At 46.0% G+C, this 115,343-nt stretch carries 107 protein-coding genes, 1 tRNA gene, 1 pseudogene and 1 riboswitch (2 of these 110 only partly in view); of the genes and pseudogenes, 66 read left to right on the top strand and 43 right to left on the bottom strand.

Annotation, left to right across the window (positions count from 1 at the left end; all coding sequences use genetic code 11):
• Both DWZ67_RS04265 and DWZ67_RS04270 read right to left on the bottom strand, forming a co-directional pair.
• Positions 1–262, bottom strand: the 5' portion of a protein-coding gene (locus DWZ67_RS04265) for a type II toxin-antitoxin system RelE/ParE family toxin (RefSeq protein ID WP_005836958.1). The gene continues 74 nt to the left of window position 1, outside the view; the window shows 262 of its 336 coding nt (coding positions 1–262); it begins with the start codon at positions 260–262; its stop codon lies off the left edge, out of view.
• Positions 253–486, bottom strand: coding sequence for a hypothetical protein (locus DWZ67_RS04270; protein ID WP_005829224.1), 234 nt, complete (start codon positions 484–486; stop codon positions 253–255). The genes DWZ67_RS04265 and DWZ67_RS04270 overlap by 10 nt, the downstream gene beginning before the upstream one ends.
• Before the next feature lie 176 nt (positions 487–662).
• On the opposite strand from DWZ67_RS04270, the gene DWZ67_RS04275 reads away from it, so the two are divergent.
• Positions 663–845 carry a hypothetical protein gene (locus DWZ67_RS04275; RefSeq protein WP_005829223.1) on the top strand — a complete coding sequence of 61 codons (183 nt, stop codon included), beginning with the start codon at positions 663–665 and terminating at the stop codon, positions 843–845.
• Positions 846–955: 110 nt separating this feature from the next.
• Positions 956–1,183, top strand: a pseudogene (locus DWZ67_RS20365) (hypothetical protein); the annotation flags it as partial.
• On the opposite strand, the gene DWZ67_RS20045 reads toward DWZ67_RS20365, so the two are convergent.
• Together DWZ67_RS20045 and DWZ67_RS04285 are read right to left on the bottom strand one after the other, a co-directional pair.
• On the bottom strand, positions 1,172–1,273 hold the full coding sequence (locus DWZ67_RS20045) for a smalltalk protein (RefSeq protein ID WP_005829220.1): 102 nt from the start codon (positions 1,271–1,273) through the stop codon (positions 1,172–1,174). The pseudogene DWZ67_RS20365 and the gene DWZ67_RS20045 sit on opposite strands and share 12 nt — an antisense overlap.
• 54 nt (positions 1,274–1,327) lie before the next feature.
• Positions 1,328–1,837 (bottom strand): HU family DNA-binding protein, encoded by a 510-nt coding sequence (locus DWZ67_RS04285; RefSeq protein WP_008663501.1) that lies wholly within the window; start codon positions 1,835–1,837, stop codon positions 1,328–1,330.
• A gap of 275 nt (positions 1,838–2,112) precedes the next feature.
• On the opposite strand from DWZ67_RS04285, the gene DWZ67_RS04295 reads away from it, so the two are divergent.
• Positions 2,113–2,373 carry a DUF4248 domain-containing protein gene (locus tag DWZ67_RS04295; RefSeq protein ID WP_005829216.1) on the top strand — a complete coding sequence of 87 codons (261 nt, stop codon included), beginning with the start codon at positions 2,113–2,115 and terminating at the stop codon, positions 2,371–2,373.
• Positions 2,374–2,502: 129 nt separating this feature from the next.
• Here DWZ67_RS04295 and DWZ67_RS04300 read toward each other — a convergent pair whose 3' ends face one another.
• Positions 2,503–4,632 carry a VapE domain-containing protein gene (locus tag DWZ67_RS04300; protein WP_120138203.1) on the bottom strand — a complete coding sequence of 710 codons (2,130 nt, stop codon included), beginning with the start codon at positions 4,630–4,632 and terminating at the stop codon, positions 2,503–2,505.
• Between the two features lie 122 nt (positions 4,633–4,754).
• Complete coding sequence (locus DWZ67_RS04305; RefSeq protein WP_005829213.1) at positions 4,755–5,078, bottom strand: hypothetical protein; 324 nt, start codon at positions 5,076–5,078, stop codon at positions 4,755–4,757.
• A gap of 761 nt (positions 5,079–5,839) precedes the next feature.
• Here DWZ67_RS04305 and DWZ67_RS04315 point away from each other — a divergent pair.
• From DWZ67_RS04315 to DWZ67_RS04425, 23 genes are all read left to right on the top strand, one after another.
• Positions 5,840–6,358, top strand: a complete 519-nt coding sequence (locus DWZ67_RS04315; protein ID WP_117681083.1) for a UpxY family transcription antiterminator — start codon at positions 5,840–5,842, stop codon at positions 6,356–6,358.
• A 15-nt stretch (positions 6,359–6,373) separates the two neighbouring features.
• Positions 6,374–7,819, top strand: a complete 1,446-nt coding sequence (locus DWZ67_RS04320) for a lipopolysaccharide biosynthesis protein (protein WP_120138205.1) — start codon at positions 6,374–6,376, stop codon at positions 7,817–7,819.
• A gap of 26 nt (positions 7,820–7,845) precedes the next feature.
• Complete coding sequence (locus DWZ67_RS04325; RefSeq protein ID WP_120138207.1) at positions 7,846–8,955, top strand: DegT/DnrJ/EryC1/StrS family aminotransferase; 1,110 nt, start codon at positions 7,846–7,848, stop codon at positions 8,953–8,955.
• Between the two features lie 7 nt (positions 8,956–8,962).
• The gene (locus DWZ67_RS04330; RefSeq protein WP_117681080.1) at positions 8,963–9,505 is read left to right on the top strand and encodes an acyltransferase; all 543 of its coding nucleotides are present in this window, start codon (positions 8,963–8,965) and stop codon (positions 9,503–9,505) included.
• 4 nt (positions 9,506–9,509) lie between these two features.
• Complete coding sequence (locus DWZ67_RS04335; protein WP_117681079.1) at positions 9,510–10,430, top strand: glycosyltransferase; 921 nt, start codon at positions 9,510–9,512, stop codon at positions 10,428–10,430.
• Between the two features lie 56 nt (positions 10,431–10,486).
• Entirely contained in the window at positions 10,487–11,755 is a 1,269-nt protein-coding gene (locus tag DWZ67_RS04340) for an O-antigen polymerase (protein ID WP_165852455.1), read from the top strand.
• Entirely contained in the window at positions 11,721–13,022 is a 1,302-nt protein-coding gene (aepX, locus tag DWZ67_RS04345) for a phosphoenolpyruvate mutase (protein WP_117681078.1), read from the top strand. The genes DWZ67_RS04340 and aepX overlap by 35 nt, the downstream gene beginning before the upstream one ends.
• A 38-nt stretch (positions 13,023–13,060) precedes the next feature.
• On the top strand, positions 13,061–14,191 hold the full coding sequence (aepY, locus tag DWZ67_RS04350; protein ID WP_117681077.1) for a phosphonopyruvate decarboxylase: 1,131 nt from the start codon (positions 13,061–13,063) through the stop codon (positions 14,189–14,191).
• A 4-nt stretch (positions 14,192–14,195) separates the two neighbouring features.
• Positions 14,196–15,269: a phosphonoacetaldehyde reductase gene (locus DWZ67_RS04355; protein ID WP_117681076.1), complete on the top strand. Its 1,074-nt coding sequence runs from the start codon at positions 14,196–14,198 to the stop codon at positions 15,267–15,269.
• Positions 15,270–15,277: 8 nt separating this feature from the next.
• Positions 15,278–16,069 (top strand): phosphorylcholine transferase LicD, encoded by a 792-nt coding sequence (locus DWZ67_RS04360; RefSeq protein ID WP_120138211.1) that lies wholly within the window; start codon positions 15,278–15,280, stop codon positions 16,067–16,069.
• A complete protein-coding gene (locus tag DWZ67_RS04365) occupies positions 16,066–16,758 on the top strand; it encodes a LicD family protein (protein ID WP_120138213.1) in 693 nt (230 codons plus the stop codon). Before DWZ67_RS04360 ends, DWZ67_RS04365 begins: the two co-directional genes overlap by 4 nt.
• Before the next feature lie 11 nt (positions 16,759–16,769).
• Positions 16,770–17,993 (top strand): glycosyltransferase, encoded by a 1,224-nt coding sequence (locus DWZ67_RS04370; protein ID WP_008663515.1) that lies wholly within the window; start codon positions 16,770–16,772, stop codon positions 17,991–17,993.
• 8 nt (positions 17,994–18,001) lie between these two features.
• Positions 18,002–19,144 (top strand): N-acetyl sugar amidotransferase, encoded by a 1,143-nt coding sequence (locus tag DWZ67_RS04375; RefSeq protein WP_120138215.1) that lies wholly within the window; start codon positions 18,002–18,004, stop codon positions 19,142–19,144.
• A gap of 18 nt (positions 19,145–19,162) precedes the next feature.
• Positions 19,163–20,236, top strand: coding sequence for a polysaccharide biosynthesis protein (locus tag DWZ67_RS04380; RefSeq protein WP_120138217.1), 1,074 nt, complete (start codon positions 19,163–19,165; stop codon positions 20,234–20,236).
• Between the two features lie 100 nt (positions 20,237–20,336).
• Complete coding sequence (locus DWZ67_RS04385) at positions 20,337–20,558, top strand: hypothetical protein (protein WP_005829183.1); 222 nt, start codon at positions 20,337–20,339, stop codon at positions 20,556–20,558.
• Positions 20,555–20,959, top strand: coding sequence for a putative toxin-antitoxin system toxin component, PIN family (locus DWZ67_RS04390; protein WP_022400851.1), 405 nt, complete (start codon positions 20,555–20,557; stop codon positions 20,957–20,959). The genes DWZ67_RS04385 and DWZ67_RS04390 overlap by 4 nt, the downstream gene beginning before the upstream one ends.
• A 40-nt stretch (positions 20,960–20,999) precedes the next feature.
• Complete coding sequence (locus tag DWZ67_RS04395) at positions 21,000–22,148, top strand: capsular polysaccharide biosynthesis protein CapF (RefSeq protein ID WP_120138219.1); 1,149 nt, start codon at positions 21,000–21,002, stop codon at positions 22,146–22,148.
• A 25-nt stretch (positions 22,149–22,173) separates the two neighbouring features.
• Positions 22,174–23,355 carry a non-hydrolyzing UDP-N-acetylglucosamine 2-epimerase gene (wecB, locus tag DWZ67_RS04400; RefSeq protein WP_120138221.1) on the top strand — a complete coding sequence of 394 codons (1,182 nt, stop codon included), beginning with the start codon at positions 22,174–22,176 and terminating at the stop codon, positions 23,353–23,355.
• 9 nt (positions 23,356–23,364) lie between these two features.
• A complete protein-coding gene (locus tag DWZ67_RS04405; RefSeq protein WP_120138223.1) occupies positions 23,365–24,597 on the top strand; it encodes a glycosyltransferase family 4 protein in 1,233 nt (410 codons plus the stop codon).
• 73 nt (positions 24,598–24,670) lie between these two features.
• On the top strand, positions 24,671–24,862 hold the full coding sequence (locus DWZ67_RS04410) for a hypothetical protein (protein WP_035457993.1): 192 nt from the start codon (positions 24,671–24,673) through the stop codon (positions 24,860–24,862).
• Positions 24,859–25,179 carry a hypothetical protein gene (locus DWZ67_RS04415; protein ID WP_005829173.1) on the top strand — a complete coding sequence of 107 codons (321 nt, stop codon included), beginning with the start codon at positions 24,859–24,861 and terminating at the stop codon, positions 25,177–25,179. Before DWZ67_RS04410 ends, DWZ67_RS04415 begins: the two co-directional genes overlap by 4 nt.
• 9 nt (positions 25,180–25,188) lie before the next feature.
• Positions 25,189–26,169 carry an NAD-dependent epimerase/dehydratase family protein gene (locus DWZ67_RS04420; protein WP_120138225.1) on the top strand — a complete coding sequence of 327 codons (981 nt, stop codon included), beginning with the start codon at positions 25,189–25,191 and terminating at the stop codon, positions 26,167–26,169.
• A 51-nt stretch (positions 26,170–26,220) separates the two neighbouring features.
• Entirely contained in the window at positions 26,221–27,168 is a 948-nt protein-coding gene (locus DWZ67_RS04425; RefSeq protein ID WP_120138227.1) for an MraY family glycosyltransferase, read from the top strand.
• Positions 27,169–27,182: 14 nt separating this feature from the next.
• Here the strand turns inward: DWZ67_RS04425 and DWZ67_RS04430 are convergent, their stop codons facing one another.
• The 5 genes from DWZ67_RS04430 to DWZ67_RS04450 all read right to left on the bottom strand — a co-directional run bounded on the left by DWZ67_RS04430 (position 27,183) and on the right by DWZ67_RS04450 (position 35,908).
• On the bottom strand, positions 27,183–28,613 hold the full coding sequence (locus DWZ67_RS04430; RefSeq protein WP_120138229.1) for a hypothetical protein: 1,431 nt from the start codon (positions 28,611–28,613) through the stop codon (positions 27,183–27,185).
• Positions 28,614–28,808: 195 nt separating this feature from the next.
• The gene (locus tag DWZ67_RS04435) at positions 28,809–30,932 is read right to left on the bottom strand and encodes an alpha/beta hydrolase family protein (protein WP_044468042.1); all 2,124 of its coding nucleotides are present in this window, start codon (positions 30,930–30,932) and stop codon (positions 28,809–28,811) included.
• A gap of 37 nt (positions 30,933–30,969) precedes the next feature.
• Entirely contained in the window at positions 30,970–32,301 is a 1,332-nt protein-coding gene (locus DWZ67_RS04440; RefSeq protein ID WP_120138231.1) for an MATE family efflux transporter, read from the bottom strand.
• A gap of 102 nt (positions 32,302–32,403) precedes the next feature.
• Entirely contained in the window at positions 32,404–34,257 is a 1,854-nt protein-coding gene (yidC, locus tag DWZ67_RS04445; protein ID WP_120138233.1) for a membrane protein insertase YidC, read from the bottom strand.
• A 31-nt stretch (positions 34,258–34,288) separates the two neighbouring features.
• Entirely contained in the window at positions 34,289–35,908 is a 1,620-nt protein-coding gene (locus DWZ67_RS04450; protein WP_005829157.1) for a CTP synthase, read from the bottom strand.
• A gap of 270 nt (positions 35,909–36,178) precedes the next feature.
• Between DWZ67_RS04450 and DWZ67_RS04460 the strand changes: the two genes are divergently transcribed.
• The 19 genes from DWZ67_RS04460 (at position 36,179) to DWZ67_RS04550 (ending at position 55,236) form a co-directional block, all read left to right on the top strand.
• Positions 36,179–37,618, top strand: a complete 1,440-nt coding sequence (locus DWZ67_RS04460; RefSeq protein ID WP_087332449.1) for a DUF3078 domain-containing protein — start codon at positions 36,179–36,181, stop codon at positions 37,616–37,618.
• A gap of 230 nt (positions 37,619–37,848) precedes the next feature.
• A complete protein-coding gene (locus DWZ67_RS04465; protein WP_057087611.1) occupies positions 37,849–38,268 on the top strand; it encodes a SoxR reducing system RseC family protein in 420 nt (139 codons plus the stop codon).
• A 37-nt stretch (positions 38,269–38,305) separates the two neighbouring features.
• On the top strand, positions 38,306–39,208 hold the full coding sequence (locus DWZ67_RS04470; RefSeq protein ID WP_098032732.1) for a Fe-S cluster domain-containing protein: 903 nt from the start codon (positions 38,306–38,308) through the stop codon (positions 39,206–39,208).
• A gap of 60 nt (positions 39,209–39,268) precedes the next feature.
• Entirely contained in the window at positions 39,269–40,606 is a 1,338-nt protein-coding gene (rsxC, locus tag DWZ67_RS04475) for an electron transport complex subunit RsxC (protein ID WP_005829145.1), read from the top strand.
• A 6-nt stretch (positions 40,607–40,612) separates the two neighbouring features.
• Positions 40,613–41,605, top strand: coding sequence for an RnfABCDGE type electron transport complex subunit D (locus DWZ67_RS04480; RefSeq protein ID WP_005829143.1), 993 nt, complete (start codon positions 40,613–40,615; stop codon positions 41,603–41,605).
• Positions 41,602–42,267: an RnfABCDGE type electron transport complex subunit G gene (locus DWZ67_RS04485; RefSeq protein WP_005829140.1), complete on the top strand. Its 666-nt coding sequence runs from the start codon at positions 41,602–41,604 to the stop codon at positions 42,265–42,267. Before DWZ67_RS04480 ends, DWZ67_RS04485 begins: the two co-directional genes overlap by 4 nt.
• Before the next feature lie 16 nt (positions 42,268–42,283).
• Positions 42,284–42,868, top strand: a complete 585-nt coding sequence (gene rsxE, locus DWZ67_RS04490; protein WP_005829138.1) for an electron transport complex subunit RsxE — start codon at positions 42,284–42,286, stop codon at positions 42,866–42,868.
• A gap of 93 nt (positions 42,869–42,961) precedes the next feature.
• Positions 42,962–43,540 (top strand): electron transport complex subunit RsxA, encoded by a 579-nt coding sequence (gene rsxA, locus DWZ67_RS04495; RefSeq protein ID WP_008663551.1) that lies wholly within the window; start codon positions 42,962–42,964, stop codon positions 43,538–43,540.
• A gap of 131 nt (positions 43,541–43,671) precedes the next feature.
• Positions 43,672–44,706: a UDP-glucose 4-epimerase GalE gene (gene galE, locus DWZ67_RS04500; RefSeq protein ID WP_005836990.1), complete on the top strand. Its 1,035-nt coding sequence runs from the start codon at positions 43,672–43,674 to the stop codon at positions 44,704–44,706.
• Positions 44,707–45,316: 610 nt separating this feature from the next.
• Entirely contained in the window at positions 45,317–46,852 is a 1,536-nt protein-coding gene (gene atpD / locus DWZ67_RS04505) for a F0F1 ATP synthase subunit beta (RefSeq protein WP_005829130.1), read from the top strand.
• 19 nt (positions 46,853–46,871) lie between these two features.
• Positions 46,872–47,120: an ATP synthase F1 subunit epsilon gene (gene atpC / locus DWZ67_RS04510; RefSeq protein ID WP_034523421.1), complete on the top strand. Its 249-nt coding sequence runs from the start codon at positions 46,872–46,874 to the stop codon at positions 47,118–47,120.
• A 41-nt stretch (positions 47,121–47,161) separates the two neighbouring features.
• Complete coding sequence (locus tag DWZ67_RS04515) at positions 47,162–47,581, top strand: hypothetical protein (protein ID WP_005829126.1); 420 nt, start codon at positions 47,162–47,164, stop codon at positions 47,579–47,581.
• A complete protein-coding gene (atpB, locus tag DWZ67_RS04520; protein WP_009038492.1) occupies positions 47,565–48,635 on the top strand; it encodes a F0F1 ATP synthase subunit A in 1,071 nt (356 codons plus the stop codon). Before DWZ67_RS04515 ends, atpB begins: the two co-directional genes overlap by 17 nt.
• A gap of 56 nt (positions 48,636–48,691) precedes the next feature.
• A complete protein-coding gene (gene atpE / locus DWZ67_RS04525; protein ID WP_005829122.1) occupies positions 48,692–48,949 on the top strand; it encodes an ATP synthase F0 subunit C in 258 nt (85 codons plus the stop codon).
• A gap of 95 nt (positions 48,950–49,044) precedes the next feature.
• A complete protein-coding gene (gene atpF, locus DWZ67_RS04530; protein WP_005836994.1) occupies positions 49,045–49,551 on the top strand; it encodes a F0F1 ATP synthase subunit B in 507 nt (168 codons plus the stop codon).
• An 11-nt stretch (positions 49,552–49,562) separates the two neighbouring features.
• Positions 49,563–50,123 (top strand): F0F1 ATP synthase subunit delta, encoded by a 561-nt coding sequence (locus tag DWZ67_RS04535; RefSeq protein WP_005829118.1) that lies wholly within the window; start codon positions 49,563–49,565, stop codon positions 50,121–50,123.
• Positions 50,124–50,256: 133 nt separating this feature from the next.
• A complete protein-coding gene (gene atpA / locus DWZ67_RS04540) occupies positions 50,257–51,840 on the top strand; it encodes a F0F1 ATP synthase subunit alpha (protein WP_087332616.1) in 1,584 nt (527 codons plus the stop codon).
• Between the two features lie 121 nt (positions 51,841–51,961).
• Positions 51,962–52,852: a F0F1 ATP synthase subunit gamma gene (locus DWZ67_RS04545; RefSeq protein ID WP_044467776.1), complete on the top strand. Its 891-nt coding sequence runs from the start codon at positions 51,962–51,964 to the stop codon at positions 52,850–52,852.
• A 167-nt stretch (positions 52,853–53,019) separates the two neighbouring features.
• The gene (locus DWZ67_RS04550) at positions 53,020–55,236 is read left to right on the top strand and encodes an AAA family ATPase (RefSeq protein ID WP_120138235.1); all 2,217 of its coding nucleotides are present in this window, start codon (positions 53,020–53,022) and stop codon (positions 55,234–55,236) included.
• A 31-nt stretch (positions 55,237–55,267) separates the two neighbouring features.
• Here DWZ67_RS04550 and DWZ67_RS04555 read toward each other — a convergent pair whose 3' ends face one another.
• The 5 genes from DWZ67_RS04555 to DWZ67_RS04575 form a co-directional block, all read right to left on the bottom strand.
• Positions 55,268–56,167, bottom strand: coding sequence for an SDR family oxidoreductase (locus DWZ67_RS04555; protein WP_165852456.1), 900 nt, complete (start codon positions 56,165–56,167; stop codon positions 55,268–55,270).
• 84 nt (positions 56,168–56,251) lie between these two features.
• On the bottom strand, positions 56,252–56,848 hold the full coding sequence (locus tag DWZ67_RS04560) for an occludin (protein ID WP_120138237.1): 597 nt from the start codon (positions 56,846–56,848) through the stop codon (positions 56,252–56,254).
• A gap of 100 nt (positions 56,849–56,948) precedes the next feature.
• Complete coding sequence (locus DWZ67_RS04565) at positions 56,949–57,755, bottom strand: hypothetical protein (RefSeq protein ID WP_008663564.1); 807 nt, start codon at positions 57,753–57,755, stop codon at positions 56,949–56,951.
• Between the two features lie 21 nt (positions 57,756–57,776).
• Positions 57,777–58,496, bottom strand: coding sequence for a response regulator transcription factor (locus tag DWZ67_RS04570; protein WP_008663566.1), 720 nt, complete (start codon positions 58,494–58,496; stop codon positions 57,777–57,779).
• A 73-nt stretch (positions 58,497–58,569) separates the two neighbouring features.
• The gene (locus DWZ67_RS04575; protein ID WP_120027439.1) at positions 58,570–60,141 is read right to left on the bottom strand and encodes a sensor histidine kinase; all 1,572 of its coding nucleotides are present in this window, start codon (positions 60,139–60,141) and stop codon (positions 58,570–58,572) included.
• Between the two features lie 201 nt (positions 60,142–60,342).
• On the opposite strand from DWZ67_RS04575, the gene DWZ67_RS04580 reads away from it, so the two are divergent.
• Positions 60,343–62,496, top strand: a complete 2,154-nt coding sequence (locus DWZ67_RS04580; RefSeq protein ID WP_055288447.1) for an outer membrane beta-barrel family protein — start codon at positions 60,343–60,345, stop codon at positions 62,494–62,496.
• Between the two features lie 115 nt (positions 62,497–62,611).
• Positions 62,612–64,282 (top strand): formate--tetrahydrofolate ligase, encoded by a 1,671-nt coding sequence (locus tag DWZ67_RS04585; protein ID WP_005829089.1) that lies wholly within the window; start codon positions 62,612–62,614, stop codon positions 64,280–64,282.
• Between the two features lie 119 nt (positions 64,283–64,401).
• Here DWZ67_RS04585 and glyA read toward each other — a convergent pair whose 3' ends face one another.
• From glyA to pyrB, 5 genes are all read right to left on the bottom strand, one after another.
• Positions 64,402–65,682: a serine hydroxymethyltransferase gene (glyA, locus tag DWZ67_RS04590; RefSeq protein ID WP_009038485.1), complete on the bottom strand. Its 1,281-nt coding sequence runs from the start codon at positions 65,680–65,682 to the stop codon at positions 64,402–64,404.
• Positions 65,683–65,784: 102 nt separating this feature from the next.
• The gene (locus DWZ67_RS04595) at positions 65,785–66,555 is read right to left on the bottom strand and encodes a porin family protein (protein WP_008663573.1); all 771 of its coding nucleotides are present in this window, start codon (positions 66,553–66,555) and stop codon (positions 65,785–65,787) included.
• Between the two features lie 23 nt (positions 66,556–66,578).
• The gene (locus DWZ67_RS04600) at positions 66,579–67,145 is read right to left on the bottom strand and encodes a flavin reductase family protein (RefSeq protein ID WP_005829084.1); all 567 of its coding nucleotides are present in this window, start codon (positions 67,143–67,145) and stop codon (positions 66,579–66,581) included.
• Positions 67,142–67,606, bottom strand: a complete 465-nt coding sequence (gene pyrI / locus DWZ67_RS04605) for an aspartate carbamoyltransferase regulatory subunit (protein ID WP_005829083.1) — start codon at positions 67,604–67,606, stop codon at positions 67,142–67,144. Before pyrI ends, DWZ67_RS04600 begins: the two co-directional genes overlap by 4 nt.
• A 26-nt stretch (positions 67,607–67,632) precedes the next feature.
• The gene (gene pyrB, locus DWZ67_RS04610) at positions 67,633–68,580 is read right to left on the bottom strand and encodes an aspartate carbamoyltransferase (protein WP_005829081.1); all 948 of its coding nucleotides are present in this window, start codon (positions 68,578–68,580) and stop codon (positions 67,633–67,635) included.
• Positions 68,581–69,200: 620 nt separating this feature from the next.
• On the opposite strand from pyrB, the gene DWZ67_RS04615 reads away from it, so the two are divergent.
• From DWZ67_RS04615 to DWZ67_RS04635, 5 genes are all read left to right on the top strand, one after another.
• Entirely contained in the window at positions 69,201–71,531 is a 2,331-nt protein-coding gene (locus DWZ67_RS04615) for a transglycosylase domain-containing protein (RefSeq protein ID WP_044467769.1), read from the top strand.
• A 71-nt stretch (positions 71,532–71,602) separates the two neighbouring features.
• Entirely contained in the window at positions 71,603–71,968 is a 366-nt protein-coding gene (locus DWZ67_RS04620) for a 2-amino-4-hydroxy-6-hydroxymethyldihydropteridine diphosphokinase (RefSeq protein ID WP_005829072.1), read from the top strand.
• A gap of 82 nt (positions 71,969–72,050) precedes the next feature.
• On the top strand, positions 72,051–72,806 hold the full coding sequence (gene kdsB / locus DWZ67_RS04625; protein ID WP_005829071.1) for a 3-deoxy-manno-octulosonate cytidylyltransferase: 756 nt from the start codon (positions 72,051–72,053) through the stop codon (positions 72,804–72,806).
• Positions 72,807–72,818: 12 nt separating this feature from the next.
• Positions 72,819–74,108 carry a M16 family metallopeptidase gene (locus tag DWZ67_RS04630; RefSeq protein WP_005829070.1) on the top strand — a complete coding sequence of 430 codons (1,290 nt, stop codon included), beginning with the start codon at positions 72,819–72,821 and terminating at the stop codon, positions 74,106–74,108.
• Between the two features lie 74 nt (positions 74,109–74,182).
• Positions 74,183–75,346 (top strand): phosphatidylinositol-4-phosphate 5-kinase, encoded by a 1,164-nt coding sequence (locus DWZ67_RS04635; RefSeq protein ID WP_005829069.1) that lies wholly within the window; start codon positions 74,183–74,185, stop codon positions 75,344–75,346.
• Between the two features lie 92 nt (positions 75,347–75,438).
• Here the strand turns inward: DWZ67_RS04635 and DWZ67_RS04640 are convergent, their stop codons facing one another.
• A complete protein-coding gene (locus DWZ67_RS04640; RefSeq protein ID WP_005829068.1) occupies positions 75,439–76,377 on the bottom strand; it encodes a ribose-phosphate pyrophosphokinase in 939 nt (312 codons plus the stop codon).
• A 124-nt stretch (positions 76,378–76,501) separates the two neighbouring features.
• On the opposite strand from DWZ67_RS04640, the gene DWZ67_RS04645 reads away from it, so the two are divergent.
• Genes DWZ67_RS04645 through DWZ67_RS04655 form a run of 3 tightly spaced genes read left to right on the top strand, consistent with a single transcriptional unit; the run spans position 76,502 to position 83,024 of the window.
• The gene (locus tag DWZ67_RS04645) at positions 76,502–80,848 is read left to right on the top strand and encodes a DUF5113 domain-containing protein (RefSeq protein ID WP_120138239.1); all 4,347 of its coding nucleotides are present in this window, start codon (positions 76,502–76,504) and stop codon (positions 80,846–80,848) included.
• Between the two features lie 3 nt (positions 80,849–80,851).
• Positions 80,852–81,580, top strand: coding sequence for a DUF5932 domain-containing protein (locus DWZ67_RS04650; RefSeq protein ID WP_005829066.1), 729 nt, complete (start codon positions 80,852–80,854; stop codon positions 81,578–81,580).
• Positions 81,573–83,024, top strand: coding sequence for an AbgT family transporter (locus tag DWZ67_RS04655; protein WP_119958724.1), 1,452 nt, complete (start codon positions 81,573–81,575; stop codon positions 83,022–83,024). The genes DWZ67_RS04650 and DWZ67_RS04655 overlap by 8 nt, the downstream gene beginning before the upstream one ends.
• On the opposite strand, the gene rpiA is transcribed toward DWZ67_RS04655, so the two are convergent.
• Positions 82,999–83,703 (bottom strand): ribose 5-phosphate isomerase A, encoded by a 705-nt coding sequence (gene rpiA, locus DWZ67_RS04660; RefSeq protein ID WP_009038481.1) that lies wholly within the window; start codon positions 83,701–83,703, stop codon positions 82,999–83,001. The genes DWZ67_RS04655 and rpiA overlap by 26 nt on opposite strands.
• A 288-nt stretch (positions 83,704–83,991) precedes the next feature.
• Between rpiA and DWZ67_RS04665 the strand changes: the two genes are divergently transcribed.
• Positions 83,992–84,065: transfer RNA gene (locus tag DWZ67_RS04665), tRNA-Arg, on the top strand.
• Between the two features lie 332 nt (positions 84,066–84,397).
• On the opposite strand, the gene DWZ67_RS04670 is transcribed toward DWZ67_RS04665, so the two are convergent.
• A complete protein-coding gene (locus DWZ67_RS04670; protein ID WP_120138241.1) occupies positions 84,398–85,357 on the bottom strand; it encodes an alpha/beta hydrolase family protein in 960 nt (319 codons plus the stop codon).
• A gap of 311 nt (positions 85,358–85,668) precedes the next feature.
• On the bottom strand, positions 85,669–85,902 hold the full coding sequence (locus DWZ67_RS04675) for a YecH family metal-binding protein (RefSeq protein ID WP_005825578.1): 234 nt from the start codon (positions 85,900–85,902) through the stop codon (positions 85,669–85,671).
• Positions 85,903–86,111: 209 nt separating this feature from the next.
• On the opposite strand from DWZ67_RS04675, the gene DWZ67_RS04680 reads away from it, so the two are divergent.
• Complete coding sequence (locus DWZ67_RS04680; protein WP_008664631.1) at positions 86,112–86,825, top strand: hypothetical protein; 714 nt, start codon at positions 86,112–86,114, stop codon at positions 86,823–86,825.
• A gap of 70 nt (positions 86,826–86,895) precedes the next feature.
• On the opposite strand, the gene DWZ67_RS04685 is transcribed toward DWZ67_RS04680, so the two are convergent.
• The 3 genes from DWZ67_RS04685 to DWZ67_RS04695 are packed head-to-tail and all read right to left on the bottom strand — an operon-like array spanning position 86,896 to position 90,083.
• The gene (locus DWZ67_RS04685; RefSeq protein ID WP_120138243.1) at positions 86,896–88,905 is read right to left on the bottom strand and encodes an alpha amylase C-terminal domain-containing protein; all 2,010 of its coding nucleotides are present in this window, start codon (positions 88,903–88,905) and stop codon (positions 86,896–86,898) included.
• A 31-nt stretch (positions 88,906–88,936) separates the two neighbouring features.
• Entirely contained in the window at positions 88,937–89,383 is a 447-nt protein-coding gene (locus tag DWZ67_RS04690) for a YhcH/YjgK/YiaL family protein (protein WP_120138245.1), read from the bottom strand.
• Positions 89,384–89,417: 34 nt separating this feature from the next.
• Positions 89,418–90,083 (bottom strand): DUF2461 domain-containing protein, encoded by a 666-nt coding sequence (locus DWZ67_RS04695; protein ID WP_005825574.1) that lies wholly within the window; start codon positions 90,081–90,083, stop codon positions 89,418–89,420.
• Between the two features lie 335 nt (positions 90,084–90,418).
• Here DWZ67_RS04695 and DWZ67_RS04700 point away from each other — a divergent pair, with 335 nt between their 5' ends.
• Entirely contained in the window at positions 90,419–90,649 is a 231-nt protein-coding gene (locus DWZ67_RS04700) for a DUF6965 family protein (RefSeq protein WP_016273735.1), read from the top strand.
• A 104-nt stretch (positions 90,650–90,753) separates the two neighbouring features.
• Here DWZ67_RS04700 and DWZ67_RS04705 read toward each other — a convergent pair whose 3' ends face one another.
• The 4 genes from DWZ67_RS04705 to DWZ67_RS04720 form a co-directional block, all read right to left on the bottom strand.
• On the bottom strand, positions 90,754–92,451 hold the full coding sequence (locus DWZ67_RS04705) for an alpha-amylase family protein (protein WP_120138378.1): 1,698 nt from the start codon (positions 92,449–92,451) through the stop codon (positions 90,754–90,756).
• Positions 92,452–92,483: 32 nt separating this feature from the next.
• Complete coding sequence (locus DWZ67_RS04710; RefSeq protein WP_005825568.1) at positions 92,484–93,293, bottom strand: patatin-like phospholipase family protein; 810 nt, start codon at positions 93,291–93,293, stop codon at positions 92,484–92,486.
• Between the two features lie 285 nt (positions 93,294–93,578).
• A complete protein-coding gene (locus DWZ67_RS04715; protein ID WP_165852457.1) occupies positions 93,579–94,088 on the bottom strand; it encodes an ECF transporter S component in 510 nt (169 codons plus the stop codon).
• A 55-nt stretch (positions 94,089–94,143) separates the two neighbouring features.
• Positions 94,144–95,265, bottom strand: a complete 1,122-nt coding sequence (locus DWZ67_RS04720; RefSeq protein WP_005837094.1) for a DUF362 domain-containing protein — start codon at positions 95,263–95,265, stop codon at positions 94,144–94,146.
• 169 nt (positions 95,266–95,434) lie between these two features.
• Between DWZ67_RS04720 and DWZ67_RS04725 the strand changes: the two genes are divergently transcribed.
• Positions 95,435–96,082: a DUF4476 domain-containing protein gene (locus DWZ67_RS04725; protein WP_120128953.1), complete on the top strand. Its 648-nt coding sequence runs from the start codon at positions 95,435–95,437 to the stop codon at positions 96,080–96,082.
• A gap of 108 nt (positions 96,083–96,190) precedes the next feature.
• On the opposite strand, the gene thiD is transcribed toward DWZ67_RS04725, so the two are convergent.
• The 10 genes from thiD to fabD form a co-directional block, all read right to left on the bottom strand.
• The gene (thiD, locus tag DWZ67_RS04730) at positions 96,191–97,018 is read right to left on the bottom strand and encodes a bifunctional hydroxymethylpyrimidine kinase/phosphomethylpyrimidine kinase (RefSeq protein WP_120138249.1); all 828 of its coding nucleotides are present in this window, start codon (positions 97,016–97,018) and stop codon (positions 96,191–96,193) included.
• 21 nt (positions 97,019–97,039) lie between these two features.
• Positions 97,040–97,642 (bottom strand): thiamine phosphate synthase, encoded by a 603-nt coding sequence (locus tag DWZ67_RS04735; protein WP_057087568.1) that lies wholly within the window; start codon positions 97,640–97,642, stop codon positions 97,040–97,042.
• An 18-nt stretch (positions 97,643–97,660) separates the two neighbouring features.
• Positions 97,661–98,356: a HesA/MoeB/ThiF family protein gene (locus tag DWZ67_RS04740; protein WP_009038438.1), complete on the bottom strand. Its 696-nt coding sequence runs from the start codon at positions 98,354–98,356 to the stop codon at positions 97,661–97,663.
• A 35-nt stretch (positions 98,357–98,391) separates the two neighbouring features.
• Complete coding sequence (gene thiH, locus DWZ67_RS04745; protein ID WP_035448503.1) at positions 98,392–99,525, bottom strand: 2-iminoacetate synthase ThiH; 1,134 nt, start codon at positions 99,523–99,525, stop codon at positions 98,392–98,394.
• A gap of 20 nt (positions 99,526–99,545) precedes the next feature.
• Positions 99,546–101,228 (bottom strand): phosphomethylpyrimidine synthase ThiC, encoded by a 1,683-nt coding sequence (thiC, locus tag DWZ67_RS04750; RefSeq protein WP_117866584.1) that lies wholly within the window; start codon positions 101,226–101,228, stop codon positions 99,546–99,548.
• A 164-nt stretch (positions 101,229–101,392) separates the two neighbouring features.
• A complete protein-coding gene (locus tag DWZ67_RS04755) occupies positions 101,393–102,172 on the bottom strand; it encodes a thiazole synthase (RefSeq protein WP_035448505.1) in 780 nt (259 codons plus the stop codon).
• A 23-nt stretch (positions 102,173–102,195) separates the two neighbouring features.
• Positions 102,196–102,846 (bottom strand): thiamine phosphate synthase, encoded by a 651-nt coding sequence (locus DWZ67_RS04760; RefSeq protein WP_009038436.1) that lies wholly within the window; start codon positions 102,844–102,846, stop codon positions 102,196–102,198.
• 5 nt (positions 102,847–102,851) lie between these two features.
• On the bottom strand, positions 102,852–103,049 hold the full coding sequence (gene thiS, locus DWZ67_RS04765; RefSeq protein ID WP_005837106.1) for a sulfur carrier protein ThiS: 198 nt from the start codon (positions 103,047–103,049) through the stop codon (positions 102,852–102,854).
• A 69-nt stretch (positions 103,050–103,118) separates the two neighbouring features.
• Positions 103,119–103,209: riboswitch (TPP riboswitch) on the bottom strand.
• A gap of 74 nt (positions 103,210–103,283) precedes the next feature.
• Positions 103,284–103,826, bottom strand: a complete 543-nt coding sequence (locus tag DWZ67_RS04770) for a hypothetical protein (RefSeq protein WP_005837107.1) — start codon at positions 103,824–103,826, stop codon at positions 103,284–103,286.
• Between the two features lie 107 nt (positions 103,827–103,933).
• Positions 103,934–104,821 (bottom strand): ACP S-malonyltransferase, encoded by an 888-nt coding sequence (fabD, locus tag DWZ67_RS04775; RefSeq protein WP_005825542.1) that lies wholly within the window; start codon positions 104,819–104,821, stop codon positions 103,934–103,936.
• Between the two features lie 398 nt (positions 104,822–105,219).
• On the opposite strand from fabD, the gene DWZ67_RS04785 reads away from it, so the two are divergent.
• The 5 genes from DWZ67_RS04785 to DWZ67_RS04805 all read left to right on the top strand — a co-directional run bounded on the left by DWZ67_RS04785 (position 105,220) and on the right by DWZ67_RS04805 (position 112,226).
• A complete protein-coding gene (locus DWZ67_RS04785) occupies positions 105,220–105,951 on the top strand; it encodes an NUDIX hydrolase (protein ID WP_005825541.1) in 732 nt (243 codons plus the stop codon).
• Between the two features lie 47 nt (positions 105,952–105,998).
• The gene (locus DWZ67_RS04790; RefSeq protein ID WP_005825540.1) at positions 105,999–107,477 is read left to right on the top strand and encodes a xylulokinase; all 1,479 of its coding nucleotides are present in this window, start codon (positions 105,999–106,001) and stop codon (positions 107,475–107,477) included.
• A 105-nt stretch (positions 107,478–107,582) separates the two neighbouring features.
• The gene (xylA, locus tag DWZ67_RS04795; protein ID WP_005825539.1) at positions 107,583–108,899 is read left to right on the top strand and encodes a xylose isomerase; all 1,317 of its coding nucleotides are present in this window, start codon (positions 107,583–107,585) and stop codon (positions 108,897–108,899) included.
• 114 nt (positions 108,900–109,013) lie between these two features.
• The gene (gene xylE / locus DWZ67_RS04800; RefSeq protein ID WP_005825537.1) at positions 109,014–110,501 is read left to right on the top strand and encodes a D-xylose transporter XylE; all 1,488 of its coding nucleotides are present in this window, start codon (positions 109,014–109,016) and stop codon (positions 110,499–110,501) included.
• Between the two features lie 192 nt (positions 110,502–110,693).
• Positions 110,694–112,226 carry a carbon-nitrogen hydrolase family protein gene (locus DWZ67_RS04805; protein ID WP_117962484.1) on the top strand — a complete coding sequence of 511 codons (1,533 nt, stop codon included), beginning with the start codon at positions 110,694–110,696 and terminating at the stop codon, positions 112,224–112,226.
• Between the two features lie 41 nt (positions 112,227–112,267).
• Here DWZ67_RS04805 and DWZ67_RS20560 read toward each other — a convergent pair whose 3' ends face one another.
• Positions 112,268–112,396: a hypothetical protein gene (locus tag DWZ67_RS20560; protein WP_005837113.1), complete on the bottom strand. Its 129-nt coding sequence runs from the start codon at positions 112,394–112,396 to the stop codon at positions 112,268–112,270.
• Positions 112,397–112,443: 47 nt separating this feature from the next.
• On the opposite strand from DWZ67_RS20560, the gene DWZ67_RS04810 reads away from it, so the two are divergent.
• Together DWZ67_RS04810 and ileS are read left to right on the top strand one after the other, a co-directional pair.
• Complete coding sequence (locus tag DWZ67_RS04810) at positions 112,444–113,250, top strand: hypothetical protein (RefSeq protein ID WP_005825533.1); 807 nt, start codon at positions 112,444–112,446, stop codon at positions 113,248–113,250.
• Positions 113,251–113,743: 493 nt separating this feature from the next.
• Positions 113,744–115,343 carry the 5' end (the start) of an isoleucine--tRNA ligase gene (gene ileS, locus DWZ67_RS04815; RefSeq protein ID WP_117962486.1) on the top strand. The gene runs 1,889 nt beyond the window's last position, so the window shows 1,600 of its 3,489 coding nt (coding positions 1–1,600); its start codon is at positions 113,744–113,746; the stop codon falls past the right edge of the window.

Below are 115,343 nucleotides of genomic sequence, written 5' to 3' on the forward strand. Positions count from 1 at the left end.
CTGCAATGACAATCCTATTCTCATCAATCAAATAATATATCACGTTAGGGGAAAGTTTTAAATGACGGACAGTAATGTTGTTAAATAGAGTAGAAAAATCACTGTCTATAATTCCTATATACGGATGTTTTGCTAAAAGATTTACTTTGTCTTGTATCTTTTGACGTGTTTTCTGTGCCGTCAACATGCCAAAATTATTCTCTACATAAATAAGTATCTCTAAAAAGTGCTCATAAGCCAACTTAGACCAGACTATTTCCATCCCATGCGTTCATTTATCATACTCTCTATTTGGGAGTTTGATATACAGTGTCCTGCTTTATTCTCTTCTAAGGCAAATAGAAGGGCTTCAGCCAAAGCATCTCGGGGAATACTGTTGATAAAGTCGTCCATCGGTATGGCTGATTGATGATAAGTTGCCATCATCGGTTCTTGTGCCGTTTGTTTGGAAGAGTCCTGCTCTTTATATGGTTTAATTTTACCCATTGCTTTTATTTTTAATCAAAGGTAAACTGAATAAATGAAAACTCCTAATATTCAATCCATTTATTTTCCACTGCATCAAAGCCAACCAATCTACATACTATTGTAACCTCCTTCACATCTCCTCGTAACAACTTTCCCTCATTTTTGCAGCGTAAAAAAAGAAAGGAGGCCCGAATATGAAACTGAACAGAAATGACTATACCGTAGAGGCGGCAGCCGGCGGTGGTTTTTACGCTTATTTTATGAATAATGTGTTGTGCAGCGCCTACGGTGAAACGCCTGACGAAGCCTGCGAAAACCTGGAACAGATTGTTGACGATTTTGTCAGTGATATGTATATGGTCGAGGAATTTGTCTGATATTCCGGCATCATATGCCGACCGAATTATCCTTTTTACGTATTTATTCCATAAATTCTCTTGAAGTCATGTCTGCGCGATGCCGGTGTGACTTTTGTCATTTATAACCGGAAGCCGAGGTGTGCCGTGTGGACGACACCTTGAGTTTCCATCAGCTCGATGACGTCAAGTTCCTGCGCTACATGGCAGGCTGCAAGGCCTATGCCACCACTGCCGGCTTCGAGTCGGTCTGCGAGGCGATGTATCCTGCGCTGTATAGAGAGGGAAGAGAAAGAGGAAACCTTTTTCGGGGTTTCCTCTTCCTGCCGTCCTTTCTTTCCGGCGACTTAAATGCTCACGTTCATCGCATTGGCTCCCAATGCCCCTAAGATGGCGGAGGCTACTGCAATTACGACTTTCAGAATTTTATCCCAGATACTTTTTTTCATGCTATATACGTTTTAAAAGTTGAACATACGAATCGGTAGTAAAATCAGTCATACTTATCCCAACGGATTTTCGCCCTGGTCTCCGTCCGAACCGCCTCCGTCTCCCGAGCCGGAACCGCCGCCGGAGCTTCCTCCTTCACCGTCTCCCTTGTTCAGCAAAGCTTCTAGGTCGTAGAAGTCAATCTTCTGCCCGGCACGCGTGGCGGCGATGTCCGGTCTTACGGTGCTGGAAGGCCGGAAATTGATTTTCACCGCCTTGATGTTCTTGGCGGTGCACTCCTTTACATCCAATACGCCTGCCGTACGCGCCGACAGGCTGAATACGCCGAAGTTCTTGATATTCACCGACTGGCCGCTGTAGAGGGTTGTTATCATGGCCTCCACAAAATTGGTCAATACACTCTGGATGTCTCCCAGTGTCAGCGAACTCTTCTCTTTCATCACATACGCAATGTCGTCCAGCGTCGCATTGTCGCCCAGTGTCACCAGCTGCGGGTAGAACTTTGCCACCGCATCTGCCTTTCGAGGATCTTTCCTCGCAATTTTCTTGAATGGTACTCCCATAAACAGTTAAATAATTAAAAATTAACAATTAGAAATTAAAGTCCCGTATTGCAATACTTTGCTCTTTCTCCTTTAGGGGGGAAGAGGGGTGCTGCAAAAGTACTCCTCCGGCTTTTTCTGCTCATGGCTTTCTTCGGGTTACGCCGTCTCTTTCCCGTTTCCTTTCTGTTCAAAAAAAATTCTTCGTCCGATGCCCGTTTATGTCTGTATATGCTTGGTCATACCGCTGATATTCAGTATCTTTATGGTGTAATAATCAACCAATAACATAAGGAATGAAAACAGAAAAAGAAAAGAGGGAAGAGGAGGAGGAAGACCTTCGTCCGTTCCGCATCCACGCCTATTCGAAGGAGGAGCTTGCCATGCTCTATAACCCGACTTACTGCATCAGCAATGCCATCTATACCCTGGCGGCATGGATACGCCACAACAAGGCACTGAAGGGTGAGCTGGAGAAGGTGGGCTACAACAAATACCGGCGCACCTTCACTCCGCTGGAAGTGAAAGTGCTGGTGAAGTATCTGGGAGAACCCTGACAGGATGCCGGCCGGAAATAGGGAAACCTTGTAAAGAAAACGCCAATATATGTAAAGCCCCGTAACAATATATGTTGTCATGCACAACAATATATGTTACGGGGCTTCTCTCTTCTCCTCGAATGCCGGTTACTGATATAGCTGGATGTCCACTACCTCATATTCGGTCGTCTCCTGCTCGTTGGTCCGTGTGCCGAATCCGTACTTTTCCAGTGCCTGCACCAGTACCAGCTGGGTGTGCGGGTTCACCTGCACCTTTCCGAATATGCTGAGCTTGGTCAGTATGACGCTGGCAGGGAGCCACTTTGTCTGCAGGTCTTCGGGCAGCGGTTTGCGGAAGAAGACGAAGAGGTTCTCCTCCACGGGGTCTTTCATGCGGTGCCGTTCGTTGTGCTTGTTCAACTGTTCTATCTCCTCGCCCTCGTACCAGTATCTGAATCCGCCTTTCAGCAGGGCGAGCGCCTGGGCGTAGATACCGGGATGGTTCACCGGGGTGTGGTAGTCTATGCCGGTGATGGTGATGGGGAGGAAACGCCGGTTTCCGCCGATGTCCTGCAGGCACTGCCGGTTGTTGGTGCTCGCGATGAAGGAGCAGTGGCGGGGCAGGGTGAAGGCTTCGATGTCGTAGGCCTTGCGCTGCGTCACGTTGTCCTGCGCGATGATTCGCTTCAATGCTGCCAGCTCGCCGGGCTTCACGCCTTCGAACTCCTCCATGTTGATGATGATTCGCGTGGCGAGCAGGCGGGCATCGTCCTTGTTGCTCGGGTCTATTATGCCGTTGTAGAAGTACTCTTTCCACTCGGGCGGCAGCAGGCGCCGAATCCAGCTGCTCTTTCCCTTTCCCTGCTCGCTGTAGAGGATGATGACGAGCTGGTTCATGTCCTCGTCGCTCAGTGCGCAGGCCACCAGGCCCACTATCCACCGTTTGAAGCCCTTCTGCCATAGCTCCCGGTTCTCGGTCGTCAGGGTGTCGGCAAGTTGGGCGATGTAGTCCGTCCCGTCCCAGGGGGGAAGCGCGTACAGATAGTCGGTGTAGGGGTTGAACTCCTTGGCGTAGTTGGAGTCTATCACGGCTCTGAGGAAATTCTGGTAGCAGGAGATGCCGGCCATCTGCAGGTCTACGAACATGGTGTTGTAGTCCTTTCCGCGCATGGGGCGGTAACCTTTTCCGGCATCTGCCGACGGGGTGTAGGGCATGAATTCGAGGCGGTCCAGGATGAGGTTCCTGCGGATGCCGTAGTGCTCTTCCAGAAAGCTCATCACTTGGTTGATGACGGGCTTTTTCTCTTCCTTCTTTGTGGCGGCTTCGCTGGTCTTGTCGGTATAGATGTAGGCATTGTGCAGGGGGGATTCCACGTCGGGGTACTCTTGTCCGAACTCGTTTTTCGCCAGTCTGATGGCTGTCTGCTCGTCCAGGCCCTTGCTGTAGCATTTGTTGCCCAGGGCGAAGAGGAAGTTGTCGCGGTTGCCTGCCCGGAACCTGGTGGTGCGCTTCACGGCGGTCACGGCTTGGGAGAATATCAGCTTCTCCCAAGGCTTTGCGTCCTGCGGCGTGGCGGCAACGGAGGCGGGGAGGGGGTGTACCGTTTCGGCAGCCGTCCTCTTCTTGCCGCTTTCCTTCTTCGCAGGCGGGATGATGCGTGCCGGCAACGGGGAAATCTGTTCCAGCAGTGCGGCATTGATATAGGCATGCGGGTCGAAGGACATGAAGTATCCCCGCGAAATGTCCTTTCCGCTTCCGTCCACCTCTACTCCGAGAAGGGCCTCGTAGTGCTCTTTGGCGGCGCTGTACAGCTTCAGGTGTATCTCCTCGAGCGTGGCGTAGGTCACCTCGCCCTGCCGGAGACGGTCATACAGACGCCGGGTGTATTCCGTCTGCATGAAGACGAACAGCTTGTAGCCGTGCCTTTTGGGGGAGAGGAAACTGCCCAGGGTGTGCGGGTCTTCGTTGATGAGGGTCCGGGTCTGCTCCAACTGTCCTTCTTCCAGGTCGTCGATGTCGAGCGTGATGACGGGGTTGTAGCGGGTGATGCTCGGTGCGAGCCTTCTTTCCCGGTAGTTGGCCGTGAGGGTCCTGAAGGGAAGCTGCTTCTTGACGTGGTTGGCTTCCTCCACCTTGCCCTGTGCCACGAGGCTGGCGATTTTGATGATTAACTTGGCATGCTTGCCGTTTCTTATGTCAGCCATGTCCTGCGTGAAGGTTGTCTCCCCGCTGACGGTGCTGAAACCACGGTAGGTGGTAACTGGAATGTTTTCCATTCAATTTGTATTAAGTTTGCCTTATTGGCGGCGCAAAGATGCCGTTTATTTCCTTAGGAAGCAAAAACGGCCATCCGCAGTGGGACAGCCGTTTTTTTACAATTTGAATTCCTCGGTCCGTTTTACTCCTTGGGATATAGCTCATTGAAGAGCTTATATATCTCATCCTCAATGCAATCGGGGTTCAGCGTATTGCCGCTTCCGTCCGCGTCCATAAAGTTTACAAGTAGATGCAGCAGCTTGGCGAAGGGGCTTACGCCCTTCAGTCCGTGTTCCTTTTGGGGATTTATCAGCAGTGGGATGAAGGGTGTCAGGAAAGCCTTCCGCTCCTTGTATTCCACGGTTAACGACTTGTGTTCTACCATAGAAAGCAGGTCGATGGCCACTTGCACCTCTTTGCTCTCTTTGGTGTACAGCACTTGGTAATCTCTCCCTTTGATTTGCATCACGCTAATTGGCGTTTTTTTGTTCTCATAACTACAATTTGAAAATACAATTTTATATTAAGTTAACGAATCGGGTGCAAAATTAATAAAAAAGAGAAGTCTGTGCACTATGTATTACACGGATTGGCACGGATTTTTGTAGTTTCTGTGCGTATCACTTTTGTGTATGTCCGTGCGTATCATCCTTTTGTTTCCGTGAGTATCCGTCACTCAGAACGTAGCGAAGAATTTTTCTCTGTGCTCCTCTGTGCCAATCTGTGTAATCTGTGGTGCCCCTCTCCGTGAACTAGTGAAGCGTGTGTGTAATCTGTATGTATAGGGTGAGGTACCGGAACCTATGGTTATATATGTAACACACCCTTTCTTTAAAAAGATAAGAAATGACGCGCGTGCGCGTGTATCTTACCTAATAGGCGTAATTCTTTGATATATAGTGTAATGATGTCTGCATTAAAAAAGATTATCATTTTATCAATCAGAATATTTTGTACTTTCATTTCTTGACGTTACCTTTGCGTTCATTAAACGGAACGTGTTATAAAACATTTCTTTTATCATAAACGTTTCGTTGATAACGGCTTATCGCAAGATAGCTTGAATATAACTATTTCGTCGCCTTCCTTCCGAGATGGTGGAGGGTTTTGAAATAAAATGAATGCATATAGCCTATTTAAAGTAACCGCATTACATTACTTGACCGGGAGGTACTTCGCTACTCCGGTGTCCCCCAATCATATTTTTTCGTGAACGAGAATGCAGAAATGCACTGGTATGCAGTGCGTGTCACCTATAGCCGAGAGCTTTTTTTCAAGGAATACCTGGATGCAGCGGGCATTGAAAACTATATACCCATGCGCTATGAGTATGTCGTGAGGAAAGAGCGCCGCCTGCGCAAGCTTGTTCCTGCGGTCCATAACCTGGTCTTCGTCCGCTCCACCCGCGAGCGTATGGATGAAATAAAGAACGAACCGGGCATGAACATCCCCATCCGCTATATCATGGACCGCGAAACCCGCCAGCCCATCGTCATCCCGGACTCACAAATGCGCAGCTTCATCGCCGTGTCTGGCACCTACGACCAGGCTGTGCTCTATCTTGAACCCACCGAGCTGAACCTCTCCCAAGGAACCCGGGTACGTATCACCGGCGGCATCTTCGAAGGAGTGGAAGGGGTGTTTGTGCGTGTGCGCCATGACAGGAGGGTGGTGGTGAACATCGAAGGGGTGATGGCGGTGGCGACGACGTTTGTGCATGCGTCGCTGGTGGAGGAGATCGAATAATAATTTGTAACAATATTGCCCGAATCTTTGAAAAATAAAGCTGTCCATGGTGCGAAGTGGAGCTTTATCGATAACATATCCAATTCCGGTGTTACCTTTTTGGTAGGCCTGATATTGGCCCGTCTCTTGACTCCTGCCGAATATGGCATTATGGCCATGATAGCTATCTTCATAGCGGTGTCCAACTCCATTGTCGACAGTGGCTTCTCTAATGCACTGATACGGAAAGTACGTATTGAAAAGGTAGACTACAATACGGTTTTCTTGTTTAACTTGATAGTCAGTATTGTTTTATACATCCTTTTATATGTAGCTGCTCCCGCTATCAGTCTGTTTTTTAAAGAACTGGTTTTGATAGATGTGTTAAGGGTAATAGGGCTGATTCTGATTGTTAATGCATTGGGTATCATTCCCCGTACCATATTGGTAAGAGGTATTGATTTTAAGACACAGACCAAAGTATCCATAATCTCTTCTGTTTCAAGTGGATTGATTGGCGTAGGCATGGCTATAGTGGGCTTTGGTGTATGGAGTTTGGTGTGGCAACAGCTTTCCCGGCAGATTCTGAATTCTCTGTTTCTTTGGATATTCTGTAAATGGATGCCCCAATGGGAATTCTCCGTAAAAAGCTTCAAGGAAATGTTCGGCTTTGGCTATAAGCTCTTGTTGTCCGGATTATTGGATACTCTTTACAAGAATGTTTATTATGTGGTTATAGGCCGTTGTTACAGTTCTGCACAGTTGGGGCAATATACTCGTGCAGAGCAGTTCAATACGATATTTTCCAGTAATCTGACCAGTATTGTCCAGCGTGTCAGTTATCCGGTGCTTAGTTCCATTCAAGAAGAACCGGAGCGCTTGCGCGAAGCTTATCGGCAGATAATAAAGACTACAATGCTTGTGACATTCGCTTGCATGCTGGGACTTGCAGCTGTGGCTAAACCTTTGATTATAATTCTGATCGGTGAGAAATGGTTGACTGCTGTTTCCTTTCTGCAGATTATTTGTTTCAGTGGTATGCTTTATCCGCTTCATGCCATCAATCTGAATATCTTGCAGGTGAAAGGACGTTCGGACTTGTTTCTGAAATTAGAAATCATAAAGAAGACCATTGCGGTGTTTCCTATTCTGATAGGTATTTTTTATGGCATCGAATATATGCTGTGGGGGAGTGTCTTAACCTCTTTCATAGCCTATTTCTTAAATAGCCACTATTCTGCCGACTTGATACGCTATTCTACCATAGAACAAATCAAGGATGTGCTTCCGGTTTTTGCAGTTTCTTTGACAATTGCTGCTGTCATGTGGCTTTTTTCCTTATTGGATATATCCGTTTATATTCAATTGCCCATTCAGATTATTGTTGGTTTGACATTAGCTTTTGCTGTTTATGAAAGATTAAGATTACCAGAGTATCTTGAGGTAAAACGGCTTGGGTTGTCGGCTCTTCACAAAAAATAGAAATCAGTATATATTTTTATAGTAAGATGGAAAATAAAGTGATTACAGTTACTTCTCCATTACTTCCTTCGCTTGACGATTTCATTCCTTATTTACAGGATATTTGGAACCGTAAGTGGCTGACCAATAACGGTTATTATCATCAAGAATTGGAGAAAGCCTTGTGTGAATATTTGAAGGTGCCTTATATCAGTCTTTTTACCAATGGCACACTGCCTTTGATGTGTGCTCTGCAAGCATTGCGTATTACTGGTGAGGTGATAACAACTCCGTATAGCTTTGTAGCTACCACTCATGCTTTGTGGTGGAATGGAATCAAACCGGTATTTGTGGATATTGATCCAGAAACTTGTAACATTGATCCGGACAAAATAGAAGCGGCAATAACCCCCAAGACAACGGCGATTATGCCGGTACATGTTTATGGCAAGCCTTGTGATACAGAACGTATCCAAGCGATAGCGGACAAATACGGTTTAAAGGTCATTTATGATGCTGCCCATGCTTTTGGGGTAGAAGTTGCTGGAAAGTCAATTCTGAATGCCGGTGATATGTCAACCTTGAGTTTTCATGCGACCAAAGTTTACAATACGATTGAAGGTGGTGCTCTGATTTGCCATGATGAGAAGACTAAAAAGCGTATCGACTATTTGAAAAATTTCGGTTTTGCAGGGGAAACGACTGTCATAGCTCCGGGTATCAATGGCAAGATGGACGAAGTACGTAGTGCTTATGGTTTGTTGAATTTGAAACAAGTGGATGTAGCTATTGAAGCTCGTCGTCAAGTGGCTATCATGTATCGTAAAGGCTTGGAACATGTACCTGGTATCACTTTTATGGAAGATATGCCCGGAGTCCGTCATAATTACTCTTACTTTCCCATATTCGTGGATTCTGAGAAATATGGCATGACACGCGATGAACTTTATTTCAAGATGAAGGAACGGAATATATTGGGGCGTAGGTATTTCTATCCGTTGATAAGCGAATTTTCTACTTATCGAGGATTGGAATCGGCTAAGCCTGAGAATCTATTAGTAGCAAATCGGGTGGCAAATAGTGTAATATGTTTGCCTATATATAATTCTTTATCACAAATAGAAATCGATAGAGTAATATCGGTTATATCGAAATAATCTTTTTATGATTGGTAGTACGTCTTTTTTAACGGAAGAAGAAATAAAATCGTTAGGGTTTAAAAAATATGGAGATAATTTGAAAATTAGTCGTTTTGCTCATTTTTATACCCCTTCTACTATTGAAATAGGTAATAATGTCCGTATTGACGACTTTTGTATATTATCTGGGAATATTAAACTTGGATCAAATATTCATATTTCTGCTTATTGTGCACTTTATGGAGCCTATGGAATAACGATGTGTGATAATACAGGACTTTCTCCTCGTGCAACAATTTTTAGCTCAATGGATGATTTTAGTGGTGATTTTTTAATAGGTCCAATACATGATAAAAGCAAAATAAATGTTCAGGGTGGTTCCGTTTTGTTAGAAGAATATGTGCAAATTGGTTCAGGAAGTATATTGTTTCCAAAGTTGAAAATATCTAAGGGGTGTGTAGTTGGAGCTATGTCTTTGGTTAATAAAAGCCTTGATGAATGGGGGGTATATGCAGGAATACCTGTAAAAAAAATTAAAGAACGCCGTAGAGGATTATTGAATTTATAGTTTTATGAAGCCATTGGTAAGTATTATTTGCATTACTTATAATCAAGCTGAATATTTATCTTCATGCTTAGATAGTATTTTTTCTCAGCAGGTGGATTTTCAAGTAGAATTGATAATACATGATGATGCTTCTACAGATAGTACAACTGAAATAATTTCTCAGTATATCAAGAAATGCCCTTTTCAGATTAAAACTATTCTACAAAAAGAGAATCAATATTCTAAAGGAATTGATATTTTTTCAAAATATATATATCCTAAGGTCGAAGGTAAATATATTGCTATTTGTGAAGGAGATGATTATTGGACGGATTCTCGGAAACTATCTATTCAAATTAAAATGTTAGAAGCAAATCAATCTTTTTCGGCAACAGCTCATCAATCTACTGTTATATATGAAAAAGAAAATAGGGAACATTTGTTTTGTCTATTACGAAAGAATATAATAAAAATGGATGATGTTATGGGAAATCGTATTTTTCATACTGCATCTTTTGTTTTTAGAAGTGACATAATTCCCTTGCTTTCAATAGACATAATTCCTTTTGCTTATGATCGTTTTTTATTTCTAGTTTGTTCGTTTTATGGTGATATATATTATTTTTATGATAATATGTGTGTATATCGAAAGAGCGAAATAGGTATTACTAGTCATATAACTTATCAAATTCACAAACGGGATTTATTTGTCCCGAAAAAGTTGAAAGAAATAAATTCTAATTTTCCATATTATAGATATATGGCTTACGTTAATAAGGCTATGTTGTCTTCAGTGGATATCTCTCTCTGGAATTACATATGCCATTCTGTAACATTTTTGTTCTATTCTTTCTCATACTTTCCTAGAAATATTATGGATATATATAGGTGGGGGTATTTGACAGTTTGGTGGATGACTAAAGGTCGAAAATTTCGTATGAAATGAGTTTGATAGTATTCTGCTTTTTTACTCTCATATTTTTACTTTTAAAAAAAAGTAGAATGGATTTTTTATCAAAAAAATTCTTATATGTTTTTTTGTTTTGGTGGGGTGCATATTTATTTTGTTCTACATTTAATCCTTGCGACTTATTTCTTGTTTCAAATGAAACATACATTATATTGTTAGGGTATGTTGTTTCTTTTTTAATAGGTTTTAGTATATTTCCTATAAAATACAATCATTCAATTTATAAAAATAGAGCTAATATTTTAGCCATAAAAACTAATTGGTGGTATGTGTTAGCAGGAATATCAAGTATCATTATTCTATATAATTATATTTGTAAGTATTTGTTGTTGTTAGAGGTGGTAGGTGCAGATGAAGCAAGAGAGTCTCTTTTTGAATCTGGGCTTCTGTTTAGTACAAATTATGAGATATATTTATTTCAGTTTCTGTTTACTCCTTTTCAAACAATAGTGCAGTTCTTTTTAGCTTATTGTATAGTCTTCAAGAGCAAGTTTCCTCCTATATATTTAATGTTATTTGTTCTCTATTTTTTTCTTTATGGCTATTTAGGAGGAGGAAGGGCTAACTATCTAGCTCTCTTTTTATATGTTATATTGTTATTTGTACTAAGAACCCAGATTGCTTCAAAATTACATTGCAATATTCGAAAATATTCTTTCAAATTTACTTTTTTCCTTTTTTTCTTTTGTGCAATAATTTTTGTGATTGTTTCTATTCAAACTACATTGAGAAAAGGAGTCACTGATATAGATGGACAAACCATCCTTATGGGATTTGAAGAATTGTTGTCCCAATTTGTATGGTATATGTTGGGACCTATTAGAGCGTTAGATTATGCTTTTGAGTATCAGTATGATTCCTTTTTAGGCTTGTGGTATGGAAGAGCAACTGTTGGTGGATTTGATACACTTTTAAAGATGTTTATTCATGCGTTAGGAGGAAGTTATACAACCGCTAATCAAGTTATAGGTGGCTATCTTCAAGAACATCTAATAACTGTCGGTTATGGTATAACTTTCAATTTTGCTTATACAGCATTGATATTTTATTATTTAGATTTTGGTTACTTTGGAATATTGTTGTGGCCATTCTTTTTGGGAATAACAACTCGGTTTACTGTTTATAAGTTTCAGAAAAAAGCAACTTTCGCAAGATTGATATTAATGTTATTCTTTTTTTATACTGCAATATTTGCGACTTTTTCATGGACTTTTTATAAAACAGCTTCAGTAGTGTTAATTATATTACTAATTATATACCAGAAATATGAACAAAAAAGTTTATGTCGGCATGAGTGCTGATATTATTCATCCAGGGCATTTGAATATTATTCACGAGGCCCAGAAATATGGTTCTGTAACTGTTGGAGTATTGACAGATGCTGCTATTGCTAGTTATAAACGTTTGCCATATTTGACTTATGAACAGCGTTCGCTAATTGTGAAGAATTTGAAAGGCGTTGAAGAAGTGATTCCCCAAACAACTCTTGATTATGTTCCTAATTTAGAGTTGATAAAACCTGATTTTGTAGTTCATGGTGATGATTGGAAGGATGGTATTCAAAAAGAAACTCGTCAACGTGTCATAGATACAATTTCTAAATGGGGTGGTAAAGTGATAGATGTTCCTTATACAAAAGGTATATCTTCCACCCAGTTAAATACCCAGTTAAAGGAAATTGGTACTACCCCTGAAATTCGCTTGAAACGTCTAAAACGTCTGATTTCTGCCAAGAAAATTGTTCGAATATGTGAGTCTCATAGTGGATTAACAGGTTTAATTATCGAAAATACGAGTGTTGAGGTTAACGGTATTAAACGTGAGTTTGATGGAATGTGGTCTAGTAGTCTTACTGATTCTACCTCTAAAGGAAAACCGGATATTGAAGCTGTTGATTTGACTACCCGTCTTCATGATCTGAATGACGCTTTGGAATGTACAACTAAACCCGTAATTTTTGATGGAGATACAGGTGGAAAAATAGAGCATTTTGTATTTACAGTTCGTACTTTGGAGCGCTTAGGGATATCAGCAGTTATTATTGAAGATAAAATTGGTCTGAAGAAGAACTCGCTTTTTGGAACAGACGCTGTTCAAACCCAGGATACAATTGAAGGTTTTTGCGATAAGATAAAGGCTGGTAAGCGTGCTCAGATAACGGCTGATTTTATGATAATAGCTCGTATTGAGAGCTTTATTGCAGGTAAAGGTCTGGATGATGCAATGGAACGTGCATTAGCATATATTGAGGCTGGTGCTGATGGCATTATGATTCATAGTAAGGATAAATCGGGTAAGGATATTAGGGAGTTCTGTATGACTTTGCGTAAGAAGCATAAATCCATACCTATTGTGGTTGTTCCTACAACATATAATCATATAACAGAAGATGAATTAGCATCATGGGGAGTGAATGTAGTAATTTATGCCAATCATATGCTTAGAAGTGCATATCCCGCCATGCTAAATACAGCAAAGTCCATTTTGGCTAATGCCCGTTCATATGAAGCTAATGATTTATGTATGCCTGTCAAAGAAATATTAGAATTGATTCCGGGTACTAAATAACTTCGTTTATATTCTATTAATTTGAGATTCTTGTTATTATGATATCTTCAAAATTTTTCATTGATTCTCTTTGCTCCATGCAAATGGATTTCTTTACGGGAGTTCCCGATTCTTTATTGAAAAATGTGTGTGCATATATCACCGATCATTTTGTTACAGAACGAAATGTTATCGCGGCCAATGAGGGAGCTGCAGTTGGTTTAGCTGCAGGATATTATTTAGCCACAAAAAAAATACCAGTTGTTTATATGCAAAATTCCGGTCTTGGCAATGCTGTCAATCCTTTAATGTCATTAACGGATAAAGAAGTTTACAATATTCCTTTATTGTTACTTGTGGGATGGCGTGGCGAGCCAGGAGTAAAAGATGAGCCCCAGCATATTAAGCAGGGCAAAGTGACACTTCCTTTACTTGAAGCTATGGGTATAAAATATGCCATTATGTCTCAAAATGAAACAGAATTCTTATCTCAATTGAATTATGCCAATTTTTATATGAATGAGACACATGAACCTTTCGCTTTTGTAATTCCCAAAGGAACTTTTGAGGAGTATAAGCTTCAACAAGATGGAGAGGTGATATTACCTTTGAAAAGAGAGGCTGCTATTCAACTTATAGCTTCTTCATTGTCAAAAGAGGATATTATTGTCTCTACTACAGGTATGATATCACGTGAGTTATTTGAATACCGTACTTCTGCTTTTATGGAACATGAGAAGGATTTTTTGACAGTAGGTTCTATGGGGCATGCTTCTCAAATAGCATTAGGCATTGCTCTTGAGAAAAAAAAATGCAAAGTTTTTTGTTTCGATGGTGATGGATCAACTTTAATGCATATGGGATCGCTTGCAATAATAGGTTCCTTACATCCAGACAACTATGTACATGTTATTTTTAACAATGGGGCTCATGATTCTGTAGGTGGACAACCCACAGTTGCCTTTAATATTGATTTGTGTAAAATAGCTCAGGCTTGCGGTTATGAGGCAGCTTTATCTGTTTCAGACAGTGATAGCTTATGTGAAGCCCTTAAAAGAATTACGTATATGCATGGTCCTATTTTGTTAGAGGTTAAGGTAAGAAAAGGAGCACGTAAGGATTTGGGACGTCCGACTACTACTCCCTTACAAAATAAAGATACCTTTATGCTTTTCTTGAATAATCAATGATTTTATGGAGCAGCGTTGTTTTTTGGGAGAGTCTTCAATCGAAAATTTGCTCTTAGTTTTGAAGGAGTTTTCTTTTTCTCACCTTTTTTTGGTGCGTGGCAGAAACTCTTATGAGACTTGTGGTGCCAAATCTATTATGACTGCTGTTTTTAGTGAATTAGATTGTGAAGTAACGGAGTATTTTGATTTTGAAGAAAATCCTAAAATCGAAGATTTGGAAAGAGGGTTATTACTATTACGTAAGTACTCTTGTTCTGTCATTGTCGCTGTTGGTGGAGGTAGTGTATTGGATATGGCTAAACTACTTCGCTTTTTTTATTCTTATTCTGGTGAGCCTACAAGTGGTAAATTTGAAAAAGAGAAAGATTTGCTTCCATTGATAGTTCTTCCCACTACAGCCGGTACGGGAAGTGAGGCGACCCATTTTGCAGTATTGTATAAAAATAAAGTGAAATATTCTGTAGAACATAATGCTATTTTACCTGATGTTGCAATTGTATATCCCCCATTCACATACAATACTCCGAGGTATTTGACAGCTTGTGCAGGTTTTGATGCTTTGGCTCAGGCTATAGAGGCTTACTGGAATGCTTATGCTACAAAAGAGTCAGATGAATTTGCTAAGAGAGCAATTGAACTTTTGTGGCCTAATTTACCATTAGTTGTAAATTCTCCTACTAATAGTATGAGAAATAAAGTGTCGGAGGGGGCTTATTGGGCTGGTCGTGCTATAAATATCACTAAAACGACTGCGCCTCATGCTTTCTCTTATTCATTTACAACTTATTATGGGTATCCACATGGGCATGCAGTAGCAATGACATTTCCTTTTTTTTGGTCAATAAATATGGATATACATAGAATTAGAAAGAATATATCCCCATCTCTGTATAAACAAAAGATTGAATATTTAAAAAATCTGTGTAATATTGATATTGGTGACTATATAGAAAAAAGAATTTTATTGCCATTGAAGTTGCCGGAAAATTTTAATAAGTATTTCATTTTAGAGAGTGTAAATAGGCAGCGATTGCAAAATAATCCAGTGGACTTAGATGATTTTAGTGAATTGTTTTGAAACATATTATGAAGGAGTTGTCTTGTGATGAATTTAAGCAAATTCAGATACAAATATTGAATGAAATAAAAATATTTTGTGAAAAAAATGGGTTGAATTATTATTTAGCGTATGGAACTTTATTGGGAGCTGTGAGGCATCAAGGTTTTATTCCTTGGGATGATGATATTGATATAGTAATGCCTCGTATTGATTATTTAAAATTTGAAAAGTTATTTAAACATGATAGATTCGAATTTCTTTCAATAAGTAAGGATGCTACTTATCCTTATCATTTTGGAAAAGTTTTAGATAAAAATACAATATTAGTAGACGATTCTTCCTCTTCCTATGATATCGGGGTTAATATAGATGTTTTCCCGATAGATGGTCTGCCAAGTTCAGAAATGAGAAAAAGAATACATTGTCATTTTGTTTGGTTTTTGCAAAATATTGCAACTCTTAAATTAATGAAATATGTGAGAAAAAGAGGAATGATTAAAAATATCATTCTTGCATTCTTGAAATTTATTTTTATTCCCTTTCCATTATATACAGTTTTAAAAGCTATAAACAACTATGCAATGAAATATTCTATGGAGAAATCATCAGAATATCTTTTGGAGGGAGCTTATAAGAATAGGGAGGTCGTTTGTGCTTCTATTTTTCAAAGTAAAATGAATGTTGTGTTTGAAAATGAGTCTTATAGTGCACCTGTTGGGACAAATTCATGGCTTATGCAACTCTATGGAAATTATATGGAAATGCCCCCTGTTGAAAGACGGATTTCAACGCATAATTATAAAGTATTGCAGAAATGAATCAGAAAGAAAAAGAATGGTTAGCATCCTTATTACTTGTACGGGATATATTGGATAGATTCTCTATAAAATATATTTTAGATACAGGTACATTATTGGGTGCAGTCCGAGACAGAGCATTTATTCCTTGGGATGATGATATTGATATCGCAATAATTGATTTCTTATTTGATAAACATTTAGCGAAAACAATAGGAAGAGAACTCTATTTAGTAGGGTTTGATGTAATTATTACTGCAAATACAGTTCATCTACGTTGTTGTAATTGCGAAATAAATTTGAAATCATATTTGCGAAATGGTACTTTTTATAATTCAACAATGACAAAAGTAGAAGGATCTGATTTATTATATTCAATTTATAACTGTTTAAGACGACTTGCTCTTTATAGAAACTCTCATTCTTTTTCTCGTCAAGTAGTGAATTTTATTTATTTTATAATTTCGTTTATGAACTATTTAGGTGGGGCTTTTTTGCAGGATTTACTTATAGCTAAATCTAAACCTAAAATTCGTAAGATTGTAATTCCTGCCTATTTGTTGTCGAATACAAAAGATATTCTCTTTTATGATGAGTATTTTAAAGTTCCAATTGATGTGAATGAATATTTGACTTTACGATATGGCAAGAATTGGAATATTCCTAATAGAAATTATAATTATATAACAGATGATTTATCCCTAAAATAGTTTTAATCTTTATGCTTACTCTTCTTCAAATTAGTATAGAGGTGAATTCTGGTTCTGTAGGACGTATTGCTGAACAAATAGGGCAAGTAGCTCTTGCACATGGTTGGAAGAGTTATATAACTTATGCTCGTAATCATTTGCCTAGTCAATCTATGACTATTAAAATAGGTACAAAATGGGATGTGTATTGGCATGGAATTATGACACGTTTGTTTGATACTCATTGTCTTCACTCTACTCGAGCCACTAGAAGATTAATACAACAGATTGAGGAAATTCATCCTGATATTATTCAACTTCATCACATTCATGGGTATTTTTTGAATATGGAGGTTTTATTTAAGTATTTATCTTCTATTTCTACACCTGTGGTATGGGTTTTTCATGACTGTTGGTCAATGACTGGGCATTGTGCTCATTTTGACTATGTCGGATGTGAGAAATGGTTGACGCATTGTGAGACTTGCGTACAAAAGAAAATATATCCTGGAAGTGTATTAATAGATAGGTCTTTTAAAAATTATGAACTAAAAAAAAAGTTGTTTACATCTATGGAAAATTTGACTATTGTGCCGGTATCACAGTGGCTAGGAATGATTGTAAAGAAATCATTCTTAAAAAATTATCCAATAAATGTAATTCAAAATGGAATTGATCTAAAACTTTTTTCTCCTCAATCCTTGCAGAGTGTATGTGCCATGAGAAATAAATTGGGATTAGCAGAGCAAACTAGTGTTTTATTAGGAGTAGCTAGTATTTGGGATAAACGCAAGGGGCTTGAGGATTTCGTTCAATTGTATAACATGATTTCTGAAGATTGGGTTATTGTTTTAGTGGGATTATCAAAAACACAGTTGAAAGAAATCCCCGATGGCATAATTGGAATTGAGAGAACTGAAAATGTTACTCAATTAGCTACTTTGTACACTTTAGCTTCTGTCTTTATTAACCCAACTTGGGAAGATACATTTCCAACAACAAATCTAGAATCTTTAGCTTGTGGAACACCTGTCATTACATATCGGACTGGCGGAAGTGTTGAGTCTGTATCAGATGAAACTGGATATATTGTAGAAAAAGGGGATATAAAAGGCATAAAGAGGGCTGTAGCTGAAATAGTAAAGCGAGGAAAAGAAGTTTATCATCATATATGTCGAAAACGAGCTGTTAAATATTATGATAAAAATGAACGCTTTGAAGATTATATAAAATTGTATGATACTTTGTTAAAGTAGAAAAGAGTATGGATAAAAATTACCAAGTATGTACCCATTGTGTAATGGATACGACTGATTCTAATCTGACTTTTGATGAAAATGGTGTATGTGACAGATGCCGAGAGTATGAACAACATATATTACCTTGGTGGAACCATGGCAAAGGCCACGAAGTTGAGTTGAAAGCCATTTTGGAGCAAGTAAGAATCTCCGGAAAAGGTAAAAAATACGATTGCATTTTAGGACTGAGTGGTGGGTTGGACAGTTGTTACATGTTACATCTTGCAGTCAAAGAGTGGGGACTTCGTCCCTTTGTATTTCATATTGATGCCGGATGGAATTTGCCTGTAGCAGAAGAGAATATAAAAAAACTTTGTGATAAATTGAATGTTCATCTTCATATTCAGAAGTTGGATTTTGAAGAGTTGAAGCAAATGCAGATTGCATTTTTCAAGACTGGACATGCCGGGTTGGATGTTCCTCAAGACCATGCTTTCATTGCTCAAATAGATAAATATTCAGAAGAATTGGGCGTGAAATACATTTTGAATGGTTATAATATTTGTACTGAAATTGTAGCTGACCCGGAATCTTGGTTTGATGGTGCAGGGCCTACAGCAGATAAAACCTATGTAAAGGATGTATTAAAAAAGCACGGCAATGTGAAGACTAAGAATTATATTTATACTACAGGTTTTAAACATAAATTTGTTCTTCCATACATAAAAGGAGTAAAGACGTTGCAACTCCTAAATTATGTTCCTTTTACAAAAGCTGAAATGTTGGCAACCCTTCAACGTGAATATGATTATAAACCTTATGGGCAAAAACATTTTGAGGATTTGCTTACTAAGTTTCTGGAGGCTTGGTGGCTTCCTACTCGGTTTGGCTATGATATTCGTAGGGCGCAATTATCAAGTTTGATTATTACAGGGCAAATGAGCCGTGAAGAAGCTCTTGAAATTTTAAAGAATCCTCCTGCTTCTGATGAGGAGTGTAAAAAGATGTTTGATGAAGTGGCAGAGAAACTGGTTATTAGTAAGGAAGAACTAATGTCATATCATAAATTGCCGAAAAAATACTTGCACTATAAGAATAATGCCTGGGCATTTAAGATTGGCATTAGACTTTATCAACTTTTGGGATTGGATAAAAGAATTAGAAAATAGGAAAAATATTAGTGAGTTATGTCTATATTCAAAGACAAAATTTTATTAATCACTGGCGGTACCGGATCTTTTGGTAACGCCGTATTGCGTCGTTTCCTCGATTCTGACATCAGGGAAATACGTATTTTCAGTCGCGACGAGAAGAAGCAGGATGACATGCGTCATCACCTGCAAAATCCCAAAGTAAAATTCTACATTGGTAATGTCCGTGACCGCCAGTCTGTGGACGGTGCCATGATGGGAGTGGATTATGTGTTTTCTGCCGCTGCTTTGAAGCAGGTTCCCAGCTGCGAGTTCTTTCCGTTGCAGGCTGTGCAGACCAATGTGATCGGTACGGACAATGTACTGGAATCCGCCATAGCGCATGGTGTAAAGAATGTGGTGGTGCTTTCTACCGACAAGGCCGCCTATCCCATCAATGCCATGGGTATCAGCAAAGCCATGATGGAGAAGGTTGCCATAGCCAAGGGCCGTGCGTTGGGTGAGGAAGCCGGTACAACCATCTGCTGTACCCGTTACGGCAATGTGATGGCAAGCCGCGGTTCTGTAATACCGTTGTGGGTGGAGCAGATAAAGAACGGCAGGCCCATTACGGTAACGGACCCCAACATGACCCGCTTCATGATGACGCTGGACGATGCCGTAGATCTGGTAATCTATGCGTTTGAGCACGGGCACAACGGTGACTTGTTCGTGCAGAAAGCTCCTGCCGCCACCTTGGATGTACTGGCGCAGGCCTTGAAGGAAACATACGCGCAGGTTGATCCGAAATACGGTGAGACGGAGGTGAAGACCATCGGCACGCGCCACGGCGAGAAACTGTATGAGACACTGGTAACCCGCGAAGAGATGGCAAAAGCTGTCGACATGGGCGACTACTACCGCATCCCCTGCGACACCCGTGACTTGAACTATGATAAGTTCTTCACGGAAGGCAATGAGGATATTGCCCGTATAGAGGACTATCACAGCCATAACACCGCCCGCCTGGATGTGGAGGGCATGAAAAAGCTTCTTTTGAAACTCCGTTTCATCCGCGAAGACCTCGGGATGGAGGAAAAGGCGAAGAGCGCGGAAATCAAGAGTGAATAAGTCTTTAATTTGAATAATACAACAGGAAAGAAAGAGGGAATGTATTGTTCCTTTAGAAAAAAAAACTATCTTTGCCATATTGAAACTAATAATTGAGAATATGGCAGCAACAGTATTAAATTCAGTTCAACAACATCTTTTGAAGATGTTTGCTTTTGATGGTTCGGAGGAGCGATTGAATGAAGTTAAAGAAGTGTTGACCAAATATTTTTCTCAGAAGTTAGATGACCGCTTGAATGACTTATGGGATTCGGGAGTTTTAAACCAAGAAAAACTTGATGAACTGAGAAAAATTGATGTCCGTACACTTCCGAAGAGATGAATAGAATTGTATTAGATACAAATAGCCTGATACAGTGCATTTCTCCCAAAAGCAGGTACCGTAAGATTTGGGATTGCTTTCTGGATGGAACGAATCAGTTATGCGTTTCTGATGAAATTCTTAATGAATATGAGGAAATTTTAGAACGTTTGGCAGGTGTGGAAATAGCCAAGCTGGTGATTGATGTCATTCTCAATAACCCTTACACTTTGTTCTTTACTCCTTATTATAACTTCAATCTGATAAAATCAGATCCGGATGATAATAAGTTTGTGGACTGTGCAGTTGTGGCTAATGCCAAGTTTATTGTTACGGAAGATCATCATTTTCATATATTGAAGCAATATAATTTCCCAAAAGTAAGTTTTATAGGTTTGGATGATTTCTGTCATTCACTATGAATATCTTCTCTTTTCTGTGACAAACAGAACCCATTAGTTTATGAAAATCTTAGTAACCGGCTCCCGAGGGTTTGTCGGCCGGAACCTTGTATCCCAGCTGCACAACATCCGTGACGGGAAAGCCCGTAATTACGGCATTGCGGGTGAGGAACTTGCCATCTACGAATATGACATGGACAGTGACCCGGCCGAACTGGATGTCTATTGCAGACAGGCTGACTTTGTCTTCAATCTGGCGGGCGTAAACCGTCCCAAGGATGCGTCTGAGTTTATGAAAGGGAACTTCGGCTTCACCTCCACGCTGCTTGATACATTGAAGAAGCACGGCAATACCAGTCCGGTAATGATTTCCTCTTCCACGCAGGCCGCACTCGACAACCCTTACGGTGAATCGAAGCGGGCAGGGGAGCAACTGTTGTTCGAGTACTCCAGGGAAACGGGGGCAAAGGTACTGGTGTACCGCTTCCCGAATGTTTTCGGCAAATGGTGCCGCCCCAACTATAACAGCGCGGTGGCCACTTTCTGCAACAACATCGCCCATGACCAGCCCATCCGGGTGAACGACCCTTCGGTGGTGATGCATCTGGTTTACATAGACGATGTGGTGGACGAGCTTGTCTCTGCCCTGAGCGGCAGGGAACACCGCAACGGGGATTATTGCGAAGTACCCGTGGTGCATACCATTACCTTGGGCGGTATTGTGGAACTGATAAGGTCTTTCAGACAAATGCCCGGTACCTTGTCCGTTCCGGATTTGAGCGATGCCTTTACAAAGAAACTCTATTCCACATACCTCTCATACCTGCCTGAAGAACGGTTCAGCTATCCCCTGAAGATGAATGTGGACGACCGCGGCAGTTTTACGGAGATTATCCGTACTTCCGACCGCGGGCAGTTCTCGGTGAACATCTCCAAGCCGGGCGTTACGAAAGGCCAGCACTGGCACCATACCAAGAACGAGAAGTTTGTGGTGGTGAGCGGACACGGTCTGATACAGCTCCGCAAGATAGGTACGGAGGATGTTGTCAGCTTCGAGGTAAGCGGCGGGAGGATGGAGGTCGTGGAGATGATTCCCGGCTATACGCACAACATTGTCAACCTTTCGGAAACGGAAGACCTGGTGACCTTCATGTGGTGCAACGAGTGTTTCGACCCGGCACGTCCGGACACTTATTCTGAAAAAGTCTGAAACGAGTTAAAGAATATAGGAACAGATGGATATAAAATTGGATTATTCGCAAGTCAGGTTTCAGGAGAACGGCAGACTGAAACTTCTGATTATAGTGGGCACCCGTCCGGAAATCATCCGCCTGGCGGCTGTCATCAACAAATGCCGCAGTTATTTTGACTGTCTTCTGGCCCACACCGGCCAGAATTACGACTATAACCTGAACGGTGTCTTCTTCCGTGACCTGAAGCTGAAAGCCCCCGATGTGTATATGGATGCCGTCGGTGATGACCTCGGTGCCACGATGGGGAATATTATCAACGCCGGCTACAAGCTGATGGTGCAGGTGAAACCTGATGCCGTGCTGGTGTTGGGAGACACGAACTCCTGCCTGAGCGTGATAGGCGCGAAACGTCTGCATATCCCCATCTTCCATATGGAGGCAGGCAACCGCTGCTTTGACGAGTGCTTGCCTGAGGAGACCAACCGCCGTATTGTGGACGTCATTTCCGATGTGAACCTCTGCTATTCGGAGCATGCCCGCAGATACCTGAACGCTTCGGGCGTGGCGAAAGAACGTACATACGTAACCGGTTCGCCCATGGCGGAAGTCCTGCATGAGAACCTGACGGAAATAGAGTCCAGCGATATTCACCAGAGATTGCATCTCCAGAAAGGTAAATACATCCTGCTTTCCGCGCACCGGGAAGAGAACATTGACACGGAGAAGAACTTCCTGTCCCTTTTCAGCGCGGTTAACGCTATGGCCGAGAAATATGACATGCCCATACTTTACAGTTGTCATCCCCGTAGCAGGAAACGTCTGGAATCAAGCGGCTTTGCACTTGACAGACGTGTGATTCAGCATGAACCTCTCGGTTTCCACGACTACAACTGCCTGCAGATGAACGCCTATGCCGTTGTGAGTGACAGCGGTACCCTGCCTGAGGAGAGCAGTTTCTTCACTTCTGTGGGGCATCCTTTCCCTGCTGTATGCATCCGTACCAGTACGGAGCGTCCCGAGGCTCTTGACAAGGGTATCTTTGTCCTTGCCGGCATTGACGGGAAATCCTTGCTTCAGGCTGTAGATACTACCGTGGAGATGAATAGGAATGGGGATCACGGTCTGCCGGTGCCCAATTATACGGATGAGAATGTATCGGCCAAGGTTGTGAAGTTGATTCAGAGCTATACGGGGGTGGTGAACAAGATGGTTTGGAGAAAATAATGGTGAGACATGCCTAAGAAAATTTTGATACATAGCCTGATTTTCAGTCCGGATGGAGTTTCGACAGCCTATCTTTATAATGATATTGCTCTGAAATTCCAGGAAAACGGTTATGAAGTATTGGTATTGACAACTACGCCTCATTACAATGTTGTGGAATCACAACTGGCAGCACAACCTCTGAAATGGAAGGTTTGGGGGATTTGTAAAGAAAGCTGTTTTCATGGAATCAGAGTTCTTCATGTACCCCAGAAGAAATTCAGAAATACATTTCTGCGTGTCCTGGGATTTGTCTATTGGCATATTATCTCTTTCTTGATTGGTTTGTTCCAGAGAAATATAGATGTCATACTGTCACCTTCCCCTCCTTTGACTATCGGTGTAATCAACATTTGGCTGGCGAAAATCAAGGGATGTAAAACCATATATAATGTGCAGGAAATATATCCTGACATCTTGAAACGAAAGGACGGGCTTGTTATAGAACAGCTACGTAGGATGGAACGGTATGTTTATAATAACTCAACGGCCGTAACGACAATAGACCAGGTTTTTTATAATGTAATAGCCGGAAGGTTTAAGGATAAGTCCAAGCTTTGTATAATACCTAATTTTGTAGATACAGAATTGTATAATTCTCAAGGTGGAAATGTAGAATGTCTGAATCCCCATTTTTTCCCTGCCACAGATTCTTTGAAATTGCTTTATGCCGGGAATATTGGTTATGCCCAAGATTGGGAGCCTTTAGTCTGTCTGGCAGAAAAGACGAAAGGGGTTTCCATTGAATACTTTATCATCGGTGAGGGAGTCATGAAACCCGTTCTTGAGGAGAAAGTACGTGAGTTGGAGCTGGATAATGTGCATATTTTGCCCTATCAGCCCAGAAGTTTGATGCCGTCCATTCTTGCCTATTCAGACATCCAGTTTATTTTCATGAACCCTGAAATGGAGATGCAGGGATTCCCTTCCAAGGTTTATACAATCATGGCATGTGGTAGGCCTTTATTGGTCTGCTCGGGAAAGGATACGCCTATCATCAACTTCCTGCAGGAACATGGCTGTGCAAAGTTGATTACAGAGAAGAGTTTGGAAAAGAAGGTGGGAGAAATGGTGGATTGGCTGAATTCCGTCTCAAGAAGCGAACTAGCTTTACTGGGTCGAAATGGTGTAGAGGTGATTAAGCGATTATATTCAAAGGATGTGGTAACTCAAAAATATGTAGACTTAGTTGAAGCTTTATGAACATACGATATTTATCAGTCAATGATTAGGATAACTTGATATTTCCGGGTATCTTTGTGGAAAGATTGGATGTATGAGGAAGATTAAGCCATATAAGGAACAAGAACCGATGGTGCCGAATGTTGGTGAACCGGTAGTTGTATATACGGGTAATGAGAATAATCCGAATATCGTTACGGAAGGACGTGATGACATTAGGCATGCTATTTCTGGTGAAGAATTATTGGATAGACTTTGCCCTCGTATAAAGGCTTTGTTTGGATGAGAGTCGTATTCGCTCCCGAAGTAGAGGAGGATTTGTATGGGCTTATAAAAATACTTGTTGAGAAGGAGTATTTGGGTACTTATCCTTTTGCTATTTCTTATGTGGAAGAACTGATAGCTGATATTCAACAGAACATTCATTCTAAATTAAAAAAGAAAGCGCCCGCTTTTTTTGAGCGTTATGGTAAGGATATGTATTACATCACTTATCAACGTAATTCTAATACGACGTGGTATATTTTCTTCTCTGTCATTGGAGATACTTATTTTATTAAATACATAACCAATAATCACGTTTCCGGTCAGTATATTTTTTAGCATATTTCAATGAACATACTCGTCACTGGAATCCACGGCTTTGTGGGTTCCAATCTCGTTGTTGCCCTAAAGGAACGTCATAGCCTTTACGGGCTGGATATTGTCGCTCCTGAAAAGGAGGGGGTGGTAAAGACTTTCTCCTGGAAGGATATTGAACCAGCTTCTTTTCCGATGCGGAATCTTCCTGAATTCGATGCCATTATTCATCTGGCTGGTAAAGCCCATGACACGAAGAACCGGTCTGCTGCCCAAGCCTATTTTGATATTAATACGGGATTGACCCAAAAGATATTTGATTTTTTTCTGGAATCGTCTGCGAAGAAGTTCGTATTCTTCAGTTCGGTAAAAGCTGCTGCCGACAGTGTGGTGGGTGATATGCTGACTGAAGATGTGGTGCCTGCCCCGGTAGGGCCGTATGGGGAAAGCAAGATAGCTGCGGAGAATTACATCCTTGACAAGTTGAAGGTTGAGAATGGGAAATTGAAAGCTAATCCTTATGATGACAAGCAGGTTTATATCCTGCGTCCCTGCATGATTCATGGTTCCGGCAATAAGGGCAATCTGAATCTTCTTTATAATGTGGTGAGGAAAGGTGTTCCCTGGCCTTTGGGGGCTTTTGAGAACAGGAGGTCTTTTACTTCGATAGACAATCTTTGCTATGTGCTGGAAGGACTGCTGACTAAAGAGGTGGCGAGTGGTATCTACCACATGGGAGATGACGAGGCCTTGTCCACAAATGAGCTGATAGCTTTGATGTGTCGGGCTTTGGAGCGTAAGCCGCATATCTGGAAGATAAACAGAGGACTGATGGAGTTCTGTGCCCGGCTTGGGACTCTGCTCCATTTGCCTTTGAATACAGAGCGTCTGCGCAAGTTGACAGAGAATTATGTGGTGAGTAATGCGAAAATAAAGGCTGCCCTGGGAATTGACAGAATGCCGGTGAGGGCAGAGGAGGGGATAGTGAGAACGATAAAATCGTTCTCAAATTAAAAGTTAAGAATTAAAAATTGATAATTAAAAATTAAAGAGGAAAATACTGTTATGTATTATCTGTTAATATTGGTTCTGCTGTTTTTGGCAGAACTTTTTTATTTTAAGGTGGCTGATAGGTGCAATATCATCGACAAGCCCAATGAGCGGAGTTCTCATACGAAAGTGACTTTAAGGGGTGGTGGAATTATATTCTATTTCGGAGCGTTGGCCTATTTCCTGACGAGTGGCTTTGAATATCCCTGGTTCCTGCTTGCCTTGACACTGGTGACGTTCATCAGCTTCGTGGACGATATAAAATCCACCGGACAGATGACAAGACTGCTTTTTCATTTCTCTGCCATGGCCTTGATGTTTTATCAGTGGGGACTGTTCTCCTTGTCCTGGTGGTGGATAGTCATAGCCTTGATAGTCTGTACGGGTATCATCAATGCCTACAACTTTATGGATGGCATTAACGGCATAACCGGTGGTTATTCTCTGGTTATTCTTGCTGCGTTGGCCTATATCAATAAGGAGGTGGTTACTTTTGTGGAAGCGGATTTCATCTATACCGTTATCTGTTCCGTTCTAGTCTTCTGTTTCTTCAATTTCCGCAAGCGTGCTAAATGCTTTGCCGGTGATGTGGGTTCGGTGAGCATTGCCTTTATCCTTCTTTTCCTGATAGGCAGGCTCATCATTGAAACGGAAGATTTCAGCTGGATAGTCCTTTTATCCGTTTATGGTGTGGATAGTGTACTGACTATCATTCACCGCCTGATGCTTCATGAGAATATCGGGCTACCGCATCGCAAGCATCTGTATCAGATTATGGCGAATGAACTGAAGATTCCTCATGTCATAGTCTCTCTGGCCTATATGACAATACAGACTTTTATAATAGTAGGATATATTTATTACCAACAGTATGGCTATATCTTCTTGATAGGGTGTATCTTACTGTTGAGCGCAATATACGTACTCTTCATGAAAAAGTATTTTTCAAGACATATCTCTTGAATTACTGTCTTCCATTATACAATTTCCGCGGTCACCTGAATACCCAAAGCTTTGGCAATACGCTCGATATCACGCTTCTTTGTTTTTGTATTGCTGCAGGTCATAAGAAACCGTCCGTTGCCTAATGGTTTTTGAGCGCGCTGGTATTTCTCATGAAGTGTGTTTGATATCAAGGGAATCTTGCATACCTTGATATTTAAAGATTGCACTTGTTCCACACCTACTGTCATCACAAATTGCCGGAAAGTCTCGGCTGCTTGTGTTTCTTGAATTACTTTCCCATTACCAAAAGTAATCTTTAATCGGGATATTGGAGTATTGCTTTCCGTATCATTGGTTACTTGGTACAGTTTCTTTGCTGCTTCAAGAAATCTTGGAAATAATGTTCCCCACTGGTTGTTGACAACAATTTTTGTTCCGTCTGCCAATAAAATAACTTCATCAGGCTTAAGAAAGTAGCGTTTCTTTAAATCGGGATGAGATTTGATTTTTTCTTGGACTTCTATCAAGGTACGTATTACACCCAATGCTTTACTGTGTAAATTGGATGGAAAGACTTTTTCCAGTTCAACATAGTTTATGTTGGGATGGTCTTTGATATAGTGCTTGATTACTTCCAATACAAAACGTCTTTTGACATAGAAGTTGATTCCATCCAATGAGAATTTTGTATGGTCTTTGGAGTCACTTTCTTTATAGTCGTTTTGTGAGTTTTTAGATGTTTGCCTCGTTTTAAGTTGTAATGAAGGGAGAATGCTCTTATTTTCGTAATGTACTGTAAGCGTAAGATTGGCAAATTCTTCATTAATGGCGGATTCCTCAAATCCTTCAGCTGTAAACTTGTCTTTGAGCAACGAAATCATATTCTTTATCCCATTGCCTTCGGATAAGAATTCTGACACCCTCCTATGCAGATTATTACGCGCTTGGATTTTTTTATATTGCTCATTACAGAATGTTTCTATTTTTTCCAGATTGAATTTGTCGTAAGTTAGCAGGTCACAGATGATGGAACCATTTACATCTTCTTTCTTAAATTCTGCTGTAAATACACAGATGGGATTCTCGCCATCGTTGGGAATGTCGTAGTAAAGCTGTATCTTTTCTCCTATATATAATCCGACATTAAGTTTCAGTTGGCGCATATACGACATCAACTGATTTTCTTGCCTCTCATTTTGTATATTAGACGGACGTTTTATTTCAATTGGGAGTACGGGGGATTGTGTATCATGTTCGTTCTTTCGCCAAAGTACAATGTCCGGGCGTATGGAGTTACTATTGCCTATCGGTAATGTATACTGGGATACCATTGTTCCATTGGTCTTTTTCCATCCAAGAAATTTCAAGCAGTTCTCTATTTCCCGCTGGTAATCACCTTCTACCGAATTTGTTTCAAAATACGGTATCAGTGTTTCCACAATCTCAGGCCAATTTTCATTCATCTTTTATCGGGTTATATTAGGACATATTGTTTACACTTCTTCGGAGTGTGCATAAAGCAAATGTATTGACTTTATTTGAACTGCCCAAATTATAGTCATAAAAAATGGAATCGGGCGGTGTACAATAAAAACAAATAGTCCCGGATTCTTGACAAAGAATCCGGGACTATTTGTTTTTATCGTTTTTGAGAGGCTTTACTTAGCCGGCTTCAGCCATTTGTCCAGCCATTCAAAGAAGGTACGTTGCCACAGCACGCCATTCTGAGGTTTCAGTACCCAGTGGTTTTCGTCCGGATAGATAAGCAGTTCGGCAGGAACGCCACGCATCACGGCTGCATCGAAGGCGGCCATTGCCTGGTTGGCAAGGATGCGGAAGTCCTTCTCTCCGTGGATGCAGAGGATAGGGGTGTCCCATTTGTCGACAAAGAGGTGCGGGGAGTTGGCGAAAGTGCGTTGTGCCGTAGCGTTGTTCTTTTCCCAATAAGCACCGCCCATATCCCAGTTGGCAAACCATTTCTCTTCCGTTTCCAGATATTGCATTTCCATGTTGAAGATACCGTCGTGTGCGATGAATGCCTTGAAGCGTTTGTCATGGTGTCCGGCAAGCCAATATACGGAGAAGCCTCCGAAGCTGGCGCCTACGCAACCCAGGCGGTCTTTGTCGACGAAAGGTTCCTTGGCCATTTCGTCAATGGCAGTGAAGTAGTCCTTCATGCACTGGCCGCCATAATCACCGCTGATGGCTTCGTTCCACTCTACACCGAAGCCCGGAAGACCACGACGGTTGGGAGCTACGATGATATAGTCGTTTGCCGCCATAATCTGGAAATTCCAACGGTAGCTCCAGAACTGGCTGACGGGACTCTGAGGACCACCTTCACAGAAGAGGAGGGTGGGGTACTTCTTGTTAGGGTCGAACTGCGGAGGATAAATCACCCAGGTCAGCATCTGCTTGCCGTCGGTGGTCTTCATCCAGCGGGCTTCCACTTTACCCATCTCCAGCTGGTCGTAAATCTGCTTGTTTTCTGTGGTCAGTTGCACTGCTTCTGCAAAAGCGTCGCCGTTACGTGCACTGTTTACGGCATAGATTTCGTCGCCCATGCTCATGGAATGACGTTTGGCGATAATCTTGTCTCCGCAAAGGGCAAGCGAAGCATAGTCGTACATGCCGTCGGTGAGCTGGGTAAGCTTGTCGTTTCCGGCAAGGTCGATGTTGTAAATCTGTGTCTCGCCATGCCATACACCGATGAAGTAGATGCTCTGGGAATCTTTGTTCCACAAGAAGGCGTCCACGTTCGATTCGAAAGCTTTGCTTACAAAACGTTTCTCGCCGGTCTCGAGGTTCATGATAAACAAGCGGTTCAAGTCGGCTTCGTAGCCGTCACGCTCCATGCTCTGCCAGGCGATGTATTTGCCGTCGGGAGAGTATTGGGGATTCGTATCATATCCCTTGTTTTCTTCCGTGATGTTTTTGGTTTCCTTGGAGGCAAGGTCGTAGATATAAATGTCGGAGTTGGTGGAAATGGCATACGCCAGTCCGGTTTTCTTACGGCATGTATAGGCCACTTTATCAGAAGACGGGCTCCATGCCAGCTGCTCGATACCGCCCCAGGGCTTCATCGGGCTTTCGTATGGCTCTCCCTCAAGAATATCAGTGACATTGCTGATGGCATTGCCGTCGAAATCAGCAACAAACGGATGGGGAGCAGTAGTCACCCATTCATCCCAATGCTTGTACATCAGGTCGGTAACGATGATGCCGGTGGCTTTAGGAAGGTCCGGATGTTTGTCTGCCGTACTCTTCACGGTCTTTACCTGGGCAATGAAAAGGAGTTTCTTGCCGTCGGGCGAGAAAGAGAACCCTTCGATGTCTCCCTCGTATTGGGTCAGCTGCTTGCGTCCGCTGCCGTCGGGATTCATTTCCCATACCTGGCTGCTGCCGCTTTCGTTGCAAAGGAAGGCAAGCTTCTTGCCGTCCTTGAACCACGTGGGCTGTCCTTCTTGCCAGGCGTCATGCGTTATCTGGGTATTGCCACTACCGTCGGCATTCATGACGAAGACTTCGCTGTTACTCTTGTTCTGGGGCACGCTGTAATAGGATACCGTGTAGGCAATTTGCTTTTCGTCGGGAGATACGGCTACACTGCCGATACGTCCCATCGCCCAGAGTGCCTCGGGTGTCATACGCTTTCCTTCAATCTTGATGTCCGACCGCTGGATGAGCGCTGCTGCGTCCTGCTGCTGTCCGGCATCTTTTGTTCCTCCGCAGGAGGCCAATGTCATGGCTGCTGACATAAGTAGTAGATTTACTTGTTTCATATATGTTTTTTGTTTCGGTTATTTCAATGCAAAGATACTAAATTTTCCTTCCTTGCCAATTCCCACGTTTGATATATAGCCAGCAGAAAATGAGAATAAAGCTGGAATAAACCATTTCCGAGGTCCAGCAGATGGCCACGTCGAGTTGCAGAATCAGAATAATGTAGGTGATATAGGCTGTGTAGATGACCAGCGTTGCCAGCTCCATGCCCAATGCAGTACGCGTATTGCCGGTTCCGGAAACTGCCTGGAAATAGACATTGGCAGGAACCAGGAACAGATAGGTGGAGCACATCACCCAGAGCGAATGCACGGAAGCGTCCTGCAGGTCGGGTATGTCGGTATAAATTCCCAGAATCAGCTTGGGGAACAGCGCGAAAAGCAATGCCAGCGGAAGTACGAAAACGTAGGCTATGCGTACGTGCTGCCGGATAGTGCCTGCCACGCAATCGGAGTGGCCTGCACCGATGAGGTTGCTGACCAATGAACCGCAGGTAGAGGCAAACGCCATGAGTACCATGAACAGTATGCCGGACACGTTGCGGACAATGTTGGTCACTGCCAGCGAGCGCTCTCCCAGATGCTCCACATAAAGGAAGAACAAGAACCAGGTGGAGAGGGAGAAGAAATTCTGTATCATGGTCCAGAAAGAGACGTTCAGCATCCGTTTCAATACGTCCAGCCGGAACTTAGGAATACGGTCCAGCCCGTACTTGCAGCAGTCTATACGGCTACGGGTATAGAGGATGAAGAATAACAGCGAAACCAGCTCGGCCAATGAGGAGCCGATGGCGGCTCCGGCAATGCCGAGTGCAGGAAAACCGAATTTACCGAAAATCAGGATGTAGTTGAATACGACATTGCTCAACACCATGACGATGGAGTTCAGTGTCAGTGTCTTGGTCTGGGTGGTTCCCAAGAAAAAGGCACGGAACATGACTGCGCTGAACGAGAAGAAGGCACCGAATACACGCCAGTGCAGGTAGCTGGTGGCTGCTTCGTAGATATGTTCCGAGGCTACGATGCGTTTCAGGATAATCGGTGAGAAGCAATAAGATAGCAGGAACATGACTGCCGCCATCCCGACTTGGAAATAGATGCCCTGATAGAACAAGTCACCGATTTCCTTATACTGCCGTTCGCCGTTGCGCCGGGCAATGAGTATCTGTGCCCCGATGCTGAAACCGAAGGCAACCATGAAGATGACCATATAGAAGACACCGGCGATGGCAGATGCTCCCAACTCGACTTCGCCTACACGTCCGAGGAAGGCGGTGTCCGTCATACCTATCATCTGCTCCATAAGGAGGCTGATTAGGATAGGGTAGGCTATGAGCCAGATTTGTTTGTAAGTGTATTTAGTCTGCATAATTTAGAGTCTGTGAATTTTTTCGTTGGTGTAAGGATAAGAAAGCCGGGCAAATGTCATTGTCCGGCTTTCTGCAAAAGAATATTTTGAACGGTAGTCTTACTACTTTTTGTTCTGTTTTTCTTTCATCATCTGTTCCTGCTGTTTCTGCATGGCTTCCAGACGAGCGGCGAAACCGGTTTTCTTCATCTTCTTCGGGTCTTTCTTGTTGGCTTCCAACTGAGCAAGAAGGGCTTCCTCATTGGTTGTCTTGCGCATGATGAGCGTTGTTACCACACTGACTAACGTAGAGATGAAGTAGTAATAGTTCAATCCCGAAGGATAGTCGTTCAATATGAAGAGGAACATGATAGGCATCAGGTATGACATCCACTTCATGGCAGCCATCTGCGGATTGGCACCCGTATCCTGTTGCTGCATCATGTACTTCGTGTTCAATATGTTGGTAACCGTCATCAGCAGGCAGAACAAGCTGAGGTGGCTTCCCAGGAACGGGATATGGAACGGGAAGTTGATGAACGCATCGTAAGTGGAAAGGTCGTCTGCCCACAAGAAGCTCTGCTGGCGGAGTTCAATGGCACTCGGCACGAACATGAACAAGGCCATCAAGATAGGGAACTGTATCAGCATCGGCAGACATCCGCCCATCGGACTGACTCCGTACTGGCTGTAGAGGCCCATCACTTCCTGCTGTTTCTTCATGGCATCTTCCTGCTTGGGGTACTTCTTGTTTATCTCGTCGATTTTCGGTTTCAGTACGCGCATCTTGGCAGAGGACATGTAGGTTTTCCACGTTGCGGGGAATACTACAGCTTTTACGATTAACGTCATGAACAACAGTACGATACCCATGCTCAACCCCCAACTGGACAACCAGTCGAAGATGTTGATGGTGAACCATTTGTTTATCCAGCGGATGAGCGGCCAGCCCAGATAGACCAGACGGTTCAGCTCCCACTTCTCGTCACGCCCCTTGTCGAGTGCGGTCAGGGTCTTGTAGTGATTGGGGCCGAAGTAGAAGAACAGCTGGGTAGGTTCCTTGCCAGCAGGGTCGAACTTCGTGCTCATCTCCGCAGAATAGTCCTTAATGTAGCCGCTGCCTTGAGTCTCCATCTTGGAACTCAGTTTGGTCTTTTCAAAGTCGGCATCTGCCAAAAATACTGAAGAGAAGAACTGGTTCTTGAAAGCAATCCAGTCCAGGCGTTCCGGAACTTCCTTTTCGTCGTTCTTGTTGGCGGACAGATAATCGGTACCCTCTCCGGTGATTTTGTAAGTCAGTTCAGCCAGACGGTTCTCGTAGGTGTAACCCTTCTCTATCTGACGGGCACGCTGAGACCACTCGATGTCCACATAATTGTTGGTAGCCGCCAGCTTGCCTTCCATATTGACTGCCTGGATAGTAAAGTCTATCAGGTATGTGTCATTGTGCATGCTGTAGGTAAAGTCGATATAGCTGTTGCTGTCTGCCGACAAACGCATGGTGACGGTACTGTCCGTACGGTTTACTGCGGTGAAATAATAGTCTTCCGTCTGGATAGTCTCTTTCTTGTTGTAAAAGAGGAAATTCATGGAAGCGTCATTGCCGCTGAACAGTGTGACGGGGGTCGTCTTGTCTTGTCCCATGTATTCCTTCAGCGTGGCCGAAGCTATGCGCCCGCCTTTTGTATCTACGGTTATTTCTGCCAGGTTGTTCTGGATGGTTATCTGCGAGTTGGTTCCTTGACGGGCGTCGAAGAAGAGGGCAGTGGAGTCAACGCTTGCTTCCGCTCCGCTTTCGTTGGCCAGGGCTGCTTCCGCCTTGGCTTTCAAGTCGGCTTCGCGCTGTTGCACCTGGGCTATGGAGTCGTAGTAACGTTGCTGTGCTTCCAACTGCTCCTGGCTGGGACGGCTCAGAAAGCTGAAACCTACTAACAATATCGCTATCAGAACAAGACCTGTGATGGTATTTTTATCCATTCTTTGTTGATTACAGATTACTAATTACAAATTATTTCTTTTCGTTTTCATTTTCAATGGCGGCCTTCACGAATGCTACGAACAGCGGGTGCGGATGCAATACCGTACTGCTGTATTCGGGATGGAACTGGGTACCGACAAACCACTTCAATGCGGGAATCTCAACAATTTCCACCAGGTCCGATTCGGGGTTTATACCCACACACTTCATGCCTGCTGCTTCGTAGGCCTCCTTGAAGCTGTTGTTGAATTCGTAGCGGTGGCGGTGACGCTCCTGGATATGCTCGGTACCGTATGCCTCGTATGCCTTGCTGCCTTTCTGCAGAACACATTCATAGGCACCCAGACGCATGGTTCCACCCATATTGGTGATGGACTTCTGCTCTTCCATGATGTCGATAACATTGTGCGGTGTCTTTTCATCCATCTCACGTGAGTTGGCATCGGCATAACCCAGTACGTTACGGGCAAATTCGATGGCGATACACTGCATACCCAGACAGATACCGAAGGTGGGGATGTCGTGCGTACGCGCATATTTGATGGCTACGAACTTGCCGGCAACGCCGCGTTCGCCGAAGCCTGGACCGATAAGTACGCCTGCCATGCCTTTCAGGGCTTCTGCCACATTCTCGTCCGTCAGCTTTTCACTGTTCACGAAGTCTACCGATACCTTGCGGTCATTGTAGGTTCCTGCTTGTGAAAGGGCCTCGCGGATGGACTTGTAGGCATCCTGCAAGTCATATTTGCCCACCAATGCGATGTGCAGCGGGGCAGTCTCTTCGGCTTTGTGACGGCGTTCGAGGAAAGCGCGCCACGGTCCCAGTCCCGGAGTGTCGCCGACGGGAAGTCCCATTTTCTTCAAAATGGTAACGTCCAGTCCTTGGCTCTGCATCAAGATGGGCACCTCGTAGATGGTAGGCGCGTCGATGCTCTGCACCACGGCATTTTCGTCCACATTGCAGAACAGAGCCACTTTCTTGCGCAGGGTGGTACTCAACTCGTGTTCCGTACGCAGTACGAGGACATCGGGTTGGATACCGGCACTTTGCAGTTCCTTTACGGAGTGCTGGGTGGGCTTGGTCTTCAGCTCACCGGCAGCTGCCAGGTAGGGGACATAAGTAAGGTGTACGCACAAGGCGTCTTTTCCCAGTTCCCACTTCAGCTGACGGATGCTTTCCAGATAGGGCAGAGACTCGATGTCACCCACTGTACCGCCAATCTCGGTAATAACAAAGTCGAATTTGTATTTGTTTCCCAGCAGTTTTACATTACGCTTGATTTCGTCTGTAATATGGGGAATAACCTGGATGGTCTTTCCCAGATAGTCACCCCGGCGCTCTTTGTCGATGACGCTTTTGTAGATGCGTCCGGTCGTGATATTGTTGGCCTTGGTGGTCTGGATGCCCAGGAAGCGTTCGTAATGGCCCAAATCGAGGTCGGCTTCGTGGCCATCCACGGTAACGTAGCATTCGCCGTGTTCATAAGGGTTCAGTGTACCCGGGTCGATGTTGATGTACGGGTCAAACTTCTGGATGGTTACCTTGTAACCTCTTGCTTGCAGCAATTTACCGATGGAGGATGAGATGATACCTTTACCTAATGAAGAGGCAACACCACCGGTGACGAAAATATACTTTGTTTCTCCCACAACTATATTATTTTATTAATTGTTTAATCTAATGCCAAGAGCCTATACGGCTTGTCGTTCAGGGTGCGCACTGCTCCCGTCAGTACACGTAGAACTTAAAAAGCGCAAAATTATAAAAAAAAGAGGAAGTAGAGAAAGTTTCGATGAAACAATTATTAAAAAATACGATTTCATCGAAGAAAGTCCTTCTTGCCTTTTTCTTATGGCTTTTCTATGTTTTCTAAACATTTTAAGCTAAATTTGCGCTCGAAACATAGACTTTAGGGCATTATGAAGAATAGACACATTGCATTTTGGTTAATTGCTACGATGATTTCTTCGTCGGTGATGGCACAGAATACGCTGGATACCGCCTCGAAGAACAGTGGACAGGAAACAACTGCCAAAGCCGACACCTTGCCGGATATAATGAAAGAATACATGATTCTGAAATTGAAACCGGAAGGTATGGGGTACAGGCTGGATACTGTTTCCATATTATATGAAAGGTATATCGGAGTGCTGGATTATTTGAATGACCCCACGACTCCGGAGCGTTATATACCTTCCAATCCGAACTACTATAGGTTGTTCCTTCCCCTTACCTATTATTATGCCCCCATGAGACGCCTTTCCAAGGTGGACTGGCATTTCCAGGTGCCTGATACGGTGCCTGCCCTGACGCGCGAGATGTTGCCGTTCGACACACTGAGTTTCACCTCAAAGGACCGAGCCAACAAACTGGTGGACCGTACGCTGCTGAACACGTATGTAGATTGTCCCAATCTGGTTGTAATGACCGAGAAGGAGGTGATGAAAGGGAAGATATTCAAGGATAATATAGAGAAGGAGGTTTCTTCCAAGCCGTCCGTCGTGAAACTGTTTGCACAAGAGAATATGGTGGGAGTGAAGGAGGAAGCCGACGTGATTATCCACAAGCCCAACTGGTGGGTGACGGGTGGAAACGGTTCATTGCAGATTACCCAGAACTATATCTCCGACAACTGGTACAAGGGAGGTGAGAGCACTAACGCCGTGCTTGCCAACCTGCAATTGTTTGCCAACTATAATGACCGTGAAAAGGTGCAGTGGGAAAATCTGCTCGATGCCAAGCTGGGCTTCAGCTCCGCACCTTCCGACGAGTTTCATAACTATCTGGTAAGTACCGACCAACTCCGGCTGTACAGTAAACTGGGTATTCAGGCTGCGTCCAAGTGGTATTATACCATCACGACTGAGTTTAAGACCCAGTTCTGCAATGGCTACAAGGCCAACAGTGAAGAGCTGGTTTCGGCTTTCTTTGCTCCGGCAGACTGGTCGAGCAGTATCGGTATGGACTACAAGTTGAAGAAGCAGAAATTCAGCTTGTCCGTTTTCATGGCTCCGCTGACGTACATGCTGCGCTATGTAGGAAATAAGGGGGTGAATGAAGTGAGTTTCGGTCTTGATGAGGGCAAATGCGTGAAGCATAACTTCGGTTCGCAGATACAGCCTACACTTTCATGGACCATCATTCCTTCCATCACGCTGGATTCCCGCTTGGACTTCCAGACCAGTTATGAGTGGACACGTATTGAATGGGAAAACACGGTGAACTTTGTGCTGAACCGCTATCTTTCCACCAAGCTCTATGTGCACGCCCGCTATGACGACAGTGCCAAGCCGACGGAAGGGGACAGCTATTTTCAGGTAAAAGAATTGCTCAGTTTCGGTATCAATTATAAATGGTAAATAAACAAATGGTCTGTTCGGAGTGAACAGATTATCTGTTTTGGTTAGTCAGACGGTCTGTTTTTCCTTGACAGACCGTCTGTTTTTTGTCTTTTTGTAGTCTGTGGCAGGTGAAAAAACATAAAAACATAGAAAAAGCACGTTTACGAACACAGAAAATGCATAGGAAAGGTTTGCAGTTCACAAATAATGCGTAAATTTGCCGCGATTTGTAATGCACACTTTGCAAAATGGCGAATACTATAAAACATCAAGGTATTGTGGAAAACATAAACGGTTCTCATCTCCAAGTGAGAATCATCCAGACTTCAGCGTGCGCTTCGTGTAGTGTCAAGGGACATTGTACCTCTGCGGATACGAAAGAGAAACTTGTCGATGTGGCCGATGCCAATGCCGCATCCTACCAGCCCGGTGACCGTGTATGGGTGACGGGCGAACTTTCAATGGGAGTGATGGCAGTTCTGTTTGCCTTTATATTTCCTTTCCTTATTCTGATAATCTCACTGTTTGTCTTTATGTCCATCTGGAATGACGAGCTGCGTTCCGCGCTTTGCTCGCTGGCACTCCTTATACCTTATTATTATATATTGTGGCTGAACAAGTCGCGGATGGGTAAGAAGTTCTCATTCTCCGTACGACCGATGAACTAACTAATAATAAAACAAATAATTAATAAACAACTAATTTATGAATGTAATTCTGATTGCAGTGATTTCATTGGGAGTTATAGCGCTGGTATCGGCCGCTATTCTTTACGTGGCTTCCAAGAAATTCGCCGTGTATGAAGATCCGCGGATTGCCCAGGTAGCAGAGGTGCTTCCCCAGGCAAATTGCGGTGGATGTGGTTACCCCGGTTGTAGCGGATTTGCAGATGCTTGCGTAAAGGCAGGTTCGCTGGATGGTAAACTTTGTCCGGTGGGTGGACAGCCCGTCATGACAAAGATTGCCGAGATTCTGGGCTTGGATGCCGCTGCTGCCGAACCTATGGTTGCGGTGGTGAGATGTAATGGAACTTGTGCCAACCGTCCTCGTGTGAACCAATACGATGGCGCCAAGAGTTGTGCCATTGCGGCTTCTCTCTATGGTGGTGAAACGGGTTGTAGTTATGGCTGTTTGGGATGCGGCGACTGTGTGGCTGCCTGCCAGTTCGATGCTATCCACATGAATCCGGAGACCGGACTTCCCGAAGTGGATGAGGAAAAGTGTACGGCTTGTGGAGCTTGTGCCAAGGCTTGTCCGAAATCTATCATTGAAATCCGTCCTCAAGGCAAGAAATCACGTCGTGTTTACGTACAGTGTGTAAACAAGGACAAGGGGGCTGTAGCACGCAAGGCTTGTACCGTGGCATGTATCGGTTGCGGCAAGTGTGTGAAGGTTTGTCCGTTCGAGGCTATCACGCTGGAAAACAATCTGGCTTACATTGACCCCAATAAGTGTAAATCCTGTCGCAAGTGCGAGGAAGCTTGTCCGCAAAACACAATCATTGCCCTCAACTTCCCGCCGCGCAAACCGAAGGCTGACGATGCAGCTCCCCAAGTAAAGGTTGCAGCTCCTAAAGCTGAGGTTGAGACTCCCAAAGCAGAGGTTTAGACTTCCCAAGTTGAGGTATGAATTAATAAAGTAAATAAACGACTAAAAATACAGAATTGTATGTTGAAGACATTTTCAATTGGTGGAGTCCATCCACACGAAAATAAACTTTCAGCACATCAGCCTATCATCAAGGCAGAGATTCCGGCCAAGGCCGCTATCTTGCTGGGACAGCACATCGGTGCTCCTGCCAAGCCTATCGTTGCCAAAGGTGATGTTGTGAAAGTGGGTACGAAGATTGCCGAGCCCGGCGGTTTTGTATCAGCAGCCATCCATTCGTCTGTCAGCGGAAAGGTCGCTAAGATTGACACGATTGTCGACGCCAGCGGTTACGCCAAGCCTGCTATATTCATTGACGTAGAAGGGGATGAGTGGGAAGAATCCATTGACCGTTCCGAAACGTTGGTGAAGGAATGCAGTCTGACCTCCGAGGAAATCGTGAAGAAAATCGCTGATGCCGGTATCGTAGGTCTGGGCGGTGCATGCTTCCCTACGCAGGTCAAGTTGTGCCCTCCTCCTGCATTCAAGGCAGAGTGTGTCATCATCAACGCCGTAGAGTGCGAACCGTATCTGACTGCCGACCATCAGCTGATGCTGGAACATGCGGAAGAAATTATGGTAGGTGTATCCATTCTGATGAAAGCGGTAAAGGTGAACAAGGCATTCATCGGCATTGAGAACAATAAGCCCGATGCCATCCAGCTGATGACGAAGGTTGCTTCCAGCTATGCAGGTATCGAGGTGGTACCCTTGAAGGTACAATATCCGCAGGGTGGTGAAAAGCAGTTGATTGATGCTGTCATCAGTCGCCAGGTTGCAGCCGGTGCGCTGCCTATCTCCACGGGAGCTGTGGTGCAGAATGTGGGTACCGCATTTGCCGTTTACCAGGCCGTACAGAAGAACAAACCTCTGTTTGAGCGTGTCATTACCGTGACTGGTAAGTCGTTGGCAAAGCCGTCCAATTTCCTGGCACGTATCGGTACGCCGATGAAGCAGCTGATTGAAGCTTGCGGCGGTCTGCCCGAAGATACAGGTAAGATTATCGGCGGTGGCCCGATGATGGGTAAAGCTCTGGTAAATACGGATGTACCGACAGCCAAAGGAAGCTCCGGTATTCTGATTATGAACGAGAAGGAAGCCAAGCGCGGCGAGGTACAGCCTTGTATCCGTTGTGCCAAGTGCGTGGGAGCCTGCCCGATGGGGTTGGAGCCGTATCTGCTGGCTACCGTTTCGGCCCACGGAGATTTTGAAAGAGTAGAGAAAGAAGACATTATGTCGTGTATAGAATGCGGTTCATGCCAGTTCACTTGTCCTTCCAACCGTCCGATGCTGGATTATATCCGCTTGGGTAAGGGTAAGGTAGGAGCGATGATCCGTGCACGTCAAGCTAAAAAATAACGAAGTATGAATAAATTAATCGTATCCCTTTCGCCCCACGTTCACGGCGGTGACAGCGTGAAGAAGAATATGTACGGTGTGCTTATCGCATTGATTCCGGCATTCCTCGTTTCGCTTTACTTTTTCGGACTGGGTGCGCTGATTGTTACGGCCACTTCCGTAGCAGCCTGCTTGTTCTTTGAATGGGCCATCGGCAAATTCCTCATGAAAAAAGAGACCACAACCATCACCGACGGCTCTGCCATCATTACCGGTGTGTTGCTGGCCTTTAACCTGCCTTCCAACCTGCCCATCTGGATTATCATCCTTGGTGCCTTGTTTGCCATCGGGGTAGGCAAGATGTCCTTCGGAGGTTTGGGTTGCAATCCCTTTAACCCTGCACTGGCAGGACGTGTGTTCCTGTTGCTTTCATTCCCCGTGCAGATGACGACATGGCCGGCTGTAGGCCAGTTGACAGCCTATACGGATGCCACGACAGCTGCTACGCCGCTGGCTATTATGAAAGGTGTCATCAATGGTGCTCCGGGCATGTCCCTGAGCGACCTTCCGGGAGCTTTCGACCTTCTGATAGGTAATAATGGAGGATGTCTCGGTGAGGTGAGTGCCTTGGCGCTGCTGCTTGGTTTGTTCTACATGTTGTGGAAGAAAATCATCACCTGGCACATTCCGGTATCTATTCTGGTGACGGTATTCGTGTTCTCCGGTATCATGTATCTGGTCAATCCGGAACTTTATGTATCCCCGGTCGTACAGTTGTTGTCCGGTGGTCTGATGCTGGGTGCTGTCTTTATGGCTACGGACTACGTGACTTCTCCGATGAGCCACAAAGGTATGCTGATTTATGGTGTTTGCATCGGCCTACTGACTGTCATCATCCGTCTGTTCGGTGCATATCCGGAGGGTATGTCGTTTGCCATTCTGATTATGAATGCGTTCACTCCGCTCATCAACACCTATGTTAAACCTAAACGCTTTGGGGAGGTAGCGAAGAAGAAATGAAAAAGTTAGAATCATCCTTGAAGAATATGTTGCTGGTACTTACGGGCGTTACCGCAATCTCCGTAGCGTTGCTGGCTTATGTAAACGAATTGACGAAGGAGCCCATTGCGCAGGCCAATGCAAAGACCTTGAGCGATGCCGTAAGTGCGGTGGTTCCGGGCTTCGACAATGACCCCATCGCCGAGAAGAAGATGCAGGAAGTAAACGGAGTACAGTATTCTGTATATCCTGCCACCAAAGGCGGAGAATATATCGGAGCTGCTGTGGAAGCTGTTGCCATGGGGTTTGGCGGTGAGCTGAAAGTGTTGGTCGGTTTCGATGCTGAAGGCAAAATCATCGACTACTCCTTGTTGTCGCATGTGGAAACTCCGGGGTTGGGCTCCAAAGCTGCCGACTGGTTCAAGAAAGGCAATAAAGGTGACATCACCGGCATGAATCCGGGTGAAGCTGCATTGACAGTGAGCAAGGACGGTGGTAAAGTAGATGCCATTACAGCGTCTACCATCACCTCACGTGCTTTTTTGAATGCAGTGAATGCGGCTTATGCTGCCTACGCCGGTCAGGAAACTGCCGACGGCACTACCGGCGCTACTCAAAAGAATGTTGAACAACCTGCTGATTCCGCAGCTCCCGAAGCTGTGGATACACTCAGCGCTAAATGAGAAAGGAGTAGAAGATATGAATAATTTTAAAGTTATGATGAACGGGATTATCAAAGAGAATCCTACGTTTGTACTCCTGCTGGGTATGTGTCCTACACTGGGTACCACTTCCTCTGCCATTAACGGTATGGGTATGGGACTGGCTACAATGTTCGTGCTGATATGTTCCAATGTGGTGATTTCTGCCATCAAGAATCTGATTCCCGATATGGTGCGTATCCCTTCATTCATTGTAGTCATAGCATCATTTGTGACACTGTTGCAGATGATAATGCAAGCTTACGTTCCTGCATTGTACGCCACACTGGGCCTGTTCATTCCACTGATTGTTGTAAACTGTATCGTATTGGGACGTGCCGAGGCATTTGCTGCCAAAAACAATCCGGTGGCTTCCTTGTTCGACGGTCTGGGCATGGGCTTGGGCTTTACCATTGCACTGACATTACTGGGTGCCGTGCGTGAGTTCCTGGGAACCGGCAAGATATTCAACTTGAGTATCCTTCCTGAAGAATACGGCATGTTGGTATTTGTCCTTGCTCCGGGTGCATTCATCGCATTGGGCTATCTCATTGCTTTAATCAACAGTATGAAGAAGAATTAATAATGAAAAATTAAAAATGAAAAAATTGAGAACGTATCGGCGGTAGGCTGCCGGGCTTTTAATTTTTAGTTTTTAATTCTTAATTTAATGATTATGGAATATATATTGATATTTATCTCGGCAATCTTTGTAAACAACATCGTATTGTCGCAATTCTTGGGAATTTGCCCGTTCTTGGGAGTTTCCAAGAAAGTGGAGACTGCATTGGGCATGTCGGCAGCGGTGGCATTCGTGCTCACCATCGCCACTATCGTGACATTCCTTATTCAGAAGTATGTGCTCGACGCTTTTGATTTGGGCTATTTGCAGACTATTACCTTTATCCTGGTGATTGCCGCATTGGTGCAGATGGTAGAGATTATCCTGAAGAAAGTATCTCCTTCTCTGTATCAGGCCTTGGGCGTGTTCCTGCCGTTGATTACTACCAACTGCTGTATTCTCGGTGTGGCTATCCTTGTTATCCAAAAAGATTATGATTTGCTGACGGGAGTGGTTTATGCATTCTCCACGGCACTTGGTTTCGGCTTGGCACTGACACTGTTTGCAGGCCTGCGCGAGCAAATGAGCCTGGTTAGTGTACCGAAAGGTATGCAGGGTACTCCGATAGCTTTGATTACTGCCGGACTGCTGGCAATGGCATTCATGGGCTTTTCGGGGGTTGTGAAGATTTAAAGAAGAAAAACCGGAAATAAAGTGGAAGGGGGATAAACTAAAATTTATCCCCCTTTTTCTGTTTTTATTAATTTATTTCCTTACATTTGTGGCGTATTGATAACCTAAAAGCTAAATTATCTATATTTAATATGAAAGGGAAAATCTTAGTTACGGGTGGAACCGGTTATATTGGTTCTCACACGGTGGTGGAACTTCAAAACGCAGGTTATGAAGTTGTTATTATTGATAATTTGTCAAACTCCAGCGCAGATGTTGTAGATAACATAGAGAAGGTATCGGGCATCCGCCCTGCATTCGAGGAATTGGATTGCTTGGATTATGCCGGTCTTGACGCTGTGTTTACCAAATATAAAGGCATTAAAGCCATCATTCACTTTGCGGCCAGCAAGGCTGTGGGTGAATCTGTCCAGAAACCATTGCTTTACTATCGTAATAACCTGGTTTCACTGATAAACCTGCTGGAATTGATGCCGAAGCATGGAGTGGAAGGTATCGTATTCTCTTCTTCCTGCACAGTTTACGGCCAGCCGGACGAACTTCCGGTAACGGAAAAGGCACCTATTAAGAAAGCTGAGTCTCCGTATGGAAACACGAAGCAAATCAATGAAGAGATTGTACGTGATACGGTTGCTTCCGGTGCTCCGATAAACGCCATCTTGTTGCGTTACTTCAACCCGATAGGTGCACACCCCACAGCATTGCTGGGAGAGTTGCCTAACGGTGTACCGCAGAACTTGATTCCTTATCTTACCCAGACCGCTATCGGCATCCGTGAGAAACTGAGCGTGTTTGGTGACGATTATGATACTCCCGACGGTTCTTGTATCCGCGACTTCATCAATGTAGTCGATTTGGCCAAAGCACACGTAGTGGCTATCCGCCGTATCTTGGAGAACAAGCAGAAGGAAAAAGTGGAAGTATTCAATATCGGTACAGGTCGTGGACTTTCCGTATTGGAACTGATTAATGCTTTCGAAAAGGCTACCGGTGTAAAACTGAACTATCAGATAGTAGGGCGGCGTGCCGGTGATATTGAGAAGGTATGGGCAAACCCGGAATTGGCAAACAATGAACTGGGTTGGAAGGCAGAAACAAGTATTGAAGATACTTTACTTTCTGCATGGAAATGGCAGTTGAAGCTTCGTGAAAGAGGTATTCAATGACAAACTTTGAATTTGTGTTTTTTAACAAATAGGCAATAAACAAATGCCTCCCCGCATTTGTTTATAATGTGCAAATCAGCCTGAAGCTGTTTATGTATATGTGAATATCCGTAACTAGTACGTATGCCTCCCCGGCATAGACAGGTAAGATTGCATAGTAGTTTTGTCGTGTTTTATTTTGTGTTTGTGTTGTGAATAAGCCTTGTCGAGAGACAAGGCTTATTTTTTGTATATTATATACAGAACCTCTGTTGTCAATTCAGTGTTTTTTCATAAGATGGGTGGGCAATTCCTTTTTCTTGCTAATTGTTAACTGACGTTATCATGTCTGTAACAATTTGTTCCAATTGTAGTATTAATCGTTCAAAATAGTCTTTTTTGTTCAAAAAATGCTATACACGGTAACAACTACATGCAAATTGTTTATACATTTGCGTTGTTGTTTATGTAACTATTGGGATGAACAAACCATAGCTGACAAACGTTAATAGGTACGAGTACATAGCTGATGAAAGACGCGACTTGGCTGACTTGTTAATGAGGATACACGCGACTTACAACTTAGTATTGGGAAAAATAATTAAGGAAATATAGAATAAAAAGATTGCTTATGTCACAGATTGTCGGACATATCTCACAGGTAATCGGGCCTGTAGTAGACGTCTATTTCGAAGGAACGGAGGCAGAAATGATGTTGCCGAGTATTCACGACGCACTGGAAATAAAAAGGTCGAACGGCAAAAGACTGATTGTAGAGGTACAGCAGCACATTGGTGAAAACACGGTGCGTACTGTTGCTATGGACAGTACGGACGGCCTGCAGAGAGGAATGACAGTGCATCCGCTGGGAGGCCCCATCACCATGCCGATAGGTACACAAATCAAAGGCCGCCTGATGAACGTAGTGGGCGACTCTATCGACGGCATGAAGGAGTTGGACCGTACCGGTGCTTATCCCATCCATCGCGACCCCCCTAAGTTTGAAGATTTGACTACCGTACAAGAGGTGCTTTATACAGGCATCAAGGTTATCGACCTGCTGGAACCATATAGTAAGGGCGGTAAAATCGGTCTGTTTGGTGGCGCCGGTGTAGGCAAGACGGTGCTTATCCAAGAGCTCATTAATAATATTGCGAAGAAGCAGCACGGCTTCTCTGTGTTTGCCGGTGTAGGAGAACGTACACGTGAAGGCAACGACCTGCTGAGAGAAATGATAGAATCCGGCGTTATCCGTTACGGAGAAGAATTCAAGAAAGGTATGGAGGAAGGCCATTGGGATTTGTCCAAAGTAGATTATGACGAAGTGGCCAAATCACAAGTGTCTTTGATATTCGGTCAGATGAACGAACCTCCCGGTGCGCGTCAGTCCGTGGCATTGTCTGGGTTGACGGTGGCCGAGTCCTTCCGTGACATGGGAGCGGAGACGGACGGTCCGCGTGACATTCTGTTCTTCATTGATAATATCTTCCGTTTCACCCAAGCCGGTTCCGAGGTTTCGGCCTTGCTGGGCCGTATGCCTTCTGCCGTAGGCTATCAGCCGACACTGGCAACGGAAATGGGTGCCATGCAGGAGCGTATTACCTCTACAAGAAACGGCTCCATCACTTCCGTGCAGGCTGTATATGTGCCTGCCGATGACTTGACGGACCCGGCACCTGCCACAACGTTTACCCACCTCGATGCCACCACGGTGTTGAGTCGTAAGATTACTGAACTTGGTATTTATCCTGCTGTGGACCCGTTGGAATCTACTTCACGCATTCTCGACCCACACATCGTGGGGGTAGAACACTACGAAGTGGCACAACGTGTAAAACAAATATTGCAGCGCAACAAGGAATTGCAAGACATTATCTCCATCCTTGGTATGGAGGAACTCTCTGATGCCGACCGTACGTTGGTGAACCGTGCACGTCGTGTGCAGCGTTTCCTTTCACAGCCGTTTGCCGTTGCCGAGCAGTTTACGGGTGTCCCAGGTACAATGGTTTCCATTGAGGACACTATCAAAGGCTTCAAGATGATTCTTGACGGAGAGGTGGACTACCTGCCCGAACCTGCTTTCTTGAATGTGGGAACCATTGAAGAAGCCATTGAGAAGGGTAAGAAACTACTGGAGCAGGCAGGGGGAAAAACGATTAAAAATTAAAAGTCTGGGAGCTTTGATGATGAAAAAGTTGCATTTGAATATTGTTTCACCGGAGAAGGAACTCTTCAATGGGGAAGTGGAAAGTGTTACATTGCCGGGCACTATGGGCTCTTTTTCTATCCTGCCGCAGCATGCACCGATTGTATCATCGTTGGGAACGGGGAAATTGATTTACGCAACGGACGGTGAGGAACATGAGTTGGATATTCAAAGCGGATTCGTGGAGATGAGTAACGGAAGGGTTGCCGTCTGTATAGAACAGCAATAGGCTATTAAAAAATTAAAAATTAAAAAATAGAGGTTGTTGGCGTGACTATTACTAAGAGAAACTACTTATTGCATACAGCGCTCTTGACGGTATTGATAGGAATTGTAGGCGGTTGGGCGTATTTTTCGATAAATCCGCATCACTATTTCGGCGGTTATCCGCTGATTCCGCTTTTCTTCTTTGTTTTCGGAGTATTCATGATTAATATGACCGAAAGCTGCCGTCACCGGATGCCAGGACGAATGTTGCAGATTTATTTGCTGATGCGTGTGATGAGAATGCTGGTCTCCATGATTGTGATGCTGGTTTATTGCGTTGCAGTACGTGAGGAAGCCAGGGCGTTTTTGTTGACGTTTATAGCCAACTATCTGATATATTTGATTTATGATTCCTGGTTCTTCTTCACTTTTGAGGCGAATCGGAAACTGAAAAAGAAAAGTAACAATGAAAAGATTGCGTAACATACTGACTGTAATTCTGCTGGCACTGGGCATGTTGCTACCCGCCACGGTGCGGGCCGAGAATACGGTGGACGTGAAGGAGATTGTCTTCGGGCATATCGGCGATTCTTACGAATGGCACATCACGACGTGGGGCGAAACTCACGTTACGATTCCTTTGCCGGTAATAGTGCATAGCTCTACCACCGGATGGCATGCCTTTCTATCCTCACGTCTGGAGGAGAACGGTGGAAGTTATGAAGGCTTTTCCATCGCTCCCGCAGGAAGCAAGTACGAAGGCAAGCTGGTGGAGTATGATGCCACCGGAAACGAAATACGCCCGTTGGACATCTCCATCACGAAGGTGACACTGGCTTTGCTCATCAACAGCGCATTGCTGCTTCTCATCATTTTGAGTGTGGCGCACTGGTATCGCAAGCACCCGCAGGGAAGTGCCGCTCCCGGTGGTTTCATCGGGTTTATGGAGATGTTTATCATGATGGTGAACGATGATATTATAAAGAGCTGTGTCGGTCCGAAGTACCGTAAATTCGCACCTTACTTGCTGACGGCCTTCTTCTTTATTTTCATCAACAACATTATGGGGCTGATTCCTTTCTTTCCCGGGGGGGCCAACGTGACGGGAAATATAGCCATTACGATGGTATTGGCCATCTGTACTTTCTTGGCCGTGAATATCTTTGGAACCAAGACTTATTGGAAAGATATCTTTTGGCCGGATGTGCCCTGGTGGCTGAAGGTACCGGTCCCCATGATGCCGTTTATCGAGTTCTTCGGTATTTTCACCAAACCGTTTGCTTTGATGATACGTCTTTTTGCCAATATGCTGGCAGGGCACATGGCAATGCTGGTGCTTACCTGCCTGATATTCATCTCGGCCAGTATGGGACCTGCTTTGAACGGAACGCTGACCGTGGCATCGGTGTTGTTCAATATCTTTATGAATGCACTTGAGTTGTTGGTTGCCTTTATCCAGGCATATGTGTTCACCATGCTGTCAGCCGTGTTCATCGGTCTGGCGCAGGAAGAGCATAAGGAGAAGGCGGTGAAGTGATATGATTATTGGGAATATAAATATTAATAAAAATAACCATTTAAAAACTGAAAGTTATGTTACTATCTGTATTATTGCAAGCTGCTGCGGCAGGTGTGGGAGTTAGTAAACTGGGTGCAGCCATTGGTGCTGGTTTGGCTGTTATTGGTGCTGGTGTAGGTATCGGTAAAATCGGCGGTTCTGCTATGGAGGCCATTGCCCGCCAGCCGGAAGCATCCGGAGATATCCGTATGAACATGATTATTGCCGCTGCCTTGATTGAAGGTGTTGCTTTGTTGGCAGTAGTTGTGTGTTTATTGGTATTCTTTTTATAATGTACAATCTACCATTTACCATTTACAATTTGTCCGTGCAGCATCACCGCGCAGCCAAATTGTAAATCGTAAATTGTCAAATAGTAAATAAAATTATGTCATTGTTATTACCCGATAGTGGTCTGCTGTTCTGGATGCTCCTTTCATTCGGTGTGGTGTTTGTGGTGCTTGCCAAGTACGGTTTTCCCGTTATCACCAAGATGGTGGAAGGTCGCAAGACCTACATCGACCAGTCTTTGGAAGTGGCACGCGAAGCAAATGCCCAGCTCTCCAAACTGAAAGAGGAGAGTGAAGCGTTGATTGCTGCTGCCAACAAAGAACAAGGACGTATTCTGCGGGAGGCGATGCATGAGCGTGACAAGATTATCGTCGAAGCACGCAAGCAGGCGGAAGCCGCCGCGCAGAAGGAGCTGGACGAAGTTAAAAAGCAGATACAGCAAGAGAAGGAAGAGGCCATCCGCGATATTCGCCGCCAGGTGGCAGTCTTGTCCGTAGATATAGCCGAGAAAATTATCCGCAAGAATCTGGACGAGAAACATGAGCAGATGGAGATGATAGACCGGATGCTGGATGAAGTGCTGGCCGCAAGTAAAAACAATTAATTCTCAAAGAAATGGATATAGGAATCGTTTCGATGCGTTATGCGAAAGCATTGATGGAATATGCCAAGAGCATGGGGGCAGAAGATACTCTGTACAAGGAGTTTTGTATGCTCGACCGTAGCTTCAGGAAACATCCGGATTTGCGCATGGCATTGGAAAACCCCATCCTGACGATACGTGAGAAGTTAACACTTATCTGTACCGCTGCTGTGGGGGATGCTCCTGCGGGCCGTGAGTTTGCGCGTTTCATGACCCTGGTGTTGAAGAACCGGCGGGAAAACTTTCTCCAGTACATCTGCCTGAGTTTTCTGGATTTGTACCGGAAAGACAAGCATATCGGTGTAGGAAAGCTGATAACAGCCGTTCCCGTCAGCCAGGAAGTGCGGGAGCGCATCCATGACAGTGCTTCCTCCCTGCTGCATGCCAGCATGGAGCTGCAGACTGAAGTGGATCCCTCCATTGAAGGTGGTTTTATCTTCGACATCAACGACTTCCGTCTGGATGCCAGTATTGCTACGCAGCTTAAGAAAGTGAAACAGCAGTTCATTGATAAGAATAGAAGAATCGTGTGATTTACGATTTGACAATTTACAATTTACTTATTTAATAGTCTTGTGATGCGTAAGTTGTAGAGGTCAAACAGTATATGATTCGGGTTCTTTCAAATAGTAAATAGTAAATTGTAAAATAGTAAATACTAAGATGTTGTCTGAAAATATAAAAGTAAGCGAAGTCTCCGATATTCTCCGCAAGCAACTGGAAGGGATTGACACCCGCGTACAGTTGGACGAGATTGGCACGGTACTGCAAGTCAGTGACGGTGTAGCCCGTATCTATGGGTTGCGCAATGCCGAAGCCAACGAGTTGTTGGAGTTCGACAACGGCATCAAGGCCATTGTGATGAACCTCGAAGAGGATAATGTGGGTGCTGTGTTGCTTGGCCCTACGGATAAAATCAAGGAAGGCTTCATTGTAAAGCGTACCAAGCGTATTGCTTCCATCATGGTGGGAGAGGGTATGCTGGGCCGTGTAATAGACCCTCTGGGTGCGCCGCTCGATGGCAAAGGACTGATAGGCGGAGAACTTTATGAAATGCCGCTGGAACGCAAGGCGCCGGGAGTTATCTTCCGTCAGCCGGTGAATCAGCCGCTACAGACCGGTCTGAAGGCTGTGGATGCCATGATACCTATTGGCCGCGGACAGCGTGAACTGATTATCGGTGACCGCCAGACCGGTAAGACGGCCATTGCCATCGATACCATCATCAACCAGCGTGCCAATTTTGAAGCTGGTGATCCGGTGTATTGTATTTATGTAGCCATTGGTCAGAAAGGTTCTACCGTTGCCTCTATCGTGAATACCCTGCACCAGTACGGTGCGATGGACTATACCATTGTGGTGGCTGCTACGGCGGGCGACCCGGCTGCATTGCAGTATTACGCTCCCTTTGCAGGGGCTGCCATCGGAGAGTATTTCCGTGATACCGGCCGTCATGCGCTGGTGGTCTATGACGACTTGTCCAAGCAGGCGGTGGCCTATCGTGAAGTGTCTCTGATTCTGCGCCGTCCATCAGGACGTGAGGCCTATCCGGGTGATATCTTCTATCTGCACTCCCGTTTGTTGGAACGTGCGGCGAAGATTATCAGCCAGGAGGAAGTGGCACGCGAGATGAACGACCTGCCGGACAGTCTGAAAGGCAAGGTGAAAGGTGGCGGTTCGCTGACTGCATTGCCCATTATCGAAACTCAGGCAGGAGACGTGTCCGCCTATATCCCAACGAATGTGATTTCAATCACTGACGGGCAGATATTCCTTGATACGAACCTCTTCAACCAGGGTAACCGTCCGGCCATTGACGTGGGTATCTCTGTGAGCCGTGTGGGTGGTAATGCCCAAGTCAAGGCTATGAAGAAGGTGGCAGGTACATTAAAGATTGACCAGGCACAGTACCGGGAGCTGGAAGCGTTTACCAAGTTCAGTGGCGATATGGACCCCGTGACGGCATTGACCATCGACAAGGGACAGAAGAATACACGCCTGCTGGTACAGCCCCAATACAGCCCGATGCCGGTAGAAAAGCAGATTGCCATTCTTTATTGCGGCACGCACGGCTTGTTGAGGAATGTTCCTTTGGACAAGGTCAGCGAGTTTGAACGCAACTTCCTTGAGTCTCTTGAGATGAACTATCGCATGGAGGTACTCGACGTTTTAAAGACGGGTGCCATCAATGACGATGTCTGCAAGAAGATTGAGGAGACAGCAGAGGCGGTTGCAAGGCAATTCATGTGATTTACGATTGGACGATTTACGATTTACGATTGGAGTTACTCTATATGGTAAGTTGTAAATCGGACGCAGGCAGAAGTTACCTCAATCGTAAATCGTAAATAATTAAATCGTAAATAGATATATGTCTTCACTGAAAGAGGTAAAAAATAGAATAAGCTCCGTCAAGAGTACACGCCAGATAACATCGGCTATGAAGATGGTGGCATCTGCCAAACTGCATAAGGCGCAGGGGCGGATTGAGAATATGCTGCCTTATCAACGGAAGCTGAATGAGATTCTGACGAACTTTCTGCGTACGGATGCTTCCTTCGAGTCGCCCTATACCGAGAAAAGACCCGTGACGAGAGTAGCGGTTGTGGCGTTTTCGTCCAATAGTTCCTTGTGCGGTGCATTCAACTCGAATGTGGCGAAGATGCTGGAACGGGCTTTGGAAGATTACCAGTCGCTGGGCAAGGAGAATATTCTGATATATCCCGTTGGGAGAAAGATGGAGGAAGCCGTCAAGAAAATGGGATATGTGCCGCAAGGCAGCTACCAGGTGATGGCAGACAAGCCTTCGTACGTTGAAGCGTATGAGCTGGCAGAGAAGTTGATGCATGAGTTTGTGGAAAAGCAGATTGACCATGTGGAGCTGATTTACCATCACTTCAAATCGATGGGTTCGCAGGTGCTGCTCCGCGAGAATTATCTGCCCATTGACCTGACGCAAGTAGCGCAGGAGGCGGCAGAAGATGTACCGGAGGATGCCCGCAGTTTTAATAATGATTACATTGTGGAACCTTCCGTCGGCGAACTGATAGCGGAACTTCTGCCAAAAGTGTTGAGTCAGAAGATATTTACCGTGCTTCTCGATTCCAATACTTCGGAACATGCTGCCCGTATGCTTGCCATGCAGACGGCGACAGATAATGCCAACGAGTTGATTCAAGATTTGACGAAACAGTATAACAAGAGCCGTCAGCAGGCCATTACGAATGAGCTGCTCGATATTATCGGCGGTAGCTTGAAATAGCCCGGATCGCCCCGTAAAGGGCTTGTTCAGGCTGGGTACAAATAAATGGAATAATAGGACAAGGATAACGAAATAAGCGTTATCTTTGTCCTATTATCATATATGGCTACTGATGAAATCCGTATCATTCTGAGAGAGAGCGGATTGGTTGAATAATAAACATATCAATGGAGAATAATCCCGAAATAGCGCTTGCATGGCAATTCATTGAAAACACAGGCACTCATCTTTTTTTGACCGGCAAGGCAGGTACCGGTAAGACAACTTTCCTGCGAAAACTGAGGGTGGAGAGTCCGAAACGGATGATTGTACTTGCACCGACGGGAATTGCCGCTATCAATGCAGGCGGTGTCACCATCCACTCCTTTTTCCAAGTACCTTTTGCTCCTTATGTGCCCGAAAGCTCATTCAGCGCAGATGGCAAGGCAACCTACCGTTTTCGTTACGGGAAAGAGAAAATCAACATTATACGCAGCATAGATTTATTGGTCATCGATGAAATCAGTATGGTCCGTGCCGACTTGCTCGATTCGGTGGATGCCGTCTTGAGGCGGTTCCGCGACCGGAACAAACCCTTTGGCGGCGTGCAACTGCTGATGATTGGCGACTTACAGCAGCTGTCTCCCGTAGTGAAAGACGATGAGTGGCAGATGCTGCGCAAATACTATGACACGCCTTATTTCTTCTCCAGCCAGGCCTTGAAGCAGACGGAATATTGCACCATAGAACTAAAGAAAGTCTATCGGCAGAACGATGGGACTTTTCTTGAACTACTGAACCGCATTCGCGAAAACCGTTGTGACGGGCAAGTGCTGGAAGCCTTGAACCGCCGGTATATTCCCAATTTCGTACCAGATAAAGAAGAAGGATACATCCGCCTGGTGACCCACAATTATCAGGCCCAACGGATTAATGACCATGAGCTGGAACAACTTCCGGGACGCTCGTATGCCTTTCGTGCCAAGATTGACGGAAAGTTTCCCGAATATTCCTATCCCACGGATGAAGTACTGGAACTGAAACGCGGTGCCCAGGTAATGTTTGTGAAGAACGACACCTCCGGTGAGCACCGTTACTACAATGGCATGATTGGAGAGGTGACAGCCGTGTCGGCAGATGGAATTGAAGTGCGCAGTAAGGGAAGCGACGCTACCTTCTTACTTCAAGAGGAAGAGTGGACGAATGCCAAATACGTGCTTGATGAGGAAACCAAGGAGATTACAGAAGATATTGAAGGAACATTCCGGCAATATCCGCTGAAGCTGGCGTGGGCGATTACCATTCACAAAAGCCAGGGACTGACGTTTGAACGTGCCGTGATTGATGCCAGTGCCTCCTTTGCGCATGGGCAGACCTATGTGGCTCTGAGCCGCTGCAAGACATTGGAGGGAGTGGTGCTCAGTGCCCCGCTTTCTGCAAAGGCCGTTATCAGTGACCATGCAGTAGATACCTTCACGATGGAGGCACGGAGAAACGAGCCGGACGAGAAACGCTTCCGTTCCTTGCAGCAGACCTATTTCCTGGAACTGCTGTCGGGCTTGTTCGATTTCCAGCCCATGGAGCAGGCTTTGCGGCGGTATGTGCGGCTGATAGACGAACACTTGTACAAGCTCTTTCCCAAGCAACTCGCAGCCTGCAAGGAGGAAATGGAACGTTTTCACGACAAAGTGACGAAAGTAGCCCAGAAGTTCAGTATCCAGTATACCCGCCTGATTGATACTGCGCAGGACTATGCAGCCGACCCGACTTTGCAGGGGCGCATACACTCTGCCGCCACTTATTTTCAAGAGCAGTTGCAACCGCTGGATGCGGTGATGGCGAGTACGGTAACTTCTGATAATAAAGAGTTGAAGAAGAAGCTCCGGGATGCCATGGAGGAGCTGGAGGAAGTGTTTGACATGAAGACTGATTTGCTGGATTATGTGCTGGAGAATGGTTTCCATATGGCAGGATACTTGAAGCAGAAAGCACTGCTTTCCATTGATGATTCGGCTTCGCAGAAGGGTAAAGGCAAAGGGAGAAGTGCTTCTGCCAAAGAAGGGCAGGGAAGCAGTAAGCAGGCTGATAAAGAGAAACGTCCGCGTGAGCGGAAACGCGATGCTGCGGCTGTTGAAGTACCCACGGATGTGCTGCATCCGGAACTTTACAACCGCTTGGTGGCATGGCGCAATGCAGAAGCTTCCGCGTTGGGGTTGCCCGTATACACCGTCATTCAGCAGAAGGCAATTCTGGGTATCAGCAATCTGCTTCCTTCGGATAAGGCTATGCTTGTACGCATTCCGTATTTCGGAAAGAAAGGGGCGGAGAAATATGGAGATGTGATTCTGGAGATGGTACGTGCTTATCGCAAAGAGAAAGGACTGGCAGAGCCGGAGTTGCTGTAGTCTAATCTGCTGCCATCCGCACCTGCATTATTTACCATCCGAACATCAGCTTTATTCCTTCTTCCAGCGTGCGCGGCTGATACCCCAGTTCCCGGTGTGACTTTTCTATACTCAGCCCGCTGAAACGGGGACGTGGTGTCTTTTCGTTCATCTCCTTCGTGGTGACGGGACGGATGAGCGAGCGATTCAGCCCCAATACGTCCGCTACCCGATAAGCGATGTCTGCAATGGTCAGGCACTCGCTGCCACAGAGATGATAGATACCGTTTTGCGGATGACTTATCAGCTTCTCCACTCCTTGCGACACGTCTCCCACGAAGGTGGGCGTACGCCATTGGTCGGATACGACGAACACTTCCTCATTGCTCCTTAATCTGTTTGCCACCAGTTGGAGCACATTGCCATGCTGTCCGGGCAGGGCGGCACCGTACACCACCACTACACGCACGATGGCATAATCCCTGCAAACGGCAGCGATACGTTTCTCACCTTCCAGTTTGGTGTAGCCGTAATAATTAACGGGAGCGGGAATATCCTCCTCCGTATAGGGTCGGTCCGTATCACCACCGAAAACGAAGTCGGTGGAAAGATGGATAAAACGGCTGCCTCCCGCCTCACAGCATTCTGCCAGATGCTCCACGGCAGTAATGTTGACGGCATCCGCTTCTGCATGGTGCGTTTCGCAATAATCGGGGACGGAGAGGGCGGAGGTATTGATTACAACATCCGGCTGTACTTCCTGGAAAAGCTTTTCCACCGCCTGGCGGTTGCATATATCCGTACGGATAAAGCGATAGTCGCCCGAATGAGGACAGATGTCGTCGTGCAGGGAACAGCCCGTTGTCTGGTAAGACTGATTATGGGATAAATCGTCCAGGATGCGCCTGCCGGTAAAACCGTTGGCGCCTATCACCAATATTTTCCTTTTCATAATTACGTTTATAAATGCGCGATTGAAGACAGACAAAAGAAGCATGCTGGGGCTGCCAGAGTCACATTGTCACTTCGGCCCCTTTCAATATGGATAGTTCCTTCCCTGCTGCACTTCAATGCGTATGCCGAAGGCTCCGTTGGCTGATTTCAGCTCGAACGCCCCTTTGAAATTGTTCTTTTCCCAAGGCAGTGCGGAAGGGTTGGGTACTTTCCAGCCGTCCTTGTCATATTCGCCGTACGTATGGATGCGCATGCCGTTCTTCAAAGTGAAACTTCCCATTTGCAGGTTGTCGGTAGAGCCCCAGAAGCCCGTCAGTCCGAAGGGATTCGAACTGAAATACCGGGAGTTGCTGAGTGAGAATATGTTCGAAAGACCTTGTGAATAAGTCACGTTCGGGTTCAACTGGAAGATGCGGCTATAGTCTTTGCTGGCATCCGGTATCTCCAAAGTGAATTTGGGAAGAGTGGGGGTGGACAGATTCATCAGCCCCATATCCAGCAGGAAGCCGTCGTAATTCTTCACGCCCGGCAGAAGCTCCTTTTCAGACGGAGACATGCCTTCGGGAGACGCTTCGCCACGTACTGCAGTACGTACCGTATCGGCAGGCATCTCGCTCTGTGCGCTGACGGATGACATGCCTGCAAGTAAAATGATGATGCAGAAGAAGATTCGTTTCATAGTTCTTTGTTCACAATTTCAGTTGCTGTCTGCCGCATAGGGGCAGACTGAACAAAGATACTCGTTTCCCTCTATTTCCGGAAATATCTTTGTATTATTTCTATTTCTTTATACGAATGGTAGGGGCGAAAATGGGCGAATTTACCCATTTCATTTTGGTGGGGTCGTATCTTCGTTCCATCCCTCCGTTGAGGTCGAGCCAGTCCGTCACTTTCAGTTCCAGTACCATGCCATAACCGCTTTGCGGATACATCGGGTTCATATATCCATGAAAGGAGTTACTTCTCCCGTAGCCCGAATACTGGCCGAAGGCATGCAGGCGCATGTAGGGATTGATGCGGTAGGATACGGAGGCATTGTAGCCTATGTCCCATTGAGTACCTCGGGGGGCATCCCTTTTGGCATACTGGGCACCGGTAATGGATGAAGGTTGGGAGATGGAATAGTGGGCGGCATATACCCCTCCGCTCAATTCCCAATGTCCGTCGGGACTGTAATAAGTGACTCCTGCGCCAGCCTGCATGATGGAGCCCATTGCAGGATAGGTGTTATGGCTGCCGTACATCGTCAGTACGACTTCCGGCGAGAGCAGGAAATCGGCGAAACGCTGGAAGTCCCATTCAAAGATGTTTTTCTGAAAGTGTATCTTCTTCATGTCCGTCCAGGGCAGGGGCTCCACATAGTCGGAGGGAGGGAGATGGAGATTTATCTCTTCCTGCTGTTCGCCTTGCAGACTTTGTTGGGGCTGGCTTTCATCAAGGCCCGTACGCTTGTTCTCTTTTGGAGAAAAGGGAATCTGCTCTTTCTTTACGGGAGGCCGGTTCTTTATTGTGTCTTCCGGAATCTCGCTCTGTGCATAGGCGCAGAGTGAGGAACAGATAAAAGTAATGAATAATAACTTTTTCATAAATAGTAGTTTAGTTTTAGTTTAGTTCACTATTAGTTTATATCCTATTCCCCGCACATTGACGATACGGATGCGCTCGTCTCCGGCCAGTTTATGCCGCAGTTTGGTGATGAACACATGCAGGCTGCGGGAGTTGAAGAAGCTGTCGTCTCCCCAGAGGTCGAGCAATACATTCTGGGTGTTGACCACCTGGTTACGGTTCTCGCAAAGACGTTTCAGTATCTCGGACTCGCGGTGGGAGAGTTCCACTTCCGTATCCGCGTTAGGTGAAGTCGGGGTGCCTGCAAAAGCAAGTCGTTGAGTGACGGAATTGAAACGGTAGTCACCGATTTCAAAAACGGTAGTTTCTTTGGGCTTTTCCTCTGTAAAGGAGAAAGCTTTGCCTACCAGGGCCTTTATGCGGATAATGAGTTCCTGCATTCCGAAAGGCTTTTTCAGGTAGTCGTTGGCACCCAGCTCAAACCCTTCCACCACATCGTTGATGGTGGAGCGGGCGGTAAGGAACAGTACCGGGGTCTGTTTGTCGGTCTGCCGGATGCGGCGCACCATTTCAAAGCCGTCCATGCGGGGCATCATCACGTCTGCCACCAGCACGTCGGGACGGAGGTCGAAGAACTTGCGCAATCCCTCTTCACCGTCTGCTGCGGTGTGGATGATGAAGTTCTGCCCTTCCAATGTGTCCTTGATAATCATGGCGAGGGTCTGTTCGTCCTCAACCAGAAGTACGGTTATCTTTTCCATAATTGTCGCTTTTGTTACAAGTAATGTAAAGCTCCTTAACAAGTAATGTAAAGTACCCTAACAAATAATGTTATCATATCCTTATCGTAAAGGTACTTCCTTTTCCCAACTCACTCTTTACCGATACGCTGCCACCATGCTTCTCTATCATGGTCTTCACATAGAACAATCCCAGCCCATAGCCTTTCACATCGTGCAGATTACCCGTGGGTACGCGGTAGAATTTGTCGAAGATGTGCTTCTGCTTCTCGGGAGCAATACCGATACCGTGGTCGCTGACGGAGATTTCGGTCTGTTCATTCTGCCCTTCGACGGTTACCTTGCGGCAATGGATGGCCACTTCGGCTTCTCCGTGCGAATATTTGATGGCGTTGTCTATCAGGTTGCTGATGATGTTGCTGAAATGCGTACGGTCGGCAAGTACGCTCAAATCTTCCGGTTCGATGTCCACCGATATGTGGACGGAGCTTTCCGCTTTCAGCTTGTGTTGTTCGATGAGCGTTTCCAGAATATCACGTATTGCAAACTCCTCCGGGTGCAGGCGGAAAGTCCTGCGGCGTTCCATACTCATGGAAAGTATCTGTTCAACCAGTCCACTGAGGCGCTGAAGCTGTTCCTGGCAGATACGCAGGTATTTGTCGCGTTGGGCCTTTTCCTCCGCTTGGTTGAAGTTGAGCAGAGCGTCGTTGGCGGCATATGCTACGGCGATGGGGGTTTTCAGTTCGTGGGTGATGTTGTTGGTGAAATCGCTCTTCATCTCTTCCAGTGTCTTCTGTTTCAGGATGGTGCGTATCAGGAACCAGAAGGAGAAAGCGAGTACGATCAGAATAACGAATGATGTGGTGAGAATGCCCGACATCTGTCGCAAGACCAACGTGCCGGCCGGTTCCATGATGAGACGGTAGCTTTGACTTGTATTGATGTCGAAAGAATAATTATATTCCACGGCTTTTGAGGTAGGCACATAGCCGGGGGTACCGATGTTTACCAATGTATCTATATAGAGAATGGTAGAGTCCCATTTGCTGCCTTTGTGAAGATGTAGCAGCCTATGGGGAAGATTGATGTTACGGTCATGCAGGAATGAAGTCAGCAGGCTGTCATAAAGCAGTACGTCGGGGTCGGAAATGATGTCCAGTCCCGAATGCAGTCCGCGCTGGAAGTAGGTGGCGAGTTCCAGCATACTGTTTTGGTCGCGCAAAATCACATCCAGTCCCCCTTTGGCACTCAATGCGGATTGGGGAGAGCTGTCTGAGTCCCTGACACTGACTTCCACGCGGGTTGAATCGTTCGGGTGGGTCACGTAAACACTGTCTCCTTTGGGCATGAAGGTTTCGTGCAGGGTGGTGTTGTCCAAAGAATCTTCACGGGAGATGGTGGTACTGCTACGGACAAATGATTTTCCGTCATCGCTGTATCCGGCTGATACGCTGACTTCACCGTGGTTTATGTCGTCCTGCTTCATTTTATCCACGCGTATCATCATTTCGTTATAGTCGCTCATGCGCATGGCTTCGGTGATGTCCCTTTCCATTTCACTGTGCATGGTATGGTAGAGCCCCGTCAGCCAGTAGGCTTGGTAGGCGAAGATGCCGGCCAGGGAGACGATGACAAGTATGGCAATATATTTGAATGGCAGTTTCATGTTTGTTTCCGGTTACTTTTATACATACAAAGGTAAGATTAATATTGTGAACCCTATCATCCGATAAGACTAAATAACACTCCCGATAACACTGGATAACACTTGGTAAGCCGCTGATAACACAAGTTTCTGCTGATTCTGCCGTACTTTGCAGACGAAGATTTGCAGAAGAAGAATATAAACATAAATAAAAAGAAGGACATGAAACGATTCTATTTACTCCCTATTGTATGCTGTGCTTTGAGCATCAGCCTTTCGGCACAAGAGAACAACGGCACTGCAACCACCTCCGGTGCGGACGACAACCGCATCCTCAGCGCCGACAGCCTTATCACGACCGATGCCCGTCTGGACAGTCTTTATCAGACCTTGCCGGAAGTGATGATTACCGGTGAACGCCCCATCGTTAAGGCAGCGCAAGGCAAGCTGGTGTACGACCTGCCCCGCCTTATCCAGAACCTCCCCGTAGACAATGCCTACGATGCCGTGAAAGAGCTTCCCGGCGTCATCGAGATGAATGGAGGGCTGCAGTTGGCAGGTCAGGGAGTCACCGTTATCCTGGACGGCAAAGTAACCACCCTCAGCACAGAGCAGCTCTATTCCTTGCTGCGCAGCATCCCTGCCAGCCGCATAGAGAAGGCGGAAGTGATGTACAACGCCCCTGCACGCTACCAGGTGCGTGGCGCACTTATCAATATCACCTTGAAACAATCGGTAGGCGGCCCCGGCTCCTGGCAAGGCGAACTCTATGCCAAGTATCGCCAGAAGCATAACGAAGGCTTTGAGGAACGCGCCAGCCTGCTCTTCAGCAAAAATAAATTCTCAGCAGATTTTCTTTACTCGCACAGCCATGGCCGGGGCTACTCTACTACCGACAAAGAGGCTGTGCACACCCTGGCAGACGGCTCGGTTCACCCCATGACAACATATGAGGTGGGCCGTGGCCGCAGTCATACCCATAATTTCAGGGTAGGGGCGGACTATAACATCGCCAAGGACCATCAGCTGAGTTTCGTCTATAACGGTGGCTATTCCACCTCCCACAACTGGAAGGGCGTGACGGGCACGCAGGTGTCCACAACTCATGGCAATAGCACCGACTGGCTGCACAACGGCCGTCTGGACTATCGTACCCCTTTCGGCCTCAAAGCCGGTGCCGAACTGACCTACTACCGTTCCCCGTCCGACCAGTTGCTGCATAGCCGCATGCAGGACGAGGAACTCGACTTCTACACCGAAGATTGCCAACGTATCAACCGATGGAAATTCTTTCTGGCCCAGGAGCACAGTCTGGGAAAAGGTTGGGATTTGAATTACGGAGCCATCTATACTACCAGCATCGACAACAGCTACCAATATTATTATGACCCCGAAACCGGCGGACAACTGACCTCATCGGATGCCTTGAGCAATATGAAGTCCCGCCGCCGCGAGCAGACCTGGAATATCTATGCAGGTTCCAGCAAGAGTTTCGGCGACAAACTCGCTTTGGACGCTTCCCTGGCTGTGGAGCATTACAAGACTCCCGTCTGGAACCAGTGGGACTGGTATCCCATCGTCAACTTGAACTATATGCCGTCACCGGGACATATCCTTCAGCTCTCTCTGAGCAGCGACAAGGACTATCCCGACTACTGGGCGGTGCAGGATGCCGTCTCTTACATCGGTGGCGGATACTCTGAGCTGCATGGTAATCCGTTGCTGAAACCGGCGCAAGAGTATGAGCTTAAAATGACCTATATTTTGAAGAGCAAATACATCTTCAGCGCTTGGTTCAACCATACCAAGGACTACTCCGTACAGACGCTCTACCAATCTTCCGAACGTCTGGTTGAAATCTACAAGACACTCAATTTTGATTATCAGCAACAAGCAGGTATACAAGCCTCTATCCCGTTTAAGGTGAAGGATTGGTTGAATTCTCGCCTTACCCTCATCGGCTTGTGGCATCGCGAAAAGGATGGTGATTTCTGGGATATTCCTTTCGACAGAAAGCAATGCTATGGCATTGCCCAGATGAACAATACTTTTACTCTCTCCACCAAACCCGACTTGAAGCTGACGGTGACCGGATTTGTGCATAGTAAAGCCATTCAGGGCATCTACGACCTGCCTACGTCGGGCAATGTGAATATTGCCCTGCGCTACGGCTTCGCCAAGAACAAAGCCATTCTCAACCTCTATTGCAACGATATTTTTGAGACGGGACAGATTTCTCCCCGCATCCGTTTCAAGACGCAGAATGTGACGAATCATTACTCATGCTTCCGCGAATTCGGCGTATCGTTTACTTATAAATTCGGTGGATATAAGGAGAAGCAACGGGAGGCGGTGGATACGTCGCGGTTCAAATAGATAGAAGATGCAGGTGGTCAGGTGAAAATACGGTATTCTTTTGTACTTTGCCACATCTTTCGTACTTTTGCAACTTTCAAAACATTAAAGTTGTTATTTAAAGAAAAGACTCTGTATGAAATCGGACATTGAAATAGCCCGCAGCATAGAGCTGAAGAAGATAAAGCAGGTGGCTGAAAGTGTGGATATCCCGCGTGACGAAGTAGAGAACTATGGCCGTTACATAGCCAAGATTCCTACGCATCTGATTGATGAAGAGAAAGTGAAGAAGAGCAATCTGATACTGGTGACGGCTATCACGGCTACGAAAGCGGGTATCGGTAAAACAACCGTGTCCATCGGGCTGGCATTGGGGCTGAACAAGATTGGCAAGAAAGCGATTGTGGCTTTACGCGAACCCTCGTTAGGTCCTTGCTTCGGCATGAAAGGCGGTGCTGCCGGTGGAGGATATGCCCAGGTGCTGCCCATGGAGAAGATAAACCTGCACTTTACGGGCGACTTTCACGCCATTACCTCCGCACACAACATGATTTCCGCTTTGCTCGACAATTACTTGTACCAGCATCAGGCGGATGGCTTCGGACTGAAAGAAATCATCTGGCGGCGCGTACTTGATGTGAATGACCGTTCCTTGCGGAGCATTGTCACCGGATTGGGACCGAGCACCAACGGCATTACCGAGGAGTCGGGCTTCGATATTACCCCGGCTTCCGAAATTATGGCTATTCTCTGTCTGGCAACAGACCTCGACGACCTCCGTCGCCGTATTGAAAATATTATTCTGGGATTCCGTTTCGATGGTACTCCTTTCACAGTGAAGGAGTTAGGAGTAGCCGGTGCCATTACCGTACTGTTGAAAGATGCTATCAACCCCAACTTGGTACAGACTACCGAAGGCTCTGCTGCTTTTGTTCATGGAGGACCGTTCGCAAATATTGCCCATGGTTGCAACTCCATTCTTGCCACAAAAATGGCCATGACATTTGGCGATTATGTAGTGACGGAAGCCGGTTTCGGGGCTGACCTGGGTGCGGAGAAGTTCTACAACATCAAGTGCCGCAAGAGCGGCCTACAGCCCAAGCTGACGATAATCGTTGCTACCGCACAAGGACTGAAGATGCATGGCGGTGTCAGTCTGGACCGCATCAAGGAACCCAATATGGAAGGACTGAAAGAGGGCTTCGGCAATCTGGACAAGCATGTACGCAATTTGCGTTCATTCGGCCAGCAGGTCATCGTGGCATTCAACCGTTTTGCCAGTGATACGGACGAGGAGGTGGAAGCTATCCGCCGCCATTGCGAAGAAAAGCTTGAGGTAGGTTTTGCCGTGAACAACGCCTTTGCCAAAGGAGGAGAGGGAGCCGTTGACCTTGCCAATCTGGTAGTAGATACTATCGAGAACAAACCATCCGAACCGCTGACCTTCACCTACGAAGAGAGCGATTGCGTGGAACGTAAAATAGAAAAGGTAGCCTGCAACCTCTACGGGGCAAGCGTAGTGACTTACAGTCTCCACTCCCGCAAAGTTATCAAACTGATAGAGCAGATGGGTATCAGCCATTACCCCGTCTGTATTGCCAAGACGCAGTACTCCTTCTCTGCCGACCCGAAGATATACGGTGCAGTCAACAACTTTGAGTTCCACATCAAGGATATTGTGGTCAATAACGGTGCGGAAATGATTGTAGCCATCGCCGGTGAAATTCTCCGTATGCCGGGATTACCCAAGAAACCACAAGCCGAACACATTGATATTGTGGACGGAAATATAGAAGGGCTGAGCTAAACGCGCGGAGCGCGTTTAGAATTAAAAATTAAGAATTAAAAATTAAAGGCTGCGCAGTTCAAAGCGAACATTGCGCAGCCTTTAATTTTTAATTCTTAATTTTTAATTCTGTTTGCTTATTAATAAGCAAACAGCGGGTATTCTTTCATCTTCGCATTGACGTGTGCACGTACCTCTGCGATGACTTGTTCGTTGTCTACGTTGGACAGAACGGTTTCAATCATCTCGGCAATTTCGAGCATCAGGTCTTCCTTGGCACCACGGGTTGTGATGGCAGGAGTACCCAGACGGATGCCGGAAGTCTGGAAAGCCGAGCGGCTGTCAAACGGAACCATGTTCTTGTTTACGGTGATGTCGGCAGATACCAACGCCTTCTCGGCAACCTTACCGGTCAAATCGGGATATTTGCTGCGCAGGTCTACCAGCATGGAGTGGTTGTCCGTACCGCCGGAAACGATGGTGAAGCCACGGTCTATCAAGGCTTGTGCCAAGACAGCGGCGTTTTTCTTCACCTGCTTGGCATATTCTTTCCATTCCGGTTGCAGGATTTCGCCGAAGGCAACGGCTTTGGCTGCGATGACATGTTCCAGCGGACCACCTTGGATACCGGGGAATACGGCTGAATCCAGCAACTGGGACATCATCTTGATTTCTCCCTTCGGAGTTTTCTTGCCCCAGGGATTGGGGAAGTCCTTACCCATCATGATAACGCCACCGCGAGGACCACGCAGAGTCTTGTGGGTAGTGGAGGTCACGATGTGGGCATATTTCACGGGGTTATCCAGTTCACCGGCTGCAATCAGTCCGGCAGGATGAGCCATGTCAATCATTAGGATGGCACCTATCTTGTCCGCGATTTCGCGCATGCGCTTGTAGTCCCATTCGCGGGAATAAGCAGAACCGCCGCCGATAATCATTTTGGGTTTCTCGCGCAGGGCAACTTCTTCCATCTGGTCATAGTCCACACGTCCGGTTTCCTGGTTCAGATTGTATTCGCAGGGAGTATAGATAATACCGGAAGTGTTGACCAGTGAGCCATGGGAGAGGTGACCGCCGTGTGCAAGGTTCAGTCCCATGAATTTGTCGCCCGGATTGAGCACGGCGAGGAATACGGCTGCATTGGCTTGTGCACCGGAGTGCGGCTGTACGTTGGCCCATTCTGCGCCGAAAATCTGTTTCAAGCGGTCGATGGCAATCTGCTCACTCTGGTCCACTACCTCACAACCACCATAGTAACGCTTGCCGGGGTATCCTTCAGCATACTTGTTGGTGAGGCAGGAGCCCATTGCCTGCATAACCTGGTCACTTACAAAGTTCTCTGATGCAATCAGTTCAATGCCTTTGAGCTGACGTTGGTGTTCTTTTTCGATAAGTTCGAAAATTAAATCATCTCTTTTCATTCTGCTTATTAGATAAGTTTGATAAATCTGTGTTCTCTTATTAAGCGCACAAATTTACGGGAAATAAATGAATAAATTGAAAGAAAAGGAAGAAATTTACTGTCAAAAGAACACTCCGAAAGAAAAACTCAGCACATTGTCCCTGCGGTGAAAACGGATTTCGTTTTTCGTGTTTTCGTCAGCAGCGTTGTTGTCGGCCGGAATATCGTATGTCACGCTCTTGGAGATGTTGTGCAGCCCCATGTCGTAACGGAAGTCGAAAAAGACGCGTGAGATGGTGACGGATACGCCGACGGTGAAACTGAGATTGAGCGGACGCAGCCTTTCACGGATATTCACCTGGTCGAAATTCTCGAAGTCGATGTCACTTTTCCTGTCCCATATATAGCGCACTTTGGGTCCTCCAAAGACGGCAAGGCTGTACGGCCCCTCCTTGATGAAGTTGTATCCGTAGATGACGGGGATGTCTATACTGTGGATGGACGATGTAATGGAGGCTTCCTCCAGCCGGGCTCCTGATGCGGCGTCTTCGGGCAGAGGTTTCTCGAAGGTGATGTTGCACCGGTTGATGTTGTAGGATATTTCCGGTTGCAGGAAGTGGCGGTCGAAGTTTATCCGCATGAAAAGGGAACCGAAATATCCTATCTTGTAATTGTTCTGCACTTCGTCGATGGGTACTCCGTTGACACTGAACTGGGATACAAGGAACAAGGAAGAGGTGAAACCGCCTTTGAAACCGAAATTGACCGGAGTTTCCTTGCGGTGTCCGGAATGCTCTTCGTCGGCAGTACCGGGCACAACCGGAGTCTGTCCCCACATCATGGCGGGGAAGGCCAACAGATATAAGCCCATCAAGATTCGTCGCAACTCCATCTCTTAAAACCTTTATCGCATTATTACTTCTTTTTCTCTACTGACCATCCGAATTTGCCTATCTTTTCTCCCAGCTCATAATATCCACCGTGCACATAGACCAAGGGATTCGTTTCCGCCAGTTCCAGTTTGCCGGTTTCAGGGTTCAGATTACGGGTATCGGCACGTACATTTACCACATCCGCTATAAACATGTCGTGCGAACCGAGAGCCATAATCTCCTTTACCCGGCATTCTATGCAAAGCGGTGATTCCTCGATAAGAGGCGCGCTGACTACGGTGCTTTTCCCCGGTGTCAGATGCATTTCCTCGAATTTGTTGTAGTCCTTTCCGGAGCGTACGCCACACCAGTCCGTGGCCCGTGCCATATCTTTCGTGGTGAGGTTGATGACGAATTCCATATTCCGCTTGATGATGTCGTAGGAGTGGCGTTCGGGGCGTACGGAGATGTAGCACATGGGCGGGTTCGTACAAATCGTCCCCGTCCATGCGATAGTCAGAATGTTATATTCCTCCGGAGTGCTTCCGCAGCTCACCAGTACGGCGGGCAGCGGATAAATCATGGTTCCGGGTTTCCAGTCTTCTTTCATATAATCTCAATATCTTCTCTGGTCTGCTCCTTTTCGCAGTAGTGACATTTGATGACGCAATTGTCCTTATCCACGACATGAAACAACGTAGGCATAGGCTCATTGTTCGTGATGCACTTCGGGTTGGCGCATTTCACGATTCCGCGCAGCTCTTCGGGCAGGCGGACTTCGCGTTTCTCCACCACTTCGTAGTCGCGGATAATGTTCAGTTTTACATTGGGAGCCACCACGGCGATACGGTTTATCTCTTCGTCGCAGAAGAACTTGTCGGCAATCTTGATGATGCCTTTCGTGCCCAGCTTCTTGCTCTTGAGGTTGAAGCCGATAGTGATATTGTTGCTCATGTGTTCCAGTCCGAGCAGGGAGACTACGGTAAACAGTCTCTCGGAGGGTATATGGTCTATTACAGTGCCGTTTTCCAGAGCAGCAACCTGCAATTCCTGTTTCTTTTCGCTTAACATCTTGAAATATTAGTTATTAGACGATTCTACTGAATTACTCCTTTACTCTTTTTCACCTCATCCAGCGTGATGCCCAGTACATCGCACAGAATAGCTTCACGGGCATACAGTCCGTTTTGTGCCTGCTGGAAATAGTATGCCTTGGGATTGTCGTCCACATCATAGGCTATTTCGTTGACACGGGGCAGCGGATGCAGGATGCGCAGGTTGGGACGGGTATGTTCCAGCATCTTGTTGCGCAGGATGTAGACATTCTTCACCCGCTCGTACTCCATAAGGTCGGTGAAGCGCTCGCGCTGCACACGGGTCATGTAGAGGATGTCGGCATCAGCAATGATTTCTTCCGTAAAGTCCGTATGTTCCACGTACTTGATGTTGTGCTCGCGGCAGTAGATTTTGTATTCTTCGGGCATCCGCAACTCGTCGGGAGCGATGAAGTGGAAAGTGGGGTTGAAGTGGCGCATGGCCATCAGCAGGGAGTGGACGGTACGGCCGTACTTCAAGTCGCCGACCAGAAAAATGTTCAGGTTCTCCAGTGTGCCTTGTGTCTTGTAGATGGAGTAGAGATCGAGCATGGTTTGTGAGGGATGCTGGTTGGCACCGTCTCCGGCATTCACAATGGGCACGGTGGTGACTTCACTGGCATAGCGTGCGGCCCCTTCGAGGTGGTGGCGCATCACGATGATGTCGGCATAGTTGCTCACCATCTTGATGGTGTCTTTCAGCGTCTCGCCCTTGGATGAGCTGGTGGCCTTTGGGTCGCTGAACCCGATGACACGTGCTCCAAGCCGGTTGGCGGCAGTCTCGAAACTGAGGCGTGTACGGGTGGAAGGCTCGAAAAATAAGGTGGCAACTACTTTCCCGTCCAATATATGCCGATTGGGATGGGCTTCAAACTCTTTCGCCATCTCGAGCATATAGAGGATTTTTTCCCGGCTATGCTCGGCAATGGTGACTAAACTTCTGTTTTCCATATCGTTGAATTCATTTATACTTTTCGAGAGTGTAAAGTTACGGAAAATATGCGGGCTACGGAAATATGCGGGGAAGTTTTTTGCGAAATATGGGCTGTTTTTTTAACCGTGTGGCTTGTTGTCCGGAATGCCACACTTCATCATTCGGAATGCCACACTTCGACAAGGCAAACGCCGCATTTCGCGAATGTTCAAGTGTGGCATTTGCCTTAGTCAAGTGCGGCGTTTGCCTTGTCGAAGTGTGGCATTCCGGACAGTGAAGTGTGGTATCTCTTTACGCCGTCGCCGTCGTTCTTTTTAACGACAACGTCGTTTTTTCTCTTCTCTTCTCTTCTCTTCTTATCTTATCTCCTCTTACGCGCGCGAGGGCAAGTTTTCGTTGTCCCAATCTGTATTATAGCTCATTACGATGTATTTTTCCTTTCCGATTTTTTCTTCAAGTTTTCTAATTGTTTTGCAATCGTTTTGCATTTCACTGAGAGTTTCCATTAAAATAAACGGGCGTTTTTTTTGTGAATGCCGGAAATCTTATCCTGAAAAAGATATAAAAAGCATAGGCACATCCAATATATTTCCGTACCTTTGCCCTATTATTGAACTTTGATTTTAGCAACTGAAACATGATAAGGAAAGTCGTCAAAATCCTATGGATTTTCATCGCACTGATTTCGCTGGTGTGTGTCTTTATATTCTTTTCCATAGCCAAGGGCTGGATAGGCTATATGCCTCCGGTGGAAGACCTGGAAAATCCGAATTACAAATTTGCCACAGAAGTCTTTTCCGAGGACGGAAAAGTATTGGGTACTTATTCCTATAGTAAGGAAAACCGCGTGTTTGTGGGATACAATGATTTGTCGCCCAATATCATTAACGCCTTGATAGCTACGGAAGATGTACGTTTTGCCGAACATTCGGGCATTGACGCCTACGCCCTGACGCGTGCCGTAGTGAAGCGCGGCATCCTGATGCAGAAGAATGCCGGCGGTGGCAGTACCATCACCCAGCAGCTTTCCAAACAGCTTTATTCTCCCAGTGCCGACAATGTGATGGAACGTCTGTTCCAGAAGCCCATCGAATGGGTGATTGCCGTAAAGCTGGAGCGTTACTATACAAAAGAGGAAATCCTCACCATGTATCTCAACAAGTTCGATTTCCTGAACAATGCGGTAGGCATCAAGACTGCTGCCTTTACCTACTTCGGTTGCGAACCGAAAGATTTGAAGATTGAGGAAGCGGCTACGTTGGTGGGCATGTGCAAGAATCCGTCTCTCTATAATCCGGTGCGCTACAATGAACGTTCCCGCGGACGGCGCAATGTGGTGCTCGACCAGATGCGGAAAGCGGGATATATTACGGAAGCCGAGCGCGACTCCCTCCAGGCATTGCCTCTGAAACTGAAGTACAACCGTGTGGACCACAAGGAAGGGTTGGCCACTTATTTCCGCGAATACCTGCGCGGCGTGCTCACCGCCAAGAAGCCCGACAAGGCCAACTACCGCGGTTGGCAGATGCAGAAATACTACGAGGATTCACTCGACTGGGAGAACAACCCGCTCTTTGGATGGTGCGAAAAGAACACCAAGAAAGACGGTACCAAATACAACCTCTACACCGACGGGCTGAAAATCTATACCACGCTCGACTCGCGTATGCAGCAGTATGCCGAGGATGCCGTGACAGAGCATCTGAAGGAACTGCAAGGTTACTTCTTCAAGGAAAAGAAAGGGGCCAAGAAAGCTCCCTACACCTTCCGTCTGACCCAGGAGCAGGTGGACGAGATTCTGGGACGTGCCATGAGGTTGTCCGACCGCTACCGCCTCATGAAGAAAGCCGGAGCCACCGAAGCTGAAATAAAGAAAGCCTTCGATACCCCGGAGGAGATGTCCGTATTCAGTTGGGAAGGGGAGAAAGACACCATTATGACCCCGATGGATTCCATCCGTTACTACAAGTTCTTCCTTCGTGCCGGTTTCATGTCCATGGACCCGCGCAGCGGACATGTCAAGGCATACGTAGGCGGACCGAACTACCATTACTTCCAGTACGATATGGCCATGGTGGGACGCCGCCAGGTAGGTTCTACCATCAAGCCTTTCCTTTATACATTGGCTATGGAGAACGGTTTTTCTCCCTGCGACGAAGTGCGCCACGTGGAATACACGCTGATTGATGAAAACGGAAAACCGTGGACGCCGCGTAATGCCAACAAAAAGCTGATTGGTGACATGGTGACCGTGAAGTGGGGGCTGGCAAACTCGGACAACTGGATTACGGCCTATCTCATGAGCAAGCTGAACCCCTATAATCTGAAACGTCTTATACATACTTTCGGTGTCCGCAACCGTGATATAGTACCTTCCGTTTCACTCTGTCTGGGCCCGTGCGAGATTTCCGTCGGCGAGATGGTAAGTGCCTATACCGCATTCCCCAACAAGGGTATCCGGGTAGCTCCGCTGTTCGTGACCCGCATCGAGGACAATGATGGAAACGTGCTGGCGACCTTTGCTCCCGAAATGCAGGAAGTCATCAGTGTATCCAGCGCTTACAAGATGCTGGTCATGCTGCGTGCCGTTGTCAACGAAGGTACCGGAGGCCGTGTGCGCCGTCTAGGTGTGAAAGCCGACATGGGCGGCAAGACCGGAACGACGAACTACAATGCCGACGGCTGGTTTATGGGCTTCACGCCTTCGCTTGTGTCCGGTTGCTGGGTGGGCGGTGAGGACCGCGACATCCACTTCGATACGATGCTTCACGGACAAGGTGCTTCCATGGCATTGCCTATCTGGACCAAATACATGGTGAAAGTGCTCGGTGACAAATCTCTGGGATATGATGAAAATGAAACATTCCAGTTGCCCGAAGGCTATGACCCGTGCAAGGATGATGTGAATCTGGAAGGAGACACCCATATAGAAGAACCGATAGAGGGACTCGACGAACTGTTTAATTAGTTGAAAGGTGAAAATTGAAAGTGGAAAGGTAAACTTTCAATTTTCACCTTTTCCCCTTTCACCTTAAAAAAATGGATTATACGATTAGTATTGGGAGCAACGAGCAGCGGAGGGAGAACATGGAACTGGCTCGCAGACGCTTGACGGAACTTTTTTCGGGAATACGTTTCTCGGAAGAGGAGGAGACGGTACCTTTGTTCTTTCACCGTCCGAATCTGTTCTCCAATCAGGTGGCATGCTTTGCTTCCGATAATCCGGTAGAGGAAGTCACCGCCTGCCTGAAAGCCATCGAACGGGAAGCCGGAAGGAAGCCCGAGGAGAAGGAGCAGGAAATTGTACGGCTGGATATAGACTTGTTGTCTTGTGACGGGACTGTCTATAAGCCAAAAGATTTGAAACGTGATTATATCCTGCGAGGATTGAAACAACTGTTATAATTAATAAAGAATATAAGGAGATGGGTCGATAGTATATGAACACTTTCGGACACACTCTCATTTTAAAAAACGAAGATTGAAAATGAAATTTTTAGGAATCATACCTGCCCGTTACGCATCTACGCGTTTTCCAGCCAAACCATTGGCGGTGTTAGGTGGAAAAACCGTGATACAGCGAGTATACGAGCAAGTGGCAGGAATCTTGGACGATGCATACGTGGCTACGGACGATGAGCGTATTGAAGCCGCAGTAAAAGCATTCGGAGGAAAGGTGGTAATGACTTCCACCGAACATAAAAGCGGCACCGACCGCTGTCAGGAAGCTTGTACAAAAATAGGAGGACAGTTTGATGTCGTGGTGAATATCCAGGGGGATGAGCCTTTCATCCAGCCTTCGCAGTTACAAGCCGTCAAAGCATGTTTCGACGATCCGGCCACCCAGATAGCCACTCTGGTGAAACCCTTTACGGTAGATAATGGTTTTGAGGCACTGGAAAATGTGAACTCTCCGAAGGTTGTGCTCAACAAAAACAGGAATGCCCTCTATTTTAGCCGTTCCATCATTCCCTACCAGCGCAATGCGGCGAAGGAAGACTGGCTGGAGAACCATACGTATTATAAGCATATCGGCCTTTATGCCTATCGCGTAGAGGTACTGAAAGAGATAACCGCCCTTCCGCAGTCATCCCTCGAGATTGCCGAATCATTGGAACAGCTTCGTTGGTTGGAAAACGGATACACTATCAAAGCAGGTATCACGGATGTAGAAACTATCGGCATAGATACTCCTCAAGATTTGGAACGGGCAGAAGAATTTCTTAAAAGCCATGGGCTGTAAACTAGAAAGCCCATGCTGAACCGAAGTGACCAACCCCGGATTCTTGAACCGGAACAACTGGTGGTGCAAAGGCCGGAACGTATCAAGTTGCCTAATGGCGTGCCATTGAGTGTGCTCAATGCCGGTGACAATGAAGTGACACGTATCGATCTCCTCATGGCAGGCGGCCGATGGCAACAGAAACAGCCCTTGCAGGCGTTGTTTACGAACCGCATGCTTCGCGAGGGAACCCGACGCTACGATGCCGCCCAGATAGCGGAAAAGCTGGACTATTACGGAGCCTGGCTGGAATTGTCCAGTGCATCCGAGTATGCCTATGTCACCCTTTATTCTCTGAATAAATACCTTCCCCAAACGCTTGACATATTGGAGTCTATCGTCAAAGAGCCGGTATTTCCTGAGAAAGAGCTGGGAGTGATTGTAGACAACAATATCCAGCAGTTTCTTGTCAACTCTTCCAAGGTGGACTTTCTGGCGCACCGCGGATTGGTGAAGGCTCTGTACGGCGGGCAGCATCCCGGTGGACGTCTGGTGCAGGAAGAGGATTATCGGCGCATCACTCCTGCGGTGCTACGCGAGTTTTATGACCGTTACTATCATTCCAATAATTGCAGCATCTATCTCTCGGGTAAGGTAACCGGTGATTGCATCCACAGGATAGAGTCCTTGTTTGGCTGCGAGGCTTTCGGTACGGATTTCCGCAAACCGGAGAAGACTGAATTCCATCCGGTTACCACCTCCGGAAAACGTATCTTCATCGAACGTCCGGACGCCCTGCAAAGTGCCGTCCGTATGGGCATGCTTTCCCTGGACCGTAATCATCCGGACTACTTGAAGGCCCGCGTACTGGTCACACTGTTCGGGGGTTATTTTGGCAGTCGCCTGATGTCCAATATCCGGGAAGATAAAGGATACACATACGGTATCTCCGCAGCCATCATGCCCTATCCGGGGCAGGGAGTGTTGGCGGTCAGTGCCGAAGCCGCCAACGAATTTGTGGAGCCTCTTATCGGTGAGGTTTATCATGAAATAGACCGCCTTCAGAACGAGCTGGCTTCCGATGGAGAGCTTTCCATGGTGAAGAACTATATGTTGGGAGACATGTGCCGTAGTTATGAATCTGCATTCTCGTTGGCAGATGCCTGGATTTTTGTGCAGGTATCGGGCTTGCAGGATACCTACTTTGCCGAAGCACTGGATGCTGTCAAGGAGGTTACTCCACAAGAAATCCGTGAACTTGCAGGGCGGCATTTATGCAAAGAGAAATTAAAAGAAATAGTGTGCGGCAAAAAAATGTCATAAAAAGCGGGAGTTATCGCATCATTTTACCGGATAAATCCTACCTTTGTCAATTATCAACTATCAATTATCAATTAATGAAATATCTATATACTGCACTCATTCTGGCTTTCTTATGCCAAGGTGGAGCCACTGCCCAGGAAAAAAAAAGCGGCTTTTTCGATAAAGTGAAAAGTACATTCTCTTCGGAGATAAAGATAGGTACCTATACGTTCAAAGATAACGGGGCCGTCTATACCGGTGAAATAAAAGGCCGCAAGCCCAATGGAAAGGGGAAGACCGTTTTCAAGAACGGCGACGTCTACGAGGGTGAGTATGTGAAGGGCAAGCGTGAAGGCTACGGTACATATATGTTTCCCGACGGTGAAAAGTATGAGGGGCAATGGTTTCAAGACCAGCAGCATGGCAGGGGTATCTACTATTTTATGAATAACAACCGTTATGACGGCATGTGGTTTCAGGATTACCAGCACGGTAAAGGAACCATGTACTATTACAATGGTGATATTTATGAGGGCGACTGGGTGAATGATAAACGCGAAGGCCAAGGAACGTATACCTGGAAGAACGGTTCCAAGTATGTAGGCTCGTGGAAGAATGACAAGAAAGACGGCAAAGGAACACTGACCTGGAATGACGGTTCCAAATATGACGGGGAGTGGAAAAATGATGTCCGGGACGGTAAAGGAACTTTTGAATATGCCAACGGCGACAAATATGTAGGTGACTGGAAGGACGACATGCAGCATGGCAAAGGTATTTACTTTTTCCATACCGGCGACCGTTACGAAGGTTCTTATGTTCAAGGTGAACGTACCGGAGAGGGCATTTATTACCATGCCAGCGGCAACAAGTATGTGGGCAGCTTCAAGGACGGAAAGCAGGAAGGCCACGGCACATTTACGTGGGCAAGCGGCGCCGTTTACGAAGGTAATTGGAAAGATAACCAACGTGACGGATACGGTACTTACAAATGGAATGTAGGTGACTCTTACGAAGGTGAATGGAAAGACAATAAGTTCAACGGCCAAGGTACCCTGATTCAGACCGATGGAACCAAATATAAAGGCGGTTTTGTGAACGGTATGGAAGAAGGTAGCGGTATCCAGGAGGACAAGAACGGAAACCGTTATGAAGGCTTCTTCAAACAAGGCAAGAAACACGGTCCGTTTGTAGAAACAGACAAGAACGGAAAGGTGATACGAAAAGGAACCTACAAGATGGGAAGGCTGGAGAATTAGAATTAAAAATTAGAAATTAAAAATTAAAGGCTGCGCAATGTTCACTTCAGAACCGCGCAGCCTTTAATTTTTAATTTCTAACCGCTCCGCGGTTAGATAATGTATTGTGAACTGATTGATTCATTGTTCATCACCCGCTTGATGGTTTCGGCGAACATATCGGCAATGCTCAACTGTTTAACCTTGTCACATTTTTTAGAGTAGGGGATACTATCAGTAAATACCATTTCCGTTAGTGCGGATTCTTGTACACGGAAAGAAGCAGGGTCGGACATTACGCAGTGGCTGGCAATGGCACGGACAGATTTGGCTCCTGCTTCCAGCATGATGTTGGCAGCCTTGGTAATGGTTCCTGCTGTATCTACAATATCGTCTACCAATACTACATTCTTGTCTTTTACATCACCGATGATTTGCATGGTGGCAACCACGTTTGCTTTTTCGCGTGTCTTGTTGCACAATACCAGGGGTACACCGAGGTATTTGGAGAATGTGCTGGCGCGTTTTGAACCGCCGACATCCGGGGTGGCGATTACCAAGTCTTCCAGTTTCAAGGATTCAATATAGGGGAGGAATACTGCTGATGCATACAAATGATCCACCGGAATATTGAAGAAACCTTGAATCTGGTCTGCATGAAGGTCCATCGTAATCAGACGGTCGATACCTGCAACAGAGAGCAGGTCGGCCACCAGCTTGGCGCCGATGGAAACACGGGGTTTGTCTTTTCTGTCCTGACGTGCCCAACCGAAGTAAGGGATAACGGCTACAACGCTTTTTGCCGATGCTCTTTTAGCAGCATCAACCATCAGCAGAAGTTCCATCAAGTTGTCAGAATTAGGGAAGGTTGATTGAACCAGGAATACATGCGAGCCACGGATAGATTCCTCATAAGAGACTGCAAACTCACCATCTGCAAAATGGGTGATGTTCATCTTTCCCAGAGGGCAATCAAGGCTAGCGCAGATTTTCTCTGCAAGGTATCTCGAATTTGTTCCGGAGAATACCATAAAGGGTGCTTTTTCGCTCATTTGTGTAATAGATGTTACCTATTTGTTAATTTGCATGCAAAGGTAGGAATTTCCCGTTACATAAAACAAGAGTTATTGTATAAAAATTATTTTTCTTTCCCGGATTTATTCGTAGCTTTGCTTTATGAAACGACTTTCTTTTATATGGTTTGCGGGGTTGTTGTGCCTTTGTACAACAATGGTTTCGTGTGTGGGAACGGCACCCATGAAGGAAGTACGCCTTATCGACTCTCTAAACCAGGTGGCTTATGCTTTTCGTTATAAAAACCTGGATTCATCCTGCCATGCGGCATCAAGGGCCTACCGTGAAGTCAGCCTCTATAAACAAGGAAAAGCGGAAGCATCCAATAATCTGGGCTTTTGTGCTTTTATGCGCATGGATTTTGAGCAGGCCGAAAAGTTTCATATGGATGTCTATAATCTGACCAAGAATGAACTGGAACTCCTTATTGCCGACATCGGTTTGATGAAGATTTATCAGCGGACAGCGTTGAACAAGGAGTTCTACGATTATCGCAATAGTGCCTTGCACCGTATGAAAAGAATAGCGGAGGATGACAATCTGTTTGTGGACCAACACGAGCAAATGCGTTTGAATTATGCCCGTTCGGAATTTTATATTGTATCTGCTGTGTATTATTATTATTTGCAACAGCGTCCGGAAGCTGTAGCCTCTATTAATGAAGTTACTAAAAAACAAGAGTTGCTGGCAGATACCAATCAGCTGTTGTATTATCACTACATCAAAGGTTCTGCTGCCTTATGCGAGGGTGAGACACCGGATGAGCGAAGACTGAGAGAATTTGATGAGCTCTATACCGCATGGCAGTTGGCTTCGCGCAAGGGCTATCTTTACTTTGAGGGCAATGGAGTGCAGGGACTTGCCAACTTGATGGCTTCACCGGATAATTACGCATTTTTTCAAGACCGCCGCTCCCATGCCTTGACACGTTTTGGAGTACCGGTAGATTCGCTGCTTCCCATGCGTCTGGGGCAGTTGGCATTGCAAAAATTCAGCCAATACAAGGATTTGTATCAGATAGCAGGTGCATATGTATCTATCGGCAAATACCTGAATGCCCACAGTCACTATACAGAAGCTCTTGACACGCTAAAACTTGCTCTGGAATGTGTAAATGACCATCACCGCCTTTTCTATGACTGCCACGATAGTTTGGACTGGCTGAAAGCATTTGACCGTCGAGATACGATTTGTGCGGAGAAGGCATGGATGGAGCAGAAACTGAAAACCGTGCCCGAGTGGATTTCACGTATTCGTGAACAGTTGAGCGTTTCGTATGCAGGACTCGGGATGAAAGAAAAATCAGACTATAACCGCAATATTTACCTGGATATCCTTGAAGATACACGCCAGGATAAAGAGCTGGAAAGCCGCTATCAAGCATTGGAAAAGGAGGCGGGGCAGCTCAACGTCGTGTTGTCACTGGTCATTGTGGGCTTCGTGCTTGTATCCCTCTTTTTCTGGTTTTTCAACAAGCGTTCCAAAGACCGGAACAGAGTGCATCTCCGCCGTCTGCAGCTGATGCTGGATATCTGTCAGAAGATAACGGCATCCATTCCGGCAGATGCACAGACTGAGGAGGAAATCATCGACTCTATCCGGACGGCTGTCTGCCCGGAATTGGAAAAGCTGTTTGGAGTGAAGGACATCCGCATAGACAACGGGCAATTAGTGTTCCCGCGTCGGATGAGCAAGGATGAGCAGGCGATGGTACGGGTGATAACCCCCTATATCCAATGGGCAATCGACAACGGCATGACGTCCATCTCCCTTGGGGATGAGCGCCGCAGACTGGAAAAGCAACGCTACATTTACGAGCAGCACATCGCGGGGAACAAACGGCAAAATCTGATAAAGAAAGCATGTATGGCTATTGTCAACGGGATTCATCCGTACATAGACCGTATCATCAACGAAGTGCAGAAACTGACTCAAAAAGGATTCATCAAAGAGGAACGGATAAAGGAGGAGAAATACCAGTATATCGACGAGTTGGTTACTACCATCAACGAATACAATGATATTCTTGCCCTTTGGATAAAGATGAAGCAAGGAAGCCTTAGCCTGAACATAGAGACGTTCGAATTGAATGAACTTTTCGAGCTGCTCAGGAAAGGAAGCCGTACATTCGAGATGAAGAGACAGTCGTTGGAGGTGCAGCCTACGGATATCCGGGTGAAGGCAGACAAAGCCCTTACATTGTTTATGATAAATACACTGGCAGAGAATGCCCGTAAATATACCCCTCAGGGCGGTATGGTGAAAGTATATGCACGGCAGGAGGAGGATTACGTGGAAATCTCGGTAGAGGATAATGGTTGTGGATTGTCACCGGAAGATGTAGCTCGCATTGTGGGAGAAAAAGTATATGACTCGAAAGCCATCGGTATGAGTGACGCTCCCGACAAGGAGGAATTGAGGAAGAACAAAGGAAGTGGCTTTGGACTGATGAACTGTAAGGGCATCATTGAAAAATATCGCAAGACGAATGATTTGTTCAAGGTCTGTCTGTTCAATGTGGAGAGCGGGCTGGGAAAAGGCAGCCGTTTTTATTTCCGTCTGCCTGCCGGTATCCGTAAGTCTGTGTCGGTGTTGCTCGTCGTGTTGTTTTTGTGCATGTCATCCTGCCGGCATGCTGTGGAACAGACTGCTTCCGGAGAGGTGTTGCCGGATTCTTTGGCACTGCTTGCACAGAATGAATACGAAGCTTTGCTGGACGAAGCCTCCGATTATGCCAATGAAGCTTATTACTGCAATGTGGACGGAGAATACGAACTGGCTTTACAATACATAGATTCGGCAATGTATTGCCTGAACGAACATTACAAGCAATACGCCCATCCTATACATCGCTATATGACGCTGACCGGAGACGGGACGCCTGCGGAACTGGATTGGTGGAACCAGATGTTCAATTCGGATTTCCATGTAATTCTGGATATCAGGAATGAAGCGGCAGTCTCATTTCTTGCATTGAAGCAATGGGATGACTATAGTTATAATAATGCTGCCTACACCACCTTGTACAAACTGTTGGGAGAAGACCAATCCTTGGAAGAATATTGCCGGCAGCTGGAGCGTTCCACCAACAACAAGATGGTGGGCATTTTGCTGGCGGTGATTTTGCTGTTCGTATTGCTGTTGGGATATTACATACTCTACTTCCGTAAACGTCTGGTGAACCGCTGGAATCTGGAGCAAGTACTGGAAATTAATGGAAAGGTGTTCAATGCCTCCTTGTTGCCGGTTTCGGATACGGAGGAAATGTTGCAGCGTGAGGAGGATACATTGAAGGAAATCCCGCGGCAGATTGTAGGTTCCGCTTTTGATGCAGTGAACGAACTTTTGAGTATCGACCGGTTAAGCATAGCTGTATACAACGAGACTACACATAAGCTGGAATACACTTCCAATCCAGTGGAAGATACCGCCGTGGACGAGTTGCCTATCTGGAGGAAATATATGGAGAATTGCTTTGAGCAGCAAGAGTACATATCGGAAAAGGGTATACAAACATTGCCGCTTGTTGTGGATGCGGGAAATATGTGTCGTTGCATAGGTGTGCTGTGTCTGGAACGCAGGGAAGGTACGGAGCAGGAGACCGACCATTTGCTTTTGGAACTGATAGCCCGTTATGTCTCCATTGTAATCTTCAATGCAGTGGTTAAGTTGGCTACGAAATACCGGGACATCGAAGTGGCTCAAGATGAAGCCCGGCGAGCTTCCTGGGAAGACAGTTTGCTGCATGTACAGAACATGGTGCTGGATAATTGTCTCTCGACCATCAAGCATGAAACGATTTATTATCCGAACAAGATAAAGCAGCTGATAGGGAAACTGCGGTCCGGCAAACAGACAGAAGCGGAGGAGCGGGAAACGGTGGTTGCCATCAGCGAATTGATAGAGTATTACAAAGGTATCTTTACGATACTCAGTTCATGCGCTTCCCGCCAGTTGGAAGAGGTGACTTTCAGGCGTGCGACAATATCTGTGCCGGAACTTATGGCTACTGCCGGGAAATATTTCCGCAAAGTGTATAAGGGAAACAAGGCGCATATTGATTTTAAGATACAACTGTTGGAAGGACGGATTACCGGTGACTGGAACCAGTTGCGTTTCCTGCTTGAAAACCTGATAGACGAGGCTTGCTCCGTAACTCTGGATGGAGCTGTCTGTCTGTCGGCCCGGGAAGATGGGGAATTTATACGTTTTCTGTTTACAGATATGCGCAGGGAAAAGACCCGTGAAGAATTGAACCAATTGTTCTATCCCGACTTGTCCCGCATGACGGCCGGTGAGAAAGGAGAACTGTATGGTACGGAATATCTGGTGTGCAAGCAGATTATCCGCGACCATGACGAGTTTGCCGGACGCCGGGGATGCCGTATCAATGCCGAACCGGGAAAGGAAGGAGGTTTTACAATATATTTTACGCTACCGAAAAAATGAAATATGGAAGACAAAAAATTTAAAGTAATCATCGTTGAAGATGTCAAGTTGGAGCTGAAAGGGACGGAAGAGATTTTCCGCCATGAAATTCCCAATGCGGAGGTAATAGGTACTGCTATGACTGAGCAGGAGTTCTGGACATTGATTGAAGCCGGCGTGCCGGATCTTGTTCTGCTGGACTTGGGACTGGGAGGTTCGACCACAATCGGGGTGGACATCTGCCGGAATATCTTCAAGCGTTATCCGGGAGTACATGTGCTGATATTCACGGGAGAAATATTGAATGAGAAGTTATGGGTGGACGTACTTGAAGCCGGCGCTGACGGCATTATCCTGAAAACCGGAGAGTTGCTGACCAAAACCGATGTGCAGGCAGTGATGGACGGCAAGAAGCTGGTCTTTAACTATCCGATACTGGAGAAGATAGTGGAACGCTTCAAGAAATCTGTCCTGAATGATGCAAAACGTCAGGAAGCAATCATAAGCTATGATATTGATGAGTATGACGAGCGTTTCCTCCGTCATTTGGCACTGGGCTATACCAAAGAAATGATTGCCAATCTTAGGGGAATGCCTTTTGGAGTCAAGTCGCTGGAGAAACGGCAGAATGACTTGGTCGGCCGTCTTTTCCCGCCTAGTGAACGGGTGGGGGTGAATGCCACTCGTCTGGTGGTGCGCGCATTGGAACTTCGAATCTTGAATATAGACAATCTGGAAGCCGACGATGAGTAAACTCCGAATGCCACATCCCGCTACGATGTTCTTCCTGCTGACGCTGGCAGTCATCCTCCTTTCATGGATATTCGATGTCTATGGCCTGAGCGTGCTGCAACCGCAGACTGGAGAAGAAATACGGGTGCAGAGCCTGCTGAGTCCGGAGGGCATACGCTGGCTGCTGCGCCATGTCATAACCAATTTTACGGGATTCGCTCCATTAGGGCTGGTGATTGTGGCTATGTTCGGAATAGGGGTGGCACAGCATTCGGGTTTCATCGATGCATGTATTCGCAGGGGGGTACGACGTCCACGTGATCCTTGGCGCATTATTCTGCTGGTCATTGTCTTAGGACTGTTGTCCAATATAGTGGGAGATGCAGGATATATCATTCTGTTGCCGATAGCTGCAACTTTGTTCCAGTCTGTCGGTCTGCACCCCATTGGAGGTATAATTACAGCTTATGTTTCAGTCTCTTGTGGCTATAGCGCTAATGTGTTTTTGAGTACATTAGACCCCATGATTGCCTCTGTAACGCAAGAAGCGGCTGATAGGATGAATATTGCTCCGGGGCAGACTGGACCGTTGTGCAATTATTATTTTCTCTTCGTTTCCACGTTCCTGCTTGCATTCATCATTTATCATATTACCCGCAGGAGCTTGTTGCCGCACTTGGGAGTGTATGCAGGGGATATTCATTTTAATGGCTACAAACAATTGTCCCGCAAGGAACGGAGAGCTATGTTGGGAGCTGTATTTGCAGGCTTGCTGTATATTGCCATTATTCTGTGGGCTACATTCTCTTCATGGGGGATATTGCGGAGTGTCAATGGTGGGTTGATTCGTTCTCCGTTTATAGTTGGTATTCTGTTTTTGCTTTCGTTTGGAATAGGTTTGATGGGGATGGTCTATGGTTTTGCCTCCGGCCGATACCGTACGGACGGTGATGTGATAGAAGGACTTACGCAGCCGATGAAACTGCTGGGCGTTTATTTTGTGATAGCTTTCTTTGCCTCACAGATGTTTGCTTGTTTTGAATATTCCCACTTGGACAAGTGCATTGCCATTTTAGGCGCTAATCTGCTGTCCTCCGCTTCTTTGAGTAGTTTATGGATATTGATTCTCTTCATTCTTTTTACGGCGCTGGTCAATCTCTTTATGGTATCTGCCACAGCAAAATGGGCTTTTATGTCTTTCATTTTTGTTCCGGTATTGGCAAGTATGGGCATTTCGCCGGATATGACCCAATGTGCGTTCCGTATAGGTGACAGTGCAACAAATGCCATAACACCTTTTATGTTCTACATGCCACTTGTCTTGACCTATATGCAGCAATATGATAGGCAATCCACTTATGGTTCACTACTGAAGTATACTTGGAGATATTCTTTAGTCATTCTATTGGCATGGACTGCCTTATTTGTACTTTGGTACATCAGCGGTTTGCCATTAGGACTGTAATATCATAACCGATGAACAGCCCGTTTTCGATAACCCCGGTAATGGCTTTCAGTTTCTGTTCCAAATCAGGAACAATGTTGCTGAGATGAATGTCAAGAATGAAATTACCGTTTTCGGTAAATACCGGACCGTCTTTTCTTTCTGCAAGACGTAGGCTGATTTTTGAAGCTCCCAATAAGCGTATCTCGTTTTCCACATGGGAGAGAGCATGTGGAAATACTTCTACCGGTATGGGGTATTTGCTCCCCAGTTTGCTGACAAGCTTGCTCTCATCGACAATGATGTAAGTCTTACCACTGCTTTTAATTAGGAGCTTCTCCTTAAACATGGCTCCACCACGTCCTTTGATGAGGTTATTATGCGGATCCACTTCGTCTGCACCGTCGAATGTCCAATCCGGACGCTTATTCCACAGAGTAGTTTGCGGCAGGCCAAGCTGTATACATGTCATCGAAATTTCGGCAGATGCCGGAATGATTTCTATATGCAAAGATTCTTGTTTAACTCGTTGAGCTAATGCAAACAAAGTGAGATAAACGGTAGAGCCGGAGCCTGCTCCTATGACATCACCGTCTTTGGCCAGTCCGGCAATCTCCTGGGCTACCAATTCCTTACTCGCCTTATTGCTGATTTTATTTGACCATTGCAATTCCTGTATCAACTGATTTTCCCATTCCATCTCTTTAAAATTTAGTTGTTATTACTCTTTCATTCATTTTCGGGTCAATGCTACTTTTCCTACTTGAATATTCCTCCATATTTTTACTTTTTATAATTAGTAACATTGATAATTTGCAAAATGTTTTAATACATCTGTATATAAATACCGTGTATCTTGTTTGTAAAGGTAACTAATCATTACTTTTTATGTAGCAAATGAGCCTTTTATACATAGGTAACGAAAAAAGGTGATACAAAAATTTGCAATATTCGTAAAAAAGCGTACCTTTGCACCGCAATTAAGGCTGGTTCCGTAGCTCAGCTGGATAGAGCAACGCCCTTCTAAGGCGTGGGTCTTGCGTTCGAATCGCAACGGAATCACAAGGAAAAAACCGCAAATGGCTAAAAAAAGCTTTTGCGGTTTTCTTGTTTTAGAATTAGAAAATGTCCGCATTTTGTCAGCATAGGTTGTAATGGGAAACAAATTGGAGTATTTGGTTTACATTGCAGGCAAGATTTATTTGCGATACCTGGAGAAAAAATTATCAATCCAACGGACTAGATATACTATAATAACTCCGGCTATGACCATACTGATAATACGTACCAACATAATTTATAGAATTAAAGATTTGTTTTTATGGAATAATAATGTGCAAAGATAATTGATTGGTGGAGAAACAAAAACTCTGGAAAGGATATAAAGATAGGAATTAACGCATATTTTCACGGATATAATCTTCTATTGTAAAATCACTCTTATATCTAGATATTTCCGGATTCTTCTCTACAGTCGTAATGCAACGTTTTTCTTTACCAAGTACCAACCGGTTTAGGAAGCTCAGGATGTCATGACGATTATCCTTCATAGGAGAATAGGATAGGGAATGTCCTATACCTTCCGCTATATAGAAATAGTATGCTGTCTCTTTTTCTTTCAGTTGCATACAGATAAAGTTTGAGCCCCATAGCCCCATTTCCTCTACTACTGCCTTAGTAAAAGGAACCGTGCTGTCGGCATCACCATGGAACAACATAAGAGGACAAGGGGACATTATCCATTTTGGAATACCATTGGCACAGATTGCTCCAGAAAAGGAAATGACCCCTGCATAATTGAAATTGGCAGGTAATCTGTCCGCAAAAGCCGTTTGATTGCAAATCTCATACTCTGCTTGAAGGGCAGTTATCGCACCTGCACTTGAACCGCAAGCTATAATTTGTGCAGGATTTATTTGCCATTCTACACTATGCTCAATTATATAATTTGTAGCATCACCAAAATCTTCTACAGCACAAGTGATTGCTTGTTGCAGGGCAGAAGAGAATCCTTGCAAGTCCGAATACTCCGATTTATCTATATCCTTTAATTGGGTACGGTAATCTGTTGATACTGCCACATAGCCGGCTCGTGCCAAAAAATGAAAATAAGAAATGTAATCGGGATTATCTCTTCTCCCGCCTTTGAAACCTCCCCCAAATGCAAAAAGAATGACGGGCTTTGATTGTGTCCCTTGTATTTGATCAATCATTACATACTTGTCCAGTTTCAGAGTATCAGCCTTTTTGATGGCAAAAGTATATGTTTGCTTGTCAATATGCTGTGCATGCACAACAGTAGCTATACTCAATAATGAGCATGCCATCAAGATAAAAATAAAGCGTTTTCCCATATTCAGTTTATTCTATTAATGCTGCGTGGATTATCTGACCTACAAAGATAGAATAAAACTATAACTAAAAAGGGGAAAGATGACATTTAGACATAAAAAAAGGCTATCTATCCCAGACAGCCAATCTTTTTTATTAACCTTAAATCTAATACTATGAAAAACACAGTACAAAGATACGTACTTGCAGGAGATATCCAAATTTTAGCGGGTAATCAGCGGATATTATAACATGGTTTAGTAGAATATTATTTCCGTTAACTATTAACATAAATAATATTCAATTTAACAGAAGAAGGAATTAATATTCCTCATCAGTGATTGCAAACTTTAGTCATGTCCACTGTAAATCCACCATTGGCGGGTATAAATTTTCCTTTTCTTTTAAGAAATTCTATCAGGGTATCTACATCCATATTGTTGGCAGAGCAGGTGAAAAAACGCTGCTGCTCGCCGAATTTTTGGATAATGGCTTCTCTCAATGATAACTCAGTATAACTATTACCTTCCATCATGTGAAGGACTTCATGTGCATGTAATTGTTCCATAATCTTTTTTTGTGGCAAAGATAATATGATATTCTAAGTATAAGTGTAACATATGTGACAAAGCCCAACACACATATCCGGATATTTGCTTTTACGTAAAATAACACTTGTTACGACTATGCTAAAAACCTCAAAAAAAGTAAAAAGGTTTTGCTTCTATACCATTGTAAACTAACTTTGGGAATCAACTTTTAAATGAATTAAAGCATATGAAAAAATTAATCTTATCTATTGCACTATGTTGTGCAGCTACGAATTTCTTTGCGCAGAATGCTGACCCTGCCCAGTTGGTCAACGATGGTAAGGCTGCTCTTGAAGCTAAAAATTACCAGGAAGCTTACACAAAATTTAGTACTTATCTGACACAAACAAACAACCAAGATTCCGTAATTGCATATAACTGTGGCGTTTGTGCCGATAAGATAAAGAAACCTGCCGAAGCTTTGAAGTATTTTGATATTGCTGTACAGAAAAAGTATAACCTGGCAAATGCTTATATAGGTAAAGCCGGTGCTTTGAAAGATTTGAAGAAAAATGATGAGTATGTTGCCACTTTAAAGGAAGGGCTGGAAGCGAATCCCGGTAATAAGACATTGACTAAATTGTATGCTACTTATTACGTAAATCAAGGTATCATGGCGCAGAAAGCCAAAAAGATGGATGCAGCCGAAGAAGCATTTAAACAAGCCATAGCTATCCAAGCAGATAATGTAAATGCACTTAACAGTCTGGGTTCTTTGTATTATAGTAAGGGTGCCAATACCATGAAAACAGATGTAGAAAAAGCAAAAGTTGAATTCAAGGAAGCCAAAGAATATTTGGATAAACTTATTCCATTGCTCTCTGCAGACAAACCAGCTCAAAAGAAGATGATGGATAATGCAAAAACGATGTTGAACTTCATCGACAGTCAATTGAAATAAAAGACTCCTATATAAAAAAAGAGGCAAATATCAATTCAGATATCTGCCTCTTTTTTGTGTTATGAAATGACTATTTAGTTCTTCTCAGTACAACAGCTGTACGTGCCGGTATGTAAAGCTTCAGCCACTCCTTCTTGTCTTTTTTGTAAAGCGGGTCGTGAATGGTAAAATGTTTGATGGTATCATCCGTCAAACCATTACCGCCATAATCTGGATTATCTGTATTCAAAATAACTTCATAAGTTCCGGCAGGAACCAAGAAACCGTAATCAGTAAAAGACTGCTTAGGGTTGAAGTTGAATACAAAAATCAAGTCCTTGCGCATATAGGCCAATACCTGGTCACCGTCATTATGCCATATTTCTTGGACCGGAGTAGCCTGGAAGTTCTTTATGCTTTTTACAACTTCCAACATGGCAGCATCAAAGTCACCCATATAATGATATGCCAGATTCTTGTTGTCCACCAAATCCCATTGGCGGCGGGCATATTTACAAGACCAACCGTTACCTTCACGGGGGAAGTCAATCCATTCCGGATGTCCGAATTCATTGCCCATAAAGTTAAGATAACCGCCATTGATAGTAGTCGCAGTCAGTAAACGTATCATTTTATGGAGGGAAATGCCTCGATTTACGGTATAGTTCTCGTCTCCTTTCTGCATGTGCCAGTACATATCCGCATCAATCAAGCGGAAAATGATGGTTTTATCGCCCACCAAAGCTTGGTCATGGCTTTCCGCATAGGAGATGGTCTTTTCATCTTTGCGGCGGTTGGTCACTTCCCAGAACATGCTGGATGGCTTCCAGTCTTCATCTATTTTCTCCTTGATTGTCTTAATCCAATAATCGGGAATATTCATGGCCATACGGTAATCAAATCCGTAGCCGCCATCTTCATATTTTGCCGCCAGTCCGGGCATTCCCGATACTTCTTCGGCAATGGTGATGGCTTTGGCATTGACCTGATGGATAAGCCGGTTGGCAAGTGTCAGATAACAAATGGCATTGTCGTCTTGATGTCCGTTGAAGTAATCTCCATAATTACAGAATGCTTCTCCCAAACCATGACTATAATATAACATGGAGGTTACTCCGTCAAAGCGGAAGCCGTCGAAATGATATTCTTCCAGCCAGAATTTACAGTTAGACAGCAGGAAGTGAATAACTTCGTTCTTGCCGTAATCAAAGCAAAGCGAATCCCAAGCCGGATGTTCCCGACGTCCACCGGGATAGAAATATTGATTAGGATCACCGGCAAAGTTACCCAAGCCTTCGACTTCATTCTTCACAGCGTGTGAATGGACAATATCCATGATAACGGCAATCCCCATGCTATGGGCTGTATCAATCAGTTCTTTCAGTTCTTCCGGAGTACCAAAACGGGAAGAAGCGGCAAAGAAACTGGAAACATGGTATCCGAAGCTACCATAATAGGGATGTTCCTGGATAGCCATAATCTGTATGCAGTTGTAGCCTTCTTTGGCGATACGTGGAAGAATCTTTTCCTGAAATTCCTTATAGCTACCGACCTTTTCCTCCTGCTGAGACATACCGATATGGCATTCATATATCAATAAAGGATCTGTAGATGGCTTGAAAACCCGCTTTTTCATTTTATAGGGTTTCTCCGGAGCCCAAACCTGGGCACTGAATATTTTAGTCTGTTCGTCTTGTACGACACGTGTAGCCCATGCAGGAATGCGTTCACCGCAACCACCGTCCCAATGTACCATCAGCTTGTACAAGTCACCGTGTTTCACGGCATCAGCAGGAAGCTTGATTTCCCAATTACCGTTTGCTTTACGCTTCAAGCTATATTTTTTTTCTTCTTTCCAATCGTTAAAAGTTCCGACCATAAAGATTTGGGTTGCGTTAGGCGCCCATTCACGGAAAACCCAACCATCGTCAGTACGATGCAGGCCGAAATAGAGGTATCCGGATGCAAAATCAGACAAGGTTAGTTTTCCTTTGTTGGTCAATTCCGATTCTTTGTCTATGGCATGTTGATGACGTCCGTTGATGGCATCGGCAAAAGGTTCCAGCCATGGGTCATTCTTGATTAAATTCAATGTTTCCATAAAGAGGATGAGTTTTGGATATTTGATAAATTTACGCTTTAACTTTCACAATTATTTTTTTTACACCGTCAGGGGTAATACCCGGAGCATGCCCGTCCTGAGGGAAAAAGATAGCAAACATTCCGGGCTTCACTGCAATATAGTCCTCCGCCAGTCCTTCAAAAAAAGTGATGTCTTTTTCCGCATTGTAAGGAGCATCAACCGGAAGGCAGTCTTGGGCGGCGGTATAACCCATTATCTCCGTATCGGACAAGGGTATTTGAATGTCAATATAGTCTTTATGGGTTTCCAGTTTGGCATTTTCTTTTTCTTTTGGGTTTGTCTGCGCCACGTTGACCAGCAAGTCCTTTCCTTTCAGTTCGGTCTTGCCGATTTCCAAAGAGTGCAAGTCATGTGATTTTAAAAAATCAATGGCCTGCTCAAATAGAGGATGCAGCAAAGTATATTTTTCTATGTTTTCAAGTCTGTCTATAACCATAATTCAAATGTTTTAAGTTAGTTATATAGGTAAATTATTCAAAGTCGTCTATGGTGTAATTCACAAAATCAGAAAAACGCTTCATCTGCTTGAAGATGTCGTCTGTACGATCCAAAAAGTCTGGAGCAAGAAAGAAGCTGTCCGGCTGGCAGCAGGCAACCGTATACTCTTTACACTGAAGGTATTTCAGATAGGGATAGTCCTTTGGAAATCCTTTTGGAGCTGTTTTTAGAAAATTCTCTCCGATGACGGGAAAGTATTGCTTGAAAGCAGGATCTTCCACTATACTGCGAAATTCATCTATATTGTCGTATACCGCTTGTCGCAGAGCTCTTAACAAGGGCGGGGGAGGACAATAACTTCCACCGGCCAACAAGCAGTTTCCCGGTTCCAGATGCACGTAATAGCCACAATGGTCGGATTTCTTTCCTTTCGCATTGATATATCCTCCCAGATGTGTCTTGTAGGGAGTTTTATCTTCGGAAAAGCGTGTATCACGATAAATACGGTATGTACAGTCCTTTGCTTCTATACCACGGATGCTTTCATCAAATAAAGAGATACGGGAGATAATTACTGTAAGCAAGTTTTCAAACTCGCTGCGGGCGACTTCATACTGTTCCCGGTGAGAATTGAACCATTCACGATTGTTGTTTGCAGACAGTTCTTTCAAAAATTGAAATATAACAGGGATATTCATATCATATTCTTTCCTTATTATCTGCCAAATTTACGGATAATATTTCTAACATGCTACAAAGAAGGGTAAAAAAAAGCATCGGCTCTGGTAAACCGATGCTCCTTACACATTTATCAATCAAACAGACGCTTCTGTTTTTGATGTACTTACTTATCACAAGCGGGTACGTCTCTTTTAATTAATCTTATATCTAATACTATGAAAAACACATTTATATAACACAACAAATTGGAATTTTGTTCATGCAGATGAGGATAACTTTAGCATAAAAAAATGGGTGGGTCATTTTATTCTGCATCCGGTTTGCACTATCTTTGCAAGAAAAAATGTAGAATATGGCCGAATATAAATTTGATGAAGATAGCGTTAAAGCGCTGATAAATTGGGCAAAGAGCACATCTTTCCCTCAAAGTGTAACATTGTCTGATGCTGAGAACATAGTGGATGTGAAACGCTTTGTGCAAGCTAACCTGAGTGATATAGATGCACATTATCCTGATGATTTTTATAATCCTGCCATCACGCGGCTATATCGGCTGAAGGAATATATGGAAGAGAACAAATAAAGACTTGGCACTGATTATGCGGAAAACCACGAAGCGATTAAGAAATCCGCGTTGTTCTGCATAATCAGTGTCAAATCTAATAAATCACCAGAGTTGTGACTCCGTTATAGCTTTATCTTAAGTATCTTTCCTCCATATCCTTCGACGGCCACATTAGTAGCCTTATAGGGAAGCAGACTTATGTTTTCTTCTTTTCCGCTGAGCAGCTCCGTAGCTTTGTACTGGTCCATCTGCGGTATTTGCAGGAAGTCAAAAGCATGAGAAGGAATATTTATGGCAAGGTCTGCCGAGATATGGTCGAAGTTCACGACGAACAGCAGCAGGTCTCTCTCAAATTTGCGCAGGAATGTATATTGCTTATGTTCATTAAAGCGCCATCCGTTGACATTGGCATACATCAAATCGAAGAAAGCCCCCTGAGAGATGGCCTTTTCTTCATTGCAAAGAGTCAGTAGCCGTTTATAAATGCTGTATAGGTGTTTCTGGTCCTCCGTCAGCATCTTGCCGTCGAACTTGCCGCCATTGCGCCAACGGCGGATGGTATCTACACTCCAATAGTCAAAGATGGTTGTACGTCCGTCTCGGCCGCTGAAACCTTCACTATCCATGCCCAGCTCACCAAACTCCTGACCGAAATAAATCATCATCGGATTGGTGTTCATGCAGGCTGACACAATGAGTGCCGGAATCGCCTTGCGTGGGTTACTGGCAAAAAAGTCGGAAGCGATACGTTGCTCGTCATGGTTTTCCAGAAAGTTCAGCATGCGTTTTTCTATACCTCCCAGACTTTGCCAAGAGCGGGTGATGGCAGTTGCCGATTCATACCCGCAAGTAACAGCCCGCAAGGTATCATAAAGTCCTACTTTGTCGTATAAATAATCAAACTTGCCACGGAACAAGTAATTCTTGTATTCTCCCGGGTTATAGACTTCGGCTATAAACAGCAGGGAGGGATATTGCTCCCTTACCTGCGGGATTGCCCATTCCCAGAACTCTACGGGAACCATTTCGGCCATATCGCAACGGAAACCGTCTATATTCTTTCCCGCCCAGAACAGCATGATATCCAGCATCTTGGTCCATGTGTCGGGAATGGGGTCGAAATGGCAAGTCCCGCCGTTCTGATAATCCACTCCATAATTCAACTTTATAGTTTCGTACCAATCGGTGATGTTTGGATAAGCGTCAAAACGGTTGTTTCCGGTAGCTTTTGCCGGAAACTCCCTATAAGGTTCGGCGGCTGCACCTTTCATGTCAAATTGGCCATGCAGTTCCGATTTCGGGATATAATAGAAGTTATTATATGGGCTGAACGCATAATTGGTATCATCGTTTGAACCCAGTTGTGAAGTGCCATCCGGCTGGGCATCCGAGTGATATTGACGGGCTACGTGGTTGGGAACAAAATCTATGATAACCTTCAGACCGCTACGGTGAGTGCGCTGCACCAGATTCTCAAACTCTCTCATACGCTCCGGTACGTCCTTGGCGAGATCCGGATCGACATCATAGTAGTCCTTGATGGCATAGGGAGATCCGGCTTTACCTTTCACAATGGCCGGATGGTCGGGTTGGATATTGTGACGGCGGTAGTCAGTTTGCGTAGCATGCTCGATGATGCCCGTGTACCAGATATGTGTAGCGCCAAGCTTCTTGATTTCTCCCAACGCCTTGGCTGTAAAGTCAGCCATCTTGCCGCATCCATTTTCGGTGATGCTGCCATTATTGATGCAGTGGTTATTGTTGTTTCCGAATAGTCGGGTGAACACTTGATAAATAATCAATTTGTTTTCGTCGTTCATTTCTTTGTTTTCTATGTTATAGAATGGTTGTTTTATTCTTTCCAAATGCTGCCTTTGTCTATGAGCAGACGTTCCAATATATCATTGGTCGTATTATATCCCTGCATGAATATCTCCTCCGCCTTTTCCAGCTCTGTATTGCTGTATCCCTCCAAGTTATAAGGTTCTATCAGCAAATCAGCCTTCTCGCGTTCAGGAAAAGAGTTGGAGCGGAACATAAAGTTATAGGAACGTAAGGCAATGCTCACAATGTTCATTTTATACTTGGTCGCCATCAGAGGGCTGACATTCACGGCAATCACTTTTTCGCATATGCGGCGGAGGGTAGAGACCGGCAGGTTCATCAGCAGACCTCCGTCCACGTAATGGGTGCCGTCTATATTGACCGGGGCAAACAATACCGGCATGCAACACGAAGCTGCTACGCGTTCGGCGATGTCACCCTTATGGAAATGTACCAAACGTCCATGGTCCAGATCAGTAGCTGTAATAATCAGAGGAATTTGCAGTTCTTCCAGTTTTTTGGATTTCAAATTGCTTTTCAGGAAATCGATGAATTCTCCCAATTCAAACAATCCGACTTTGGGAATCACCAGTTTGGTCAGGTCCTGAAACTTGTGCCCGGCAAAGTAGTCAAGAACTTTATGCGGTTCATTGCCGTCGGCGTAGAATACCCCGGCCAAGGCTCCGGCGCTGACTCCGGAAAGTATATTGGGCTTTATGTCATGTTCCAATAAGGATTGCATGGCACCCAAATGGGCAAAGCCTTTGATGAAACCGCCGCTTAAGGCAAAACCTATTGGATATTTTTTAGTGAACCAGTTGTTCGTTACTACTTCCATGTTGAAAATATGATATATTGTTCGGCACGAAATTAATGATTTTATTGTAGGGAGAAAGGAAAATAGCGGAAAAAAGTTCAAAGTATTAAGAGAAAAGTCTTCTCTATTAAGGAGAAAGTTTTTCTTAGTTAGGGAAAAAGTTTTTATCAGTTAAGAAAAAACTTTGTTTATGGTTTACGGATGTCTATCCCAAGCCTTGGGATAGACATCCGCAAACTGGGGATATGTATCCGCAGTGTGCGAACAAAGTTTTAGGATTAAGGGATACTGTTTGAGAATATACGTTTATTTCTTTGCGATTGCTTTCAGCAGTGCATATCCTCCAAACCACTGAATCAGCATGCCCGGAATGCCCATACGGAAATCTTGCACTGCCAAAAAGAAATTACCGCACAGTGCCCATTCAAAGGCCGTACCGATAATTTGATAGGAGAGGACTACACCCAGCAATGCCAATAAAGAGATATTCTTGGCATAGCGTGCAGCAAGAGCGGCGGTTCCGGCCAGCAGACCGGACTTTATAAGTATGGCCGGCAACACGGCTGCTGCAGGCATGGCAAAAAGCAGATGATTGATGACCGGAGACAAGAGAGCCGTCAGCAGACCTACCTTGAAACCATATTTATAAGCAGCTATCAGTGTAAAGAAATAGATGGGAAGCAACGTCGGACCGCCTGCTGGGACCAGATGGCAGAGTTGCGGCAAGGCGATGTTTCCTGCCACGAACAGCAGGACGAATAGATAGGTCTTTACGTTGCCGAAAGGCAAAGAATAAAGTTTTGCAGATGTTTCCATTTGTATAATATTATATCTATTTTTAGTATGACTGTTTAAAACTGAAAAGGTTTAATCAAATCTTCACCAATTCATATTCCATGGTTCCCAATCCTATTTTCTCGGCATGGCGCAATCCGGCAAGCCAGTCCGTGTCGGGGTGCATCAAGTGGAACTTGTCGCATCCACACAAGTCGTCGTGCTCGTGTGCCGTGGCAAGGCAATTGTTACCGTGCAGTATCGGGGCTTGGATGACCATATCTGCACATGCCTTGTCCAGTGCAACCGGGTCTGCCGAAGCCAGAATGCCGAGGTCGGGCACGATGGCGGCATCGTTGTGGTTCCAGCAGTCGCATTCGGGAGATACGTTCATGATGAAGCTGATGTGGAAATGGGGCTTGCCCATAACGACAGCGAGGGCATATTCCGCAATCTTGTAGTTCAGGCGCTCGGAGGTATCTTCGGCTCCCATCACGGCACCGTCGTGCTGGCAGAGGGCTACGCACTGTCCGCAACCTACGCATTTGGTGTAGTCTATTTCTGCCTTGCGGCTGGTATTGAGGTGCACAGCGTCGTGTGCGCAGTGCTTCACGCAGATGTTGCAGCCTATGCAGCTTTCTACGTCAATCTTGGGTTGCGAGGCGCAGTGCAGTTCCAGCTTTCCGCCTACACTGGCACATCCCATGCCCAGATTCTTCAAAGCACCGCCGAAGCCGGCTTGTTCGTGTCCCTTGAAGTGGTTCATACTGATTACAATATCGGCGTCGGCTATCGCTGTACCGATTTTGGGTGCCGGACAATATTCTCCGTTCAGAGGGATTTCGCGGTAGTCCGTTCCCTTCAGTCCGTCGCCGATAATGACCTGGCACTGGGCCGAAATGGGGTTGAACCCATTCTCCATCGCGCTTTGCAAGTGGTCTACGGCATTGGCGCGACGACCGGAATACAGTGTGTTGCAGTCCGTCAGGAAAGGTTTGGCTCCCAGGCTGCGGAGCAGGGTTGCCATTCGAGCTGCATAATTGGGACGCAAGTATGCCAGATTGCCGGGTTCGCCGAAATGGATTTTGATGGCAGCAAAGCTATCCTTCAAAGGGAGTTGCTCGATGCCTGCCCGTTTCAGCAAGCGTTCCATTTTATCCAAAAGATTGGATGTAGGGGAGGTACGCAAATCAGAGTAGTATACTTTTGCTTTTTCCATGTGTTTTTACCTATTTATAGTGATAGTATCTGCAAAAATAACGGATTATTTCCATATTAATAGGTATATGGCTAAAAAAAGTAGGGAAATCCCTTTTGACAAATAGGGGGATAATAAGAGGTCTATCCATGTTTCTGCCTACCTTTGTGGCAACTAAAAACTCGATAAGATGAAAACAATCAGACTAATTATTGCGGGACTGGTAATGACGATGGGATTCAGCAGTTGTTCCAGTTTGTTTTATGATGCTAAGGTAGATGTGTTGAACAGTATCCAGAAGGGGATGAGCAGGCAGGAGGTCACCAAGATATTGGGAACTCCAGAGTATCGCCGCTTCGACCGGGATATAGAAGAATGGGAATATTCCAGAGTGCTGTCCGGTAAAAGTAATATCAGCCGAACTCAGATTGTCGTGACTTTTGAAGGTGGGAGAGTCGTTGCAATGGACTCATTCTCCGGAGAGCCACGTACGTTGCCGGTTGTTCCCAGTGAAGTAGTGATAGATTCTCCAGCTCCGGTTTATGTCAGGGGGATGCACCCCGAAGACTTCCGGCATTTTTATGAAAAAGTGAAGTCCCGCCCTTTCAAGGATGATCAAATCGAAATGATGAGAACCGTTGCCCGAAACAACAGTCTGAACTGTGTACAATGTGCCAGTTTGATGGCACTATATACTTTTGATGACGACAAGATGAAAGTCCTCAGAATATTCGCTCCCAATATCGTAGACCCGGAAAACTACGAAGCGATTTTAGACGTCATTGATTCACTGTTCAAGAAAGACGACGCCAAGAAAATTCTGGGTATACGCTATTAAGGAGCAGGCATGTCGAAACGCATTGTCCGTTGGTGCCAAACACATGATGTATCGGAGGCTGACAGATAATGCGTTTAAGGTAAACAGATAATGCGTTTCGACGAGCTCTTATTCCGATAAAGGAAAGTGCCATAACGGACCGTTCCCGTGCCCTATATCCATGTTTTTCCCCCGGTTTATCGCAGTACCGATATACTCTTTAGCCTTGCAGACCGCTTCATCGAGTTTGTTGCCACCGGCAAGAAATGTAGCTATGGCAGAGGAAAGGGTACACCCTGTGCCGTGCAGGTTACGGCTCTCTATTTTGGGGTTGGAATAGAGGATGCATCCGGATGGCAGGACGTCAGCCCCGGCAGAAGGTTGCCGGCAATAAAGCACGTCGCACATGTCATTACCCTCCAGATGTCCGCCTTTGACGAGAATAGCGGTGTTGTATCTGCAGGATAATTCCTGTGCCGCTTGTCGCATCTCCACAGTACCGGTAATGGTTTGCCCCCAAAGCAGGCTTGCTTCATTCAGGTTGGGAGTAATGAGGGTGCATAGCGGAAACAGTTCCGTCTTAATGACTTGTATGGTTTCTTCGGTCATCAGTCGCCGTCCGCTGGTCGATATCATGACGGGGTCATAGACTATACACTCCGGAGTATAAGTCTGAAGACAATCGACAATGGTGGTCACAATACTGGCATCATGTACCATACCTATCTTGACGGCATCCGGCCTTAAATCATCCATAACAGAGGTGATTTGTGCCTTAACCATATCCACAGGTATCGGATAAACCGATTGTACTCCCAGTGTGTTTTGTGCAGTAACAGCCGTGATGACGGAAGCGGCATAACCTCCCAAAGCGGAAATGGTCTTTATGTCTGCTTGTATGCCTGCACCGCCCGAACAGTCGGAACCGGCAATGGAAAGGATAATAGGGGGAAGCATGAAATAATTAAAAATTAGAAATTAAAAATTAAAGGGGTGAGAGGAAAGCTGTTTCAGGTGGAGGAAGTGGGGGATGAAAGCTTCCTTCGCTTGCTGCCAGACATCTCCCAGCAGTACGGCACCTCCGAAACCTAAAGCGGCTATTTCCGGAAGATGTTCCAAACTGATGCCACCCAATGCCATCACCTTTGAGTCGATAATACCAGCTTGCTGCGCCTTCTGCAAGGTATCGCAGGAGTAAGCGGAAGAATAGCCTTCTTTGGATATACTGTCATAAATGGGGCTGAGGAACACATAGTTACAATCTGATTTATGTTTCAACACTTCTTCAAGAGAGTGACAAGAGCGACTGACATGTCCCTTATATCCGGACGGTATCTGCGGATTGCGCCCGTTCAGATGAATTCCTTTCAGACCGAAAACGGATGCCAGCTGGAATTGCTCATGCGTGACAATGCGTGGCATATATTCCATCGGTAGCTGTTGAAGAAAATTCCCCATCTCCTCTGCCGAAGCTCCCGGCTTGCGCAGGTGGAGTATTTCCAAACCGTTTTGGAATAAGGAGGTAACTGCCTCTGCTTCTCCTTCAAAGAATTGCGGCGTGGTAATGACTATCAGTTTCATATCTTTATGGATGTTTGTCTATAATGAGAGAATATACGACTGCATGGTTCTTAAATCAATCGTCCATAGCTTTCCTGCCAAGGGTTCACCGTAGCCGCAAATCAGTTTCAACACTTCATTGGCTTCTACGCTACCCACAATGGCAGGGGTTACGCCGATAACCGATTTGTCCGGAGATGGCATGAGCAGTGTCCCTTCTTCATCCGGATAGAGGTCACGATAGTTTTTTGCACTCTCACCGTAGCAGAAGACGGACACTTGGCCTTCAAAGCCTTGAATGGCACCATAAACGTAGGGCTTGCCCCAAGCGTTGCATACGTCATTCAGCAAGTAGCGGGTAGCGAAGTTGTCGCACCCGTCTACCACTATATCGTAGTTCCTTATCAGTTCTCCGGCATTCTTCTTGTCCAGACGGAAGGGGTATACTTCCACGTTTACATCGCTGTTCAAACCCTGCACTCTACGGGCGCCACATAGAGGTTTAGGCTGCCCAAGGTCAGCTTCAGCATACAGAACCTGACGTTGAAGATTACTGATGCTGACCTGGTCATCGTCCACCAATCCCAGCGTTCCGACTCCTGCTCCCGCCAGATAGAGGGCAATGGGAGAACCCAATCCTCCCACACCGACTATCAACACCTTGGCATTACGCAGTTTCTCTTGTCCGGCTTCGCCTATTTCAGGGAGGGACGTTTGTCTGGCATATCGGTTCATTTGTTCATTATTATTAAGGTTCTGTATTCGGCCACTCATCTCTTGAAAGCCTTCAAATCAAAACTCGCATCCCAATCTTTCCACACTGGTTCGCGCCCCAGGCGTTTCAATGCTTTGTCCACTTCCACAGCCTTGCGCTCGTCGCTGACATGAAACTGTTCCAGTGTTTGCGGATAGCTGTAATATCCTCCCGGTTCGGTCTTGCTTTCGGCGCTCATGGTTGTCACACCGAGTGTTGCCATGTGGTCGCGTATATCGGCAGGCTCGCGGGTGGAGTAGGAGATGTCCACATCATGGTCGAAGATGCGCATGGCGAAAGTGACTTGTGCCAGTTCGCGGTCGCTCATGATGACATTGGGCTGGAAACCGCCGTTCTCCGAAGGACGCATACGGGGGAAGTTGACGCTGTATTTCGTCTGCCAATAATGTTTTTGGAGATAGCGCAGGTGATAAGCCATCATGGTGATGTCTGTCCGCCATTCTTTCTCCAGACCGATGAGTACTCCCATGCCGATGGAGTGGACGCCCGCCTGCCCCATACGGTCGAAACCGTTGACACGCCATTCAAATTTGGACTTCATGCCGCGGGGATGGTAGATGTTGTAATTCGCTTTGTGATAGGTTTCCTGAAAGCAAATCACACCGTTCATGCCGTGCCCTTTCAGCATTGCATACTCTTCCGTTTTTAAGGGCATCACTTCTATTTTCAGATTGCTGAAGTAGGGTTTTGCCAGGTCCAGTGCGCGGGCTATGTAGGGCACGCCTGCTTTGGCCGGATTTTCTCCCGTTACCAACAGCAAATTCTCGAAAGGTGCCAGCTTCTTGATGGCCTTGTATTCGTTCACGATTTCTTCTTCCGTCAGTATGGTACGCGGCATGGGGTTGCTGATATGGAAACCGCAATACACGCAAGAGTTGGTGCAGGAATTCGTGATGTAAAGAGGCACGAACATGGAGATGGTTTTCCCGAATCGTGCCTCGGTGTATTTCTTGCTCAATCGTGCCATCGTCTCCAGATAGGGGGCAGCGGCGGGTGAGATGAGGGCCATGAAGTCCTCTACATTACAATGTTCTTTGGAGAGGGCACGGCGTACATCCGCATCTGTCTTGGCATGGATGCGTGCCGTGGTTTCCTCCCAGGATATATGTTCTAATTCGTCTGAAAACATAGTGCTCTATCAATTCCCATTTATTTCTTTTTTAATTCTCTCGACAACCGCATCGCACAGAAGTTCGGTCCGCACATCGTGCAATACTCCCCATCCACATGCTTCCCTGCATGAAAATAGCTGAACGCACGTTCCGGGTCGAGCGACAAGTCAAACTGGTCTTTCCAGCGGAATTCATAACGTGCTTTGCTCAGTGCATTGTCACGCACTTGTGCTCCGGGATGCCCTTTTGCCAGGTCGGCGGCATGGGCGGCTATCTTATAGGTGATGACACCTACACGCACATCCTCCTTATCGGGCAGTGCCAGATGCTCTTTGGGAGTGACATAGCAGAGCATCGCCGTACCCAGCCAGCCTATCTGCGCTGCACCGATGGCGGACGTGATATGGTCGTATCCCGGTGCGATGTCCGTCACGATGGGGCCGAGCGTATAGAAAGGCGCATCGTGGCATTTTTCTATCTGGCGCTCCATATTCTCCTTAATCTTGTGCATGGGCACGTGGCCGGGACCTTCGATGAAAGCCTGCACATTCTTGTCCCAGGCACGCAGCACAAGCTCGCCCATCGTGTCGAGTTCTGCAAACTGCGCTTCATCGTTGGCATCGTGCGTAGACCCCGGACGCAGCCCGTCTCCCAAAGAGATGGCAACGTCATACTGTGCCAGAATGTCGCAAATGTCATCAAAGTGTTCGTAAAGGAAACTCTCGCGGTCGTGCACCAGGCACCATTTGCTCATGATGCTGCCGCCACGGCTCACGATGCCGCACAACCTTTTCTCGGCCAGATGCACATTGTGGCGGCGTATGCCGGCATGGATGGTGAAGTAGTCCACTCCCTGCTCGCATTGTTCAATCAAGGTGTCGCGGTAGATTTCCCAGGTGAGGTCTTCCACCTTGCCGTTCACTTTCTCCAATGCCTGGTAGATGGGGACAGTGCCCACGGGAACGGGACAGTTGCGGATAATCCATTCGCGCGTTTCGTGTATGTTCTCGCCCGTGGAGAGGTCCATCAGCGTGTCGCCGCCCCATTTGCAGCTCCACAATGCTTTCTCTACCTCTTCTTCGATGCCCGAGGTGGTGGCGGAGTTTCCGATATTGGTATTTATCTTCACCAGGAAGTTACGGCCTATAATCATCGGCTCTGCTTCGGGATGGTTGATGTTGGCAGGAAGCAGGGCGCGTCCGGCAGCAATCTCCTGGCGTACAAATTCCGGTGTGATGTGCGTCTCTATTCCCAGCTCCGCGCAGTTCATGTTCTCGCGAATCGCCACATACTCCATTTCAGGCGTGATGATACCTTGTTTGGCATAGTACATCTGTGTGCAGCATTTTCCTTGAAGGGCGCGGTAGGGCAGGGTGATATGCTCAAAGCGCAGAGAGTCGAGCGACTGGTCGTCGCGGCGCATGCGTCCGTACTCCGACGTTATTTCGGAAAGCTGCTCCACATCGCCGCGTTTCAGTATCCACGGCTCGCGCAGACGGGGCAGCCCTTTCTTCAAATCCACTTCGACGGCAGGGTCGCTGAACGGTCCGCTGGTATCATACACATACACTTCCGGATTCGGAGTAAGTACCTTTTCTCCATCAACGAAGTTCGTACTGGGCACTTGCTCCACCTTGCGCATAGCTACGCGCAATTCGGGAAACAAGGTGCCCGGCAAATATACTTTCTCGGAACGGGGGAATTTTATCTTCTGGTTCATTTTTCTTTAGGTTTTGTTATGTAGAGATTTACGATTAGACAATTTACGATTTACGATTGGAGTTTGTATTGTTAAACAACCTCTCTCAACCGGTAGGTTTATGATTGCATGAGTAACTTCAATCGTAAATCGTAAATTGTCTAATCGTAAATCTCCCTGTTTTGTCATTTTTCATTCAAGAAAGCCGTCAGCGGTGAGCTGGCTTCCGCAACAAAATTATCTGCCTGTATGCCCAGACCTGCTTCGTATGCCATGCGTCCCGCCTCTACAGCCTGCTTGAACGCTACCGCCATGGTCACGGGGTCGCCCGCCACTGCAATGGCTGTATTCACCAGGCAAGCCGAAGCGCCCATTTCCATAGCCTCTGCCGCATGGCTCGGGGCACCGATACCGGCATCCACCACTACGGGGATATTGGCTTGTTCAATGATTATTCTCAGAAAATCCCTTGTCTGTAGTCCTTTGTTTGTGCCGATAGGAGCACCCAGCGGCATGACGGTGGCGGCACCAGCTTCTTCCAGCCTCTTGCACAGTGTGGGGTCGGCCTGGCAATAGGGCAGTACCACAAATCCTAACTTGACCAGTTCTTCCGTGGCTTTCAGCGTCTCCACAGAATCGGGCAACAGATAGCGGGGGTCGGGGTGTATCTCCAGTTTCAGCCAGTTCGTGCCGAAAGCTTCACGCGCCATCTGTGCAGCAAAAACAGCTTCTTCGGCATTGCGCACGCCGGAGGTGTTGGGCAGAAGCTGGATACCGGGATGCTGTATGTGTACCAGCATATTGTCTTCCTTGTTGTCCAGTTCAATGCGTTTCATGGCTACCGTCACCATTTCTGTGCCGGATGCCAGGATAGACTGCTCCATCACTTCATCGGAATTGAACTTTCCGGTTCCTAAAAACAGACGGGAGTTGAACTCACGTCCCGCAATCACTAATTTTTCCATATCAGTCGTCATATATTAATTCTTTATTTTTCATTCTCCATTAAAGAAATGATTCTTTTCATTTCATCTGCCGGACTATCGGCATGCAGTACCGTGCCCGAAAGGGCAATCCCGCTTACCCCCGTCTGCATAACGGCTGGAATATCCGCTATGGTTATTCCACCGATGGCTACTATCGGAAGGTGTATATCCTTCTCCTGCATCCGGTGGATGATAGCTGTATATCCTTCCAGTCCCAATATCGGACTCAGATTCTTCTTGGTAGTGGTGTAGCGGAAGGGGCCGCAGCCTATGTAGTCGGCACCGGCTTTGTAGTGTTGCAGTACATCCTCAAAGGTATTTGCCGTGCCGCCTATAATGTACTCCGCGCCCAGAATCCGGCGTGCGTCGGCTATGGGCATGTCTTTCTTTCCAAGATGTACGCCGTCGGCATGCAGTTTTCGCGCCAGTTCCACATGGTCGTCAATGATGAAGGTGGCACCGTATTGCCGGCAAAGGGCCTGCACTTCCAAAGCTACGGGTTCTATCGTTTCCACCGGGGTGTCTTTCATGCGCAGTTGCACCCAGCGGCAACCGCCCTCAAGAGCCATGCGTGCAGCATCCAGATACGAATATCGTTCCGTATAGTGCGTGATGAACTGCATTCCTCCGTTTTTCAGTCTCTCGTCCTTCATCTTCCTCACCCTCCGCAAGCTGCTTTGATAATGATGATGGGCATGTATTCCCTCAGGATGCATTTTGTCCATTCCGTGCGAAGTACAATACGGTTGTCTACGGCCACGGCAATGCCTTGCATCGGTAGGGCAAGTTCCTCGATAAGTTGTGAAAGGGTAGTGGCGCCGGTTTTCACTTCCTTGTTGTTGACCAATACTTTCATTTTTCTGTTCATTAAGAAATAAAACAATGGAAGTAAATACAAAGAAGCGTCTTTACGGCAAGTTCAGTGAAGAAAAAAATATCCAATTCCTACGGCAGTACTAACTGCATCAGGTTCGAGGGTATAATCTCAGCCCGTCGGGGCACCCCTTTGTCTTTACGGCAACAAAGGTAAGGGAAAATCGGAAATAAAAAACAAAAGAACGTACTTTTTATTTCAGTGATTACTTTTTGTTTACTCGCGCCCCTTTGTGGCACGTATCTTTTTCAGCGTATTCCGAACAGTGGTTCTGACTCCAGTTGAATAAAAATCAAGCTCTGTATTTTCCAGTATCAGTTGCAATTCCTGCAGCAGTTCCGGCTCCTTCCTGCAAAGCAGATAGGCTATTCTGATGGAAAGGGCTTGCACTCCTATGCTTTCTTGCGGAGATAGCATGTGGTCCAGGCAGTAATTCAGCAAATCGACGGAGATTGGAGTAGGGATGGGAATATTATACAGTATAGATAATAAGAGACGTTTGGAACCGTCGTGCGTGCAGTCTATCAGCCGTTGAATGATTTCATCGTACAGTAGGATGAACCAGCCGGGATGGATTTCGCTCAATTTCTCGCATACCCATATTGCCCGCCATGACACCGTCTGTTTTTCATCGTATGTCAATCGGTATATATCTTCAAAATACTCGGGGCAGAGGCATACCTCTTGTACCAGAGAGTCTATCGATAACTTATGAATAGGTACTGCCAAGGTATTTCTGAACTCCGTAATCTTTTCCATATATCCCATTTTGTTGTGAGTGGCAAATATAAAGGAAATGGCCTACTAAAACAAGAAAGGCTGTCTATTTGAAGAAAGACAGCCTTGAAAATATTCTATTTAAGGAATTATGCAATCCCGTGAGCCGTAGCTTCCGGTGCAATCTTCTTGATAAGACCTTGCAGCACTGCACCAGGACCGCACTCTGTGAAGTCCGTAGCACCATCGGCAACCATGTTCTTCACTGTTTGCGTCCAACGTACCGATGCTGTCAGCTGAGCCACCAGGTTCTTCTTGATTTCTACCGGGTCAGTATGAGGCATAGCGTCTACATTCTGATATACGGGGCACTTCGGAGCATGGATTTCTGTTGCATTGATGGCTGCTTCCAGTTCAACTTTGGCAGGGTTCATCAGCGGAGAGTGGAACGCACCGCCTACCTTCAACGGCAGAGCACGCTTTGCACCTGCAGCCTTCATCAGTTCGCAAGCCTTGTTGATACCTTCTATGGAACCGGAAATTACAATCTGTCCCGGGCAGTTATAGTTGGCTGCCACGCAAACTTCACCTTCAGCACTTACTTGAGCGCAGATTTCCTCAACCTTTTCATCCGGCAGGGCAATAATGGCTGCCATAGTGGAGGGCTGTGCCTCGCAAGCCTTTTGCATAGCCATGGCACGGGCATACACCAGTTTCAGACCATCTTCAAAGCTCAGTGCACCGGCAGCAACCAAGGCAGAGAACTCGCCCAATGAGTGACCGGCGGTCATCTCCGGCTTAAAGTCATCGCCCATGCAGAGGGCAGAAATAACGGAATGAAGGAACACGGCAGGTTGGGTAACTTTAGTCTGGCGCAGGTCTTCATCTGTTCCGTTGAACATAATATCAGTAATACGATACCCGAGGATATCATTTGCTTTCTCAAAAAGTTCCTTGGCTAATGCCGAATTTTCGTACAGGTCCTTTCCCATGCCAACGAATTGGGCACCTTGACCCGGAAATACAAATGCTTTCATATTTACTCGTTTTTTAGTGTTTAAATAAAAAGTGCTACAAAGGTAGAGGTTTTTCTGATATTCACCGCACAAACGGATGTTTTTTGTGCAATGCCCTTACTTTAAGGAGGGAAGCTAAAATACAATATGTATGCTTGGGCCTTCTGTGGTATCCGGAGGCTGAAATACTTATAAATGAAACACTTTCTCCTTATTGTACTTCCTACAATTAGACCTCTTGTATATTCTTGTAAATTACATATTGTATTCCATACGATAACAACTGAAAATGATATTGTATAAAGTAAGATATGTATTCAGTTGAAAAATAATGCTTTATAATATTATAAAAATATTCTTTTCCTTTATTGCAAATTAGAAAAACCTATTTATATTTGCAGCGCTTAACGAGATATATTATGCAAAACATAGAACAAAAAACGCCGTTGGCAAACAATCATATCTCTGTGGACTGTGTAGTGATTGGTTTTGACGGAGAACAGCTAAAGGTTCTGCTGATTAAGCGTGCAGGAGAGGAAGAAGGAGAAATCTTTCATGATATGAAGCTTCCCGGAAGTTTGATTTACATGGATGAGGATTTGGATGAAGCTGCCAAACGGGTGTTGAATGAATTGACGGGGCTGAAGAACGTCAATCTGATGCAATTCAAGGCATTCGGCTCAAAAAACCGTACGAAGGACCCCAGAGATGTACATTGGCTGGAACGTGCCATGCAGTCCAAGGTAGAGCGTATTGTCACCATAGCCTATCTTTCCCTGGTGAAGATAGACCGCGCATTGAACCGTGATTTGGACAATTATCAAGCTAGTTGGGTAGCCATGCCGGATATAAAGGCTCTGGCATTCGACCACAACCTGATTATCAAGGAAGCCATTACCTATGTCCGTCAGTACGTCGAGTTCAACCCGTCTTCACTGTTCGACTTGTTGCCGCGTAAGTTCACCGCATCCCAGCTTCGCACTTTGTACGAACTGGTGTATGACAAGCAGTACGACGTACGCAATTTCCATAAAAAAATTGCCTTGATGGAGTATGTCGTCCCCCTGGAAGAAAAACAGCAGGGCGTGGCCCACCGGGCGGCACGCTACTACCGTTTCGACAAAAAGATATACAATAAAATCCGACGGTAGCCGGATTGTAAATTCTTCATATCACTTTCATTTTAATATTGATAGAAATGTATTTATTAGGTTATGACATCGGCAGCTCGTCTGTAAAAGCGAGTCTGGTAAATGCGGAAAGCGGCAAGTGTGTATCGTCTGCCTTCTTCCCCAAGACTGAAGCGGAAATTATCGCAGTGAAGCCCGGCTGGGCAGAGCAAGACCCCGGAAACTGGTGGGAAAACTTGAAACTGGCCACACAAGCGGTATTGGCAGAATCCGGAGTAAACGCAGAAGACATCAAGGCGATCGGTATCTCTTATCAGATGCATGGCTTGGTATGTGTAGATAAAAACCAGCAGGTGTTGCGTCCTGCCATTATCTGGTGCGACTCCAGAGCCGTGCCCTACGGACAAAAGGCTTTCGAAACATTGGGAGAGGAGACTTGCCTTTCACATCTGCTGAATTCTCCGGGCAACTTCACGGCCTCCAAACTGGCTTGGATTAAGGAGAATGAGCCTTCCGTTTACGAAAAGATTCATAAGATAATGCTGCCGGGCGACTATATCGCCATGAAGTTGAGCGGTACCATCTGTACCACGGTGTCCGGTTTGTCCGAAGGGATGTTCTGGGATTTCAAGAACAACCGGGTTGCCGACTTTCTGATGGACTATTATGGATTCGACTCCTCTCTGATTGCCGACATCAAACCGACTTTCTCCGAGCAGGGACGTGTCAATGCTGCTGCAGCCGCAGAGCTGGGTCTGAAAGAAGGTACGCCTATCACTTACCGTGCCGGCGACCAGCCCAACAATGCCCTTTCCCTGAATGTATTCAATCCGGGTGAAATTGCTTCTACCGCCGGAACGTCCGGCGTGGTATACGGCGTGAACGGTGAGGTGAACTACGACCCCAAGTCACGTGTCAACACCTTTGCACACGTCAACCATGCTGCCGGGCAAACCCGTCTGGGTGTTCTGCTGTGCATCAATGGTACGGGCATTCTCAATTCATGGGTAAAACGCACCGTTGCTCCCGAAGGTATCTCCTACAGCGATATGAATCTGCTGGCGGCGCAAGCTCCCATCGGCAGTGCCGGTATCAGTATCCTGCCCTTTGGAAACGGTGCGGAGCGTATGCTGGAGAACAAGGAAATAGGCTGCTCCATTCATGGCATCAACTTCAACCAGCACGGCAAACAGCATATCATCCGTGCAGCGCAGGAAGGCATCGTTTTTTCCTTTAAATATGGAATCGACATCATGGAACAAATGGGCATTCCCGTGCAGAAAATTCATGCAGGCAAGGCTAATATGTTCCTCAGCCCGCTGTTCCGCGAGACATTGGCCGGTGTGACGGGAGCTGTCATCGAACTGTATGATACCGACGGCTCTGTAGGTGCCGCCAAAGGCGCCGGAATCGGTGTGGGCATATACAAGGACAACAACGAAGCATTTGCCACGCTTGAGAAGCTCGAGGTGATAGAGCCGAAAGTGGCAGACCGCCAGGCTTATGCCGACGCATATGCGCGCTGGAAACACTGGGTAATGTGCTAATGTGCACATTAAAACGTTAGCACGTTAAAACAATAAATTAATAATTAACCCCGTGATGAATGTGTCTGTCATTGGCACATTCTCACATTAAAACATTAAATTCTTATGGCAACAAAAGAGTATTTTCCCGGAATAGGAAAGATTAAATTCGAAGGTAAAGAGAGCAAGAACCCGATGGCATTCCGTTATTACGATGCCGATAAAGTAATCATGGGTAAGAAAATGAGCGAATGGCTGAAGTTCGCCATGGCATGGTGGCACACTCTTTGCGCAGAAGGTGGTGACCAATTCGGTGGCGGAACAAAGAAATTCCCCTGGAACGGTGAGGCTGACAAGGTTCAGGCTGCCAAGAACAAAATGGACGCCGGCTTTGAATTCATGCAGAAAATGGGTATCGAATACTACTGCTTCCACGATGTAGACCTCTGCGAAGAAGCCGAGACCATTGAAGAATACGAAGCCAACTTGAAGGAAATCGTAGCGTATGCCAAGCAGAAACAAGCAGAAACCGGCATCAAACTGTTGTGGGGTACTGCCAACGTATTCGGCCATGCCCGCTACATGAATGGTGCAGCCACCAACCCCGATTTCGATGTAGTGGCACGTGCCGCCATCCAAATCAAAAACGCCATCGACGCTACCATCGAACTGGGAGGTTCAAACTATGTATTCTGGGGCGGTCGCGAAGGCTACATGTCCTTGCTGAATACAGACCAGAAGCGTGAGAAAGAGCACCTCGCACAGATGTTGACCATCGCCCGCGACTATGCACGTGCCCGCGGCTTCAAAGGTACCTTCTTGATTGAACCGAAACCGATGGAACCTACAAAACACCAGTATGATGTAGACACCGAAACCGTTATCGGCTTCTTGAAGGCTCACAATCTGGACAAAGATTTCAAGGTGAACATCGAAGTGAACCACGCTACTTTGGCGGGCCACACCTTCGAGCACGAACTCGCAGTAGCCGTAGACAACGGTATGCTCGGCTCCATCGACGCCAACCGTGGTGACTACCAGAACGGCTGGGATACAGACCAGTTCCCCATTGACAACTTCGAACTGACCCAGGCAATGATGCAAATCATCCGTAACGGAGGCTTTGGCAATGGCGGTACAAACTTCGATGCCAAGACCCGTCGCAACTCCACCGACCTGGAAGACATTTTCATTGCCCACATCGCCGGTATGGACGTGATGGCACGTGCACTGGAAAGTGCAGCCAAACTGCTTGAAGAGTCTCCTTACAAGAAGATGCTGGCCGACCGCTATGCTTCCTTCGACAGTGGTAAAGGCAAGGAATTTGAAGATGGCAAACTGACGCTGGAGGATTTGGTAGCTTACGCAAAAGCCAACGGTGAGCCGAAACAGACCAGCGGCAAGCAGGAATTGTATGAGGCAATCGTGAATATGTACTGCTAATAATGATCAATGTTTAGTGATTAGTGGTTAATAGGTTGCGCATGAGGTGTTTCAATATTAATCATTAATCGCTAATCATTAATCGCTAATCATTAACCATTAATCATTAATATCATGAATTATACAGAAAAAGGCAGTAAACTCTACCTCTTCTCTATTGTGCTGGTAGCCGTCATCGGGGGCTTGCTTTTCGGCTACGATACAGCAGTCATATCCGGTGCCGATAAAGGGCTTCAGGCATTTTTTATGGGTGCCTCCGATTTTGTCTACACAGATACGATTCACGGCATTACCTCTTCCAGTGCACTTATCGGATGTATCATCGGTAGTGCTCTTTCGGGATTCTTCGCATCCAATCTGGGACGTAAGAATTCTCTTTTCATAGCCGGCGTCTTGTTCTTTCTGTCGGCATTGGGCTCCTACTACCCGGAATTCCTTTTCTTCGACTATGGTGTTCCTTCCTATTCCTTGCTCGTGGCATTCAATTTCTACCGTGTATTGGGAGGAATCGGCGTAGGTTTGGCATCGGCCATCTGCCCGATGTATATTGCGGAAATTGCGCCGAGCAACATTCGCGGGACTCTGGTATCATGGAATCAGTTTGCCATTATCTTCGGCCAGTTGGTGGTTTACTTCGTGAATTTCCTTATTCTGGGCGAGAATTCAAATCCGGTGATAAAGGCCATTGAAGGAGTCAACCAGATTCTGAATCCCGAAGCGGCAGCATGGACCACAGAGATAGGATGGCGTCTGATGTTTGTCAGTGAGGCTGTTCCTGCAGGAGTCTTTGCGTTGCTCGTACTGTTTGTTCCCGAAACGCCACGCTATCTTGCCATGAGTGGCAAGGATGATAAGGCACTCCAGGTGTTAAGCCGTATCAACGGCTTGGCTCAGGCAAAGGTTATTCTGTCTCAAATCAAAGCCACGGCAGAGGAAAAGACGGAAAAGCTTTTCACTTATGGCTGGATGGTTATCTTTATCGGTATCATGCTGAGTGTATTCCAGCAAGCGGTAGGTATCAACGCCGTACTCTATTTCGCACCGCGTATCTTCGAAACGATGGGAATGGGCAACCCGATGGTTCAAACCGTCATCATGGGTATCATCAATATTCTGTTCACGTTGCTGGCTGTCTTTACAGTCGAGAAATGGGGACGTAAACCGCTGCTCATCTCGGGGTCTATCGGCATGGCGATAGGTGCTTTCGGAGTAGCTCTTTGCAACGTTGTGGCAGGGCTTCCTCCCATGTTGGCTGTTGTCAGCATCATGGTCTACAGTGCTTCGTTCATGTTCAGCTGGGGCCCCATCTGCTGGGTACTGATTGCTGAAATCTTCCCGAATACCATCCGTGGCGCTGCAGTAGCCATTGCCGTAGCCTTCCAATGGATATTCAATTTCATTGTATCTTCCACCTTCGTACCTATGTACAATATGAGTTTGGGAGATATGGGAGACAAGTTCGGGCACATGTTTGCTTATGGCTTATACGGAATCATCTGTGTGGTGGCTGCTCTGTTTGTCTGGAAGCTTGTTCCCGAAACGAAAGGCAAGACACTGGAAGACATGACCAAGCTGTGGAAGAATAGAAGAAACAATAGATAAGACCGTCATTGAAACTGTCCATATAAGACGGGAAAGAGGAGGCCTGATGAATGCCTCCTCTTTTTGTTATCAATTCCGTATCTTTTCCCTTATCCGTTCAAGATGGGAAAGAAAAATCTTCGGAGGGGAAGATAACATGTAAGGATAAACCGTACCTTTGCACTGTTTTTAATCAGGAATAGCAAGAAAGTTATGGATTCAATGAAAATCAATAAGGTGCAGATACGTAATCTGCAGATTGAAGATTATGACCAGTTGGCACAATCGTTTACGCGCGTTTATTCAGACGGAAGCGATGTGTTCTGGACGCACAAACAAATAGAAAAACTGATACGCATCTTCCCCGAGGGGCAGATTGTGACGGTGGTTGACGAGAAAATCGTGGGCTGTGCGCTTTCCATCATAGTGAACTACGATGATGTGAAGAACGACCACACTTACGCCCAGGTTACGGGCAAGGAGACTTTCAACACCCACAATCCGAAAGGCAACATACTTTACGGCATCGAAGTCTTTATCCATCCCCAATACCGTGGCCTGCGTCTGGCACGCCGTATGTATGAATACCGCAAGGAACTTTGCGAGACATTGAACCTGAAGGCAATCATGTTTGGCGGACGTATCCCCAACTACTACAAATATGCCGATCAAATCCGCCCCAAGGAGTACATAGATAAGGTGAAGCAAAAGGAGATCTTCGACCCGGTGCTGACCTTTCAGCTCTCTAACGACTTCCACGTGCGAAAGGTGATGCGCAACTACCTTCCCAATGATGAGGAGTCCAAGCACTACGCCTGCCTGCTGCAATGGGACAATATCTACTATCAGGCTCCCACACAAGACTATGTAAACCCCAAAACCACTGTCCGCGTAGGCTTGGTACAATGGCAGATGCGTACCTACAAGACACTGGATGACCTTTTTGAGCAAGTGGAATTTTTTGTGGATGCCGTGAGCGACTACAAGAGTGACTTTGTCCTTTTTCCCGAATACTTCAACGCACCGTTGATGGCAAAATTCAACAACGAGGGCGAGTCGCAGGCTATCCGCGGGCTGGCGGCCTATACCGAGGAAATCAGGGAGCGTTTCGTCAAGCTCGCCATCAGCTATAACATCAACATTATTACGGGCAGTATGCCGCTTATTAAGGAAGACGGGCTGCTATACAACGTAGGATTCCTCTGCCGACGTGACGGAAGTTATGAAATGTACGAAAAGATACATGTCACTCCCGACGAGATAAAGTCCTGGGGACTGAGCGGAGGCAAGTCCATCCAAACTTTCGATACGGACTGTGCTAAGATAGGCGTGCTGATATGCTACGATGTAGAGTTCCCCGAACTGAGCCGCATCATGGCGGACCAAGGCATGCAGATACTCTTTGTTCCTTTCCTTACCGATACGCAGAATGCTTACAGCCGCGTAAAGGTGTGCGCCCATGCTCGTGCCATCGAAAACGAGTGCTTTGTAGTGATAGCCGGCAGTGTAGGCAATCTTCCCCGCGTGCACAACATGGACATCCAGTATGCCCAGTCCGGCGTGTTCACTCCCTGCGACTTCGCTTTCCCCACAGACGGCAAGCGTGCGGAAGCCACTCCGAATACCGAAATGATTCTTGTGTCGGATGTGGATCTGGACTTGCTGAATGAACTGCATACCTACGGCAGTGTACGCAACCTGAAAGACCGGAGAGGCGATTTGTACGAGGTGAAGATGAAAAGATGACTTTCCCGAATGCCACACTCGGTTGCCTCCAATGCCACACCTTATTCTCCGAAATGCCACACTTCATCGTCCGGAATGCCATAGGTTTCGGACAACGGAGTGTGGCATTTCAGCTGCTGAAGTGTGGCATCCGGGACGATGAAGTATGGCATTTCGGATGGTAATTCCATAGTTTATCCGTATCTTTACAAAACTTTTATTCTAAAAAACAGAAACAATGGCCAAGAAAGCTCTCTCTGCTCCCGAAATACCTCTCTGCATCAATGTGTTGCGATTACTTAACTACCGTCTGGCTCCCGACGAGCTGATTCTGTTCGACTGGCTTACAGTAAAACAGATTTCTTTTAAATACAAGCCTTTCCATTACTCCCAGGCGCGTGTAGAGGAAGAAACCCGTATCCGCCGTACCCGGCAGGAAGTCATCATTAAGCAATTCTCGGCCTTGGGCTTCTTGAAAACCGACATAAAGGTCAATTCCGTCACCCGTGGACGTGTCCGCTATTACTCCGTGGACTTCAGTGTACTTGCCGACGTGGATGTCCTGGTAGAAATCATCATGCCCCAAACCACGCTCTTCCGTGACTTCATCCTCTACTTTGCCTACCACGCCACTATGCAGAAGAAGAGCAAGGAAGAACAACTGAAGCCTGCCTCCGCCATAAATCACGAGGCTGCCGCCCGAATCTATCAACTGCTGAGCCAAGTCTATGACGAGCGCCGCCAATACTATAATGATGGGGGACTGACCGGAGATGTGAAGCCTGAACGCTCGAAATCTGCCATGCAATTGCAGCATAACAAACCCATAGAACGTAAACTGGCAAAGTTGGCAGACTACTACAACGATAACAGCATCAAAAACGCCTTTCTTGCCTATGTGGACGAAATCCTGACCCAAAAGAAAGAACCCGAAAACCTGATGTATTACTTTCTCTCTTTCGATGAGACATCGGATTGTTTCGGAGTGGTGAATCATTACCTTAATTATTTCACCTTGCATTATAGTTACAGCAGCAACAGTTGAAGTCTATCCGCTGATGATGCTGTTATTATTTCTTTTAATATAATACTTTATTATTCTTTCCCATGCTGTTCTCTGCACGCTTATTGCTGATTGCGGCAATAGCATTCGCAGAATTCTACATACCATTTGTTGAACTCAGCAAAATAGCCCTCTCATTTGTTGTTTTCAACGTAGTTTTCAGGGGGTAGGTTTTGGCAAATTCTGCGTTTTTTGTCGTTTTTTGCTTAGGGAACCCTGCATTGCCCCAAACGGACATCTACAGATGCACTTCTATGTACTAATTCGGGAAAAGAGAAAAGAGGGACAGTGTTGAGTGAGCGAATATTTTTTAAAATCGTACCTGCATATTTTTTTGTTCTTAAAAAGTCTCTTGTATTTAAGTTTTTTGTAAATTTGCACCCTTAAAATGGAGAAGGTAGCTTTTGACGTACCAAATGCCTATCAAGAGTATCTTCAATCGTAAATTGTAAATTGTCAAATAGTAAATATCAAGATGGGTAAGAAGTTTGCCGAATATTCGAAGCTCGACCTTTCCGAAGTGAACGGAAAAGTGTTGAAGAAATGGGACGAAAACCAGGTTTTCGCCAAGAGTATGACAGAACGTGAAGGTTGTCCTTCTTTCGTATTTTTCGAAGGACCTCCCTCGGCCAATGGTATGCCGGGCATTCACCACGTAATGGCTCGCTCCATTAAGGACATTTTCTGCCGTTACAAAACGATGAAGGGGTTCCAAGTAAAGCGTAAGGCCGGATGGGATACTCATGGACTGCCCGTGGAACTGGGTGTGGAAAAGGCGCTCGGCATTACGAAAGAGGATATTGGCAAGAGCATTTCCGTGGCGGAATACAATGCCGCCTGCCGCAAGGACGTCATGAAGTTCACCAAAGAGTGGGAAGACCTGACTCACAAGATGGGCTATTGGGTGGACATGAAGAGCCCCTACATCACTTACGACAACCGCTACATCGAAACCCTGTGGTGGCTGTTGAAGCAACTCTACAAGAAAGGACTGCTTTATAAAGGATATACCATACAGCCGTATTCTCCCGCTGCCGGTACGGGACTCAGCTCGCACGAGCTGAACCAGCCCGGATGCTACCGCGACGTGAAAGACACGACCGTGGTGGGGCAGTTCAAGATAAAGAACCCGAAGCCGGAAATGGCAGAGTGGGGGACTCCCTACTTCCTGGCATGGACTACCACTCCGTGGACATTGCCCAGCAATACCGCGCTCTGTGTAGGGCCTAAGATAGACTACGTTGCTGTGCAGACCTACAACGGCTATAGCGGCGAGAAAATGACCGTCGTCCTGGCAAAGGCGCTGCTCTATACCCACTTCAACAAAAAAGCGGAAGGCATTGCATTAGAGGACTATAAGCCGGGTGATAAGCTGATACCGTTCAAGGTGGTGGGCGAATATAAAGGCCCGGACCTGATAGGCATGGAGTACGAACAGCTCATCCCGTGGGTGAAGCCGATAGACGTTGCCGAAGACGGTAGCTGGACTCCCAGCGACAAAGGTTTCCGTGTAATTTCTGGTGACTATGTGACGACTGAAGACGGTACGGGTATCGTACACATTGCCCCGACCTTTGGTGCGGACGATGCTTTTGTGGCACGCGCTGCAGGTATACCGTCCTTGTTCATGATAAACAAGAAGGGTGAGACCCGCCCGATGGTAGACCTCACCGGTAAGTTCTTCTTGATTGACGAACTGGACGAGGATTTCGTAAAGGCATGTGTCAACGTAGACCTCTATAAGGACTATCAGGGCAAGTGGGTGAAGAATGCCTACGACCCCCAATTCACTGTAGACGGCAAGTACGACGAACAAGCCGCACAAGCTGCCGAATCGCTGGATATTGAAATCTGCATGATGATGAAAGCCGCCCGCCAGGCATTCAAGATAGAAAAGCATGTACACAACTATCCGCACTGCTGGCGTACGGACAAACCCGTATTGTACTATCCGCTGGATAGCTGGTTCATCCGCAGCACCGCTTGCAAGGAACGTATGATAGAGTTGAACAAGACCATCAACTGGAAGCCGGAAAGCACCGGTACGGGACGTTTTGGCAAGTGGCTGGAAAACC

This window comes from Bacteroides sp. AF34-31BH (genome assembly GCF_003602795.1).
GTDB classification, from domain to species: domain Bacteria; phylum Bacteroidota; class Bacteroidia; order Bacteroidales; family Bacteroidaceae; genus Bacteroides; species Bacteroides uniformis.

Bases quoted from the DNA above. Each gene is read 5' to 3' on its own strand.
- DWZ67_RS04270 (WP_005829224.1), bottom strand. From the start codon at position 486: ATGGGTAAAATTAAACCATATAAAGAGCAGGACTCTTCCAAACAAACG.
- DWZ67_RS04275 (WP_005829223.1), top strand. From the start codon at position 663: ATGAAACTGAACAGAAATGACTATACCGTAGAGGCGGCAGCCGGCGGT.
- DWZ67_RS20045 (WP_005829220.1), bottom strand. From the start codon at position 1,273: ATGAAAAAAAGTATCTGGGATAAAATTCTGAAAGTCGTAATTGCAGTA.
- DWZ67_RS04285 (WP_008663501.1), bottom strand. From the start codon at position 1,837: ATGGGAGTACCATTCAAGAAAATTGCGAGGAAAGATCCTCGAAAGGCA.
- DWZ67_RS04295 (WP_005829216.1), top strand. From the start codon at position 2,113: ATGAAAACAGAAAAAGAAAAGAGGGAAGAGGAGGAGGAAGACCTTCGT.
- DWZ67_RS04300 (WP_120138203.1), bottom strand. From the start codon at position 4,632: ATGGAAAACATTCCAGTTACCACCTACCGTGGTTTCAGCACCGTCAGC.
- DWZ67_RS04305 (WP_005829213.1), bottom strand. From the start codon at position 5,078: ATGCAAATCAAAGGGAGAGATTACCAAGTGCTGTACACCAAAGAGAGC.
- DWZ67_RS04315 (WP_117681083.1), top strand. From the start codon at position 5,840: ATGCACTGGTATGCAGTGCGTGTCACCTATAGCCGAGAGCTTTTTTTC.
- DWZ67_RS04325 (WP_120138207.1), top strand. From the start codon at position 7,846: ATGGAAAATAAAGTGATTACAGTTACTTCTCCATTACTTCCTTCGCTT.
- DWZ67_RS04330 (WP_117681080.1), top strand. From the start codon at position 8,963: ATGATTGGTAGTACGTCTTTTTTAACGGAAGAAGAAATAAAATCGTTA.
- DWZ67_RS04335 (WP_117681079.1), top strand. From the start codon at position 9,510: ATGAAGCCATTGGTAAGTATTATTTGCATTACTTATAATCAAGCTGAA.
- DWZ67_RS04340 (WP_165852455.1), top strand. From the start codon at position 10,487: ATGGATTTTTTATCAAAAAAATTCTTATATGTTTTTTTGTTTTGGTGG.
- aepX (WP_117681078.1), top strand. From the start codon at position 11,721: ATGAACAAAAAAGTTTATGTCGGCATGAGTGCTGATATTATTCATCCA.
- aepY (WP_117681077.1), top strand. From the start codon at position 13,061: ATGATATCTTCAAAATTTTTCATTGATTCTCTTTGCTCCATGCAAATG.
- DWZ67_RS04355 (WP_117681076.1), top strand. From the start codon at position 14,196: ATGGAGCAGCGTTGTTTTTTGGGAGAGTCTTCAATCGAAAATTTGCTC.
- DWZ67_RS04360 (WP_120138211.1), top strand. From the start codon at position 15,278: ATGAAGGAGTTGTCTTGTGATGAATTTAAGCAAATTCAGATACAAATA.
- DWZ67_RS04365 (WP_120138213.1), top strand. From the start codon at position 16,066: ATGAATCAGAAAGAAAAAGAATGGTTAGCATCCTTATTACTTGTACGG.
- DWZ67_RS04370 (WP_008663515.1), top strand. From the start codon at position 16,770: ATGCTTACTCTTCTTCAAATTAGTATAGAGGTGAATTCTGGTTCTGTA.
- DWZ67_RS04375 (WP_120138215.1), top strand. From the start codon at position 18,002: ATGGATAAAAATTACCAAGTATGTACCCATTGTGTAATGGATACGACT.
- DWZ67_RS04380 (WP_120138217.1), top strand. From the start codon at position 19,163: ATGTCTATATTCAAAGACAAAATTTTATTAATCACTGGCGGTACCGGA.
- DWZ67_RS04385 (WP_005829183.1), top strand. From the start codon at position 20,337: ATGGCAGCAACAGTATTAAATTCAGTTCAACAACATCTTTTGAAGATG.
- DWZ67_RS04390 (WP_022400851.1), top strand. From the start codon at position 20,555: ATGAATAGAATTGTATTAGATACAAATAGCCTGATACAGTGCATTTCT.
- DWZ67_RS04395 (WP_120138219.1), top strand. From the start codon at position 21,000: ATGAAAATCTTAGTAACCGGCTCCCGAGGGTTTGTCGGCCGGAACCTT.
- wecB (WP_120138221.1), top strand. From the start codon at position 22,174: ATGGATATAAAATTGGATTATTCGCAAGTCAGGTTTCAGGAGAACGGC.
- DWZ67_RS04405 (WP_120138223.1), top strand. From the start codon at position 23,365: ATGCCTAAGAAAATTTTGATACATAGCCTGATTTTCAGTCCGGATGGA.
- DWZ67_RS04410 (WP_035457993.1), top strand. From the start codon at position 24,671: ATGAGGAAGATTAAGCCATATAAGGAACAAGAACCGATGGTGCCGAAT.
- DWZ67_RS04415 (WP_005829173.1), top strand. From the start codon at position 24,859: ATGAGAGTCGTATTCGCTCCCGAAGTAGAGGAGGATTTGTATGGGCTT.
- DWZ67_RS04420 (WP_120138225.1), top strand. From the start codon at position 25,189: ATGAACATACTCGTCACTGGAATCCACGGCTTTGTGGGTTCCAATCTC.
- DWZ67_RS04425 (WP_120138227.1), top strand. From the start codon at position 26,221: ATGTATTATCTGTTAATATTGGTTCTGCTGTTTTTGGCAGAACTTTTT.
- DWZ67_RS04430 (WP_120138229.1), bottom strand. From the start codon at position 28,613: ATGAATGAAAATTGGCCTGAGATTGTGGAAACACTGATACCGTATTTT.
- DWZ67_RS04435 (WP_044468042.1), bottom strand. From the start codon at position 30,932: ATGAAACAAGTAAATCTACTACTTATGTCAGCAGCCATGACATTGGCC.
- DWZ67_RS04440 (WP_120138231.1), bottom strand. From the start codon at position 32,301: ATGCAGACTAAATACACTTACAAACAAATCTGGCTCATAGCCTACCCT.
- yidC (WP_120138233.1), bottom strand. From the start codon at position 34,257: ATGGATAAAAATACCATCACAGGTCTTGTTCTGATAGCGATATTGTTA.
- DWZ67_RS04460 (WP_087332449.1), top strand. From the start codon at position 36,179: ATGAAGAATAGACACATTGCATTTTGGTTAATTGCTACGATGATTTCT.
- DWZ67_RS04465 (WP_057087611.1), top strand. From the start codon at position 37,849: ATGGCGAATACTATAAAACATCAAGGTATTGTGGAAAACATAAACGGT.
- DWZ67_RS04470 (WP_098032732.1), top strand. From the start codon at position 38,306: ATGAATGTAATTCTGATTGCAGTGATTTCATTGGGAGTTATAGCGCTG.
- rsxC (WP_005829145.1), top strand. From the start codon at position 39,269: ATGTTGAAGACATTTTCAATTGGTGGAGTCCATCCACACGAAAATAAA.
- DWZ67_RS04480 (WP_005829143.1), top strand. From the start codon at position 40,613: ATGAATAAATTAATCGTATCCCTTTCGCCCCACGTTCACGGCGGTGAC.
- DWZ67_RS04485 (WP_005829140.1), top strand. From the start codon at position 41,602: ATGAAAAAGTTAGAATCATCCTTGAAGAATATGTTGCTGGTACTTACG.
- rsxE (WP_005829138.1), top strand. From the start codon at position 42,284: ATGAATAATTTTAAAGTTATGATGAACGGGATTATCAAAGAGAATCCT.
- rsxA (WP_008663551.1), top strand. From the start codon at position 42,962: ATGGAATATATATTGATATTTATCTCGGCAATCTTTGTAAACAACATC.
- galE (WP_005836990.1), top strand. From the start codon at position 43,672: ATGAAAGGGAAAATCTTAGTTACGGGTGGAACCGGTTATATTGGTTCT.
- atpD (WP_005829130.1), top strand. From the start codon at position 45,317: ATGTCACAGATTGTCGGACATATCTCACAGGTAATCGGGCCTGTAGTA.
- atpC (WP_034523421.1), top strand. From the start codon at position 46,872: ATGAAAAAGTTGCATTTGAATATTGTTTCACCGGAGAAGGAACTCTTC.
- atpB (WP_009038492.1), top strand. From the start codon at position 47,565: ATGAAAAGATTGCGTAACATACTGACTGTAATTCTGCTGGCACTGGGC.
- atpE (WP_005829122.1), top strand. From the start codon at position 48,692: ATGTTACTATCTGTATTATTGCAAGCTGCTGCGGCAGGTGTGGGAGTT.
- atpF (WP_005836994.1), top strand. From the start codon at position 49,045: ATGTCATTGTTATTACCCGATAGTGGTCTGCTGTTCTGGATGCTCCTT.
- DWZ67_RS04535 (WP_005829118.1), top strand. From the start codon at position 49,563: ATGGATATAGGAATCGTTTCGATGCGTTATGCGAAAGCATTGATGGAA.
- DWZ67_RS04545 (WP_044467776.1), top strand. From the start codon at position 51,962: ATGTCTTCACTGAAAGAGGTAAAAAATAGAATAAGCTCCGTCAAGAGT.
- DWZ67_RS04550 (WP_120138235.1), top strand. From the start codon at position 53,020: ATGGAGAATAATCCCGAAATAGCGCTTGCATGGCAATTCATTGAAAAC.
- DWZ67_RS04555 (WP_165852456.1), bottom strand. From the start codon at position 56,167: ATGAAAAGGAAAATATTGGTGATAGGCGCCAACGGTTTTACCGGCAGG.
- DWZ67_RS04560 (WP_120138237.1), bottom strand. From the start codon at position 56,848: ATGAAACGAATCTTCTTCTGCATCATCATTTTACTTGCAGGCATGTCA.
- DWZ67_RS04565 (WP_008663564.1), bottom strand. From the start codon at position 57,755: ATGAAAAAGTTATTATTCATTACTTTTATCTGTTCCTCACTCTGCGCC.
- DWZ67_RS04570 (WP_008663566.1), bottom strand. From the start codon at position 58,496: ATGGAAAAGATAACCGTACTTCTGGTTGAGGACGAACAGACCCTCGCC.
- DWZ67_RS04575 (WP_120027439.1), bottom strand. From the start codon at position 60,141: ATGAAACTGCCATTCAAATATATTGCCATACTTGTCATCGTCTCCCTG.
- DWZ67_RS04580 (WP_055288447.1), top strand. From the start codon at position 60,343: ATGAAACGATTCTATTTACTCCCTATTGTATGCTGTGCTTTGAGCATC.
- DWZ67_RS04585 (WP_005829089.1), top strand. From the start codon at position 62,612: ATGAAATCGGACATTGAAATAGCCCGCAGCATAGAGCTGAAGAAGATA.
- glyA (WP_009038485.1), bottom strand. From the start codon at position 65,682: ATGAAAAGAGATGATTTAATTTTCGAACTTATCGAAAAAGAACACCAA.
- DWZ67_RS04595 (WP_008663573.1), bottom strand. From the start codon at position 66,555: ATGGAGTTGCGACGAATCTTGATGGGCTTATATCTGTTGGCCTTCCCC.
- DWZ67_RS04600 (WP_005829084.1), bottom strand. From the start codon at position 67,145: ATGAAAGAAGACTGGAAACCCGGAACCATGATTTATCCGCTGCCCGCC.
- pyrI (WP_005829083.1), bottom strand. From the start codon at position 67,606: ATGTTAAGCGAAAAGAAACAGGAATTGCAGGTTGCTGCTCTGGAAAAC.
- pyrB (WP_005829081.1), bottom strand. From the start codon at position 68,580: ATGGAAAACAGAAGTTTAGTCACCATTGCCGAGCATAGCCGGGAAAAA.
- DWZ67_RS04615 (WP_044467769.1), top strand. From the start codon at position 69,201: ATGATAAGGAAAGTCGTCAAAATCCTATGGATTTTCATCGCACTGATT.
- DWZ67_RS04620 (WP_005829072.1), top strand. From the start codon at position 71,603: ATGGATTATACGATTAGTATTGGGAGCAACGAGCAGCGGAGGGAGAAC.
- kdsB (WP_005829071.1), top strand. From the start codon at position 72,051: ATGAAATTTTTAGGAATCATACCTGCCCGTTACGCATCTACGCGTTTT.
- DWZ67_RS04630 (WP_005829070.1), top strand. From the start codon at position 72,819: ATGCTGAACCGAAGTGACCAACCCCGGATTCTTGAACCGGAACAACTG.
- DWZ67_RS04635 (WP_005829069.1), top strand. From the start codon at position 74,183: ATGAAATATCTATATACTGCACTCATTCTGGCTTTCTTATGCCAAGGT.
- DWZ67_RS04640 (WP_005829068.1), bottom strand. From the start codon at position 76,377: ATGAGCGAAAAAGCACCCTTTATGGTATTCTCCGGAACAAATTCGAGA.
- DWZ67_RS04645 (WP_120138239.1), top strand. From the start codon at position 76,502: ATGAAACGACTTTCTTTTATATGGTTTGCGGGGTTGTTGTGCCTTTGT.
- DWZ67_RS04650 (WP_005829066.1), top strand. From the start codon at position 80,852: ATGGAAGACAAAAAATTTAAAGTAATCATCGTTGAAGATGTCAAGTTG.
- DWZ67_RS04655 (WP_119958724.1), top strand. From the start codon at position 81,573: ATGAGTAAACTCCGAATGCCACATCCCGCTACGATGTTCTTCCTGCTG.
- rpiA (WP_009038481.1), bottom strand. From the start codon at position 83,703: ATGGAATGGGAAAATCAGTTGATACAGGAATTGCAATGGTCAAATAAA.
- DWZ67_RS04670 (WP_120138241.1), bottom strand. From the start codon at position 85,357: ATGGGAAAACGCTTTATTTTTATCTTGATGGCATGCTCATTATTGAGT.
- DWZ67_RS04675 (WP_005825578.1), bottom strand. From the start codon at position 85,902: ATGGAACAATTACATGCACATGAAGTCCTTCACATGATGGAAGGTAAT.
- DWZ67_RS04680 (WP_008664631.1), top strand. From the start codon at position 86,112: ATGAAAAAATTAATCTTATCTATTGCACTATGTTGTGCAGCTACGAAT.
- DWZ67_RS04685 (WP_120138243.1), bottom strand. From the start codon at position 88,905: ATGGAAACATTGAATTTAATCAAGAATGACCCATGGCTGGAACCTTTT.
- DWZ67_RS04690 (WP_120138245.1), bottom strand. From the start codon at position 89,383: ATGGTTATAGACAGACTTGAAAACATAGAAAAATATACTTTGCTGCAT.
- DWZ67_RS04695 (WP_005825574.1), bottom strand. From the start codon at position 90,083: ATGAATATCCCTGTTATATTTCAATTTTTGAAAGAACTGTCTGCAAAC.
- DWZ67_RS04700 (WP_016273735.1), top strand. From the start codon at position 90,419: ATGGCCGAATATAAATTTGATGAAGATAGCGTTAAAGCGCTGATAAAT.
- DWZ67_RS04705 (WP_120138378.1), bottom strand. From the start codon at position 92,451: ATGAACGACGAAAACAAATTGATTATTTATCAAGTGTTCACCCGACTA.
- DWZ67_RS04710 (WP_005825568.1), bottom strand. From the start codon at position 93,293: ATGGAAGTAGTAACGAACAACTGGTTCACTAAAAAATATCCAATAGGT.
- DWZ67_RS04715 (WP_165852457.1), bottom strand. From the start codon at position 94,088: ATGGAAACATCTGCAAAACTTTATTCTTTGCCTTTCGGCAACGTAAAG.
- DWZ67_RS04720 (WP_005837094.1), bottom strand. From the start codon at position 95,265: ATGGAAAAAGCAAAAGTATACTACTCTGATTTGCGTACCTCCCCTACA.
- DWZ67_RS04725 (WP_120128953.1), top strand. From the start codon at position 95,435: ATGAAAACAATCAGACTAATTATTGCGGGACTGGTAATGACGATGGGA.
- thiD (WP_120138249.1), bottom strand. From the start codon at position 97,018: ATGCTTCCCCCTATTATCCTTTCCATTGCCGGTTCCGACTGTTCGGGC.
- DWZ67_RS04735 (WP_057087568.1), bottom strand. From the start codon at position 97,642: ATGAAACTGATAGTCATTACCACGCCGCAATTCTTTGAAGGAGAAGCA.
- DWZ67_RS04740 (WP_009038438.1), bottom strand. From the start codon at position 98,356: ATGAACCGATATGCCAGACAAACGTCCCTCCCTGAAATAGGCGAAGCC.
- thiH (WP_035448503.1), bottom strand. From the start codon at position 99,525: ATGTTTTCAGACGAATTAGAACATATATCCTGGGAGGAAACCACGGCA.
- thiC (WP_117866584.1), bottom strand. From the start codon at position 101,228: ATGAACCAGAAGATAAAATTCCCCCGTTCCGAGAAAGTATATTTGCCG.
- DWZ67_RS04755 (WP_035448505.1), bottom strand. From the start codon at position 102,172: ATGGAAAAATTAGTGATTGCGGGACGTGAGTTCAACTCCCGTCTGTTT.
- DWZ67_RS04760 (WP_009038436.1), bottom strand. From the start codon at position 102,846: ATGAAGGACGAGAGACTGAAAAACGGAGGAATGCAGTTCATCACGCAC.
- thiS (WP_005837106.1), bottom strand. From the start codon at position 103,049: ATGAAAGTATTGGTCAACAACAAGGAAGTGAAAACCGGCGCCACTACC.
- DWZ67_RS04770 (WP_005837107.1), bottom strand. From the start codon at position 103,826: ATGGAAAAGATTACGGAGTTCAGAAATACCTTGGCAGTACCTATTCAT.
- fabD (WP_005825542.1), bottom strand. From the start codon at position 104,821: ATGAAAGCATTTGTATTTCCGGGTCAAGGTGCCCAATTCGTTGGCATG.
- DWZ67_RS04785 (WP_005825541.1), top strand. From the start codon at position 105,220: ATGCAAAACATAGAACAAAAAACGCCGTTGGCAAACAATCATATCTCT.
- DWZ67_RS04790 (WP_005825540.1), top strand. From the start codon at position 105,999: ATGTATTTATTAGGTTATGACATCGGCAGCTCGTCTGTAAAAGCGAGT.
- xylA (WP_005825539.1), top strand. From the start codon at position 107,583: ATGGCAACAAAAGAGTATTTTCCCGGAATAGGAAAGATTAAATTCGAA.
- xylE (WP_005825537.1), top strand. From the start codon at position 109,014: ATGAATTATACAGAAAAAGGCAGTAAACTCTACCTCTTCTCTATTGTG.
- DWZ67_RS04805 (WP_117962484.1), top strand. From the start codon at position 110,694: ATGGATTCAATGAAAATCAATAAGGTGCAGATACGTAATCTGCAGATT.
- DWZ67_RS20560 (WP_005837113.1), bottom strand. From the start codon at position 112,396: ATGGAATTACCATCCGAAATGCCATACTTCATCGTCCCGGATGCCACA.
- DWZ67_RS04810 (WP_005825533.1), top strand. From the start codon at position 112,444: ATGGCCAAGAAAGCTCTCTCTGCTCCCGAAATACCTCTCTGCATCAAT.